Annotated in this window: 118 protein-coding genes and 2 pseudogenes (1 of these 120 only partly in view); 58 read left to right on the top strand and 62 right to left on the bottom strand. The window is 56.7% G+C overall.

Annotated features, from left to right (window positions below; translation table 11 throughout):
* The 4 genes in view from ACR0MQ_RS06945 to ACR0MQ_RS06930 are tightly spaced (at most 57 nt apart) and all read left to right on the top strand, a layout consistent with a single transcriptional unit that may run on beyond the window.
* A protein-coding gene (locus ACR0MQ_RS06945; RefSeq protein ID WP_010438511.1) for an ABC transporter substrate-binding protein crosses the window boundary here: on the top strand, positions 1-37 show its 3' end. It extends 1208 nt beyond the left edge of the window; 37 of the gene's 1245 nt are visible here — the last part of the coding sequence; its start codon lies off the left edge, out of view; its stop codon occupies positions 35-37.
* A 57-nt stretch (positions 38-94) separates the two neighbouring features.
* On the top strand, positions 95-967 hold the full coding sequence (locus ACR0MQ_RS06940) for a carbohydrate ABC transporter permease (RefSeq protein ID WP_170387762.1): 873 nt from the start codon (positions 95-97) through the stop codon (positions 965-967).
* Positions 960-1859: a carbohydrate ABC transporter permease gene (locus tag ACR0MQ_RS06935; RefSeq protein ID WP_010438517.1), complete on the top strand. Its 900-nt coding sequence runs from the start codon at positions 960-962 to the stop codon at positions 1857-1859. Before ACR0MQ_RS06940 ends, ACR0MQ_RS06935 begins: the two co-directional genes overlap by 8 nt.
* 5 nt (positions 1860-1864) lie before the next feature.
* The gene (locus ACR0MQ_RS06930) at positions 1865-2962 is read left to right on the top strand and encodes an ABC transporter ATP-binding protein (RefSeq protein ID WP_010438520.1); all 1098 of its coding nucleotides are present in this window, start codon (positions 1865-1867) and stop codon (positions 2960-2962) included.
* Positions 2963-3039: 77 nt separating this feature from the next.
* Here ACR0MQ_RS06930 and ACR0MQ_RS06925 read toward each other — a convergent pair whose 3' ends face one another.
* Together ACR0MQ_RS06925 and ACR0MQ_RS06920 are read right to left on the bottom strand one after the other, a co-directional pair.
* Positions 3040-3648 (bottom strand): MlaC/ttg2D family ABC transporter substrate-binding protein, encoded by a 609-nt coding sequence (locus tag ACR0MQ_RS06925; protein WP_170541913.1) that lies wholly within the window; start codon positions 3646-3648, stop codon positions 3040-3042.
* The gene (locus ACR0MQ_RS06920; protein ID WP_480606869.1) at positions 3638-4453 is read right to left on the bottom strand and encodes an MlaA family lipoprotein; all 816 of its coding nucleotides are present in this window, start codon (positions 4451-4453) and stop codon (positions 3638-3640) included. The genes ACR0MQ_RS06925 and ACR0MQ_RS06920 overlap by 11 nt, the downstream gene beginning before the upstream one ends.
* 296 nt (positions 4454-4749) lie before the next feature.
* On the opposite strand from ACR0MQ_RS06920, the gene ACR0MQ_RS06915 reads away from it, so the two are divergent.
* From ACR0MQ_RS06915 to ACR0MQ_RS06900, 4 genes are read left to right on the top strand one after another with little or no spacing between them, the layout of a single operon-like run.
* On the top strand, positions 4750-5205 hold the full coding sequence (locus ACR0MQ_RS06915; RefSeq protein ID WP_010438528.1) for a RidA family protein: 456 nt from the start codon (positions 4750-4752) through the stop codon (positions 5203-5205).
* The gene (locus tag ACR0MQ_RS06910; protein WP_170774700.1) at positions 5202-5972 is read left to right on the top strand and encodes a glycerophosphodiester phosphodiesterase family protein; all 771 of its coding nucleotides are present in this window, start codon (positions 5202-5204) and stop codon (positions 5970-5972) included. Before ACR0MQ_RS06915 ends, ACR0MQ_RS06910 begins: the two co-directional genes overlap by 4 nt.
* Before the next feature lie 45 nt (positions 5973-6017).
* Complete coding sequence (locus ACR0MQ_RS06905) at positions 6018-7205, top strand: GNAT family N-acetyltransferase (protein ID WP_170774702.1); 1188 nt, start codon at positions 6018-6020, stop codon at positions 7203-7205.
* A complete protein-coding gene (locus ACR0MQ_RS06900; protein ID WP_170471617.1) occupies positions 7202-7507 on the top strand; it encodes a 4a-hydroxytetrahydrobiopterin dehydratase in 306 nt (101 codons plus the stop codon). The genes ACR0MQ_RS06905 and ACR0MQ_RS06900 overlap by 4 nt, the downstream gene beginning before the upstream one ends.
* On the opposite strand, the gene ACR0MQ_RS06895 is transcribed toward ACR0MQ_RS06900, so the two are convergent.
* The 4 genes from ACR0MQ_RS06895 to ACR0MQ_RS06880 form a co-directional block, all read right to left on the bottom strand.
* Positions 7490-7798 carry a hypothetical protein gene (locus ACR0MQ_RS06895; protein WP_480606865.1) on the bottom strand — a complete coding sequence of 103 codons (309 nt, stop codon included), beginning with the start codon at positions 7796-7798 and terminating at the stop codon, positions 7490-7492. The genes ACR0MQ_RS06900 and ACR0MQ_RS06895 overlap by 18 nt on opposite strands.
* Positions 7799-7819: 21 nt before the next feature.
* Entirely contained in the window at positions 7820-8167 is a 348-nt protein-coding gene (locus ACR0MQ_RS06890) for an EF-hand domain-containing protein (RefSeq protein ID WP_480606862.1), read from the bottom strand.
* 11 nt (positions 8168-8178) lie between these two features.
* Positions 8179-8424 (bottom strand): glycine zipper 2TM domain-containing protein, encoded by a 246-nt coding sequence (locus ACR0MQ_RS06885; protein ID WP_010438542.1) that lies wholly within the window; start codon positions 8422-8424, stop codon positions 8179-8181.
* A gap of 102 nt (positions 8425-8526) precedes the next feature.
* Positions 8527-9012: a peroxiredoxin family protein gene (locus ACR0MQ_RS06880; protein ID WP_170774706.1), complete on the bottom strand. Its 486-nt coding sequence runs from the start codon at positions 9010-9012 to the stop codon at positions 8527-8529.
* 99 nt (positions 9013-9111) lie between these two features.
* Here ACR0MQ_RS06880 and ACR0MQ_RS06875 point away from each other — a divergent pair, with 99 nt between their 5' ends.
* Genes ACR0MQ_RS06875 through ACR0MQ_RS06860 form a run of 4 tightly spaced genes read left to right on the top strand, consistent with a single transcriptional unit; the run spans position 9112 to position 11719 of the window.
* Positions 9112-10323 carry an FAD-dependent oxidoreductase gene (locus ACR0MQ_RS06875; RefSeq protein ID WP_170774708.1) on the top strand — a complete coding sequence of 404 codons (1212 nt, stop codon included), beginning with the start codon at positions 9112-9114 and terminating at the stop codon, positions 10321-10323.
* Positions 10320-10877, top strand: coding sequence for a 16S rRNA (guanine(966)-N(2))-methyltransferase RsmD (gene rsmD / locus ACR0MQ_RS06870; protein ID WP_170774710.1), 558 nt, complete (start codon positions 10320-10322; stop codon positions 10875-10877). The genes ACR0MQ_RS06875 and rsmD overlap by 4 nt, the downstream gene beginning before the upstream one ends.
* A 1-nt stretch (position 10878) precedes the next feature.
* Positions 10879-11514, top strand: coding sequence for an HAD family hydrolase (locus ACR0MQ_RS06865; protein ID WP_010438552.1), 636 nt, complete (start codon positions 10879-10881; stop codon positions 11512-11514).
* A gap of 25 nt (positions 11515-11539) precedes the next feature.
* Positions 11540-11719: a hypothetical protein gene (locus ACR0MQ_RS06860; protein WP_480606858.1), complete on the top strand. Its 180-nt coding sequence runs from the start codon at positions 11540-11542 to the stop codon at positions 11717-11719.
* On the opposite strand, the gene map is transcribed toward ACR0MQ_RS06860, so the two are convergent.
* The gene (gene map, locus ACR0MQ_RS06855) at positions 11707-12519 is read right to left on the bottom strand and encodes a type I methionyl aminopeptidase (RefSeq protein WP_170774714.1); all 813 of its coding nucleotides are present in this window, start codon (positions 12517-12519) and stop codon (positions 11707-11709) included. The genes ACR0MQ_RS06860 and map overlap by 13 nt on opposite strands.
* Positions 12520-12607: 88 nt before the next feature.
* Here map and ACR0MQ_RS06850 point away from each other — a divergent pair, with 88 nt between their 5' ends.
* Both ACR0MQ_RS06850 and ACR0MQ_RS06845 read left to right on the top strand, forming a co-directional pair.
* Complete coding sequence (locus ACR0MQ_RS06850; RefSeq protein ID WP_480606855.1) at positions 12608-12775, top strand: hypothetical protein; 168 nt, start codon at positions 12608-12610, stop codon at positions 12773-12775.
* Positions 12776-12841: 66 nt separating this feature from the next.
* Positions 12842-13453 (top strand): GNAT family N-acetyltransferase, encoded by a 612-nt coding sequence (locus ACR0MQ_RS06845; RefSeq protein WP_480606852.1) that lies wholly within the window; start codon positions 12842-12844, stop codon positions 13451-13453.
* A 41-nt stretch (positions 13454-13494) separates the two neighbouring features.
* On the opposite strand, the gene sfsA is transcribed toward ACR0MQ_RS06845, so the two are convergent.
* Positions 13495-14205, bottom strand: coding sequence for a DNA/RNA nuclease SfsA (gene sfsA / locus ACR0MQ_RS06840; protein ID WP_170774719.1), 711 nt, complete (start codon positions 14203-14205; stop codon positions 13495-13497).
* Positions 14206-14256: 51 nt separating this feature from the next.
* Here sfsA and ACR0MQ_RS06835 point away from each other — a divergent pair, with 51 nt between their 5' ends.
* The 5 genes from ACR0MQ_RS06835 to ACR0MQ_RS06815 all read left to right on the top strand — a co-directional run bounded on the left by ACR0MQ_RS06835 (position 14257) and on the right by ACR0MQ_RS06815 (position 18132).
* Entirely contained in the window at positions 14257-14979 is a 723-nt protein-coding gene (locus ACR0MQ_RS06835; RefSeq protein WP_480606851.1) for a competence/damage-inducible protein A, read from the top strand.
* Positions 14976-15686, top strand: a complete 711-nt coding sequence (locus tag ACR0MQ_RS06830; RefSeq protein ID WP_480606849.1) for a GNAT family N-acetyltransferase — start codon at positions 14976-14978, stop codon at positions 15684-15686. The genes ACR0MQ_RS06835 and ACR0MQ_RS06830 overlap by 4 nt, the downstream gene beginning before the upstream one ends.
* Complete coding sequence (locus ACR0MQ_RS06825) at positions 15655-16269, top strand: peroxidase-related enzyme (protein WP_480606847.1); 615 nt, start codon at positions 15655-15657, stop codon at positions 16267-16269. The genes ACR0MQ_RS06830 and ACR0MQ_RS06825 overlap by 32 nt, the downstream gene beginning before the upstream one ends.
* Entirely contained in the window at positions 16266-17168 is a 903-nt protein-coding gene (locus ACR0MQ_RS06820; RefSeq protein ID WP_480606845.1) for an OmpA family protein, read from the top strand. The genes ACR0MQ_RS06825 and ACR0MQ_RS06820 overlap by 4 nt, the downstream gene beginning before the upstream one ends.
* A 148-nt stretch (positions 17169-17316) precedes the next feature.
* Positions 17317-18132, top strand: a complete 816-nt coding sequence (locus ACR0MQ_RS06815; RefSeq protein WP_480606843.1) for a DUF2189 domain-containing protein — start codon at positions 17317-17319, stop codon at positions 18130-18132.
* An 85-nt stretch (positions 18133-18217) separates the two neighbouring features.
* Here the strand turns inward: ACR0MQ_RS06815 and ACR0MQ_RS06810 are convergent, their stop codons facing one another.
* Complete coding sequence (locus tag ACR0MQ_RS06810) at positions 18218-19123, bottom strand: LysR family transcriptional regulator (protein WP_010438570.1); 906 nt, start codon at positions 19121-19123, stop codon at positions 18218-18220.
* 228 nt (positions 19124-19351) lie between these two features.
* Here ACR0MQ_RS06810 and ACR0MQ_RS06805 point away from each other — a divergent pair, with 228 nt between their 5' ends.
* The gene (locus tag ACR0MQ_RS06805; protein WP_260023377.1) at positions 19352-19792 is read left to right on the top strand and encodes a DUF4399 domain-containing protein; all 441 of its coding nucleotides are present in this window, start codon (positions 19352-19354) and stop codon (positions 19790-19792) included.
* A 3-nt stretch (positions 19793-19795) separates the two neighbouring features.
* Here the strand turns inward: ACR0MQ_RS06805 and ACR0MQ_RS06800 are convergent, their stop codons facing one another.
* Positions 19796-20476: an ArsR/SmtB family transcription factor gene (locus tag ACR0MQ_RS06800; RefSeq protein WP_480606840.1), complete on the bottom strand. Its 681-nt coding sequence runs from the start codon at positions 20474-20476 to the stop codon at positions 19796-19798.
* A 72-nt stretch (positions 20477-20548) separates the two neighbouring features.
* Here ACR0MQ_RS06800 and ACR0MQ_RS06795 point away from each other — a divergent pair, with 72 nt between their 5' ends.
* Positions 20549-20869 carry an NIPSNAP family protein gene (locus tag ACR0MQ_RS06795; RefSeq protein ID WP_480606838.1) on the top strand — a complete coding sequence of 107 codons (321 nt, stop codon included), beginning with the start codon at positions 20549-20551 and terminating at the stop codon, positions 20867-20869.
* Positions 20870-20873: 4 nt separating this feature from the next.
* Here ACR0MQ_RS06795 and ACR0MQ_RS06790 read toward each other — a convergent pair whose 3' ends face one another.
* Both ACR0MQ_RS06790 and ACR0MQ_RS06785 read right to left on the bottom strand, forming a co-directional pair.
* A complete protein-coding gene (locus ACR0MQ_RS06790) occupies positions 20874-22163 on the bottom strand; it encodes an MFS transporter (protein WP_480606835.1) in 1290 nt (429 codons plus the stop codon).
* A gap of 100 nt (positions 22164-22263) precedes the next feature.
* Complete coding sequence (locus ACR0MQ_RS06785) at positions 22264-24291, bottom strand: FAD-dependent oxidoreductase (protein ID WP_480606833.1); 2028 nt, start codon at positions 24289-24291, stop codon at positions 22264-22266.
* Positions 24292-24428: 137 nt separating this feature from the next.
* Here ACR0MQ_RS06785 and ACR0MQ_RS06780 point away from each other — a divergent pair, with 137 nt between their 5' ends.
* Positions 24429-24920 (top strand): RNA pyrophosphohydrolase, encoded by a 492-nt coding sequence (locus tag ACR0MQ_RS06780; protein ID WP_480606830.1) that lies wholly within the window; start codon positions 24429-24431, stop codon positions 24918-24920.
* A gap of 196 nt (positions 24921-25116) precedes the next feature.
* Here the strand turns inward: ACR0MQ_RS06780 and ACR0MQ_RS06775 are convergent, their stop codons facing one another.
* A complete protein-coding gene (locus ACR0MQ_RS06775; RefSeq protein WP_170774735.1) occupies positions 25117-26028 on the bottom strand; it encodes a LysR family transcriptional regulator in 912 nt (303 codons plus the stop codon).
* 107 nt (positions 26029-26135) lie between these two features.
* On the opposite strand from ACR0MQ_RS06775, the gene ACR0MQ_RS06770 reads away from it, so the two are divergent.
* The 5 genes from ACR0MQ_RS06770 (at position 26136) to ACR0MQ_RS06750 (ending at position 30023) form a co-directional block, all read left to right on the top strand.
* Positions 26136-26912 (top strand): CmcJ/NvfI family oxidoreductase, encoded by a 777-nt coding sequence (locus ACR0MQ_RS06770; protein ID WP_480606827.1) that lies wholly within the window; start codon positions 26136-26138, stop codon positions 26910-26912.
* A gap of 13 nt (positions 26913-26925) precedes the next feature.
* The gene (locus tag ACR0MQ_RS06765) at positions 26926-27891 is read left to right on the top strand and encodes an LLM class oxidoreductase (protein WP_170777051.1); all 966 of its coding nucleotides are present in this window, start codon (positions 26926-26928) and stop codon (positions 27889-27891) included.
* 12 nt (positions 27892-27903) lie between these two features.
* Positions 27904-28692 carry an SDR family NAD(P)-dependent oxidoreductase gene (locus ACR0MQ_RS06760; protein WP_480606825.1) on the top strand — a complete coding sequence of 263 codons (789 nt, stop codon included), beginning with the start codon at positions 27904-27906 and terminating at the stop codon, positions 28690-28692.
* A 92-nt stretch (positions 28693-28784) separates the two neighbouring features.
* The gene (locus ACR0MQ_RS06755) at positions 28785-29630 is read left to right on the top strand and encodes an enoyl-CoA hydratase/isomerase family protein (RefSeq protein ID WP_170471665.1); all 846 of its coding nucleotides are present in this window, start codon (positions 28785-28787) and stop codon (positions 29628-29630) included.
* An 81-nt stretch (positions 29631-29711) separates the two neighbouring features.
* Complete coding sequence (locus ACR0MQ_RS06750; protein ID WP_480606822.1) at positions 29712-30023, top strand: alcohol dehydrogenase catalytic domain-containing protein; 312 nt, start codon at positions 29712-29714, stop codon at positions 30021-30023.
* A gap of 558 nt (positions 30024-30581) precedes the next feature.
* Here the strand turns inward: ACR0MQ_RS06750 and ACR0MQ_RS06745 are convergent.
* The 4 genes from ACR0MQ_RS06745 to ACR0MQ_RS06730 are packed head-to-tail and all read right to left on the bottom strand — an operon-like array spanning position 30582 to position 34968.
* Positions 30582-32075: a cryptochrome/photolyase family protein gene (locus ACR0MQ_RS06745; protein ID WP_170774743.1), complete on the bottom strand. Its 1494-nt coding sequence runs from the start codon at positions 32073-32075 to the stop codon at positions 30582-30584.
* Between the two features lie 3 nt (positions 32076-32078).
* Positions 32079-33323, bottom strand: coding sequence for an FAD-binding domain-containing protein (locus ACR0MQ_RS06740; RefSeq protein ID WP_480606818.1), 1245 nt, complete (start codon positions 33321-33323; stop codon positions 32079-32081).
* Complete coding sequence (locus ACR0MQ_RS06735) at positions 33320-33451, bottom strand: DUF2256 domain-containing protein (RefSeq protein ID WP_480607311.1); 132 nt, start codon at positions 33449-33451, stop codon at positions 33320-33322. The genes ACR0MQ_RS06740 and ACR0MQ_RS06735 overlap by 4 nt, the downstream gene beginning before the upstream one ends.
* A gap of 2 nt (positions 33452-33453) precedes the next feature.
* Positions 33454-34968, bottom strand: a complete 1515-nt coding sequence (locus ACR0MQ_RS06730; protein ID WP_170774749.1) for a cryptochrome/photolyase family protein — start codon at positions 34966-34968, stop codon at positions 33454-33456.
* Positions 34969-35724: 756 nt separating this feature from the next.
* Between ACR0MQ_RS06730 and ACR0MQ_RS06725 the strand changes: the two genes are divergently transcribed.
* Positions 35725-36171, top strand: coding sequence for a thiol-disulfide oxidoreductase DCC family protein (locus ACR0MQ_RS06725; RefSeq protein ID WP_480606815.1), 447 nt, complete (start codon positions 35725-35727; stop codon positions 36169-36171).
* Between the two features lie 174 nt (positions 36172-36345).
* Here the strand turns inward: ACR0MQ_RS06725 and ACR0MQ_RS06720 are convergent, their stop codons facing one another.
* The 3 genes from ACR0MQ_RS06720 to ACR0MQ_RS06710 all read right to left on the bottom strand — a co-directional run bounded on the left by ACR0MQ_RS06720 (position 36346) and on the right by ACR0MQ_RS06710 (position 39452).
* A complete protein-coding gene (locus ACR0MQ_RS06720; RefSeq protein ID WP_480606812.1) occupies positions 36346-37398 on the bottom strand; it encodes an ABC1 kinase family protein in 1053 nt (350 codons plus the stop codon).
* Between the two features lie 273 nt (positions 37399-37671).
* Complete coding sequence (locus tag ACR0MQ_RS06715; protein WP_170471679.1) at positions 37672-38145, bottom strand: DUF427 domain-containing protein; 474 nt, start codon at positions 38143-38145, stop codon at positions 37672-37674.
* Between the two features lie 188 nt (positions 38146-38333).
* Positions 38334-39452, bottom strand: a complete 1119-nt coding sequence (locus ACR0MQ_RS06710) for a pyridoxal phosphate-dependent aminotransferase (protein WP_480606809.1) — start codon at positions 39450-39452, stop codon at positions 38334-38336.
* A gap of 41 nt (positions 39453-39493) precedes the next feature.
* Between ACR0MQ_RS06710 and ACR0MQ_RS06705 the strand changes: the two genes are divergently transcribed.
* Complete coding sequence (locus ACR0MQ_RS06705; RefSeq protein WP_480606806.1) at positions 39494-40249, top strand: N-acyl homoserine lactonase family protein; 756 nt, start codon at positions 39494-39496, stop codon at positions 40247-40249.
* Between the two features lie 48 nt (positions 40250-40297).
* Here the strand turns inward: ACR0MQ_RS06705 and ACR0MQ_RS06700 are convergent, their stop codons facing one another.
* From ACR0MQ_RS06700 to ACR0MQ_RS06660, 9 genes are all read right to left on the bottom strand, one after another.
* Entirely contained in the window at positions 40298-41026 is a 729-nt protein-coding gene (locus ACR0MQ_RS06700) for an SDR family oxidoreductase (protein WP_170774757.1), read from the bottom strand.
* A 680-nt stretch (positions 41027-41706) separates the two neighbouring features.
* Positions 41707-42159: an SRPBCC family protein gene (locus tag ACR0MQ_RS06695; RefSeq protein WP_480606803.1), complete on the bottom strand. Its 453-nt coding sequence runs from the start codon at positions 42157-42159 to the stop codon at positions 41707-41709.
* A 106-nt stretch (positions 42160-42265) separates the two neighbouring features.
* Positions 42266-43078, bottom strand: a complete 813-nt coding sequence (locus ACR0MQ_RS06690; protein ID WP_480606800.1) for an XdhC family protein — start codon at positions 43076-43078, stop codon at positions 42266-42268.
* Positions 43079-43090: 12 nt separating this feature from the next.
* On the bottom strand, positions 43091-44278 hold the full coding sequence (locus ACR0MQ_RS06685; RefSeq protein WP_480607308.1) for a vWA domain-containing protein: 1188 nt from the start codon (positions 44276-44278) through the stop codon (positions 43091-43093).
* Positions 44278-45144 carry an AAA family ATPase gene (locus ACR0MQ_RS06680; protein WP_170774777.1) on the bottom strand — a complete coding sequence of 289 codons (867 nt, stop codon included), beginning with the start codon at positions 45142-45144 and terminating at the stop codon, positions 44278-44280. Before ACR0MQ_RS06680 ends, ACR0MQ_RS06685 begins: the two co-directional genes overlap by 1 nt.
* Positions 45145-45197: 53 nt before the next feature.
* Positions 45198-47615, bottom strand: coding sequence for an aerobic carbon-monoxide dehydrogenase large subunit (locus tag ACR0MQ_RS06675; RefSeq protein WP_170774778.1), 2418 nt, complete (start codon positions 47613-47615; stop codon positions 45198-45200).
* Positions 47612-48106, bottom strand: coding sequence for a (2Fe-2S)-binding protein (locus ACR0MQ_RS06670; protein WP_093963851.1), 495 nt, complete (start codon positions 48104-48106; stop codon positions 47612-47614). Before ACR0MQ_RS06670 ends, ACR0MQ_RS06675 begins: the two co-directional genes overlap by 4 nt.
* 14 nt (positions 48107-48120) lie before the next feature.
* A complete protein-coding gene (locus ACR0MQ_RS06665; RefSeq protein ID WP_170774780.1) occupies positions 48121-48954 on the bottom strand; it encodes an FAD binding domain-containing protein in 834 nt (277 codons plus the stop codon).
* Positions 48955-49094: 140 nt separating this feature from the next.
* Positions 49095-50177, bottom strand: a complete 1083-nt coding sequence (locus ACR0MQ_RS06660) for an MHYT domain-containing protein (protein ID WP_170774782.1) — start codon at positions 50175-50177, stop codon at positions 49095-49097.
* A gap of 810 nt (positions 50178-50987) precedes the next feature.
* Here ACR0MQ_RS06660 and ACR0MQ_RS06655 point away from each other — a divergent pair.
* A pseudogene (locus tag ACR0MQ_RS06655) lies at positions 50988-52009 on the top strand (IS110 family RNA-guided transposase).
* Positions 52010-52490: 481 nt separating this feature from the next.
* Positions 52491-53111, top strand: coding sequence for a cysteine hydrolase family protein (locus tag ACR0MQ_RS06650; RefSeq protein WP_170776014.1), 621 nt, complete (start codon positions 52491-52493; stop codon positions 53109-53111).
* Between the two features lie 87 nt (positions 53112-53198).
* On the opposite strand, the gene ACR0MQ_RS06645 is transcribed toward ACR0MQ_RS06650, so the two are convergent.
* From ACR0MQ_RS06645 to ACR0MQ_RS06630, 4 genes are all read right to left on the bottom strand, one after another.
* Positions 53199-54188, bottom strand: a complete 990-nt coding sequence (locus ACR0MQ_RS06645) for an adenosine kinase (RefSeq protein WP_480606796.1) — start codon at positions 54186-54188, stop codon at positions 53199-53201.
* Positions 54185-54829 (bottom strand): endonuclease III, encoded by a 645-nt coding sequence (gene nth, locus ACR0MQ_RS06640; RefSeq protein WP_170541841.1) that lies wholly within the window; start codon positions 54827-54829, stop codon positions 54185-54187. Before nth ends, ACR0MQ_RS06645 begins: the two co-directional genes overlap by 4 nt.
* A gap of 96 nt (positions 54830-54925) precedes the next feature.
* Positions 54926-55567, bottom strand: a complete 642-nt coding sequence (locus tag ACR0MQ_RS06635; RefSeq protein WP_170776015.1) for a cysteine hydrolase family protein — start codon at positions 55565-55567, stop codon at positions 54926-54928.
* Position 55568: 1 nt separating this feature from the next.
* Complete coding sequence (locus ACR0MQ_RS06630; RefSeq protein ID WP_480606793.1) at positions 55569-56039, bottom strand: MarR family winged helix-turn-helix transcriptional regulator; 471 nt, start codon at positions 56037-56039, stop codon at positions 55569-55571.
* Between the two features lie 99 nt (positions 56040-56138).
* Here ACR0MQ_RS06630 and ACR0MQ_RS06625 point away from each other — a divergent pair, with 99 nt between their 5' ends.
* Positions 56139-56990: a bifunctional helix-turn-helix domain-containing protein/methylated-DNA--[protein]-cysteine S-methyltransferase gene (locus tag ACR0MQ_RS06625; RefSeq protein WP_170776016.1), complete on the top strand. Its 852-nt coding sequence runs from the start codon at positions 56139-56141 to the stop codon at positions 56988-56990.
* A 176-nt stretch (positions 56991-57166) separates the two neighbouring features.
* Complete coding sequence (locus tag ACR0MQ_RS06620) at positions 57167-57601, top strand: glyoxalase superfamily protein (protein WP_170776017.1); 435 nt, start codon at positions 57167-57169, stop codon at positions 57599-57601.
* A 45-nt stretch (positions 57602-57646) separates the two neighbouring features.
* On the opposite strand, the gene ACR0MQ_RS06615 is transcribed toward ACR0MQ_RS06620, so the two are convergent.
* The 3 genes from ACR0MQ_RS06615 to ACR0MQ_RS06605 form a co-directional block, all read right to left on the bottom strand.
* The gene (locus ACR0MQ_RS06615) at positions 57647-58357 is read right to left on the bottom strand and encodes a glutathione S-transferase family protein (RefSeq protein WP_170776018.1); all 711 of its coding nucleotides are present in this window, start codon (positions 58355-58357) and stop codon (positions 57647-57649) included.
* A gap of 64 nt (positions 58358-58421) precedes the next feature.
* Positions 58422-58964, bottom strand: coding sequence for an RNA polymerase sigma factor SigZ (sigZ, locus tag ACR0MQ_RS06610; RefSeq protein ID WP_170776019.1), 543 nt, complete (start codon positions 58962-58964; stop codon positions 58422-58424).
* Between the two features lie 131 nt (positions 58965-59095).
* Positions 59096-60535, bottom strand: coding sequence for an aldehyde dehydrogenase family protein (locus ACR0MQ_RS06605; RefSeq protein ID WP_170776020.1), 1440 nt, complete (start codon positions 60533-60535; stop codon positions 59096-59098).
* Between the two features lie 218 nt (positions 60536-60753).
* On the opposite strand from ACR0MQ_RS06605, the gene ACR0MQ_RS06600 reads away from it, so the two are divergent.
* A complete protein-coding gene (locus ACR0MQ_RS06600; protein ID WP_058274981.1) occupies positions 60754-61404 on the top strand; it encodes a peroxiredoxin in 651 nt (216 codons plus the stop codon).
* Positions 61405-61443: 39 nt separating this feature from the next.
* On the opposite strand, the gene ACR0MQ_RS06595 is transcribed toward ACR0MQ_RS06600, so the two are convergent.
* Entirely contained in the window at positions 61444-62439 is a 996-nt protein-coding gene (locus ACR0MQ_RS06595; protein ID WP_480606789.1) for a Hint domain-containing protein, read from the bottom strand.
* 282 nt (positions 62440-62721) lie between these two features.
* On the opposite strand from ACR0MQ_RS06595, the pseudogene ACR0MQ_RS06590 reads away from it, so the two are divergent.
* Positions 62722-64167: pseudogene (locus tag ACR0MQ_RS06590) on the top strand (pyridoxal phosphate-dependent decarboxylase family protein).
* 122 nt (positions 64168-64289) lie between these two features.
* On the opposite strand, the gene pnp reads toward ACR0MQ_RS06590, so the two are convergent.
* From pnp to ACR0MQ_RS06565, 5 genes are all read right to left on the bottom strand, one after another.
* Positions 64290-66440, bottom strand: a complete 2151-nt coding sequence (gene pnp, locus ACR0MQ_RS06585; protein WP_480606786.1) for a polyribonucleotide nucleotidyltransferase — start codon at positions 66438-66440, stop codon at positions 64290-64292.
* A 223-nt stretch (positions 66441-66663) separates the two neighbouring features.
* Positions 66664-67032 carry a DUF1761 family protein gene (locus ACR0MQ_RS06580; protein ID WP_170541814.1) on the bottom strand — a complete coding sequence of 123 codons (369 nt, stop codon included), beginning with the start codon at positions 67030-67032 and terminating at the stop codon, positions 66664-66666.
* Positions 67029-67451, bottom strand: coding sequence for an SRPBCC family protein (locus ACR0MQ_RS06575; protein WP_170776024.1), 423 nt, complete (start codon positions 67449-67451; stop codon positions 67029-67031). The genes ACR0MQ_RS06580 and ACR0MQ_RS06575 overlap by 4 nt, the downstream gene beginning before the upstream one ends.
* Positions 67432-67785, bottom strand: a complete 354-nt coding sequence (locus ACR0MQ_RS06570) for an ArsR/SmtB family transcription factor (protein ID WP_010438614.1) — start codon at positions 67783-67785, stop codon at positions 67432-67434. The genes ACR0MQ_RS06575 and ACR0MQ_RS06570 overlap by 20 nt, the downstream gene beginning before the upstream one ends.
* Positions 67786-67840: 55 nt before the next feature.
* Positions 67841-68755 (bottom strand): LysR family transcriptional regulator, encoded by a 915-nt coding sequence (locus ACR0MQ_RS06565; protein ID WP_260023364.1) that lies wholly within the window; start codon positions 68753-68755, stop codon positions 67841-67843.
* A gap of 149 nt (positions 68756-68904) precedes the next feature.
* On the opposite strand from ACR0MQ_RS06565, the gene ACR0MQ_RS06560 reads away from it, so the two are divergent.
* Positions 68905-70473, top strand: a complete 1569-nt coding sequence (locus ACR0MQ_RS06560) for an arylsulfatase (RefSeq protein WP_480606782.1) — start codon at positions 68905-68907, stop codon at positions 70471-70473.
* Positions 70474-71534: 1061 nt separating this feature from the next.
* Here ACR0MQ_RS06560 and rpsO read toward each other — a convergent pair.
* The 6 genes from rpsO to rbfA form a co-directional block, all read right to left on the bottom strand.
* Complete coding sequence (gene rpsO / locus ACR0MQ_RS06555) at positions 71535-71804, bottom strand: 30S ribosomal protein S15 (protein WP_008757925.1); 270 nt, start codon at positions 71802-71804, stop codon at positions 71535-71537.
* Between the two features lie 143 nt (positions 71805-71947).
* The gene (locus ACR0MQ_RS06550) at positions 71948-72970 is read right to left on the bottom strand and encodes a calcium-binding protein (RefSeq protein ID WP_480606779.1); all 1023 of its coding nucleotides are present in this window, start codon (positions 72968-72970) and stop codon (positions 71948-71950) included.
* Between the two features lie 96 nt (positions 72971-73066).
* On the bottom strand, positions 73067-73570 hold the full coding sequence (locus ACR0MQ_RS06545; protein ID WP_480606775.1) for a DUF1643 domain-containing protein: 504 nt from the start codon (positions 73568-73570) through the stop codon (positions 73067-73069).
* A gap of 21 nt (positions 73571-73591) precedes the next feature.
* Positions 73592-74497: a tRNA pseudouridine(55) synthase TruB gene (gene truB / locus ACR0MQ_RS06540; RefSeq protein WP_170776029.1), complete on the bottom strand. Its 906-nt coding sequence runs from the start codon at positions 74495-74497 to the stop codon at positions 73592-73594.
* Between the two features lie 54 nt (positions 74498-74551).
* Complete coding sequence (locus ACR0MQ_RS06535; protein ID WP_010438627.1) at positions 74552-75295, bottom strand: phosphodiester glycosidase family protein; 744 nt, start codon at positions 75293-75295, stop codon at positions 74552-74554.
* Entirely contained in the window at positions 75292-75687 is a 396-nt protein-coding gene (rbfA, locus tag ACR0MQ_RS06530; RefSeq protein ID WP_480606772.1) for a 30S ribosome-binding factor RbfA, read from the bottom strand. The genes ACR0MQ_RS06535 and rbfA overlap by 4 nt, the downstream gene beginning before the upstream one ends.
* Positions 75688-75778: 91 nt before the next feature.
* Here rbfA and dapB point away from each other — a divergent pair, with 91 nt between their 5' ends.
* On the top strand, positions 75779-76588 hold the full coding sequence (dapB, locus tag ACR0MQ_RS06525; protein WP_010438630.1) for a 4-hydroxy-tetrahydrodipicolinate reductase: 810 nt from the start codon (positions 75779-75781) through the stop codon (positions 76586-76588).
* Between the two features lie 60 nt (positions 76589-76648).
* Positions 76649-77311 (top strand): DUF2306 domain-containing protein, encoded by a 663-nt coding sequence (locus tag ACR0MQ_RS06520; RefSeq protein WP_170777191.1) that lies wholly within the window; start codon positions 76649-76651, stop codon positions 77309-77311.
* On the opposite strand, the gene ACR0MQ_RS06515 is transcribed toward ACR0MQ_RS06520, so the two are convergent.
* From ACR0MQ_RS06515 to tmpA, 3 genes are read right to left on the bottom strand one after another with little or no spacing between them, the layout of a single operon-like run.
* A complete protein-coding gene (locus ACR0MQ_RS06515) occupies positions 77298-77966 on the bottom strand; it encodes an ureidoglycolate lyase (protein WP_480606769.1) in 669 nt (222 codons plus the stop codon). The genes ACR0MQ_RS06520 and ACR0MQ_RS06515 overlap by 14 nt on opposite strands.
* Complete coding sequence (gene tmpB, locus ACR0MQ_RS06510) at positions 77963-78553, bottom strand: (R)-1-hydroxy-2-trimethylaminoethylphosphonate oxygenase (protein ID WP_170541780.1); 591 nt, start codon at positions 78551-78553, stop codon at positions 77963-77965. The genes ACR0MQ_RS06515 and tmpB overlap by 4 nt, the downstream gene beginning before the upstream one ends.
* The gene (tmpA, locus tag ACR0MQ_RS06505) at positions 78550-79686 is read right to left on the bottom strand and encodes a 2-trimethylaminoethylphosphonate dioxygenase (protein ID WP_170776035.1); all 1137 of its coding nucleotides are present in this window, start codon (positions 79684-79686) and stop codon (positions 78550-78552) included. Before tmpA ends, tmpB begins: the two co-directional genes overlap by 4 nt.
* Before the next feature lie 99 nt (positions 79687-79785).
* Between tmpA and ACR0MQ_RS06500 the strand changes: the two genes are divergently transcribed.
* Positions 79786-80643: a LysR family transcriptional regulator gene (locus ACR0MQ_RS06500; RefSeq protein WP_170776036.1), complete on the top strand. Its 858-nt coding sequence runs from the start codon at positions 79786-79788 to the stop codon at positions 80641-80643.
* Here ACR0MQ_RS06500 and ACR0MQ_RS06495 read toward each other — a convergent pair whose 3' ends face one another.
* The gene (locus tag ACR0MQ_RS06495; protein WP_010438637.1) at positions 80644-80826 is read right to left on the bottom strand and encodes a DUF1674 domain-containing protein; all 183 of its coding nucleotides are present in this window, start codon (positions 80824-80826) and stop codon (positions 80644-80646) included.
* Positions 80827-80917: 91 nt separating this feature from the next.
* Here ACR0MQ_RS06495 and ACR0MQ_RS06490 point away from each other — a divergent pair, with 91 nt between their 5' ends.
* The 8 genes from ACR0MQ_RS06490 (at position 80918) to ACR0MQ_RS06455 (ending at position 89784) form a co-directional block, all read left to right on the top strand.
* A complete protein-coding gene (locus ACR0MQ_RS06490; RefSeq protein WP_480606766.1) occupies positions 80918-82177 on the top strand; it encodes an RsmB/NOP family class I SAM-dependent RNA methyltransferase in 1260 nt (419 codons plus the stop codon).
* A gap of 88 nt (positions 82178-82265) precedes the next feature.
* Positions 82266-84005 carry a heparinase II/III family protein gene (locus ACR0MQ_RS06485; protein WP_480606763.1) on the top strand — a complete coding sequence of 580 codons (1740 nt, stop codon included), beginning with the start codon at positions 82266-82268 and terminating at the stop codon, positions 84003-84005.
* Between the two features lie 22 nt (positions 84006-84027).
* Positions 84028-85617 carry a bifunctional phosphoribosylaminoimidazolecarboxamide formyltransferase/IMP cyclohydrolase gene (gene purH, locus ACR0MQ_RS06480; RefSeq protein WP_480606760.1) on the top strand — a complete coding sequence of 530 codons (1590 nt, stop codon included), beginning with the start codon at positions 84028-84030 and terminating at the stop codon, positions 85615-85617.
* Positions 85617-86087 (top strand): signal peptidase II, encoded by a 471-nt coding sequence (lspA, locus tag ACR0MQ_RS06475; RefSeq protein WP_010438644.1) that lies wholly within the window; start codon positions 85617-85619, stop codon positions 86085-86087. Before purH ends, lspA begins: the two co-directional genes overlap by 1 nt.
* Positions 86088-86137: 50 nt before the next feature.
* Positions 86138-86653, top strand: a complete 516-nt coding sequence (locus tag ACR0MQ_RS06470; RefSeq protein WP_010438645.1) for a DUF3035 domain-containing protein — start codon at positions 86138-86140, stop codon at positions 86651-86653.
* Between the two features lie 85 nt (positions 86654-86738).
* The gene (locus ACR0MQ_RS06465) at positions 86739-88079 is read left to right on the top strand and encodes a M16 family metallopeptidase (protein WP_480606757.1); all 1341 of its coding nucleotides are present in this window, start codon (positions 86739-86741) and stop codon (positions 88077-88079) included.
* On the top strand, positions 88076-89380 hold the full coding sequence (locus ACR0MQ_RS06460) for a M16 family metallopeptidase (protein WP_480606754.1): 1305 nt from the start codon (positions 88076-88078) through the stop codon (positions 89378-89380). Before ACR0MQ_RS06465 ends, ACR0MQ_RS06460 begins: the two co-directional genes overlap by 4 nt.
* 239 nt (positions 89381-89619) lie before the next feature.
* A complete protein-coding gene (locus ACR0MQ_RS06455; RefSeq protein WP_170776043.1) occupies positions 89620-89784 on the top strand; it encodes a hypothetical protein in 165 nt (54 codons plus the stop codon).
* Positions 89785-89849: 65 nt separating this feature from the next.
* On the opposite strand, the gene ACR0MQ_RS06450 is transcribed toward ACR0MQ_RS06455, so the two are convergent.
* The 3 genes from ACR0MQ_RS06450 to deoC all read right to left on the bottom strand — a co-directional run bounded on the left by ACR0MQ_RS06450 (position 89850) and on the right by deoC (position 94094).
* Positions 89850-90662: an SDR family oxidoreductase gene (locus ACR0MQ_RS06450; RefSeq protein WP_480606752.1), complete on the bottom strand. Its 813-nt coding sequence runs from the start codon at positions 90660-90662 to the stop codon at positions 89850-89852.
* 24 nt (positions 90663-90686) lie between these two features.
* Positions 90687-93020: an aldehyde dehydrogenase family protein gene (locus tag ACR0MQ_RS06445; protein ID WP_170776045.1), complete on the bottom strand. Its 2334-nt coding sequence runs from the start codon at positions 93018-93020 to the stop codon at positions 90687-90689.
* Positions 93021-93095: 75 nt separating this feature from the next.
* Entirely contained in the window at positions 93096-94094 is a 999-nt protein-coding gene (gene deoC, locus ACR0MQ_RS06440; RefSeq protein WP_170776046.1) for a deoxyribose-phosphate aldolase, read from the bottom strand.
* Positions 94095-94293: 199 nt separating this feature from the next.
* On the opposite strand from deoC, the gene ACR0MQ_RS06435 reads away from it, so the two are divergent.
* The 6 genes from ACR0MQ_RS06435 (at position 94294) to ACR0MQ_RS06410 (ending at position 101604) form a co-directional block, all read left to right on the top strand.
* Positions 94294-95247: a metal ABC transporter solute-binding protein, Zn/Mn family gene (locus tag ACR0MQ_RS06435; RefSeq protein ID WP_170776047.1), complete on the top strand. Its 954-nt coding sequence runs from the start codon at positions 94294-94296 to the stop codon at positions 95245-95247.
* Positions 95248-95250: 3 nt separating this feature from the next.
* Entirely contained in the window at positions 95251-96054 is an 804-nt protein-coding gene (locus tag ACR0MQ_RS06430) for a metal ABC transporter ATP-binding protein (RefSeq protein WP_170776048.1), read from the top strand.
* 2 nt (positions 96055-96056) lie between these two features.
* On the top strand, positions 96057-97262 hold the full coding sequence (locus ACR0MQ_RS06425; protein WP_480606748.1) for a metal ABC transporter permease: 1206 nt from the start codon (positions 96057-96059) through the stop codon (positions 97260-97262).
* On the top strand, positions 97259-98188 hold the full coding sequence (locus ACR0MQ_RS06420) for a metal ABC transporter permease (RefSeq protein WP_170776050.1): 930 nt from the start codon (positions 97259-97261) through the stop codon (positions 98186-98188). The genes ACR0MQ_RS06425 and ACR0MQ_RS06420 overlap by 4 nt, the downstream gene beginning before the upstream one ends.
* Before the next feature lie 283 nt (positions 98189-98471).
* Positions 98472-100322, top strand: a complete 1851-nt coding sequence (mutL, locus tag ACR0MQ_RS06415) for a DNA mismatch repair endonuclease MutL (protein WP_480606745.1) — start codon at positions 98472-98474, stop codon at positions 100320-100322.
* Between the two features lie 52 nt (positions 100323-100374).
* A complete protein-coding gene (locus ACR0MQ_RS06410; RefSeq protein ID WP_170776052.1) occupies positions 100375-101604 on the top strand; it encodes a DNA recombination protein RmuC in 1230 nt (409 codons plus the stop codon).
* 3 nt (positions 101605-101607) lie between these two features.
* On the opposite strand, the gene ACR0MQ_RS06405 is transcribed toward ACR0MQ_RS06410, so the two are convergent.
* The 3 genes from ACR0MQ_RS06405 to ACR0MQ_RS06395 form a co-directional block, all read right to left on the bottom strand.
* Positions 101608-101991: a hypothetical protein gene (locus ACR0MQ_RS06405; RefSeq protein WP_480606742.1), complete on the bottom strand. Its 384-nt coding sequence runs from the start codon at positions 101989-101991 to the stop codon at positions 101608-101610.
* A gap of 70 nt (positions 101992-102061) precedes the next feature.
* On the bottom strand, positions 102062-102712 hold the full coding sequence (locus tag ACR0MQ_RS06400) for a ChrR family anti-sigma-E factor (protein ID WP_170776053.1): 651 nt from the start codon (positions 102710-102712) through the stop codon (positions 102062-102064).
* A gap of 10 nt (positions 102713-102722) precedes the next feature.
* Positions 102723-103379: a sigma-70 family RNA polymerase sigma factor gene (locus tag ACR0MQ_RS06395; RefSeq protein ID WP_170776054.1), complete on the bottom strand. Its 657-nt coding sequence runs from the start codon at positions 103377-103379 to the stop codon at positions 102723-102725.
* Between the two features lie 149 nt (positions 103380-103528).
* Between ACR0MQ_RS06395 and ACR0MQ_RS06390 the strand changes: the two genes are divergently transcribed.
* The 4 genes from ACR0MQ_RS06390 to ACR0MQ_RS06375 all read left to right on the top strand — a co-directional run bounded on the left by ACR0MQ_RS06390 (position 103529) and on the right by ACR0MQ_RS06375 (position 105362).
* On the top strand, positions 103529-104299 hold the full coding sequence (locus ACR0MQ_RS06390; RefSeq protein ID WP_170703578.1) for a DUF1365 domain-containing protein: 771 nt from the start codon (positions 103529-103531) through the stop codon (positions 104297-104299).
* An 85-nt stretch (positions 104300-104384) separates the two neighbouring features.
* On the top strand, positions 104385-104702 hold the full coding sequence (locus tag ACR0MQ_RS06385; RefSeq protein ID WP_010438669.1) for a DUF3775 domain-containing protein: 318 nt from the start codon (positions 104385-104387) through the stop codon (positions 104700-104702).
* A gap of 165 nt (positions 104703-104867) precedes the next feature.
* Positions 104868-105104 carry a DUF1127 domain-containing protein gene (locus ACR0MQ_RS06380; protein ID WP_480606739.1) on the top strand — a complete coding sequence of 79 codons (237 nt, stop codon included), beginning with the start codon at positions 104868-104870 and terminating at the stop codon, positions 105102-105104.
* 57 nt (positions 105105-105161) lie between these two features.
* Positions 105162-105362: a DUF1127 domain-containing protein gene (locus ACR0MQ_RS06375; RefSeq protein ID WP_170471848.1), complete on the top strand. Its 201-nt coding sequence runs from the start codon at positions 105162-105164 to the stop codon at positions 105360-105362.
* 63 nt (positions 105363-105425) lie between these two features.
* Here the strand turns inward: ACR0MQ_RS06375 and ACR0MQ_RS06370 are convergent, their stop codons facing one another.
* Genes ACR0MQ_RS06370 through ACR0MQ_RS06355 form a run of 4 tightly spaced genes read right to left on the bottom strand, consistent with a single transcriptional unit; the run spans position 105426 to position 108917 of the window.
* The gene (locus tag ACR0MQ_RS06370) at positions 105426-106568 is read right to left on the bottom strand and encodes a saccharopine dehydrogenase family protein (protein WP_480606735.1); all 1143 of its coding nucleotides are present in this window, start codon (positions 106566-106568) and stop codon (positions 105426-105428) included.
* Between the two features lie 3 nt (positions 106569-106571).
* On the bottom strand, positions 106572-107627 hold the full coding sequence (locus ACR0MQ_RS06365) for a saccharopine dehydrogenase (RefSeq protein WP_480606732.1): 1056 nt from the start codon (positions 107625-107627) through the stop codon (positions 106572-106574).
* A gap of 14 nt (positions 107628-107641) precedes the next feature.
* Positions 107642-108256 carry a glutathione S-transferase family protein gene (locus ACR0MQ_RS06360; protein ID WP_170471854.1) on the bottom strand — a complete coding sequence of 205 codons (615 nt, stop codon included), beginning with the start codon at positions 108254-108256 and terminating at the stop codon, positions 107642-107644.
* 10 nt (positions 108257-108266) lie between these two features.
* Entirely contained in the window at positions 108267-108917 is a 651-nt protein-coding gene (locus ACR0MQ_RS06355; protein ID WP_010438686.1) for a histidine phosphatase family protein, read from the bottom strand.
* A 145-nt stretch (positions 108918-109062) separates the two neighbouring features.
* Here ACR0MQ_RS06355 and ACR0MQ_RS06350 point away from each other — a divergent pair, with 145 nt between their 5' ends.
* Entirely contained in the window at positions 109063-110256 is a 1194-nt protein-coding gene (locus tag ACR0MQ_RS06350) for a Zn-dependent hydrolase (RefSeq protein ID WP_170471858.1), read from the top strand.
* Positions 110257-110628 lie beyond the last annotated feature (372 nt).

Raw genomic sequence — 110628 nt, 5'->3', positions numbered from 1 at the left:
TCAGCAATTGGCGGACGCGGTAGCAAACAGCTACTGATCCAATACGCTCTGCCCCCTATACAGAGGGGCAGAGCATTTTTCCCCGGAGGCTAAAATGTCCGAATGGCTGGAAAACCACCTGCCCAAGGTGGTGCTGGCACCGTCGTTCATCGCCGTATTGATCTTTGTCTACGGATTTATCGGATGGACCGCATGGGTGTCGCTGACCCGATCGAAACTACTGCCGAAATACGAGATCAAGGGCTTCATCCAGTATGAACGCCTCTTTGACTCGCCCCGTTGGGATACGGCGATCAACAACCTGTATATCTTTGGCGCGCTGTTCATCGTCATCGCGATGGTACTGGGCCTGTTGCTGGCCATCCTGCTGGATCAGAAAATCCGCGTCGAAGGAGCCATCCGCACGATCTACCTCTACCCGATGGCGCTGTCGATGATTGTGACCGGTACCGCGTGGAAGTGGATTCTGAACCCGGGTCTGGGCATAGAATCCATGGTGCAGGGCTGGGGCTTCACAAACTTCGAGTTCGATTGGTTGGTGAACCCTGATTACGCCATCTACACCATCGTGATGGCCGCGATCTGGCAAAGCTCGGGTTTCGTCATGGCGCTGTTCCTGGCCGGTCTGCGGTCAGTGGACGGAGAGATCATCAAGGCCGCGCAGGTCGATGGCATCCCGACATGGCGCATCTATACTGCGATCATCATCCCCTCGATGGCCCCGATCTTCCTGTCAGCCTTCATCGTACTGGCGCATCTCGCGATCAAAAGCTTTGACCTTGTCATCGCCTTGACGGGTGGCGGTCCGGGCTACGCGACTGATTTGCCTGCCACTTATATGTACGCCATGGCGTTTTCGCGCGGCGATATTGGTCAGGCGGCCTCGTCCGCGATGATCATGATGCTGGTCGTCTTTGCCATCGTGGTTCCCTATCTTTACTCAGAGCTGAGGGCGAAAAATGACTGATCTGTCGATGCCCCAAACCCAAACCCGTACCCAAAGCGCCACTGGAAAGATTGCCCTGCGTTGGTTGCTTTATGTCCTGCTGGGCCTGTTCGCGCTGTATTACCTGATGCCGCTGTTCGTGATGTTGACCACATCGTTGAAAAGCCTTGAGGAAATCCGCACCGGGTCCCTGATTTCGCTTCCGCGAGAGGTCAGCTTTGACGCCTGGAAAACTGCATGGTCCGGCGCCTGTACCGGTATCCAGTGCGAAGGTCTGCGGCCATACTTCTGGAACTCGGTCCTGATTGCGGTGCCTGCGGTGGCGATCTCGACCCTTCTAGGCGCACTGAATGGCTATGTCGTAGCGCAGTGGCGGTTCAAAGGTGCCAACATCATCTTCTCGCTGATGCTGTTTGGTTGCTTCATCCCGTTCCAGGTGGTTCTGCTGCCCATGGCGCGCCTTTTGGGCATCATGGGAATCGCAGGAACCATTCCGGGTCTGATCTTTGTCCACGTGATATATGGGTTGGGCTTCACCACGCTGTTCTTCCGCAACTATTATGTCACCATTCCGGCCGAGCTGACCAAGGCGGCGCGTGTCGATGGGGCCGGGTTCATGAGGATCTTCTGGTCGATCTTCCTGCCGCTGTCGCTGCCGATCATCGTGGTGACCGTCATCTGGCAGTTCACGCAGATCTGGAACGACTTCCTGTTCGGCGTGTCGTTCAGCCAGGCGGGCACACAGCCTGTGACCGTGGCGCTCAACAACATCGTAAACTCCACCACCGGCGTCAAAGAGTACAACGTCGACATGGCTGCCGCGATCATCGCGGGTCTGCCGACGCTGCTCGTCTATGTCGTTGCCGGTAAGTATTTCATCCGCGGCCTGACCGCTGGCTCAGTGAAGGGATAAGACCCATGGCTCCCATCCTTGATATCAACAAACTCTACAAGAATTACGGCCCTGTCGAAATTCTGAAAGACATCAACATCTCGATTGAACCGGGCGATTTCCTGGTGCTTGTCGGCCCGTCGGGCTGCGGTAAATCCACCCTGCTGAACTGCATTGCTGGGCTTGAGGAAATCACCGGAGGCACCCTGTCCATCGGCGGTAACGACATGACCCATGTCAGCCCCAAGGACCGCGACATCGCAATGGTGTTTCAGTCCTATGCTCTATACCCGACCATGTCGGTCGCCAAGAACATCACCTTCGGCATGAAAGTGCGTGGGGTCGATCAGGCCACTCAGGATGCCAAGCTGAAAGAGGTCGCGTCGCTGCTGCAGATCGAACCGCTGCTCAACCGCCGCCCAAGCCAATTGTCGGGCGGTCAGCGTCAACGGGTCGCAATGGGCCGGGCGCTGGTGCGTGATCCTAAGCTGTTCCTGTTTGACGAACCCCTGTCGAACCTTGATGCCAAGCTGCGGGTCGAGATGCGGACCGAGATCAAGAAGCTGCACCAGACGCTGGACGCATCGATCGTTTACGTGACCCACGACCAAATCGAAGCAATGACGCTGGCGACCAAGATCGTCGTGCTTAAAGGCGGGATCGTGCAGCAGATCGGAACACCGGCCGAGATCTACAACAACCCGGCCAACCTTTTCGTTGCGGATTTCATGGGCTCTCCGGCGATGAACCTGATCCCAGCACAGGCATCGAACAATGGTTCGGGGACGCAGATTTCGATCACGCGAGAAACCGGCGATACGCTGGTCTTAACCGATGCGCGCGCACCGGAACTGCCGCAGGATGTCATCCTCGGTCTACGCCCTGAGGATATCGCCGAGGCTGGTTTCCGCGCCGGGGCAGGTGTGCAAGAGGCGGCCTGCATGGTCGATATGGTCGAACCTGCCGGGGCCGACACCTATGTGGTGTCGGAACTGGGGGGCAAGCAGGTCACAGCTCGGCTGCATGCCGAAACCAGCGCGCAGGCGGGCCAGATGTTGAATCTGGCTTTCGACATGAGCAAGGTGTCGTATTTCGCCAAGGAAACGGGCGAACGACTGAATTGATTCCGTGGATTCAGGCAACGGATCGCCACTGTGCCGCCGGTGTTAATCGGCGGCACGCTCGTTTTCGGATATCAGGATCAGCCGGTGTTTTTCAGGTCCTTGATCAGGCGATTTAGGTCACCGCCACGTGCATCCAGCATGGCACCGATCTCAGTGCGCTCGGTCAGCAGCAGGTTCACGCCTTCGATGAACATGTTGTAGAACTTGCCGCGGCCAGACTTGTCGGACACTAAGAATGTCACTTCGAACGGGGACGAGCCGCGTAGTTTGACTGAGGTTCTGACCTCGTATCCGGTCTTGATCTTGCGCGCGTTGCGCACGGTGACCTCACCGCCGATGAACTCGCGGAACCGGCGGCCATATTTGCGCGAGATATAGCCCTCGAACGCCTTGGTGAACTGGCGCAGCTGCGCGGATGACGCTGTGCGTGCATCCGCCCCCAACGCATAGCGGGCCATGATCGGCACATCACCGTATTGAACGAAAATCTTCTGAAAATCGCGTAGCATCGCGTTCTCGGATTTACCCGAGTCGATGATACGCGTGATATCGGCCACCACGCTGTTGACCAGTTGCTTGGCCTGCGCTTCGGTCAACGCAAACGCGGGCAGAGGCAATGCGGCAACTGTCATCCCGGTGAGGGCAGCGGCTACAAATCGGCGTCTGTTCAACAGGTTATTCGGCATAGGGGTCCTCATACGGGTCAAGATAGGGGTCTCTGACAGGGTCGGTCCCGCTGTTGGCGTAGGGATCGTCATACAGACCCAGATAGGCGTCTTCATCATCCCTTGCCAGTTCAAAGCGGCGATTTTGCAAATAGATCGTACGTGCCTGCGCGTAACTATCGGCACTGTCATAAAGAATTGAATCGACCGTATCCGAGAACCGTCCACGATCCCCCATGCGCCGCACAACCTCGGCATAGACACCAATGTTGTCGACCGGACGCACCGGAGAGAAGTTAATTGGGTTCGAGAAAAGATTGAATACGACGCCCACAGCATCACGCGCGGTCGACGGGCCATAGAAGGGGAGTTCCACATAGGCGCCCTCGCTGACACCCCAAACATGCAAGGTTTCTCCGAAATCGGTGTCGACGGGCGGCAGGTTCAATTCATCCGCCGGAGCGGACAGGCCAAATCCACCCACGGTCGAGTTGATCAGAAAGCGCAGCAACGCGTTGCCCGATTGTTTCAGATTGCCTTGCAACAGATAATCCAGAGCCTGCCCTGGCATGGTCAGGTTTTCAGCAAAGTGATTGAAGCTGGTGACCATCGGATCGGGCACGATCTTCACATAGCCTTTTGAGGCTGGACGGAACAGGAACCGGTCAACGCCCAGATTGAACTTGTGAATGCCACGGTTGGCACCTTCGTAAGGGTCGAAAATCTCACCTCGCGCGGCAGCGTCCTGTGGCTGCGTTGCGCATGCCGACAGAACCGTCATGATGGCGAATATGAATAGGTGCTTCAGGCGAATATAGCTTGGCACTGTCTTCCTTACTCCAAAAATACCCGGTGGTGTGCCGGGCCTTCAATCAATACGGCCATTGCGCTCATGGTGCGCAATTCGTCTCACATAGAGGTTTCGCGCGGAATGTGAAACAACGACTCGCGTTTACCTCAGTAGGTGGGAGGTCGTAAAGTGACACGAATTCAACACTTCCTGAACAGGAGAACACCCGCGCAGTTCGCAGGCCTTAAGAAAATTACCGCTTTCCCGCTTTCCGAAACCTGCGTTCCCGGTTAGCGTCCGCGCGGAATCACTGTGAGATGAGGATCAACCACATGAGTATTGCAGCAAAACTGGATAGCTTGGGTGTCAATTTACCGGACGCGCCCGCGCCCGCAGCAAACTACGTTCCGTTCGTGCGCATCGGCAACATCGTCTATGTGTCGGGCCAAATCTCCAAGGCGGACGATCTGATCACAGGCAAGCTGGGCGATGACATGGATATTGAGGCAGGTGCGGCTGCGGCCAAGGTTTGCGCCATCAATCTGCTGGCTCAGGTAAAAGCGGCGTGCGACGGCGATATCGACAAACTGGTGCGGGTGATCAAACTGACTGGTTTCGTGAACTCGACCGCTGATTTCACCGCGCAACCGCAGGTGATCAATGGCGCGTCCGATTTTCTGGTTGAGGCGCTGGGTGAGGCTGGTCGTCACTCGCGCTCGGCCGTCAGCGCGGCGTCGCTGCCGCTGGGCGTCGCGGTCGAAATCGAAGGCATCTTCGAGGTTCAATGACACCTTCGCTGCCCCTTGAGTTTCTGAAGCGCCCGATTGCACATCGGGCGCTGCATGACGTTGCAGACCAGCGGCCCGAGAACAGCCGGTCCGCCATTCGCGCTGCAATAGACGCGGGATATGGCATTGAAATTGATCTGCAGCGCACGCGCGATAACCGTGCGATGGTGTTTCATGACTATGACATGACTCGCCTGACCGGGCGCGCGGGACCTATTCAGCAAATCACTGCGGCGCAGGCTCAGGCGCAGCCTCTGCTGCATTCCGACGGTGAGAGTATCCCGTCATTCGAAGAGGTGTTGAACATGGTTGCCGGTCGGGTGCCTCTTCTGATTGAGCTTAAGGATCAGGATGGGGCAATGGGACCTGATATCGGTGCGTTGGAAGCGGATGTAGTAAGTGCGTTGAAAGGCTATGTCGGACTGGTCGCACTAATGTCATTCAACCCACACGCGGTTGCCGAACTCGCGCGCCTTGCGCCACACCTACCGCGCGGTCTCGTTACCGGCTCTTACGACCCAAAGGCCGAGCTTTTGCCGCAATCCATTTGCGACCATCTGCGCAATATCCCGGATTTTGACCGTGTTGGGGCCAGTTTCATCAGCCATGAAGCTTCTGATCTTGACCGACCCCGGGTCGCCGAGCTGAAGGCACAAGGTGTGCCGATCCTGTGCTGGACGGTGCGCTCGCCTGAACAAGAGGCCGAGGCGCGCAGGGTTGCCGATAATGTGACCTTCGAAGGCTATCTAGCCGAATATCCCGCTTGATCCTGCCGCGCGCGATCACAGATAAAGGTGCAGCGCGGAGGGGACATGGATCAGGCACAGATTGAGGTTCGGGTTCTGACATCGCTATCGCAGATAACAGCGGGCGATTGGGACAGTTGCGCCTGTCCTGAGGTTGCTGATGGCGGGCGACCGCATGATCCGTTCACCACACACCGATTTTTGCTGGCTTTGGAAGAAAGCGGTTCAGTCGGACGCGGCACGGGCTGGCAGCCGCAATATCTGACGGCTTATCTTGATGGAATGCTGATCGGTGCGGCGCCGATGTATGCCAAATCGCATTCGCAGGGTGAGTACATCTTCGATCACAGCTGGGCCCATGCTTATGAAAGTGCAGGCGGGCGATACTATCCGAAACTGCAGATTGCTGCGCCATTTACACCCGCAACAGGCCGACGTTTTCTGGTACGGCCCGGCTATGATGCGGTGGGCATGTCAGCGCTGGTCCAAGGCGCGGTGCAGCTAGCCGCCGAAAATCGTATCTCCTCACTGCACGCCACCTTCTGCACCGAGGCCGAGGCGCTGGCTGGTGAACAGATGGGTCTGATGGTCCGGCATTCGCAGCAGTTTCACTGGCTCAATGATGGATACACTGATTTCGATGGGTTTCTGGCAGCGCTATCTTCGCGCAAACGCAAAAATATCCGGAAAGAACGCGAGCAGGCCTGTGACTTCGGCGGGCAGATTCGTACGATCACAGGCGATGATCTGCGGCCGGAGCACTGGGGTGCCTTCTGGCGATTCTACCAGGATACCGGCGCGCGCAAATGGGGATCACCCTACCTGACGCGGCAATTCTTTGATATCGCTCAGGAAACCATGACAGATGACATCGCTCTGGTGCTGGCCGAACGCAACGGATACCCGGTAGCCGGGGCCTTGAATTTCATCGGCCGGGAAACGCTCTATGGCCGCTATTGGGGCTGCGTGGAACACCATCCCTGCCTGCATTTCGAACTGTGCTATTATAGGGCGATCGACTTTGCCATTGCCGAAGGGCTGGCCCGGGTTGAGGCAGGTGCCCAGGGCGAGCACAAGTTGGCGCGCGGTTATATGCCGACCCGCACGCATAGCTTGCACTGGGTCGGTGATCCGGGTTTTGCTGATGCAGTTCAGAAATATCTGGACGCCGAAGCCCACGCAGTGGGAGAAGAGATCGAGATTCTGACGGATTATGGCCCGTTCAGGAAATCGAACCCGGAGGAACAGCAATGACCGAACTTCTGTCAACCGAGACCCGCGGCCCGCTGCTGGACCCGCTGTTCAGAAATGGCTGGACCATGGTTGAGGACCGCGATGCGATCACAAAGACCTTCATCTTCGATAATTTTGTCGCCGCTTTCGGCTGGATGACGCAGGTGGCGATCTGGGCCGAGAAATGGAACCACCACCCCGAATGGTCGAATGTCTACCGCACAGTCGAGGTGGTGCTGTCCACCCATGATGTTGGCGGCCTGTCCGCACAAGACGCCAAGCTGGCGCGCAAGATGGATAGCCTTCTATCGGTCGCCAGCTGACCCTGCACCACCTGCCAGCAACGCAGCGGTTCCTAGGTGTTTGAAATCATCTGGAGAAATGGTTCCTCCGCTGATATCGATATTGGCCGGAATTCTGATCGTGCGGCTGCCGACAGAGCGGACGCTGCGGGTCGACGGGTTGATGTCGAGGCACCGTGTCTCATAACAGGTCAAACCGGCGGTATTGATCTGAATGCGGGTCTGTCCGTCTGGGCCGGTAACAACAGGTGATTGCGGTACATCACAAGCCGCGAGCACCAGAAGCGCGCCGAGGCTGATCCATCTCGTCATCTTACGCCTCCTGATTGAGCATTAGTTTAATTGCCCATTGCCATCCAGATCAGCCGAGGTGAAATCGCTGTCCATCTGGGCGTCGTATTCTGGCCGTGTGATAGTGTTATCTCCATCGCGGTCAACATTCTGAAACTGCTTGATGTCTAGGAACGGTTTAGCTTCATCCAGGCCAAGTGTGCCGTTCTTGTCCTCGTCCATCGCTTGAAATGCATAGTCCGAGAAGGCGTTGAATTCGTCCCGGGACAGAAACCCATCATTGTTCTTGTCGATATTGTTCAGCTCGGCCTCATGCAATTCCGCGACAGTCTCGGCGTTGGCAACGCTGGCCATTATGAGGGCGGCTGCGATAATCAATACTCGGTTCATATCCAGTCTCCTCAACATGCGTAGCGTTCGCCAGACAGCCCGCCCGCAGCAGCGCCCGCCGCCGTCAGAATGGTTTTGCCCGATCCACCGCCAAATTGATTGCCGATCACTCCGCCGATCAATGCGCCGCCTATGGTGCCGCTCAGACAAGCGATCTCGTGTTGCCGAGCAGCTTGTTGCTGGGGTGTAGGGGCAGGGCCGCACGCGGCTAAGGCGCCGGCGCCACCAAGAATCAAAGTGATTAATTTCAGTCGCATCAATGAACTCCCGGGTTGTATGTCCAAGTATTGGCACATCGGGTCGTTGCATCAAGTTAAATGCGTTTCATGTGGCCCCGGTGATGCCGGGGCCAACCGGGATCAGAAGGTTTCAAGCAGACCTTCGCCAGCCGAAATCTCGCAAACGCCCGGATTCTCTTCGGTGTTCAAGGCGATTACCTTTCCGTCATTGACGAACATGGCATAGCGCTTGGACCGTGCCAGCAGACCAACCGGTGGTGCGTCGAAATCCATGTCTATCGCCTTGGTGAATTCCGATGCGGCGTCAGCCAGCATGGTCAGTCCTGCGGCAGTTGCTCCGGTGCTTTCACCCCAAGCGCCCATCACGAAGGGATCGTTGACCGAAATACAGATGATCTCATCAACTCCTTTTGCGTCGAATTGGCCTTTTGTCCGCATGAAGCTTGGGACATGCGCGGTCGTGCAGGTCCCGGTAAATGCGCCGGGCACAGCAAAGATCACCACCTTGCGCCCTTTTGTTTTTTCTGAAATCCGCACCTCTTCAGGGCCATCGGCTCCCATCTGAATCAGCGTCGCGTCGGGCAGCATGTCACCTGTTGAGATCATTTATTAAGCTCCTGTCATTTGGATTTGCAGAGTCGGGCTTTGTCGCAATATAGGTTGTCGAAAGAAAGAGACCATCGGAATTCTGCAGGGGAGCACAACATGAGCCATATCGTCGTGATCGGGGCAGGGCAGGCTGGTGCTTCACTCGTGGCGCGGCTACGCAAAGATGGGTTTGAGGGCGATATCACCTTGATTGGTGCCGAGCCGCACCTGCCCTATCAGCGCCCACCTTTGTCCAAGGGTTACCTGTTGGGCGAGATGGAGTTGGAACGCCTGTTCCTTCGACCCGAGAGCTTCTATGCCGAGAATAACATCACCCTGCGACTGGGGCAGCGTGTGACCGGAATTGACCCCAAGGCCAAAACGGTAACGATAGGTGATGACGTGATCGCCTATGACGAGTTGGCACTGACCACAGGCTCTGATCCGCGTCGCCTGCCCGCAGCCATTGGTGGCGATCTTGAAGGCGTCCATGTGGTGCGCGATCTTGCGCATATCGACGAGATGGAGCCTCGGGTAACCGACGGCGCGCGCGCTTTGATCGTCGGTGGCGGCTATATCGGGCTCGAGGCCGCCGCGGTTTGTGCCAAGCGCGGGGTCAAGGTGACCTTGGTTGAGATGGCAGACCGTATTCTGCAACGTGTCGCCGCGAAAGAGACCAGCGACTATTTCCGTACGCTCCATACGGAATACGGAGCCGACATTCGCGAAGGCGTTGGGCTGGATCGTTTGGTTGGAGTAGATGGTAAGGTGACGGGTGCTATTCTGTCCGATGGCACTGAATTAAAGGTGGATTTCGTCGTGGTGGGGGTCGGAATCGCGCCCTCAACGCAACTGGCTGAAATGGCGGGGTTGGAGCTGGACAACGGCATCAAAACCGATGCCCATGGCCGCACCTCGGACCCGTCGATCTGGGCGGCGGGTGATTGTGCCTCGTTCCCGCATGGTGAGGGCCGCATTCGTCTGGAGAGCGTGCCCAACGCCATCGACCAGGCCGAGATTGTGGCCCAGAACATGCTGGGTGCTGCCAAGGATTATACCGCGACGCCGTGGTTCTGGTCGGATCAGTACGACGTCAAGCTGCAGATTGCGGGCCTAAATACAGGCTATGATCGCGTCGTGACCCGAAAGGGTGAAGGCGCGACGGTGTCCTTCTGGTACTATAAAGGCGATCAGCTGATTGCGGTCGACGCGATGAATGACCCGCGCGCTTATATGGTAGGTAAACGCCTGATCGATGCGGGTAGAACAGCCGATCCGACGGTGGTGGCTGACCCAGAAGCGGAACTGAAACCGCTGCTCAAAGCGTGAGGATCATCGCCGGTAACTTCCGGGGCCGCGCTTTGGCCTCGGTCGGCAAGGGCGATGCTGGAGCACATCTGCGCCCCACCACCGATCGGGTGCGGGAAAGCCTTTTCAACGTCCTGAACCATCAGATCGACATTGATGGTCTGCACGTGTTGGACCTGTTTGCAGGTACTGGTGCGTTGGGGCTTGAAGCGCTGTCGCGCGGAGCGGCCCATGTTACGTTTGTCGATGATGGGCGAATTGCGCAGAGTCTGATCCGCAAGAATATCGATCTGACCGGAAGTCGGGACCAGACCACTCTGATCAGACGTGACGCAACGCGGTTGGGGGAAAACCCAGGCGACGCATGCGATCTGGTCTTTCTTGATCCGCCTTATGGCAAAGACCTGGGTCAAAAGGCGCTGGCGGCGGCCACCAAAGGTGGCTGGCTGGCCCAGGACGCCCTGATCGTGTGGGAGGAAAACGCCCCCATGATTGCTCCAAATGGGTTCACTCTGCATGACGCGCGAAAATATGGCGACACGTGCATTTCGCTGATGTGGCGAACTGTGGGCTGATATGCATGATCTGGTCATTTTCGATTGCGACGGGGTTCTGGTTGATAGCGAGGTTCTGTCCAATCAGGTCATGATCGACAATCTGGCCCAATATGGTCTGCACCTGACCCTTGCAGAGTGCATGTCTCTTTTCGTCGGTGGTACGATGACTGGTGTCCGAGACAAGGCGCGCGATCTCGGTGCGGATCTGCCTGACGACTGGACCGATCAAATCTACTCGGAAATCTATGAGAGGCTGCGAGCGGGCACTCCTTTGGTTGAAGGCATCCCAGAATTGCTGACGCAATTGGATGCAGCCAGCATTCCTTATTGTGTCGCCTCAAATGGCAGGCCAGAGAAAATGCAGATTACTCTGGGTCAGAACGGTCTGTGGGAGCGGTTCAGCACGGTCATGTTTTCGGCCCATGTGCTGGGCTCAGGTAAACCTGACCCCACCCTGTTCCTGACAGCGGCGCAGCAATTTGGCGCCAAATCGCCGGTCGTGATCGAAGACAGTGAGAACGGCGTCACCGCCGCCATCCGTGCCAATATGCGCTGCCTCGCCTATGCAGCCCACGACGACGGCGCGAGGCTGGCAACGCTGGGGGCCGAGGTCTTCACGGATATGTCACACGTGCCGGGGCTTTTGGGACTCTGACCGAGAAATATGCTAAGGTCGGCCCATGGACCGCGCCATCACACCTCCGTTTTGGGGCTTTATGACAGACAGCGACGCCACCACCGGGCCGCCGACCAAACCGATGCGCGCGCCGGTTTTTATCAACGACGCGGTGATCCCTTGGCGCGATGAGACGTTGTTGCTGAAACTGTTACGCGATCAGGCGACCGATCAGGGCGAATAGGTCGGATGATATTTGCCACCCGGTGACAGCGTGAAAATCTCAACCCCATCGGCCGTCACACCCACCGAATGCTCAAACTGCGCCGACAGAGATTTGTCGCGGGTCACGGCGGTCCAGTCATCGGACAGCGTTTTGGTTTCCGGTCGGCCCAGATTGACCATCGGTTCGATGGTGAAGAACATGCCTTCTTCCAAAACCGCGCCTGTACCCGGACGGCCATAGTGCAGGACATTGGGCGGTGCGTGGAAAACACGGCCCAGCCCATGGCCGCAGAAATCGCGGACAACGCTCATCCGGTGCGCCTCGACATAGGCCTGAATGGCATGGCCTATATCCCCGAAGGTATTACCCGGCTTGACCATATCGATGCCCTTGAACAGCGCATCATGGGTCACCTGAATCAACCGCTCGGCTTTACGCGGAAGCTTACCAGCCACGTACATACGCGAGGTGTCACCAAACCAGCCATCGACGATCACAGTGACGTCGATATTCAGGATATCGCCATCCTTCAGCTTCTTCTCGCCGGGGATGCCGTGACAGACTACATGGTTCACGCTGATACAACTTGCGTGCTGATAACCTTTATAGCCAATGGTCGCTGATTCTGCGCCTGCGTCCTCGACCATCTGAGTGATCAGCCCGTCAATCGCACCAGTGGTCTGACCAACAAAAACATGATCAGCAATATCGTCCAATATCTGCGCAGCCAGCGCCCCTGCCGCATGCATTCCGGCAAAGTCACTCTGTTCGTAGATACGGATGCCATCCTTGGTCAGACGGCCACGATGTTCTTTCATCGGTGCGAGACTCCAAATATTTCACGCAGCACTTCTTTTACGCTGCTTGTGCAGAAAGTACCAGAGGGCGCGCGATCGCGAATTAAAGATGGCGAATGAATCGGTGACTTCAAGACTTAAAGCCAACGTGAAATTGGGATGGGTGCTGCATTTGGCGGCGAAGCGGGCAGATGGCCTAGACTGGTATATGCTATTCGGATCGATGCGGGTGCTCACGCCAAAAGTGAAACTGTTCGACACCGCCGTGCGTGCATGAGGGCGTTAATGCCCTTTATCTTGGGAGACTTATCCAAGGGCTAGTTCAGTGATCGTGGTCAGGCGTATGTCAGAAGCAGACAATGGTGAAATGTCCAAGCTGCTTGGCGATGTTTTCAGCCGGCGGGATCCTCCCGCTGTTGCAACTAACTTCTCGCCTGTAAAGCTCGAAAAGATCGCCATGCTGTTTGGATCAAAATCTGCAAAAGAAGGATTGTCGTCTGTGGCTTTCAATCAAGCTACTGGTGAAATTGTAGGCGCAGTTTTAGCGCATGATTTCGGTCAGCCACCCCCCGACGGGATTGATGCGCTGGACTTAGACTCTGAACCCGTCATCGCGCTAATTGACGAGTTGGAAAGTGTTTTTTCGAATGCCTACGACATTCAAGCAGAAAAATTCCTTCATATATTTATGATTGCAGTGCGTGATGATTTCTCAAGAAGAGGAATTGCACAAAGCTTGTTAGTTTCATGTCTAAAGCAAGCTGAGAATTCTGGTTATCGGATTGCTTTCGCCGAAGCGACAAACAGTTTTTCACAAAGCCTTTTTTCAAAAGCAGGCTTTGTCGGCATTCACTCGATCGGTTACGAAGACTTTGAACTTAATGGGCAACGGCCATTCCTGGATATCAAGGACGAGGGGGCCTGTGCGCTAATGGAACTCGATCTTTCGGCTTAAACTAGATTTTTGATGTGTATAAGCAAAGCGGCCAGAATCCGTCAGCGCTCATAAGCTTGTCCATAACCTGAGGCGACCCAAACCCCTTCCGGAGAAATTCGTGTTCCGCAGATCATCCGTTCTACCCCCTTGGCCTGCGCCCCTTCAAATGCCGCCGCATAAGCCGGATCGATATCCGCAGCCAGAGCAAACCTGTCACAGTCAGAGCGCTGCACCAGATAGAGCATGATCGCCCGGTGCCCCTGCGCCGCCATGGCCGCCAACTCCCCCAAATGCTTGGTGCCGCGCGTTGTAACGCTGTCGGGAAACTCGGCAAGCCCCGGTTCGCGCGAAAGGGTAACGCTTTTGACCTCGACATAGGCATCCGGCAGTCCGGGCTGGGTCAGCAGGAAATCGATACGGCTGTTTTCACCGTATTTGACCTCGGGGCGGACGGTTGCATAGGCGGCCAATTCCGGGATTTCGCGCGCCTCAAGCGCCGCCCGAAGCGCCTTGTTTGGGACGGATGTGTCGACTCCTGTGAAATGCCCGTTCTCATGATCGACCAGCCGCCACCCGTATTTCAGCTTTTTCTTGGGATCGTCGTTGGGCTCCAGCCAGATTTTCTGGCCCGGTTTCGCCAGACCCATCATCGAGCCCGGATTGGCGCAATGGGCCGTTACCTCTCTTCCGTCCTCCAACGTGCAATCGGCCAGAAAGCGTTTGTAGCGGCGGATCAGGCGGGCGGGGACAAGGGGGGTTTCAAATCGCATGGCCTAGGGCCTATACCTGCCCTAACGGTCGATCAAGAGGGAGGGCGCGCCATGGCCAATCCAACCGCTGCAATGTTGGTGATCGGGGATGAGATCCTCTCGGGCCGCACCCGCGATGCCAATATGCATTATCTGGCTGGAGAGCTGACCAAACACGGCATCGATCTGAAAGAGGTGCGTATTGTCAGTGATGATGCGCCCGCGATTGAGGCGGCAGTCAGGGCGCTGTCCCAGGCCCATGACCACGTGTTTACCAGTGGCGGCATCGGCCCGACCCATGACGATATCACCGCCGATTGCATCGCTCGAGCTTTTGGCGCACATATTGATGTTCGCCACGACGCGCGGGCGCTGCTTGAAGCGCATTACGAGAAGTCCGGGCTGGAGCTGAACGACGCTCGCCTGCGTATGGCGCGTATCCCGGACGGGGCGGAATTGATCGACAACCCGGTCTCGACCGCGCCCGGCTTTACGATTGCAAACGTCCATGTCATGGCCGGAGTACCGTTGGTTTTTCAGGCGATGGTGGCGAGTGTTTTACCTTTGCTTACCGGAGGCAACCCGCTGTTGTCGCAGACTCTGCGTGTGGACAGAGGTGAGGGCGATATAGCGTCGACCTTGGCCGCGCTCGCCAAAGATTTCAGCGACCTCTCGATCGGATGTTATCCGTTTCAGACAAATGGCGTGTTCGGGGCGAATGTGGTTGTGCGCGGTACCGATGGCGGGCGCATCGATGCCGCCATGACCCGCCTCGCGAAAGAGATCGAGCTTTGAGCACCGATTGGGCTGCAGTTGTAGACGGCACATGGCCTGCTGCGGGCTATCAATCGCATGGCCCATTTCGGCTGCGACAAGGGCAGGGCGGAGGGTCACGCGTATCCGCCGCCAGTCGGATTGGGGACGTAGCCAGCGCCGATATCGACGCGGCTGAAGGCGCCATGCAGGCGATGGGCCAGAAACGCATCTTCTGCCTGCGTCCGGGGGATGAAGTGCTGGATGCGCAGCTTGCCGAACGCGGCTACGACATTCTCGATCCGGTCAATATCTATTCCTGCCCGGCGCAGCAATTGACCGATATCCCGATCCCGCGCGTGACTGTTTTCAACATCTGGGAACCGCTGGCCATCATGCGCGAGATCTGGGCGCAGGGCGGTATCGGCCCCGAGCGGATTGCCATCATGTACCGGGCACCGGGCCCAAAGACCGGCCTTTTGTTGCGCCACAGCGATCAACCCGCAGGAACCGGCTTTGTGGCGATCCATGATGGCATCGCGATGGTGCACGCGCTGGAAATTCTGCCGGATCATCGCCGCAAGGGGTTGGGCAACTGGGCAATGCGCGCCGCGGCTTTTTGGGCGCTGGACAATGGCGCGCAGACGCTTAGCGTGATCTGTACCAAGGCGAACGCGGGGGCCAATGGCCTCTACCACTCGCTTGGGATGAAGATCGATGGAGAATACCACTATCGCCAGCGCGTCTAAGGAGAGCGAATTGACCAAACAGGACATGCCCACTGCCCTGGATCTGCCAATGGTGGACCCTCTACCGCCAGAGACGCAGAAATACTTCGATATCTGTGTCGAGAAACTGGGAATGGTACCGAATGTCCTGCGCGCCTATGCCTTTGACATCGACAAGCTGAATGCCTTTACCTCGATGTATAATGACCTGATGCTGGCTGACAGCGGGCTGACCAAGCTGGAACGTGAGATGATCGCGGTCGTCGTGTCCTCGATCAACAAATGCTTCTATTGCCTCGTGGCCCATGGCGCGGCGGTGCGGCAGCTCTCGGGTGATCCGCAACTAGGCGAGATGCTGGTCATGAACTACCGCGTCGCTAAACTGGATGCGCGCCAACGTGCGATGCTGGATTTCGCCGCCAAAATGACCACTGCCAGCACCACAATCGAAGAGCCCGACCGCCAACTTTTGCGCGATGTCGGTTTCTCAGATCACGACATCTGGGATATTGCCAATGTCACCGGTTTCTTCAACATGACCAACCGCGTGGCCAGTGCCACTGCGATGGTCCCGAACCCCGAGTATCACGCCCAGTTCCGATGATCCGAACCCTGTTCATCTGTATTGCTTTGCTGGCCGTGCCTGCCTTGGCGCAGGAGTTGAACTTTCCTGCGGGCTCCCGGCAGATATCTGACCGCACCAGCGCGCTGGACAGCTATGACTTGCCGACCGGTGTGTTTGCCGATGGCTCGGTCCCGTCGCGGACCGTCGAAGGGCGCGTCAAGCGGCTGACATGGCGGCTGCAGGTGGGGTCCAGCACAACGTTGCAAATCCTTGCGCCTCTGCGGGATCAGCTTCAGGCGCAAGGATTCGAGATCGCTTTTGAATGCGAGGCGCGCAATTGTGGAGGGTTCGATTTCCGCTTTGGCACCGAAGTGGTGCCGACACCCGACATGTATGTGGCGATCCACGATTACCGCTTTCTGTCCGCTGCCCGCGGCGACGAGGTGCTGAGCCTGCTGGTCAGCCGTAATCCGCCGGATGGCTATGTGCAGATGATCCGGGTGACCCCACTGGGCACGCAGCCCGCGCCGCCATTGGTGACCGAGGAAACCGTTGAAGGCTCGGCCGGGTTGCTCAGCGATCTCAGCGGCACCGGACATGTCATTCTTGATGACCTGCACTTTCGCACCGGTGAAGTCGCGCTGGGCGAGGGGCCTTTCGCCTCGCTGGCGCTGCTTGCTGGTTATCTGGCCGACAATCCATCGACCCGGTTGGCGCTGGTTGGACACACGGATGATACGGGTGCATTGCCAGCCAATATTGCGGTCAGTACCAAACGGGCCGAAGCCGTGCGCGCGCGCCTGATTGAAGCGCATGGCGTTGCCGCCGACCGGATCGAGGCGCAGGGTGTGGGCTATCTTGCGCCCATCACCTCGAACGCCACGCCCGAAGGCCGAGATATCAATCGCCGGGTCGAGGCGGTGTTGCTGGTCAACTGACGGGCGCAGGCATCGCAACCGCTCTGCGCCCCTCTTGCCCTGATGCCGCACCCTGATGCACACTTGCAGATGAACGGGGCGTCTGCCTTGCCGTCGGACTTGTTGGAAGGCAGTCCCATCCGCCACCAAGCTTAGGGAGGAGTGCGTCATGGCTTCCAGGACCGACGATTCCACACCGCCGGACAACATGGCCCCACAACCAGCCATGCCCGAGGTCAACAGGCTGACAGCGGAAGATATCACCGCATCGCTCAAGGCCGGGTTTTCCGACTTCCTCGCACGCCCGGTCATGAGCGGTTTTTTCGGCCTGTTCTATGCGGTTTTCGGCATCCTGTTCGTCTGGTGCCTGGTTTGGCTTGGCAAGATCTGGATGATCATTCCTGCGGCGGTAGGCTTTCCGCTGGTCGCGCCCTTCGCAGCCGCGGGGCTCTATGAGATGTCCCGTCGCTTGCAAAAAGGGCAAAACTTCGGGTGGTCCGAAATCCTCACCGTCATGGCCAATCAACGCAAACGCGAGCTGGGCTGGATGGCCTTCGTCACCCTGTTCATATTCTGGGTCTGGACCTATCAAATCCGCCTTTGGCTGGCGATCACTCTGCAAAAAGCGTCATTTTCCGATTTTGAGGGGTTCTTGAACATCGTGCTTTTCACGCCGCAGGGCTGGACCTTCCTTGCGATTGGCACCTGCGTCGGGGCGTTTCTGTCGGCTGTGCTGTTCTCGGTAACCGTTATCGCCATGCCGATGCTGCTGGATCGTGAAACCAATTTCGTCTCTGCCATGCTTACCTCGGTTCGCGCCGTCTCCGAGAATCCGGTGGTGATGCTCGGCTGGGCTGCGATCATTTCGGTCACCATGCTGATATCGCTGGTACCTGCGTTTTTGGGACTTGTCTTTACACTGCCGATCCTGGGTCACACCACATGGCACCTGTATCAGCGGGCTGTATCACCCGCTGAGGTTTGACCGGCAGATTCAAATCGAACGAGCGACAAAACAAAAAAGACCCGCACTGATCAGCGCGGGCCATTTAGGTGCCACTGGGAGAATTCTACCAATCCATCGGGCCTTTTTCAGCGAAGGACGCGACCAGAAAATCAATGAAAGCACGCACCTTGGGCTGGGTGAACCGGCCCGGCGGATAAACTGCGTAAACGCCTTGCACCTCGTCCGGAAGCGAAGGCATCGCATCCACCACCTCGCCCGATTTCAGCGCGTCGGCATAGAGATAGCTTGGCAGATGTGCGATCCCAAGGCCCGAGATTGCGGCGTTCAACAGCGACTGCCCGTCATTTACGCTTAACCAACCGGCGGTGCGCACCTGACGTTTCTCGCCCGACGGCGCGGTCAGTTTCCAGACGCTGCCCGAGGACTGGCTCGAATAGTGCAGTAGCTTGTGTTCATTCAGGTCGTCGATCTTTTGCGGGCGCCCAAACTGCTCGATATAGCTGGGCGCTACGACCATGCGTTTTACGGTTTCGGTCAGTTTGCGGGCGCGCAAGGTGCTGTCTTCCAGTTCCCCAATGCGCACAGCCACGTCAAAGCCTTCCGAGATCAGTTCGACGTAACGGTTGTTCAGCACCATGTTCACGGTGATATCGGGATAGGCAGACAGGAATTCCGAAAGCACAGGTGACAGGTGATTGACACCGAAATCCGTCGCCACACTGATCCGCAGAAGACCAGAAGGGTCGGATTGCATCGAGGTTACAAGCGCATCTGCCTCGCCCGCATCGTTGAGCACGCGCCGGGCGCGATCATAATAGGCCAGTCCAATCTCGGTCGGTGAAACCCGGCGTGTGGTGCGGTTTAGCAGTCGCGCACCCAGCCGCGCCTCGAGGCTCGACACGTGTTTGGACACGGCTGATTTGGAGATACCCATTTTTTTGGCCGCGTCGGTGAAACCACCCTGGTCCACCACGTTGGAAAAGGCCTCCATTTCGGTCAGTCGATCCATTCTCGTTCCCCAGGTCTTCTGTTCGTTGTCTCTTTATCGCGATCAATCTGGGCGAGAACTGGGCAGACATGAGATAATATCAGGGTTTTGATAGGGATCGTTTGCGACTGGGAAACGCCGAAGTTGTCGTGCTGTAATTCCAAACACCCAACACAAATAACCGATATCTGGACTTTTTCTCTATCGTGCTATGGTGAGGATGGCATTTTTGTGACCATGGAGGAGATCATGAAAGCCCTATTTGCTGCTGCCGCTCTGTGCCTGTCCGCAACTCTCGCGTCGGCCGGAGGAGAAACGCCGTCAAACCCTGATGCCAGGGTTTATTTCGCAAATCTGACTGACGGAGACACCGTACAATCACCCGTCACGATCGTGTTTGGCCTAAGTGGCATGGGTGTTGCTCCTGCCGGAACCGAAAAGGAGAACACGGGCCACCATCACCTTCTGGTTGATCGTCCTCCGTTGGGGCAGGGTGAAGACGGCGCGGATGAACTGGCCTATGGGCTGCCCGCAGATGACAATCACATCCACTTTGGCGGCGGCCAGACCGAGGTCACGCTGGAATTGAGCCCGGGGGAACACACTTTGCAGCTTGTGTTGGGTGATGCGGGTCATGTACCCCACGCGACGCCAATCGTTTCAGAGGTGATTACAATCACTGTAGAGTAGTGGTTAAGCGCTGAATTGTGCGTCGAACTCAGTTTCTCCTGTTCGGGTAAAGCGGATGATGCGGCTGTCAGGTATACGCACCAGCCAGCCGATCTCTTCCATGCGGGTCAGCATGGCGCGGCCAAGCTTACCGGCCAAATGCGTTTCCCGTTCGCTCCAGTCTAGACAGGGGCGGCAAAGCGGTGCGCGGCTGTGGCTGAGCCCTTCCAGATCGATGCCAAAGTCGGTGCAGAATTGAGTGCCCTCTTTGGTCAGGTGAACCGCGCCCTCCGTTGCCTCAAGATACCCTTGTTTCTGCATGGCGGTGAACATCTGCACCCCACGGCTGCCCGCCAGATGGTTGTAGCAAACCCGTGCTGACCGCATTTCCGCATCTTTTGGTCCGGTCTGCGTCCGCAGATGGCCGCGCCCTGCAGCCAGCCCCATAAGGTTTTCCAGCACATGCGCCACATCTTCTCCGGACAGTCCGTAATATTTGTGCCGTCCCTGTCCACGCACCCGGACCAGGCTGCCTGCAAGCAGCTTTTTCAGGTGTGAGCTTGCGGTTTGGGGGCTGATCCCGGCCTCACGCGCCAGTTCGCCAGCCGTCAGCGCTTTGCCCGACATCAGTGCTGTTAACATATTGGTACGCGCAGGGTCGCCAATCAGCGCCGCGATCTGTGCAATATCCGGTCCGTTTGGCATACTTCGATCATAGTCGAAACATAAGCTGCATCCAAGAGGTTATTCTTTGCCAATCATAAACCGGAGGCGTCTATGCTCACTTGTATAATCCAATACCAGATCGATCCGACGAAAAAAGAGCAGTTTCAGACCTACGCGCGCAATTGGGGACAGGCGATTCCGCGATGCGGGGCTGATCTGATCGGATATTTCGCACCGCACGAGGGGTCATCGACACTGGCTTATGGAATCTACAACATTCCCAGTCTTGCTGAATATGAGTCCTACCGCGCTCGTCTGTCGGCGGATGCACTTGGGCAGGAGAACTACGCCTTTGCGCAACAAGAAGGCTTTATACTACGAGAGGATCGAACTTGGCTCAGATGTGTCTCAGCGCCGCATGATAGAACGTAACGAACTACGCCTTTTCTTCCTGCCTCGCGCCCTTCGGAATACTCGGTTCGACAAAGGACAGAATCGCCACAACCGCAAGCAGGCTACCGGCCGAAATGGCAGCGACCGCCCATACGATTTCATTCATGTGGGCAATCGCAGCCAAAGCCGCTGAGATGGCGACGACGGCAACCCGCACCAGCGTTTGTGAGATCGCTTGCGCCGCGATCCGTTGGGATTTTGGGGCGACGTCCATAAAATAAAGCCCACGAGCACTGCCCAACCCGGTGACGGCTACAGTTACGATAAACAGCGACACGGCATGCAGATGCACGTTGTGATCAAATCCCCAACGATGGATCGCTACCAACCCTATCCCTGTAAGGGCAACCATCGACGCCCCGGCCACCATGACGACTCGATTGGAATAACTGCTGAGCGCCCTCCAAAGGGGCGACGCCACCAACAATGCGGCTGCCGACGATACAACAAGCGCTGTCAGACCCTGCGACGAGCTGTGGTGCGCCTCTGCCGCCAGAAATGTGTAGAACGGAACCGACAGGCCGGTCAGAACAAAAGCAAGCCGGATCAGAACGTATTTCTGAAACCATCGCTCTTTCAGTAGCGCTTTGGCCTCTTGCCAATATGCCTTAAACGCCTCCGAACGTGTGTTGGCGGACGACGCATTGTTCGCGGCTTGATCCGGCGATCTCTCTTGCAGAGTCATCATGAATACGGCTGAGAAAACGAAGCACATGGCACCAAGTCCGACTACTGTGCTGTATCGTGTCAGTGCAGGGGCATCCTGAAATAGTTGATGCAGCAACAGCACAATCGCAATCGTTGCAGCGCCTCCAAGCGCCTTCTGCGTATAACTAATTCGCATCCTGTCTTTTGAGGTCAGATTGTCGCTGATGAAATCGATGATCATCAGACTCTTGATCTCTCCCAAGATGCCGATGACGAATATCCCAACAACAAATGCTGCAATGGTTACCGGTCTACTGCCATAGGTAACGGCGAAAATGACAATCAGAAAACATATAGCAACCGCCAGATCAGCCCGGGCGATGGCTGACTTCTTTTGGGGAAGTCGGGTGATCGACTGTGCAAAGAACATATCCGCAAGCGTGCCCGCCGCGTGCCGAATGGTCACCAAAAGGCCAGCCAAAAAGACGGGCAGGTCCAGTGACACCGCAAGAAAAGTCAATACGATCGCCGGGCTGGCCATGGACCAGGCCATGACGGACAGCGCACCTTGCCCGGCTATAATCGGCAGGTTGCTGCGGCGCGGTACGAACGGCTCCTGACTCATAGTCCCGTTTCAAACAACGTGTGTTGATCGTGCCAACTTCACGATAAACGGGAGACTATAGCAAGGATTGGCAACCGGATTGGCGCCAATCCGATGCAATTTAGAAAGTTGCCGCCAGCCGCGTCCCCTGATTGATTGCGCGCTTTGCGTCCAACTCGGCGGCCAAATCTGCACCACCGATCACATGAGGTGTTATCCCGCGTTCAATTAGCTCATCTGCCAGTGAACGGTCCGAGACCTGACCCGCGCACAGTACGATCGTATCCACCGGGATCACAGTCGGGTCTTCGTGGGCTTCGCCAAAGCTCACGTGCAGGCCGTCATCATCGATGCGCTCGTAATTCACGCCGCCTACGAAACTAACGTCTTTCATCTTTAGGGTCGCACGGTGAATCCAACCCGTTGTCTTGCCGAGCCCCTTGCCGTGACGCTGTGCTTTGCGTTGCAGCAACGTGACCTGCCGCGCGGGCGCCTCAGGCTGCGGACCTTCGGGTGCCAGTCCCGAGCGATGTTCGGCCGGGTCAGTGACGCCCCATTCCTTCATCCAAAGAGGTAGGTCCGTGGTCGGGCTGTGGCCATCTTCCAGCAAGAATTCGGAGACGTCGAACCCGATGCCTCCGGCCCCGATCACAGCAACCGATTTGCCGATCTCGGCCTTGTCGCGCAGCACGTCGATATAGCTGAGCACATTGTCTTGCTCTTGTCCGGGGATCTGCGGATCGCGCGGGGTGACACCGGTGGCGATGACCACTTCATCGTAACTGGTGAGATCATCCGCGCTGACTTCGCGGTTCAGTTCAACCGTCACGCCCAAATCGTCCATCATGGTACGGTACCAGTCGACAAGGCCCCAGAATTCCTCCTTCCCTGGCACCTGTTTGGCCATGTTCAACTGCCCACCGATCTCAGCGGCGCGATCAAACAAGGTTACGTCATGGCCGCGCTGTGCGGCGGTCATCGCGGTGGAAAGGCCTGCCGGTCCCGCGCCCACAATGGCGACCGTTTTGCGCGTCTCAGCCTCGCCGATCACCAGTTCGGTTTCATGACAGGCACGCGGGTTGACCAGACATGAGGTCAGCTTGCCGCTGAAGGTATGATCCAGGCAAGCTTGATTGCAGGCGATGCACGGGGCGATCTTCGCTGCCTCACCGGCGATTGCTTTGTTCACGAAATCCGCATCGGCCAACATCGGACGGGCCATAGATACCATGTCAGCGCAGCCGGTCGCTAAAACCTCTTCGGCCACTTCAGGCGTATTGATCCGGTTCGAGGTGATCACTGGGATGCCAACTTTGCCCATCAGCTTCTTTGTGACCCACGCAAAGGCCGCACGGGGTACGCTGGTGGCAATCGTTGGAATCCGCGCCTCGTGCCAGCCGATCCCAGTGTTGATGATTGTGGCCCCGGCCTGCTCAATCCGCTGCGCAAGTTCAACGACTTCGTCATGGGTCGACCCATTGGGCACCAGATCAATCATCGACAGGCGATAGATGATGATGAAATCGGTCCCCACGGCTTCGCGCGTACGGCGTACCACTTCGATGGGAAGGCGCATCCGATTTTCATAGGACCCACCCCAGCGGTCGGTGCGCTTGTTGGTGTGGGTCACGAGGAACTGGTTCAGGAAATACCCCTCGGACCCCATGATCTCGACCCCGTCATAGCCCGCCTTCTGGGCCAGAACAGCAGCATTCACGATATCGCTGATCTGCTTTTCGATGCCCTCTTCGTCCAGTTCATGCGGCGGAAATGGAGAAATCGGAGATTTCACCGGGCTGGGGGCGACGCATTTCGGCCCATAGGCGTACCGCCCCGCATGCAGAATCTGCATTGCGATCTTGCCACCCGCCTCATGCACGCGTTTGGTCACGATGGAATGGTTCGCCACTTCTGTCTCACTGGTCATCATCGAGGCCCCGGGCAGGACCGAGCCCTCTAGGTTCGGGCCAATTCCACCCGTCACCATCAAGGCCACACCGCCACGCGCGCGATCCGCGTAAAACTCGGCGACACGGTTCCAGTCGCCCGTCTCTTCCAGCCCGGTATGCATCGAGCCCATCAGCACGCGGTTCTTCAACGTGGCAAAGCCCAGATCCAGCGGGGCCAGCATGTTTGGGTACGCAGTCATGGCAAACTCTCCCTCCCGACTTTGTCCGTCAGATTGACCTTCGCGTCACCGTTGTCACGCGAAACCTAACGTCATTCCCTTTGCGTTTGCCGCAGTGCTTGCTACAGACGCTTAAAAGAATGTTCATGAGGCCGCATATGACCCCCGACCAGATAGCAAAACTTCCTTATCGCCCCTGTGTCGGGCTGATGCTAATGAATGCCGAGGGATCGATTTTTGTCGGTCAGCGTAACGACCGCCACAAAGACGCCTGGCAGATGCCTCAGGGCGGTGTGGACAAGGGCGAAGACCCGCGCGATGCCGCCCTGCGCGAGCTTTGGGAAGAAACCGGCGTGACCGCAGATCTGGTCGAAATCATCGCCGAGACCGACGGCTGGCTGCCCTATGACTTGCCGCATGACATTGTGCCCAAAATCTGGAAGGGCCGGTATCGCGGGCAGGAGCAGAAATGGTACCTGATGCGGTTTCTGGGGCGGGATGATCAGATCAACATCGCAACTGAGCACCCGGAATTCACCAACTGGAAGTGGCAGACACCGTCACGGCTCGTTGATGAAATCGTACCCTTCAAACGAGACGTGTATGCGCGCGTGGTCGAGGTCTTTCGAGGACATTTGCCTGAGATTTGACCGCAGTTCACTTCACTGAGTGCGGGTTGGTTTGCAGACAGTCAATCTCTCAAAGCGGAGCGGTACCAAAGGGTCTGAAGAATGGCCGATATGCGGACAAACCAGACTTTTGCGATTGGACAAGGCATGTCCGCTCAACGCCTGTCTCCGACATTGGCGTAAGAATGTCTGACAGCGCGCGAAACTTAATTTGAGCTCATGTTTCCCAAGGTGGCTTTGCACCAATCTCAGCGATCAAAAAGTCTATGAAAACCCGTACTTTGGGGGAGAGTACGTTGGACTTGGGATAGATCAGCCACAAGACGTTGTCTTCTGCTGCCTCAAAACCCGGAAGGACCTGTGTCAAACGACCAGATTTCAGGTGGTCATGCACACTCCACAGGGCGTTCAGGGAAATACCTGCCCCGGCGAGCGTGGCGCGAACCTGACTTTGGCCGTCGTCGATAATCAATTGACCTTTGGCCGATGCGGGATCGAAAACGGCTTTTTCACCTGCCTGCCCAGTCAACAGCCGCGGTTGGCGATTTTGGAAGGCGATCAAGTGATGGGTTGTCAGATCGCCGGGCGCCTTGGGTGTGCCGTGCGTTTCGAGATAGCCCGGGGCAGCGCAGAGCATGCGCCGGTCATCGGCCAATTTGCGGCCTTTCAGGCTGGTATCGACAAGCGGCGCGTTTCTGAGGGCCAGATCATAACTGCCTTCGATCAGATCGAATTGCACATCCGACAAATGCAGGTCGAGCGTGAGGTTGGGGTGCCGTTGAAGAAATTTCGGCAGGATCGGTGCGATGTAGAGTTGCGCAAAACTGCTGGGTGCCGCAAAGCGCAAAGTGCCTTTTAGAGTCGCTGTCTGCTTGCCCAAAGCCGTAAGTGCTGCCTCTTCCTGTGCGATGATCTCGCGGGCGAAAGGCAGGAAATCGGCGCCTTCGACGGAAAGTGACACTTTGCGCGTCGTGCGATGCAACAGCTCAGACCCCAGGCTTTGCTCCAGCTTGGCAAGCTTTGCGCTTGAGACAGCAGGGGCCATGCCCAATCCGCGCCCTGCGGCGCTGATGTTCAACATTTCCGCTGCCCTTACGAACAGGCGGAGCGCGTCTGTATCAAGTCCCATTATCTGCAAAAACCGAATTATCAATCCAAGAAAGGTCAGTTTATATGGAAATGGGTTGGCGTTAAATACCCCTCATGGATGCAACACCGCATAAGCAGGAGGCGCAAGTGAAACGAAAAGCCACAGTCAACTACCATGTTCACAAGCCCTATCGGCAAGCTTTTGAGCTGGATGCAAGTGGGATTGCGGGAAACCTGATTTCTCCTGAATTGACCCCAACCTCTGTGACGTTGACCGATATGCGCGCGACGACCACCTCTGTTGCGTTTGCCTCTGATGCCGTTGAATTCACGCCACTGGAAACGCGGGTTCAGGACTTTTCCGGCAGCGCTTGGAAACAGAGCTATGAGGCGGAACTGACATCGATACTGCGGGAAAAACTTGGTGCGCGCGAGGTTGCGGTTTTCGATCACACGGTTCGGACAGATGACCCGGATGCGACGCGAAAACCTGCGCGCAACGTTCATAGTGACTACAGCAAGGACGGAGCCGAGCAGAGGCTTGTCGATCTATTGGGTACCCAGATCGCGGCGGAGTGGGCGCGGGGTCACTATGCTTTTGTCAACGTATGGCGTCCTGTAGAGCATCCGATCAATTCGGCACCTTTGGGCTTTGTTCGTCCGTCATCCGTTGATCCGTCTGACTGGATTCTGCTGGACCTGATCTATCCCGACCGCAAAGGGCAAATCATGGGGTTGGTGGGAAATCCCCAGCATGAATGGGTCTATCAATCCAAGATGACGACGGATGAGGTCGCGATCTTCAACATCTATGACAATCAAGGACTGCCATCAATTGCCCATAGCGCGCTCGACCTGGTCGAGGACGCGGGCGTCACGACCATTCGCAAAAGCATCGAGAGCCGCACTTTGGTGCGCTACTAAAAGGGGCCCAGACATGTTGGATAAAATGCAGCATAATGAGTTTGCCGAAATCAATGTGGCCTACAACCGGGTGTTCCGTCCCGGGCGGTTGAGCGTTGGCCTTGTGTTGCCTCTCGAAGCCTATTCCGTCGGCGCAGAGCCGACGCTGTGGGGGCATCTGGCAGCCGCTCAGAAAGCCGAGGAACTTGGGTTTGCAACCCTTTGGCTGCGGGACGTGCCCTTCAATGTTCCAAGCTTCGGTGATCCCGGACAGGTCTTCGATCCATTTGTCTATCTGGGGGCGCTGGCAACGGCGACAGACCGGATTGCCCTTGGAACGTCGAGTGTGATCCTGCCCTTGCGCCACCCCGCCCATGTCGCCAAGGCGGCGGCGACCGCAGATGTGCTCTCGGGAGGGCGGTTGCTGTTGGGCGTTGCGTCCGGTGACCGCCCCGAAGAGTACCCGGCGATGAACCAGAGATATGATGACCGAGGGGCGCGTTTCCGCGACAGCGTTGAGTACATCCGCGCAGTGGGGTCCGATTATCCGGAACATGAAAACGCGCAGGGCAAACTGGGTGGCGGGATTGACCTATTGCCCAAGCCGCATGGCACGCGTCTGCCGATGCTTGTTACCGGCGGCAGCCAGCAAACGCCCGATTGGGTGGCACGGAACGGCGACGGCTGGATGACTTATCCGCGCAATGCGGTGGCCCAGGGGCAGGTCATCGCGGATTATCGGCACCGTGTAAAGGCAGCGGGACAACCGGACAAGCCTGTGATGCAATCGCTCTATGTCGATGTTGTTGCCGATCCTGCCGCACCACCACGCCCGATCCACCTTGGGTTTCAGTCCGGCATCGATTTTCTGCGCAGCTACCTGCGCGAGATTGAAGCGCTTGGGATCAATCATGTCGCGCTGAACCTCAGGTTCAATCAAGCACCTATCGACGCAACTCTTGAACACTTGGCGGACACTGTCCTGCCTGACTTTTCGTAAAGGATCAAACCGATGACCAAGACCATTCTCATTACAGGTTCAACCGACGGCATTGGCTTGCTGACGGCCAAGAAGCTGGCCGCCGAAGGACACAACGTGCTTTTGCATGGACGCAGTAAATCCAAACTGGAGAGCGCAGCTGCCGCAGTCGGTGGCGCTGTCGAAATCTTTGCCACTGATCTGTGCGACCTGTCCGCAGTGCGCGAACTGGCCGAGAACGTGCGGGCGAAACATGACAGATTGAATGTTTTGATCAACAACGCGGGTGTGCTGAAAGCCCCGCAAGCTGTACTTGCGAACGGGCAGGACATCCGCTTTGTCGTCAATACTCTTGCACCGTATCTGCTGACCGAATTGCTGCTGCCGATCATTCCGGCGAACGGGCGCGTCGTGAACCTGTCATCGGCCGCACAGGCCCCAGTGAACATCAAGGCGATGCAAGGCAATGTGCCGCTGGCGGATATGGAAGCCTATGTCCAAAGCAAGTTGGCGATCACCATATGGACCCGGGAATGGGCCAAATCCCAAGCTGATGCGCCGGTGATGGTTGCGGTAAATCCCGGATCACTTTTGGCCTCGAAAATGGTGCAAGAGGGGTTTGGCGTTGCCGGGAATGACATGAACATAGGCGCGGATATCCTGATCGATGCCGCCTTGGGCGCGCGGTTCGCCGACGCGTCAGGGGACTATTTCGACAATGATAGTGGCGCTTTCGCAAACCCGCATGCCGCAGCACTGGACACCGATCACGTTGCTGACGTCATGAGCACCATCAAAGGCCTGATCGCCAAAACGGGCTGAGCCAAGCGGCGCAAACACGCCGCGCATTTCCACTCTCAACACTCCCCAAACCCTCACGCGTGCCGCGTCGAGGCCCAAGAAAGGATTGCCTGATGAAATACGAGAACTTTCAAACCTTCGACGTCACTGTTGAAGATGCCATCGCCACGGTCACATTCGACTTTGGCTCTGTGAACGTGCAAGGCCAGGAAATGCTTGCCGACCTTAACAGTCTGGCCATGCGGCTTGAGCGCGATCGCGACACCAAGGTCGTGATCTTTCAATCCGCCAATCCGGAAATCTGGGTCTGCCATTACGACACCGAGCTGCTCAAGGACATGTCGACCGAGGCGGTATCCCGCGAAGATTCACAGCTTTTGGACCTGCAATCGGTATGTGAGCGGATCAGCAAGGTGCCGCAAGCCACCATCGCCAAGCTTGAAGGGTTCGCGCGCGGCGGCGGGCACGAATTGGCGCTGGCGCTTGACATGCGCTTTGCGGCGCGAGGCAAGTTCAAGTTCATGCAGATGGAGGTCGGAATGGGCATCCTGCCCTGCGGTGGCGGTGCCTCGCGCATGGCGCGTCAGACCGGTCTTGGCAAAGCGCTTGAGATCATTCTGAGCGCGCAAGACTATGACGCTGATGATGCAGAGCGTCTGGGCACCATCAACAAAGCCTTGGAGCCGGATGAAATTGGCCCCTATGTGACAGCTTTGGCCGAGCGGATCGCGAAATTCCCGGCGGAGTCGATCAATGCCTGCAAGCAGATGGTCTATGAATCCATCGACAAACCGATTGATGAGGCGCTGAAGGCAGAAGCCTATTGGCTGTATCAGGCGACCAGCAAAACCCCGGCGGTCAAAAGGTTCACCATCGCAGATGAGCAAGGCTTGGAACACGACATCGAAAACCAGCGCCAATGGAGCGATCTGGTGATGCAGGTGCAGGACATCAACTGACCAACCCCCAACCCAATGATCTTATCCCGCGTGCGTTGTTACAGCGCGCGCCGGGTGTCACATCCAAAAAGGAATATCCCAATGAAAGCAATGGTTCTGAATAACTACGGACCCGACGCGGCATTTGAGCCCACTGAGATGCCCGACCCGGTCGCCTCACCCGGACATGTGCTGGTCAAAGTGGCCGCCACCAGTGTCAATACCGTCGACACGATGATCCTAAATATGGGCGCGGACCTGCCCCTTTCCCCAGCATTACCCGCTGTGCTTGGCATGGATTTTGCCGGCACCGTTGTTGCGGTTGGCGACGGAGTGACAGGCTTTGCTATAGGTGATGAGGTGTATGGCTGCGCCGGTGGTTTGATGGATCTTCCGGGCTCTCTGGCAGAGTAAATCAACGCGGATGCCCGCCTTGCCCAGTACTTTGCCAAACAGATGTTTTGGGACATTCATTACGAAATAATAGCGGCCTCGATCCAATGTGACGCCCATAGCAGTGCACTCCTTCAAATACCGCATCCATGCGGGATTCTATGCGGGAGTTCATGCGGGAAACACTGGCATTCGCTGGTTAAAAAAACCTTACGAGCTTGAAAATAATACGTTTTTTCCAGAAGAATGCCCATGATATGAGCAGTTTAGTGGCGGAGACGAAGTCAGTATAAATAATCCTGCAGGTCTATGTTAAATATATAATAAATTGAGCTATATTGAATATATACCACGATAAATGCCACACAACGATCGATTTCAAGCGAGGCACAGTGAAAGGTGTCATATGACAGAATGTTGGTAAAGCAATTTAGCAGACACTCAAACAGATTGCAGCAAACGACTGCTTTGAGCCCACTTTGATCAGTGCTTCACGGTGCCCCAATGAGCGTACTGCGGACTAAGCCGACCTTAGGAAATCGAGCGATACATGCATATCCGGTGTCATAAAGCCCGCGCTCATGCTATCCGTCGCAAAAAGGTTTCGGCTGTCGTGACATGCTTGTTTTTGACTTCTGGCGACATGCGTCCCGCAGTACGGCACATCATCGCCCATCGAGGATTGCCAGCAAGTCTGTCGGTGTGTTTTAGAACGAATCGCCAGTAAAGGCCGTCCCATATGTCGGACCAAGGCCCTTTGCCCCAATGGCTCATTTTGCGAACGTAGTTTGAACCGGAAAAGTACGGTTTGGTGGTGATTAAACCGCCATCGGCATGCTGGCTCATCGCGTAGGCATTTGGAACCATTACCCAATCATAGCTGTCGACGAACATTTCCATGAACCAGCGATAGACATGGTCCGGATCAATCTCACACAGAAACATGAAACCGCCCAGTACCATAAGGCGTTCAATGTGATGGCAATACCCGGTTTTGAGTACCCTTTTGATCGTGTCGTCCAGCGGATCAATACCAGTGGTTCCATCATAGAAAGAGCGGGGTATGGGGCGGTGATGGCCCCAATGATTTGTTGTGCGCATCTGCACACCAAGGTCCTCATATGTCGCGCGCATGAACTCGCGCCAGCCAATGATCTGCCGGATGAATCCTTCTACCGAGTTCAGGGGAATGCTCTTTCGATCCGCGTGCGCGAGGGCCGCATCCAAAACTTGTTTGGGCGTCAACAATCCTATGTTCAAAACAGGCGTGAGAACGGCATGCCATAGCCAGTTTTCGCCCCCGACAATGGCGTCTTCATAGTCGCCAAAACGTTCGAACCGCCGCTCCAGAAACTGCGCTAGCCAATCGGATGCAGCTTTATGTGATGTCGGATAATATAGCGTTTCCAGACTGCCCAGTGCATTTGGAAAATCAGCTAGAACGCTCGCTTTTGCGGCTTCATCAACTGCATCATGGTCAGGCCAGTCGATCCGCGGCAGGCTATCCAACAGCGCTTTGGGTACTTTTTTGCGGTTTTCTTCGTCAAAGCTCCACTGTCCGCCAGTCGGTTGACCGCTTTTCATTAACACGTTCAAGCGCCGGCGTTGGCTTTTGTAGAACTCGGCCATGAGCCAACGTTTTCGACCTGCAGACCAATTCAGATTGTCGGCCCGCGTATTCAGAAAGCCGGGTGATGGCTGGATATCAAGCGTGATTTCGGTATTGCTAGCCACCGCGCGAAACCGTCTTTCTGCAATGAAGTCTACTGGATCAGCCAAAACTATTCGGCTGACACCGCGATCGCGCAGACTTTGAAACAATCGCAGACATGCGCCCGGTTCCCGCTCAAAGGGCCATATCGTGGCATCAAGTCCCTTGGCGACCAAGCCGTTGCGATAGCGCGCCATAGAAGCGCGGTGCAGCCAAAGCTTTTGCTTGTGCATCGTGGCTGGATAATGCGCATCGCCAAAGAACAGCGGATCCTCGAAAAGCACAGCAGTGTCTGGCTGGGCGACCAGACCCGGGTGTTGGGCAAACAATTGGTTGGGGAGTAGAAGGGCGGCAGTGGACACGGGTTAAAGTCTTCGTTGGAAGGGCAGGTTCAATTGATCCAAGAGCAATGGGATATTCTTTCGAAGGCCGAAGTATCCGGCCCTTGCATGAGGCCACGTTATCGCGTCGTACGGCCGCATTATCCTGATCAATGATAGACCTGCATCTCTCAATAAGGGTTCCACACGATCCAATCGTGACCGAGTGGGGCCAACAGGCGAGTAGGCTGTTGCAATGGTCGTGACACCCGCATTTCGCGCTGCCTCGATCAGCGGACAACACCAGTCGTCGGCCGATTTTGCGGGTTTTTCGTAGGGTTCAAGGGCGCTGCTGATCGCGCCCTTGGCAAAGTCTTTTGCGGCGTCTCCCATCGGGTTTGGAGACCGGCCATGCGTCGCTAAAAGCCCGATCGCGGTAGCAGGCGATGTCGGCATTACGCTTTCACCTGACAGATCATCCTCCGTCAACAGCAACAGATAAGGACAGTCTGGGGGTGAGCGCGGGCTCGAAAGAGGAATGAGCGGGTGATCTACTTGCTCGGTCAACGGTTCTGCAAATTTGGCGAGGCCTTTTGGTTGAAACCGTCCTTCAGTGTATTTGGCAATATTGTCAGGTCGCGCGAGGTAGGTTTTGCCTTTCGTGTGCAATCCGCCAACCCACCGCCAGCTCAGCGTGTTCGATGAGGGATCGCCATCCAGCAAGTGTCGCAAAAAGAAATCTGCCCCAAGCTGCCACGGTAAACGAAGCGTAAAAATCCAAATTGACGCAAACCACATGCGCGTATGATTATGAAGGTAGCCAGTCGCCACCAGTTCCTGAGCCCAATGATCAAAACAGTCGATGCCTGTATTGCCCTTAACGGCTTCATTGAAGCGGATCTCTAGGCCTTCGTCATTTGCTAGCCGCTCACAAGCGCTCAACAAGTCCCGCTGATATAGTGCCCAGACGCTGGGCCTTTGTTCCAGCCAGCCCTTGAAGTACGTGCGCCAAAACACTTCTTGCACGAACTTTTCTGCCACGTTGAAACCATGCACGGCCAGTACCGTTGCCAGAACCTCTTTCTCCGTTATCAAACGGTGGCGCAGCCACGGCGACAAAGCTGATACATTGCAGCGTCGCTCGGTCCCAAAATCGTAATTCCGCGTAGTTGTATATTGCCGCCCAGTGCGGCCAACGAACTGCTTCAGCCTTTCCAGACCAGTGGTACGTGTAGGTTTGAAGCTGATCGTTTCTTTCGCTTTCGCGAGTTCTAGAAATTTCTCGGTCATGCAGCCGACCTGCATTTTTTTGAGCAGTATTTCACTTCATCCCAAACGTTTTCCCATTTCTTGCGCCAGGTGAAAGGGCGCTGACAGACCGGGCAGATTTTTTGCGGCAAATCGACTTTCTTCCACATTTTCATGACTGCTCCCCCAAAGGCAGGGCGAGTTGCTTTTGATCTTGAGACGCCCGCGGGCCTCTGCGAGCATTCGGTCTTGTCTTTCGGCTTGCGTGTTTTGTCGCGATGGCTCGTGCTTTGGTGCGAAACTCCGCACTTCGGCGGACGCCCCAAACCCGCGCGCGCGCGGCCTTGGCTGCCGCGAGATGGTCAAAAACTGGCTCTGGATAGAGTTTTCCAAGGATTTGCTTCGCGTTTTGAGCTTTCCAGGGTTCGTGGATGTGCTGATCCGCGATTTGGGATAACTCCGGCACCCATGTCCTAATGAACAACCCTTTTGGATCCTGATCATGGCCCTGCTTAACCGGATTATAAATCCGCACAGTATTGATGCCAGTAGTGCCTGATTGCATCTGTACCTGGTTCCAGTGAATGCCTGGTTCGTAGTCAGTAAACATGCGCGCTAAATGCTCCCCCGGGGCCCGCCAATCCAGCCAGAGATGATAACTCGCCGTGGCCATCACCATTGCGCGCATCCGAAAATTGAGCCAGCCGGTCGCTTGCAACGACCGCATGCATGCGTCGAAAAAGGGATACCCGGTTTCGCCGTTGGACCAAGCAGCCAAGAGTTGCGCATCTGGTGCCGTTGGACGAAGACCGTCGTATAGCCGATGCAGGTTTTCAAACTCGATCCGAGGTTCATCCTCAAGTTTCTGAATAAAATGGCAATGCCAATGCAATCGGCCCGAGAACGAGCGAAGCGATTTGCGCCAGTCCTTTGCATGCGGCGGCAATCTGCGTCTTTGCTTTTCAGTAGCTTGCGAAACCTCGCGCATCGAAAGCGCCCCCCAAGCCAGGTAGGGCGATAGCCGCGAACACGCAACGGCCCCCTCCAACGGGCTGGACATTTCGCGTTGGTATCTTTTGCCACGGTGGATCAGAAAGCTGTTCAAGCGTTCCAAACCCGCAGTTCGCCCACCGGCTTGACGACTCGTACATGAATCGTTCCCCAAGCCGAGGTCGCTCCCGGTGGGAATATATCCTGGTTCTATGCTGATATGCTCTAGCGCAACTGGTGAAGAAATGGGCAGAGCCATAAATCTATCCCAACGTTCCGCCCAGCCGTCACGGGATTTGAGCCTGCGAAAAACGCCATGGTTCTGAACTTCGTGCCACCGTACAGCATGATCCCTGCACCATGCAGCGACCTGGCGGTCCCGCTGATACGTCCAACTATTTCCTGTTTCCTCGTGTGACCAAAGGACGTCAATTAGACCACGGTCTTTCAACTCGGAAAGGACCGACACAATTTGCCCGGTGCGAACAACAAGTGGCTGGCCCAGTTTCCCGAGCTCTTTTCGTAAACCAGCGATTGTCTCGGCAACAAAGTCCCACTGCCGTTTTGAAGCGTCGCGTTGCTGCCAAAGCTCTGGTTCAACCACGTAGAGTGGCAGAACTGGCCCGACCTCAGACGCTTGCGCTATTGCCGGATGATCATTTACCCGTAAATCCCGTTTGAACCAAACAACCTGCACGACACCTCCGTTCTTCAAGTATTGTACGTGTGGCCGCAAAGAATGGATCTTTGTTCCAACCCCCTCTCCATTCCGTTGTCGACGCAGCCTTTGCACCGGCGCTATCGGCCTTTTGCACTCGAAGGTTGGAAGTTTCCGCGAACTCACTGATGAGCGTCTGGCCTGAAGAAGGAGACCTAGCCGAAAGTGACATTGTTGTTGACGACACTGAGCCCAAAAACACGATGCCCAGAACCGGATGGCCCAGCTTTATCTCGTTCGAATTCTGATTTCTGAGTACAGGTTAAGAAAAAGACCACCACAACGATCTGTATGCCACCATGCACCTCTGGCGCCATTGGCGGCGAACCCCAGAACATCCGCCCCCAAAGCACCGTTAATGGGAGAAAGCTAAATTTAAACCGAACCATCCAGTTTGCGTATCGAAATCGGTAATCTAGGCTCATGCAGCATATAGCCTCGCCGATCATTCGATACGGAAACCACTGAATTTACTGCCATAGTCATTCTTTTGTGCCGGCGATTTTTAAGTACTCTTCGGCAATCATCGATGTAACTACAAACCTCGCGCCTCATTCAACATATTTGCCGGTACGCCTGCAATTCCAGCGAAGCTGCCGTTAAGTCTGAATTGCAGCATCCCAAGTTGCGACTTCATAGCGCATCTGTGCGCCACAGCTGCCCCCTCTTTTCTTTGGTTTTTGCGCTAGCTCTTACAAATGTAGCGGCGAAACCCAAGAGGTATGGGCAAACAAAATGTACAAAACGGATAATGCTGACGTTGCACTCAATTCTGATGACACCGATCAATCCCTTACTACGGTATACTACGACGGATCATGCGCGCTTTGCTCAGTTGAGATCGGGCATTATGCTTCTTGCCAAGGCGCTGAACACCTGCGGTTTGTCGACGTTTCAGAACCCAATGCTCGTGTTGGTCCAAATCTAACGCGACAAGAAGCGATGAATCGATTCACTGTGCGCCGACCAGATGGAGAACTTGTGTCCGGTGCGCGCGGGTTCGCGGAACTCTGGGATGCTTTACCCAAATGGCGTTGGCTGGCACGCGTGGCAGGCTTACCGGGGGTAACGCCTCTGCTAGAACTTGCATACCGGGTTTTCCTGCCCTTAAGGTCGACGCTTTCAAGCATCGCGTCTTGCTTTGGAGCGAAGCCAGATAACAGGACGAGTTCGTCAACATGATCAACCTAGACTATGGCTATTTCCAAAGGCGGGATTAGCCCGTCAATAACGTTCTCGAATCCGCAATTGGCAACATTCGCGCCTTATTCACGCTTCGTATTGGGTTGGTCACGCTGATCAGTGGCGCAGGTTTGTTATTGTTCGGCTTGTTGGTTTTGCGTGAATAGTGATCGTTCAGGTGATGTACTTTTCGAGAAGAGTCTTCACAGGCAACGAAGCTTTCAATCGAGTGGCCAACAAGAATATCCCCCCAATCTTTCGCTGAAGGTAAAGAGCTTCCATTGGCATTTGGGGTGGGACATACCCGGCCGCGGCCAGGGCCATACCCTCTTCGTTCAAGTGGTTGGAGAGCGTTCTGTCAGCAAAATCAAACTCCTTCGCAGACAGGATTGCGTCGAAAACGCTACGTATCATTCCGAGGATCCTGTTGTCGAATGGGCCATCACCTTCAATAAGCTTCATATGGATGGCAGCGTTACGAAGATCTGCGTCATCCTTACGCAAGCCTGCACGCAGCAGACGTAAATAACCGTCTATTGCAGAGGATTGCAGTGCTCGGGTCGCGCCAAAGTCCAAAAGACCAATCTTGCCATTTGACGGGTTGTATCGGTAGTTGGCGAAGTTCGGATCGCTTTGCATGATACCGAACTGGAAAACCTCACGCAGCGTGAGCTGGACCAAGGCGTCGGATACTCGATTGCGTTCCTCACTGGGCGCATCACTCACCGTTTCGATTGGGAGCCCTTCCAGGAAGGACATCGTTAGAACTTCGGGAGTGCTCCAATCCGGAAAGTACTCCGGGATTTCAAACGCTTCATCATTTTGCAAGAGGTCAGCAAAATGGCGCAGGTGCTGTCCCTCGCGTTCATAATCGGTTTCTTCATGCAGTTGACTGCGCGCCTCTTGGATATACGGATCCAGATCAAAGCTCTTGGGAAGCAAACCTGAGATGCGAACCAGAGCAGCAACATTGGCGACATCGCTGTCGATACTGCGCGCGATACCGGGATATTGCACTTTGATCGCCACATCGCGCCCGTCTTTAATAGTTGCACGATGTACTTGCCCTATGCTTGCAGCCGCTACAGGCCTAACATTGAAAGCTTTGAAGGATTTTCGCCAATCTGGACCCCAGGCTCGATTCAAGACATCACGCAATTGTTTAGGCGGCATGAAATGCGCCTGATCTCGTAAACGCGCCATGATGTCAGCCAGTTCAGACGGCAAGACCTCACCTGCATCCATCGAAATCAACTGACCCACCTTCATCGCGGCCCCTCGCATACGCGCAAGCTGATCCGCGATTCGTGTCACGTTGCCGGGTGTCATCAACAAACCACGCATATCGGGTCGCGCACCGCGACCGATCTCTCTTAGGGCGCGTGCTGCCATGTTCCCCGCAATGCCTGCCGTCATGCTGCTCAAACCGGCAACCCGGACCAAACGGCTTGTAGGAACTGCCAAAGGGGTTGGTGAGGATTTAGGGTCGGTCATCAATACTCACCAAAATTCCGTGCCCGGAGCGCCTTTTATTCGACCCTTCAAGTTTTCGGTGACCCAGCCTCCATAGAAGTCCCCGGGTTGCGGGATCACCCGGTACTCACCAACAAAACAAGCGTCCATAAGTCCGGCATAAAAGGCGAGATAGCCCTTAATCTGTTCAAATCTGGTGGTTGGTGCAGTATAACTCCACGCAGCTTTCTTAGCCTCGGCTGCCCCGCTTTGAATGTCCCAGTAGCTCGCAACACCCTTCCACTCGCAGAATGATCTACCCGAGGCCTTTGTCAGAACGGCATCAATGTCTTGCGGCGGAATATAATACGTGGGGGCGTGGTGGGTTTCGAGAACCTGAAACGCCTGATCGGTTTCCACGATTGTTTGACCGCCGAGCTCGATACGCACCCGATGGGGCACTGCCCGCAGCGCAGGTGGTCGCGGATAGTCTTGGACGTTTTCAGTTGTCCAACATGTCATTTCGAACCTTGGCTATAAATTGTTTGTTCCATTGACGAACTAGCGCGCAACCAGCGCTATTCTAGCGGAAAAGCTTCCAGCACATGGCGGGTGAACTTGCACCATCAAGACGCTCAATGTCAGCTTTGATCGGGCATCACTTTTTGACCGGCCTTGCAGGCCGAGAAGCCGAAATGAGTGTCCTAAATCTACCAGTTCGCCAATAGTTCGCCCATGCGCTCTAGGCCAAGGTCGAGGTTGGCAGCAGTACCTCCCCCCACGCCCAGTCGGATGTGGTTCTGCATCCCGTAAGACGAACCCGGTAAAAGAAATGTCCGATAGGGATCGGCGAGCAAGCGTTTGGCGAAAACGTCGCCATCAATCCCATCGAGCCATGCCAAACCAATCAATCCTGCCTGAGGTTTGACCCAATCGAGGCTGGGTTGATCGGCAACAAACCGATCCAGGCGTTCCAGCGTTTTCATCCCAGCTGCCCGTGCAGTTTTTATAGCCTGATTATATCGGTCAGACCTCAAGGCGATTTCGGCAATGACTTCGCCGAGTATATTCATCATTTCGCTCGAGTTTTCCCGCAGAATAATAGCGTCCCAAATCAGATCTGGATCACGGCATATCATCCAGCCGGTGCGTAGCCCCTGGAGCCCCAGTGCCTTGGAAACGCTGCCCGTCGTGATAGCCCTAGGATACAAACCGGCAATCGAAGGGGCGCGGGATCCGACCCACTCCAATCCTGCATAAACCTCGTCAACAACCAGCCATGCGCCGACACGATCTGCAATTTGAACAAGCCTTTCCAGCTCTGCTTGGGTCATCAACTGCCCGGTGGGGTTATTGGGGTTGGTTATAAAGATGAGCCGCGTGCGTTCTGTTACTGCCGCCTCAACTTCGTCTAGCGGCAATAACCAACCAGCACTCTCTTCTCGGTCGATAACTTTGAGCGTCGCGCCGACTGCCTCTGCCAATACTCCCACTTGTGGCCAGCCCGGGCGTTCCGTTACGACTTCATCGCCCGGTTGGACCAATTGCATGAATGCAAGATAATTGGCTTCTGCTGCGCCAGCGGTGATCAGGACATCGTCTGGCTTGCAAACATCAGACAAGCCGGCGCGGTCCAAGACATGTCGTCGTAATGCAGGCAGACCCCGAAAGCTCTTTTGGTTCCAATCCAACGGCAGCGCTGGATCCAGCGCATCCATGAACTCACCCAAACGCGGCGACTCGGACAAGGAAAACCCAACGAAAGCTTCTGGATCCGCTTCTGTGGTATCCAGTAGGTATTGAAAAAGCGTGTGTATCTTGACTTTCATGCTTTACTCAAAATCTTTGTAGTCAATCAGGGAGATAGTCTGTGCAAGCAGAGGGATTTGTCAAAGGTCGACCGATTGACCTTGCGGTTTTGGACTACGGGCTGTTCAAGGTCCATTCCACTGGCCGCATCATAGGAATCTGCGGGTTTCTGATCCGGACAGATTTGGGAGAAGCAATACTCATCGACACTGGATTTCCTGAAAAATACGCGACAGATACTGACGCCGCAGTCAAAGAAGATCGATTGTTCGAGTTTGGCGAGGTTCTGAAGTGCGAACCAGATAATCTGCCACGCGCACAGCTGGCAAAACTCGGACTCGTTCCGTCGAATATTACGTTGCAGATTTGTACGCACACCCATATCGACCATATCGGGGCATTGGGCGACTTTCCAAGCAGTCCAATTCTTATCTCTGCTGCGGAGCGAGCCTTACCCCGCCCGTTGTACTGGGGCGACATGCGGCCTTTGGAATGGCCCGATCAGAATTACCTCGTTGTTGATGGCGACGTAGAGATTGGGCCGGGTATCTTCGTTTTGATGGCACCCGGTCATGCGCCTGGCCAGATCGCGGTAATGGTCGATCTTCCGTCGGGGCCGATTTTATTAACCAGTGATGCGATTTCCCGACCAGCAGAAATCGACGAGAAGTTTGCCGGGTCTTGGGACGAAGATGCAGCGATTGCCAGCGCAGACAGGTTGATGCGTCTAGCATCCGAGCGAGATGCCTTTGTAATCTATGGGCATTGTCCAAAGCAGTGGCCTGTTCTGAAAAAAGCACCAGAAGTCTACAGATGATCCCACCCCGTGAACCATTTTTCATAAATGCAACGGTGCGCCTAGGAGTTATCTGACGTCGCGCCCTTGGTTCAGAATAATCACATTCCCACTGGAAACATCACCGGCTGGCGAAATGAGAAAACCGACCCAAGAGGCGATTTGCTCAGGTAGCATCGCACGACCATGCGGCATGGCACTAACGGCTTTCTCCAAGACTTCCTCAGTTAATACATTGAACAACGGTGTCTCGGTCATGGCAGGAGCCAGAGAATTCACACAGATCTTTTCCTGTGCGTATCGACGGGCGAGATCTTTCGTAAGAGTATCCAACGCCGCTTTTGACGCCCGGTAGTGCGGAGGGTCGAACACATCGAAATTGTAAGCTCCGTTCGACGAGATATTTACAATCTTTTTGATGCCTTCGCGTTCCAACATTAACTGAACCGCCTGCTGACAACAGTGGAACGCAGAGTTGAAGTTGATTGTCATCTGCTGTTCGAGTTCTTCGGGCGGAATGTGCGGGAAGTCAGACATGTAGCAGGTGCCCGCGTTGTTTACCAAAGCATCCAGACCGCCATACTCTGACCTAATTCCATCAAACGTATGAGCGGTAGCAATGGGATCCGTTAAGTCAACGCAGATAGGCGTGAAATCCGAACCCAGTTCTGTCGCAAGTTCGTCTAGTCGCTCTTCACTGAGGTCCAGCCCAATCACATGAAACCCATTTGTCCGCAATTGGCGACAGATGGCCTGACCCATCCCTCCCGCAGCGCCGGTCACAACCGCTGTTTTCATAATCACTCCTCCAACCATGGCCATATCTGGGGTACTGCGAACTAAAAAATTCGCAACCCTTTCATCCGAAAGCGGTGAAATTCAATTCTCTTCGAATTTGGTGCACGTCCGTTGAGGGCTCAAGCTCGATTTCGCAAAGTCCACTTTCCGCGCGTTTCTAACATTCTTCTGCCCAGATGCTGCGTAGTAGCGAATTGGAGCTTCGTCCGCACAGCGGTCATTGATGCACTACGTTGCGAAAGACTGCTGTGAGCCCAAAGCGGCACTTGAATCGATAGTGGCTATGCTGCGTCTGCAACCCGTATTGCTGATCAAGCGCTGGCTGCATTGTTTGCAGTGCGTGAACGTGCACAATTACGAAAAATGCAGTTGCAGCGAATGTCAGCAAAAAGTGTGTGCCAAGGTGTAAATTCTCATCACGGCCATGGTTTGGTGCCCGCTGCCTCCCTCTTGGGAAATTGCTGCCGTAACCCCCTGCCGGGCAGTGGATGATGGGCGCGGGTCACGGTGCTGTCGATCATATGCAGGTTGTGAGGAATGGCTCCGCTTTGGTTCAAAGTATCCATGTTCGACTTCCATAGAAGGGCTGACAAGTATAGACCTGACAACACCGCTTCAGCGGATCAACAATTTTGCGCAAAACCGCTTGATTGGGAAGGCCCGTTACCGAAGTCCAAACCCTAGCCGACGCGTTGCTCGGCGACGATTTCCCCAAACTTGTCGAAAAACTTGGCTGAAAGTTTTTTTGCAGTCCCTGCAATCAACCGGCTGCCCAATTGCGCTATTTTCCCGCCGATTGTGACCTTGGCACTATAGGATAAAACCGTTTCCTCGCCCTCTGTGCTAAGACGGACATCCGCTCCCCCTTTGGCAAAGCCTGCAGCGCCACCTTTTCCTTCACCAGTCAGGGAAAACTCATCCGGAGCTTTGGAGTTGTCCAACGTCACTTCGCCGCTGAACCGAGCTTTGACGGGGCCGATTTTGAGCACGACTTTGGCCTCCAGGTGCTCGGGAGAACATTGGATCAGTTCCTCACACCCAGGAATGCACTCTCTCAACACATCCGGATCATTCAGCGCTCGGTACACGACGTCACGCGGAGCAGAGATACGGATTTCGTCATTTAGTTCCATTTGAGAGTCCTTTACTCAACAGCATCTTGGGAAAACGCGAAGTGCGGTCTCGGTCGCCTCTTCCGGGGTCTGTTCCGGCTTCACAGTCCGAAGGGATTGCAACCATCTACGCCATTTTTTCATCATGCGCCGTCTCCTCGGAATTGTCTGAATTCCGCCAGAGGATGATCTCGGCGAGGATCGACAGGGCGATTTCGTGCGGGTCGATTCCATGGATATCCAGACCGGCCGGTGACTTGAGCCGACTGGTTTGCTCAGCGGTCAATCCCTGCGCTTCCAACCTCTCGCATAACACCTTGGCCTTGCGGTGGCTCGCGACCATCGAAACGCGTCGTGCTGGCGATTCAAGCGCAGATTTCAGCGCTGCGCCATCGCCCTTCCCTTGTGAGGCGACCACCGCGAAATCGCGTGGTTCAACCCCCAATGCGCTTAGGTCATTTGGATCAAAACCGATGAATTCCACCGAGCTTTCGGAACCTTCAGGCAAGCAAACACGCAACCCGATCAGCGCCGCGTGCGCGGCAAGCGCGTGTGCAATCGGAGACTCTCCGAAAATGATCAAGCGCGGGGCGTGCTGATAGGGTTCGATTAGCAAATCGACCGTTCCGCCCGAAGGACAACCGCTTTTGAAGGTCTCAACACCATCCGCGTCTGTCATCGCCACTACCTTGTCTGAAGGTTTCACGCGGATCATTTTCGGAGTTCCACCCGCAAGTGCCTCCTGCGCCGATGCGCGTACAACGCGCTGCACGCACGCTCCGCCCAGATGCCCCAAAATACAGCCGTCCCGCATGATCACGGCCTTACCACCTGCCTTGGCCGAAGTTGCGTCGGCAGTGCGAAGGACCGTTGCCACGCAAAAGGCATCGCCCTTTTTGCGCAACTCCTCAATCGTGTCGAAAATGTCGAAACCTGCCATCGACGTGTCCTTTCACAGTTTTCGGAATTCGGGTTCCAACGCCGCCAGCGCGTCGAGCGTGTTGGCCGGCAGGTGTGCATCCAGATAAGGTTCTGCAGCCTGCATGGCGGCGGCAATGGGCTGATAGTCTTTCCATCCTTTAAGAGGATTCAGCCAAACAATCCGCCGCGCCTTGCGCCGAATCCGAGCCAGAGCATCTCCCAGGGCCTCAGGCGACTCGCTGCAATAACCGTCTGAGAGGATCAATACGATCGTCCGCCCGTTCAATGCGCGAGCACCATATTCGTTCAGAAACCTCTCAAGGCTTCCCGAGATGTCTGTCCCACCGCCGAACCCTTCGGCCATGAGTGATAACCGGCCGGCTGCGCGCAGCGTGTCATGATCGCGCAGCGCATCAGTCACCCGCATCAAACGGGTGTGAAAGAGATAGGCGTCCGCCTCTGTTCCACTACCGATCAGACCTTTGAGGAAGGCCAGAAAAACCCGCGAATAGACCGTCATCGATCCACTAACATCGCACAACGCCACGATCCGCACTGGGCGCGGCGGACGGGCGCGACGGTACAGGTCCATTGGCTCTCCGCCCCGCGCAAGGCTGGCCCGCTGTATGCGACGCATATCCAGAGCCGGTCCACGTAACGCTTGTTTCTGCCGACGCGAGCGGCGATCGCGGATCGCACGCGCGATGGCGGTTGCGGCCTGTTCCGCCTGCCTCAGCGCGTCTTCATCCATCAACTCGCGCAAATCCCGGCGCGACAGGTTGGCCGTACGGGTCGCAATCAGCTTCCCGTCTCTCCCCATTGCCTCCCCATCGCCGGACTCGGGTGCGGTGGCCTGATCCGCATCGGTCTCGGATTCCTGAACATCCTGGCTCTCTTGCTGCCAGATCATCGGCTTGGCGGATTGGACCCGCACATGAGTCGTTTGGGCGGTTCCAGTGCGTTGCTTGCCGGTGTTGAACCAATAGGCTTCGAACAGGTCATCGAACCGCCGCCAATCGTCGGCGTCACCGGCCAGCAACACGCAAAGCGCCTGCTGGGCCTGTCTGACATCCATCGCCTCGACCGCCGACAGCGCAGCCAATGCATCCCCCGTTTCAGCCGGCCCGACGCGTAGTCCGTTCATACGCAAATGCGCGATGAAACCGGACATTCGTTCCGACAAACCAGATGCGCGAGCGGGGAACCGGGTGACCTGCATCACGCCACCTTTCCGATCAAACGATCCGTCACCTCGGGCGGAGCAGCGTCGTAATCGGCGGCGGTTTTCAGAAGGCAAACCAACGTGGCTTGAACCTCTTCGCGGGACTGCGCCATGTCGTTTACACCCAGCCCCGAAAGGGCCGCCGCCCAGTCCAACATTTCGGCAATGCCGGGGGTCTTCTCCAAGTCTTCTTTGCGCAGCGCCTGCACAACGCCAACAATCTGGCGCGCCAACAGCCCTTCAACTTCGGGCACGCGGGCTTTCAGGATCGCCAATTCCGTTTCGCGCGATGGGTAGTCAAGGAAACTATACAGGCAACGACGCCGCAGCGCGTCCGAAAGGTCCCGCGTCCCATTCGCCGTCAGGATCACGATGGGCCGCGAACGCGCCTTGATGGTGCCAAGCTCGGGGATGGTGATCTGAAAGTCCGACAAAATCTCAAGCAGATAGGCCTCAAACTCCTCATCCGCGCGGTCGATTTCATCGATCAGAAGAACAGGTGGTTCTTCTTCGCTGATCGCTTCTAGTAAAGGTCGCTTCAGCAAATAGTCATCGGTGAATAGCTGGGCCTCGCTGGTGCCACCCTGTGCCTCGCTTGCACGAATAGCCAGCAACTGGCGCTGGTAATTCCATTCATATATCGCGTGGCTAGCATCCAGCCCTTCGTAGCATTGCAATCGGATCAACCGCGCCGCGCGCTGTGCCGCCAACGCCTTTGCGACCTCTGTTTTTCCGACCCCAGCTGGCCCTTCCAACAGCAGCGGACGCCCAAGCAACTGCGCCAGATGAAGCGCCATCGCCAATCGGTCGTCGGCAACGTAGCCCACCTCGGCCAAGCCTTGCTGAATGTGCTGCAAGCTCATGCAATTCTCCCGGATTGCCGCCGCGACGTATTCCAGCGCCGCAGCTTTTCCTGTTAGCCGTGCATTCCCAGACCGTTGGCGATCTTCCAGATACGCCAGTGGTCATGTGGCATGTGGCTCTGAACAAGGCCAAACGGACGGAAGGCATCATGCACCGCGTTCGAGAACGCAGGAACGCCACCGACATTCGGGCTTTCGCCAACGCCTTTTGCACCGATCGGGTGGTGCGGAGACGGCGTCACCGTGTGATCGGTGGTGTAGTTGGGCGTCTCCCACGCGGTGGGCAAGAAGAAGTCCATCAACGTACCGGTCTTGACGTTACCCATCTCATCATACGCGATTTCCTGACCCATAGCGATTGCTAGAGCCTCGGTCACGCCGCCATGGACCTGACCTTCGATGATCATGGGGTTGATCCGGGTCCCGCAATCGTCCAGCGCATAGAACTGCCGGACCTCCCATTCGCCGGTATCGACGTCGATCTCCATGACGCAGATATAGGCCCCGAACGGGTAGGTCATGTTCGGCGGGTCATAGTAGCTTACGGCCTCCAGACCGGGTTCCAGCCCCGGAATCGCCTGATTATATGCGGCAAAGGCGATTTCTTTCATCGTCTTGAACCGCTCAGGCGCACCTTTGACCGAGAACCGATCCACGTCCCATTCGACATCGTCATCGTGGACCTCAAGCAAGTAAGCCGCGATCATCTGTGCCTTGGCGCGGATTTTGCGGGCGGCCATCGCCGTTGCCGCACCGGCCACAGGTGTCGACCGAGACCCATAGGTGCCAAGCCCATAAGGCGCGGTATCAGTGTCGCCTTCTTCCAGCGTGATGTCATCGGCAGGCAGGCCGATCTCGCTGGCGATAATCTGGGCGAAGGTCGTTGCATGACCCTGACCCTGACTGATCGTCCCCAACCGTGCGATGGCGGAACCGGTTGGGTGGATCCGGATTTCGCATGAGTCGAACATTCCCAACCCAAGGATATCGCAGTTCTTGACCGGTCCAGCCCCGACAATTTCGGTGAAATGCGTCAGGCCGATGCCCAGCAGTTTGCGGGTCTTTCCGGCTTTGAAGTCCTCGATCCGTTGCGCCTGTTCCGCCCGCAGACCTTCATAGTCGACAGCTTTCAGCGCCTTGTCCCAAGCGGTGTGATAATCGCCCGAGTCATACTCCCAGCCCAGCGCGGACTGATAAGGGAACTGATCGGCCTTGATGAAGTTGATCCGGCGTAGCTCGGCCGCGTCCATGTTCAGCTTGATGGCCAGAACCTCGATCATCCGCTCGATGAAATAGGCGGCCTCGGTCACCCGGAACGAGCAACGATAGGCGACACCGCCCGGTGCCTTGTTGGTGTAAACCCCATCCACAGCCAGATAAGCCGTAGGAATGTCGTAGGACCCGGTGCAGATGTTCATGAAACCGGCCGGGAATTTGGTCGGATCGGCACAAGCGTCAAATCCACCATGATCCGCTGTGGTGTGGCACCAGAGACCGGTGATCTTGCCATCCTTGGTCGCGGCGATCTTGCCCTGCATCCAGTAATCGCGGGCAAAGGCGGTGGACATAAGGTTTTCCATCCGATTCTCGACCCATTTCACCGGCTGGCCGGTGACTATCGAGGCGACAACCGAGCAGACATAGCCCGCATAGGCACCAACTTTGTTACCAAAGCCGCCACCGATATCAGGGCTGATCACCCGGATATTGTGCTCGGCCAGACCCGAGATTAGCGACACAACAGTCCGGATCGCGTGCGGGGCTTGGAAAGTGCCGTAAAGTGTCAGCTTGCCGGTTACCTTATCCATCGAGGCAACACAGCCGCATGTTTCCAGCGGACATGGGTGAGTCCGGTGGTAATAAACCATCTCTTCGGCCACGACATCGGCCTCGCCCAGAACGGCTTCGGTCGCGTCTTTGTCGCCTTGCTCCCACGTGAAAATGTGGTTGTGGTGTTTACGCGGGCCATGCGCGCCCTCGGTCTGACCCGCAAGGTCTTCACGCAAAACCACGTCCGATTTCAACGCCTCGAACGGGTCGGTCAGGACCTGCAGTTCTTCGTAGTCGACCTCAACCAGCTCTGCCGCATCGGCGGCGATGTACCGATTTTCGGCGACGACATACGCGACTTCCTGGCCCTGGAATAAAACTTTGCCATCGGCCAGAACCATTTGCTTATCACCGGCCAGCGTCGGCATCCAATGCAGACCCAGTGGAGCCAGATCCTCGGCTGTCAAAACGGCAACAACACCGGGCACAGCCAACGCGGCCTCTTTGTTCACACTGACAACGCGAGCGTGGGCATAAGGCGACCGGACAAATGCGCCGAACAGCATCCCGTCCAGCTTGATGTCATCGACATAGTTCCCCTTGCCCTGGGTAAAGCGCACATCCTCGACACGTTTGCGCGAGCTTCCCATCCCTTTGAGGTTGGCGGCGCGCTCTTCGGGGGTCATAGTTTGATCGTTCATTCCGCGGCCTCCTTCTGAGCATTGAGCATGTCAGCCGAGGCTGAGATCGCCTTGACGATGTTCTGATACCCGGTACAGCGGCAGAGGTTCCCCGCCATGCCAAAGCGGATTTCTTCCTCAGTCGGATTCGGGTTTTCCTGCAGCAGGCGATGCGCGCGGGTGATCATGCCCGGCGTGCAGAAGCCGCACTGTAGCCCGTGATGTTCGCGGAACATTTCCTGCAGAACACCCAGGCTGCCATCGTCATTGGTCAGGCCTTCGACAGTGGTAATATCAGCACCGTTTACTTGCGCGACAAAGGTCGTGCAGGATTTGACGGATTTACCGTCGATATCCACGGTGCAGGCGCCGCAATGGCTGGTCTCGCACCCAATATGAGGACCGGTGATTTTCAGATCTTCCCGCAGGAAGTGGATCAACAGCGTGCGCGGCTCAGCCAGACCTTCGACCTGCTTGCCGTTCACGGTGAGTTTGACGTGCATTTTCGACATGAGTGTTTCTCCCCTCAGACCGCACGGCTTTGAGCACGGTCGATGGCGCGGCGCAGCATCACAGCAGCCACGTGTTTCTTGAATTCGACGGGGCCGCGGTTGTCAGCGACCGGGTCGATCGCGTCGAGCATCGCGGCGACACAGCCGCTGACGTCTCCGTCGGCCAGCGCATTGCTTGCGCTCTCGGACCAGATGGGGGTGTCTGCCAGATTGGTCATCGCAACCGAGGCCTGACCGTTGCCAACCATCACAGCAGCCGCAGCGGTCGCATAGTCGCCGATCTTGCGTTTCTGTTTTTCATAGGCCTGACCAACGCCCGCGCCCGGCACGGGGATTGAAATCCGGGTGAGGATTTCCTCATCCTCACGAGCGGTAAAGTACGCCGCCTCGTAGAACTCTCGTGCCGCCACGCGGCGGGTGCCGTCAGGGCCGGAAAGCTCGAATGTCGCGTTCATGCATTGCATCAGCCCGGGCATGTCGTTGCCGGGATCGCCATTGGCGACATTGCCGCCGACAGTCCCCATGTAACGCACCTGAGGGTCCGCAATCTGCAGAGCAGCCTCGCGGATCAGCGGAATGGCGGTAGCCAGACCATCATGGGTGATCAATTCATGCTGCGTAACCATCGCGCCAAGCGAGACGGTTTCCGACCCAATCTGGATGCCTTTCAATTCCTCAATGGCCTGCAGATCAACCAGATGGCCCATCTCGGCCATGCGTAGCTTCATCATGGGGATCAGGCTGTGCCCGCCCGCGATCACGCGCGCTTCATCTCCGTTTTCCTGTAGAATGCCAATGGCCGAGGCGATATCGCCTGGCCGGTGATACTCAAAACCGGCTGGTATCATATTTTTCCTCCCTGGGTCCAAGCGGTGTGCCTTGGGGATCCTGCGAGGTAGGAAAGAACGTGTGACTTAAGGCTTCCAGCGATCGGGAACAGGTCGCGCTGCTTGTTTCACGAAATGCGAATAGGTTGCACGAACTGCGATCAAAGGCCAAGCGCCTCGCGAATGTCTGTTAAACGGGATCGGCTGACCGGTACCTTTGTCAACGCGTTGACGCCGTCGAAATAACAGGTGCCGTTGTCTTTGTGACGTTCAAAGCTAGAGACGTGTTTGGGGTTCACCAGATAGCTGCGATGGGCACGCAAAAACCCGTCTGGTTTCAGGCGGTTCTCGGCCTCGGTGATCGACCAAGGGCAGAACAGTTTTTCAGCACCCATATAGAGAACGGTATAATGCCCCTCGGCCCGAATGGCGGCGATGCGGTTGGGTTCGGCGAAAAAAGTCTGACCCTCGCGCTCGAATGGAACACCGGCACGCAGGGCTGCTGGTTCAGCAGTGCGTTCGGGTGTAGGCGCCTCCTTTGGTTCGATGAACGAGATTCCCGTCAGCAGGAACGCTCCGCAAATCAGAAACACCGAAACGGTGACACCCATCGCCAGAACCTGATTGTCCAGCGCAGGTCCCGCGCCACCGGCGCTATCGCTGGCGACAAAATCGGTCAGCCCGGTGGCCACAAAATGCATGGTAAACACGGCCAGCCCAAAGCAGACCGTACCCAAAAGAATATTGCGCTGCGTGCGATTACCATAGGCGACCCAGATGGCCGCAACCGACAGTATCACCGAAGCCAACGTCGCCAACACCACATCCAATGCATTATAGACGGGACGGCACAGCTGCATTCCAGCCATTCCGATATAGTGCATCACCACGATCCCCAGGCCCACGATCACCCCAGACCCGATCATGATCTGGGGCGTGCGCGGGCGAAAATGCAGCAGCAAAAGCGCCAGTCCAACCATCAGGATCGCGACCAGAGCAGAAATCAGTGTGATCAGAGCGTCATAGTAAAACAGGATCGGCAGTTGCAGACCCAGCATGGCGACAAAATGCATCGACCAGATGCCGCCACCCAGAACGACTGCCGCCAGAGCAACCACAAGCTTACGCCGCTGACTGTCTAGCTGGGATGCACCATGGGTCAGATACAGCCCGGTAAATCCCGCCATCAGCGACACGGCCAAAGAGGCCGCCACAAGCCAGGCGTTGTGCGAATAGTCCAGCATATAGGTGTACCCGCCCTCCCCAGCGCGTGTCTGACGTTAGCAAACTGAAATTCCCGGCACAATCTACTCTGACCGGACCGCAGCAGCACGCGCAGAGGAATTCGAACCGATCTCAGTGAGGCTTGCAAAGCTGTCTTTTGTCCGGCACTGAGTTCGCGCCATTCGGCAGCAACACCGGAACGTGTTTGCACGAAAATGTCCTGGCTAGAGAGGGATCACTCCTAGTTAAAGTGATTGCGGATTAAGGCAAGAAAGGTGGCGATTACTGGACATCCAATTCAAGTTGAGTCCAAGCAAGCTTCACCGCTAAAGACAATTTGCCTGCCTCCTACGGCTACCGACCTATCCAGACGATCACGATTTAGAGTACGGGCCAGACCGGAGCAAAGATCCAATAGGCCCGAAGGCTACGTGACCAAACAGGCGCTAACGCGTTTGAACACTTTGCGAATACACTGTCCATTTTCGGATCACTATATCGCCTTGCGACCGGCCACGTGCCTTTTTTCCAGATCTCAGGCCGTGCCTCAGCCTGCTATCAGATAGGGGATTTTCCTTGTTGAAGCATAGTGCTGACAAATCGGCTGCGCGTCGGCTTCCAATTTTCACTTTTCAAGCAGAAGATAGTTCGCGAAGTCCGCTTCGGGCTGGAATTGGCAGCTCGCGGCCCAATCCGGACCTTCGCGGAGTATTCAAGATGCCGCGGTCGCGGCCTGCCAAAGCTGATGGGGTGGATGGCTCCTGCTCCAACCGGCGTCGCAATGCGCCATAGTGCAGGTGTCGAAGTCTGCTCATGAGAGGAGCCACCCGATGCAAGTTACCACGATCGGCTTGGATCTGGTGAAGAACGTGTTTCAGGTCCACGGAATTGCTGAAGATGACAGTATCGTCTTCAACAAACCGCTGCGACACGTACAAGTTTTGCCATTCTTTGCGAAGTTGGAACCCTGCTTGATTGGCATGGAGTCCTGCAGCACGGCTCACCATTGGGCTCGTGAGTTACGGGCGTTGAGCCACGAAGTACGTCTGATCCCGCCCATGTACGTGAAGCCATACGTCAAACGTGGGAAGTCAGATGCCATTGATGCACAGGCAATCTGCGAAGCGGTGACCCGGCCCACCATGCGCTTCGTGGCGATCAAGACTGTGGAACAACAATCCCTTCTGTCGCTGCATCGTGCGCGTGACTTACTGGTCCGGCAAAGGACGCAACTGATCAACGGTTTGCGCGGATTGGTCGCCGAGTTTGGCGTTTACATCCCAAGAGCCTAGCCCGTGTGATCAGCTTTGCCGAAGACATCACGCTTGGTGAAGTTATCGACCTGCCCGACGTTGCCAACGAGGTGATACTCAACCTGTCCGAGCAACTCATGGCGTTGCACAAGCGTATCCGCTGGTATGAAGAACGTCTGAAACAAGTAGCCAAAGAAGATGAGCGGGTGCGTCTGCTGCGCACGATCCCCGGTGTCGGCGCTGTGACGGCCTCCGCGATCATTGCCAGCATCGGAGACGGCCACCAATTCAGGAATGGTCGGGAGTTTGCTGCCTGGCTGGGCCTGACACCCGCGAACAAGTCCAGCGGCGGGAAAGAAAAACTGGGGCGGATCACGAAGATGGGTGATCAGTATCTCAGGCAACTTCTCGTTGTCGGCATGACATCACTCGTCCGACAAACCCGGTCGCACCCTGAGCGTGCCAACAAATGGCTGACAGTGTTGCTCGAACGCAAACCCGCCCGCTTAGCCACGGTCGCAATGGCCAACAAGACAGCCCGGATCGTATGGGCCGTCCTCACGCGCGATGAACCCTGGAGCCCACGTCCAGCTACTTAAGAGGCTGAGAGGAAGGGAACAATAATAAGTTAGCAAGACTCGCGAGATGATGGTGCATAAGTTAGCCGCTAAAACTAGGATACTCCACCGAATGGCTCGGACATTGCAGCCCGCAAAGTTGATAGGAACTTGGTTTGCGGAACCCATCAGAGCCAGCGGTCAAAACCGCGCAAACAGGCCGGACACATGACTGCTTCTGACGAATGCACAAATCGGATCAAAAATGTCTTGCTAAGCAGGAGCCATCCACACACGCTATTCGCTGCTTGCGCATGATCGAGTCGCTGTCAAAGGTCTAGATCGCGGACAACGCCGACAATGCCGGTTTGGATGCGAACGTCTGCTATTCATCCCATTACAAGTAAGGCCACACCCTTGACCAAGCGCCCTAGCACATTTAGGCAAAATTGATCTGCCCGCCGGGACGAACCGGCCAGGAACGGCGCTTAGTCAGGACGACCTGATAAAACTGAGGTCGAAGATGACAACCAAACACAAAAATGCAAAGAAACTAATCGAGGGTCGACCCGCCCTAATCGTGATCGACATTCAGAAGAGCACGTTCATTGATAACAGCGCAATCCGGTCAATCGACAACATGCCGGGCTATAGGGAACGAATGATCGCGGCGCGCGATTTGGTTGACGCTGCACATCAAAACAATGTGCCCGTCATCTTCATTCAGGAAGTTCATCGTTCCGACCGGATCGACTTCAGCCGGGAGCTGGATGGCGATGAGGACATACACTGTCTCGAAGGTGATCCACGGACAGAGGTCGCCAAAGAAGAGATGGGAAATCGCACTGGTGACTATTTAGTTCCGAAGCGGCGTTATTCTGCGTTTTTTGGAACCGATTTCGAAATTCTGCTACGCGGCCTGAAGGTAGATACTCTGATACTATGCGGAGGGTTGACCGATGTCTGTGTGCACTACACGTTCGTTGATGGCCACCAATCAGACTACTTTTGCCGCGTTGTGGAGGATTGCGTCGGCGGGTTATCGCTGCAAGCCCATGAAGCTGCGCTTAGAGCAATGGAGTATTTGCAAACCGGCGCTGTTCAGAACCGTGAAACAGTGATCAACGCGATCTCTTTACTCTGATCCGAAATGGCTTCTTTACTTCTGTTTCACATTGCCTAAAGCCCAAACCAGCCATTCGAAATGTGTCGAAGGCTGTTAGGTTTGGGCTCAAAGCAGCCCTTTCGCCCGCAGCAACTCAAGCATATTCGCCTCCGGCCTTGGCCCGATATGGCTAATCACCTCGCGGGCGCAGACATTGCCAATGCGTGCGCAGGTCTCGTAATCGCGGCCTGTGGCCATGCCGAACAGGAACCCGGCAGCAAATTGATCACCTGCACCGGTCGCGTCCAAAGGGACGATCTTTTCAACTGGCACATCGATGCGCGCGTCGCCGTTCAGAACGGTCACCCCATCGCCAGACCGGGTGCAGACGACCAGAGGGCAAATCTCGGCCGTTTTAGCCAGCGCCTCTTCCAGATCGTCGGTTTCGAACAGCGATTTGATCTCAGCCTCATTGCCGATCACAAAATCCAATTCGTTTTCGATCAGCAGCAGGAAGTCGACCCGGTGTCGTTCAACACAGAACGGATCGGAAATGGCGATGCCTGCCTTACCGCCGCCTTCGTGGCAGTTGCGCGCAGCTTCCAAAAACGCCGCCTTGCCCTTTTCCTTGTCGAACAAATAGCCTTCAAGGAACATGATCTGGCTGTTGCCGGCGACCTCTTCCGAGACATCCTCAGACGACAGCTCGGACGAGATACCCAGATAGGTGTTCATCGACCGCTCACCATCCGGCGAGACAAAGATCATTGAACGAGAGGTCGGCAGTTCTCCACCCGGGATCGGAGGGTTTACGAAATCCACCCCATCCTCGTTCATCGCATCGGCGTAGAACCGACCCAGGGCGTCATCATGTACGCGTCCGATGAAAGCGGAATCCAGGCCCAATGCACCCGCTCCGGCGATGGTATTTGCAACCGAACCGCCCGGTGTCTGCACCCGACCTTCCATCGAGGCATACAGCACTTCGCCGCGCTCTTGCTCGATCAGCTGCATGATGCCCTTTTCGATACCCATCAGCTCAAGGAAACTGTCATCCGCCTGGGAAATCACGTCTACAACGGCGTTTCCGATGCCCGTCAGTTGGTAGGTCTTCATAGAGTCTTGTCCTCAAATTCGCAGAGATCGCGGATGATACAGGTCGGGCACTGCGGTTTGCGTGCCTTGCAGTGATAGCGGCCATGCAGAATCAACCAATGATGCGCATGCAACTGGAAATCGGTCGGGATGTTATCTTCGATAGCGCGCTCAACCGCGTCCACATTCTTGCCTGGACAGATGCCGGTGCGGTTGCCAACGCGGAAGATGTGCGTGTCTACTGCCTGCGCCGGATACCGCCACCACATGTTCAGTACGACATTAGCGGTCTTGCGCCCCACACCCGGCAGCGATTGCAGCGCGGCGCGGGAGTTCGGCACCTCGCCTCCATAGTCCTTGACCAGAATGCGGCTCAGCTTGATCACATTCTTGGCTTTCTGACGGAACAGACCGATGGTCTTGATATGTTCGATCAGACCCTCCTCGCCCAGATCCAGCATCTTTTGCGGGGTATCGGCGATCTTGAACAAGTCACGGGTGGCCTTGTTGACGCCCGCATCGGTCGCCTGCGCCGACAGCGCGACGGCCACGACCAGCGTATAGACGTTCACATGCTCCAACTCGCCCTTGGGTTCAGGGTCGGCGTCGTGAAAACGCGTAAAGATCTCGCGGATCTTGTGGTATCCAAGTTGCTTGGCCATCCGAGCCTTAATGCCCTGCCAGACAAGCGGTCGCAATTGAAAAGGTGCGTTTTGGTTTTGCTCAAGTGCGGGTCTTGGTCGATTTGTCCCTGTGCCTTACGTCTGCGGTCGGAAATCTACGCCCGCCGTTGCAAGTTGATTCCTGATCCCGTGCCATCGGCTCGGGTCAGCCACCAGAACGGCTGCCGGATCGATCTGAACCCGGTATCCTCGATTGAGCGCGCCCTGCGCGGTCTTGTTCACGCAATGACACCCGTCCAACCCTGTCAGAACCAGCGTTCCGATCTGTTTTTCTTCCAGGAACTGCTCAAAAACCGACAAAGAAAAGGCGTCACCCACAGACTTTACAAACTCGGCATCCGGATTCAGCGTGAGACGCGGATCCAATCCGATCCCGCCTGATTCCGCATTGCCACGCCCCTGATTGAACCAACCATTCAGCATGTTCGCCAGCCTCCCTTCGAATTCATGCCGAATGACGATCACGGGCCTACGAGACTGATGGGCGCTATCCGTCATCGACCGGATCGCCGATAAGGCGCCCTCGATCTGCGCGTCATCCCATGCGGACATCGAGGTAAAATCTGTTTGCATATCGATCACCAGCAACGCCGTTTCAGGCCGTGATGCGAGGTTTATTTTGGGCCCGGTGGTCGGAGTTCCAATCTTTCGGATTTCCAGGAGTATATATAAAACGGCGATCACTATCCCGGTCGCTATGATCCAAATGACGGACATGTCAGGTATCCTTGGCGAGGTCTGCAAAGTACCGGGTCAGGGCAAGTTGAACCTTGTGGTAAGCGGCAAGCTCTGACGCAGAAAAATCCTGTGCAAAGCGTGACAGCTTTGTCATCTCATCCGCTCTGATTGCCGTGATCGTCGCATCGCCCGAAGGGCTCAGTCGGTAGCAATGGGTGCCTGCACGTCTGGAATTGGGTTGGCTTTCGATCAGCTGTTCGCTCATCAGCTCTTTTAAGATGCGCGAGACATATTGCCGTTTCAGCTGCAGCTTGGCGCACAGCACCGGGGCGGTCGCGCCTGGAAATAGCGATAGACCTTCCAGAAGGGCACGTTGTCCGACGGTCACGCCTTTGCGCTGGCTGCCCTGCTCAACGGCTGCCGTGATGTTCCGAAGCAATGGCCGGGCGGCCTGCACTGCCTGATAAAGCTGATCCAACCTGTGTTCCATACCTGAATAGTAGGGGAACACAGATTGATTCGTCAACTCAGTTGACGAGATAAAGCGCAGGTTCCGGGTCGCAAGATCGCCGGGGGCAAGTTACTGTTCCTGTAACTGATGAGGTGACCGATGAACATCCAGACAGCAGAAAGCGGATATCATTACAACGTCATGCGGCGCGCGATCGAATTGATCGATCAGGGTGGAGAGAATCTCAGCCTTGATGAGCTGGCCCGCCAAATGGATATGAGCCCAGCCCATTTCCAGCGCTTGTTCTCGCGCTGGACTGGGGTGTCACCCAAGCGTTACCAGCAGTACCTGACTTTGGGCCATGCCAAGGCACTGCTGCGCGAACGTTTTACCACGCTGGAGACCGCGCATAACGTCGGATTATCCGGTAGCGGGCGGTTACACGATCTGTTCCTGAAATGGGAATCCATGAGCCCCGGCGAATACGCGCGTAAAGGCGCGGGTCTGACGATCTATTGGGGTTGGTTTGAAAGCCCATTTGGCCCGGCTCTGGTCATGGGGACCGACAAGGGGATCTGCGGCATCGCCTTTGGCGCTGAAACAGGTGAAGAAGAGGCGATGGAAGACATGCTGTCGCGCTGGCCTCAGGCCGAGTTCGTCGAAGACCCGATGCGCCTGCGCCCATGGGTTCATAGTGCCTTTGGCGCCGAAAGTGACCGCTTACAGCCGACCCCGCTCTATCTGATTGGCTCGCCGCTGCAGATCAAAGTGTGGGAGGCGTTGATGCACATCCCATCTGGACAGGTCACCACCTATTCAGAAATCGCGCAGCGGGTTGGCTCGCCACAAGCGGTGCGAGCTGTGGGAACGGCGGTGGGCCGAAACCCGGTCAGCTGGCTGATCCCGTGTCACCGTGCATTGCGCAAATCGGGCGGTCTGGGTGGTTACCACTGGGGGCTGCCGGTCAAACGCGCCATGCTGGCCTTTGAGGCGGCGCAGGCAGACGCCTGATTGACAGGTCGACCCGAGGCTGCCAAAAGGCGCGGCAGGTTCGGGTCCCCTGCCGTTCGCAGCCTTTGGCTTTGGTGAAACCCGGTTGAATAGCATCTGTTGCCCTTTCCTGGCGCGCGGATGGTAATGCGAGCCCCGTCCAGATTTCGCGCCCGTTCAAGGAAACGAGGCACATCATGACACAAACTCGAAACATCGCTCCGGTTGCGGAGCTGAAAGAGCAGGCAAAACGCCTGCGCAAACGCCTGCAAGATACAGGTGTTACGCTATCGCATAGCGAGGCGTTGGAATTGCTGGCACATCAGCATGGTGCGCGTGATTGGAACACCCTGCACGCCTTGGCCGGTAACCGAATGCAACTACGCATTGGTGACCGGGTTGAGGGCCGATATTTGGGTCAGCCCTTTACTGCGGAAATCCGTGGCCTGACAATCTTGGGTGATGGATCACATCGGCGGGTGACCCTGCAGTTCGACGCGCCTGTAGATGTGGTACAGTTCGATAGTTTTTCGGCTTATCGGCAGCGTGTCACCGGCGAGATTGGCTGGGATGGTCGATCCACCCGGCACACGTCGAATGGAGAGCCTCAACTGACCATTCGACCGGTTTGATGGCGAGCTCCTGCCCGGCGATTGCAGAGCAGGAGTATTCCTATTCTATCCGCAGCACCCGCTCCCGGTTGATTTTGCGGGCGCGCTGGGTGCTTCATTCAGGTTTGCGCCTCGCCCAAGCCATGTGCGTTCGGCCAAATAAAAATCCGAGAACTTCTGATCGAAATCCGCGGGAACGGATTTCGCCGGAATTCCCGTCTGCAGCACAGCCTGCTGCCATGCCTTCACCTTGGGATAACCCGCAAGCATGTCATAACCGCTGTGTTTTTCGACAATAGCCGCGCGGTGCAGCAGCGGCAGCCACGCGATATCAACATTGCCGAGTTCTTCGCCGGCAAAAAATGAGCCCTCGCCCAGTTGTTTCTCAATCCTCGCGAATGACGCATCCAGTTTGAGGATGCGATCATCCAGCGTCGCCTTGTCGGCGCTCTGCATCGTACTGCATTGGACCAGATAGTGTTTCGTCGCCTGATAGCTCCAAGCGCGATTAACTGCGCGGTGCTCGGGCGAAATGTTTGCCTGCAATGGCGCGGTGACATCGTCGATATATTCTACGATCGCGTCGGATTCGAACAGCGCGGTACCGTTCTCGGTTACCAGGACAGGCACTTGGCCCGTCGGTGAAATTTCCAAAAACCAGTCCGGTTTGTCGCTTAGGCTGATGTATTCCACGTCATAGGCTACGTTTTTTGCTTCCAGCATCGCGGTGACACGCTGCACGAACGGGCAGATTTTGAAGCTGATAATTTTGATCATCGTTTTATCCTTTTGATACGTTCACCTGTAAGACGGCGCCCGCATCAAAAAGACGAAGATTGGCTCAACATTTTTTGCAGTTATCAGATTTTAAATGATATTCCGTGATATTTCCGCGTATATCGATGGTCCAGTTACAGCAATCGTCAAATGCTTTACGCAGGTCGTCGCGACCCTTTTGAACTCTGGATTTCAATGTCGAATAAGATAGTCCGTGAGCCTTGGCATATTCTTTTTGGGACACGCCATTGATGTCGATGTCCATAAGCAACTTTGCCGTCTCGGCGGGCAAGCCGCGGATAAATGGCTCGACGCAATTTTCCAGTTCCTGACGGATGCCCGGATCGTCACTGGAATACCAAAGATCTTCAGGATCAACGGTCTTTGCCCGCGCGTTTTTTCTGTAGAAATCGATGATTGTGCGGTCAGCAGTCTGGAACAGCCAGGATTGCAACTTGGAAGGGTCGCCGAGCGTCGGTAGCCCTGTGAAAACCTTGATCGAGATTTCCTGCAAAAGGTCGTCTACATCCGCCGGGTTTGCCACCTTGGAATGTAGGAACGCCTTGATACGTGCGCGGTAGTTTGGCCAGATTTCTTCTATTTGCATAACTGGCAGGTATGGTCACCCAGAAGGCTTTTTTCAAGTTTGGCCAGTTCCGAGACGCAGGGATGCGTATCCAAATGTAAGCGGAGCGCGCCTGCGAAGCGCACTCCCCCAAAGTCAAATGTTATGGATACTTACTCCGTAGCCCAGCCGCCTACGGCCTTCACTTCGAGGAAGTCTTCCAACCCCCACACGCCGCCTTCACGTCCGTTCCCGGATTGCTTCATACCCCCAAACGGCGACCCTGCACTGCGAGACTGGCCATTCATCTCAACCATGCCGGATCGCAACACGCGGGCCATTCGATTGGCGCGGTCGCCATCTTGGGTCTGCACATAATTGGTTAGCCCATAAGGCGTGTCATTGGCGATCTCGATGGCCTCATCCTCGGTATCAAACGGGATCATGGTCAGGACGGGGCCAAAGATTTCTTCGCGGGCGATTGTCATCTGGTTGTTGGCATCAGCAAATACAGTGGGGCGCACATAATAGCCCTTGTTCAATCCCTCGGGCCGACCGGTGCCACCAGCAACCAGGCGCGCCCCTTCGTCGATACCCTTCTGGATCAGGTCCTGAATCTTGGTCCACTGAACCTCATTCACCACCGGCCCGATATGGCGACCTTCTTCAGCGGCGCTGCCCACGGTAATCTTGTTGGCCACCTCGGCGGCGGTCTCAACCGCCTGGTCATAGACCGGACGCTGCACCAGCATCCGGCTGGGCGCGTTGCAGCTTTGGCCGGTGTTGTTCATCATGTGCAGCACGCCGCGTTTGACTGCTTTCTCATCGGCATCCGCAAAGACCACATTTGCGCCTTTGCCACCCAGTTCCAGATGCACCTTTTTCAGGGTATCGGCAGCGTTTTTGGAAATCGCAGTACCTGCGCGGGTCGAGCCGGTGAAGCTGACCATATCCACATCCGGATGCCCCGATAGCTGCGAGCCGACGCCGACACCATCGCCGTTCACCAGATTGAAGACGCCTGCTGGGAAACCAGCTTCATCCATCATCTCGGCAAAAATCATCGCGTTCAGCGGGCTCTGTTCCGAGGGTTTTATCACCATCGTGCAGCCCGCGATCGCGGCGGCGCCCACCTTGAGCGTGACCTGATTCATCGGCCAATTCCAGGGCGTGATCAGGGCGGCGACACCTACCGCCTCATAGATGATCCGGTCATTCGGCGCGTGATCACCCAGCGGACGTTCGAACTGAAACGCCTTGGCGGCGCGGATAAAGTTTTTCAGGTGATAGATGCCCGCACCGGATTGCTGGGTACGCGCCATGTCAATTGGCGCACCCATTTCCATGGACATCGCCTGCGCCAGATCCTCCGAACGCGTAGCATAGATGTCGACCAGCTTTTCCACCAAGCCGATGCGCTCTTCGACGGGTGTGGCCATCCAGCCGGGCAGGGCGGCTTTGGCCGCAGCGACCGCCGCATTCGTGTCGGCCTCAGATCCCAGCGAGATCACCGCGCAGGGCTCTTCGGTCGAGGGGTCGATGACTTTGAAATCATTCGGTTCTGATGGGGCAACCCATTTGCCGTCGATATAGAACTCGCGCTTTTCGATCATGGCTCATCCTCCGGAGCAAAAATAAATCGACCGTCCGGTCGGTTTTCATGTGCACTTTGTCACCTGACTTGGTGCAAGGCAAGTGAGAATCATAATTTGATCAAATTATGTATCTACCGAATTTCCTGACAGGGCAACATGAATGGTTTAACCTTTGCGGTAAGTGATTAGATTGGCAGCAACCGACTCACGATTTTCTAAAGTAGAGGAGTTTTCCAATGGGTTTGCGTATCAACGACACCGTCCCGAATTTCACAGCAGAAACGGATCAAGGTACCGTCCAATTCCATGACTGGATCGGCGACAGCTGGGCAATCCTGTTCTCGCATCCCAAGGATTTCACCCCCGTCTGCACGACCGAGTTTTCGGCCGTTGCGCAGCTGAACGATGAATGGGCGGCGCGGAACACCAAGGTGATGGGTGTATCGGTCGATGGTGTCGAAGACCACAAGAAGTGGAAGAAAGACATTGAAGCATATGGCAACGCCAACCCCGGCTTCCCGATCATTGCTGATGATGGGTTGGCGGTGTCTAAGGCCTTCGACATGTTGCCTGCCGAAGCTTATCTGCCCGACGGCCGCACGCCTGCCGACAGTGCCACCGTGCGTTCGGTCTTTATCATCGGCCCGGACAAGCAACTGAAACTGTCGATGACCTACCCAATGACCGTGGGCCGGAACTTTGCCGAGATCCTGCGCGCACTGGACGGACTGCAAATGAGCGCCAAGGGCGTGGCAACTCCCGCCAACTGGGTGCCGGGTGAGGATGTGATCATCCCGCCTGCGGTATCGAATGATGAGGCGAAAGAAAAGTTCGGCGAGTTCGAGACGATCTTCCCTTATCTGCGTAAGACCAAAGCGCCGTCCTAAACGGATAGACGGGCAGGGGGCAAAAGCCCCCTGCTTCTTTCAATGCAAAAATGCTGGTGTGGTCCCGGAAGGGGCGCACAAACCCGAGCGCAAAATCTGCACTTCGAATGATCTCAGCACCGGCAACACGGTATCACCATAGCCGCGTGCACCCGACTGCAGTTCGGGAAACAGATCGAACAGTTCTTCCTTCACCGCCACACTCATCACGTCAAGTGTATGGTCGCCGGGATAAAATGATTCCGACCACAACCCTTCAACATTCACCAACTCATGCTGGTCGAACAGGATGTGAATATACTCGACACCTCCTTCCGGCGGCAGCTGATTGATGGTCTTACCGTTGACCAGAGATTTAGCAGTCGCCAGCATCATCGAGTGACTATGATGAAGTTCCATTGCCGGTGACGAAACGACCACCCGATGCTGCGGCGACAGCAGCAGATCTCGCGACGGCGTTTGCGGTCCAAGACTACCTGTATTGATCCGGATCGGACAATGCTTTGGGGTCTGATGCAGATCCGCCTCGCTCAGCCACCGCCTGCCCACCCAGCGCACGGCCCGGCTGGTGCCATCCGCGACGATCACCTGATCCCCGACTTTGATCTCTTCAATAAAACGGCGACCGGACGGAGTTAGGATGTAGGACCCCGATGTGAAGCAGACAAAGCTAGGCAGGCTGTCATAGGCCACAGGCGGCGCTGGGTTCTGCGCCAGCGTGTTGCCTGTCAGAACACCCCCGACTTCAACATCGCCAGAGGTCACGACGATGTATTGCGTCCCTGAAAAATTAATCAGAGTATAGGTAACTGGCGCCCCGCTTACAGTGGCCGTGTAACCTTCGAAAATCTGGAGGTTGCCCGAGTTGTCCAGGTTAGGAAGCGTACTGGTGTTAAACTGCTGGCCGCCGTTTCCATCCGGATCCTCAAGGAGGCCGTCATCATCGGTGATTTCGACCTGATACCCTTCGGTGATGGTCACGCTTGGATTGCCAAACGGGTCGCCGTTGATTTCATAGATGGTGATCGAGGCCAAAGCGGAGCGATTTCCCGGATATTGTCATATTTCCTTAACTTTTAGCTAACTCAACTTATAAGTGTTAAGAATTGGTTTACCGAACCAGCACCTGAGTGCGACTAAGGACGGTGCGAGCGGATTCCGAGGCCCCGTGGGTGTCCCCTTTCTAATGAAGCGCGCGCATTGGGTCTGACAGTTTTATTGACCGGCCGGCCAAATCAGGATCAGAATCCAAGGCAGATTGACTAAGTATCATGTGCACCCCACACTTGCGGCTTTTGAACGCTTGGGGGTTTTGACATGGGCAATTTTGAAGAATCTCTGGATCCGGAAGACTGGACCCTATCGCGCAAGCTTGCACATCAGATGGTTGACGATGCGATCGGGCATTTGTCAGAGGTCCGTGATCGGCAGGTCTGGCAAGAGATGCCGGATACGGTTCGAAACTTCTTCAAATCCCCTGCACCCATGACGCCGCAGCCGCTTGATGCCGTCTATGCCGACCTGCGCGAAAAACTGTTCCCGTATTCCATGGGCAACATCCATCCACGGTTCTGGGGATGGTATATGGGTTCGTCCAATTTCACCGGTGCACTGGGCGATTTTATTGCCGCGGTTGACGGTTCGAACCTTGGTGGCGGCAACACGGCTGCGGCGATGATCGACAATCAGGTGGTTGACTGGTTCAAGGAATTGATGGGCTTTCCCGAGGACGCTAGTGGAACTCTGACCAGCGGTGGCTCGATGGCCAATATGGTGGCTCTGAATGTGGCGCGAAACGCACTTGCCGGCGTTGACGTTCGCGCCGAAGGCATATTGGGCATGCCGCAACCCCTCAGGTTTTACTCTTCAGACCAAGTACATAGCTGCCATCAGAAAGCACTCGAGACGATGGGCCATGGCGCAAAGTCGCTGACAGAGGTTGTAAGCGATGACTACAATCGAATGCGCATCCCTGCGTTGGAAAACGCCATCGCAGCAGACCGGGCCAATGGCATCAAACCGGCCTGCGTGATCGCGACGGCAGGGACGACGAATACCGGTGCAATGGATGATCTCACTGCAGTTGCGGAAATCTGTCGTCGCGAAGGGATGTGATTCCATGTTGACGGCTGTATTGGAGCTTTCCTGCGCCTGGCGCCCGCCAACAAACATTTGGTTGATGGAATAGAGTTGGCCGACTCCATCGCCTTGGACCCGCATAAATGGCTGCACACCCCTTTCGAAGCTGGCTGCGTTCTGGTCCGGGACGCAAAGCGCCATTTCGATACGTTTGAGATGCACGGCGACTATCTGCAAATTCAGGAACGCGGGCTGATCGCTGGCAAGTTTTTGGCCGACTATAGTTTTGAGCTTAGCCGGGGGTTCAAAGCACTCAAGATCTGGATGTCATTGAAAGAGAACGGGGTCGAAAAATTTGGCCGTCTGATCGATCAGAACATCGAACAGGCGCGATATCTGCAGCAATTGGTGAGTGCCGACCAGCGGCTTGAACTCGTCGCGCCCGTGGATCTGAACATCGTGTGCTTTCGCTATACCAATGGGATCGCGGATGAAGATCGGCTTAGGGAAATCAACACAGAAATCATGTTACGGGTTCAGGAATCCGGCATCGCGGTTCCCTCTGATACCACCTTGGACGGGAAGCATTGCTTGCGCGTGGCGATCAACAATCACCGCACGCAGCGGCAAGATCTGGAGCTTTTCCTCGACACTGTTCTGCAAATCGGAGCGGATTTGGAATGAGAGTTCCGCGCCAACACATAGGTCCGAAGCGGGCAGCACTTGCTTCGGTTTATGCGGACCATAAAGACAAAAAAGACCCCGGCCTGAACCGGGGTCTCTTGCATCCAAACACTAAAGGCAGATTACTCTGCGCTTTCCTCTTTCTTTTCTTTCTTCTCGGGCACGATCTCTTCGCCGGTTTCCTGATCGACAACTTTCATCGACAGGCGGACCTTGCCGCGATCATCAAAGCCAAGCAGCTTGACCTTTACTTCCTGACCTTCCTTCAGAACATCCGAAGGATGGTTCAGGCGGCGGTTTTCGATCTGGGACACGTGTACCAGACCGTCGCGCTTGCCAAAGAAGTTCACGAAGGCACCGAAGTCGACGATCTTGACCACTTTCCCGGTGTAGATCTGACCCTCTTCCGGCTCAGCAACGATCGAGTGGATCATCTCATAGGCCTTCTTGATCGATTCACCATCCGGCGAGGCAATCTTGATGACGCCGTCGTCGTTGATGTCGACCTTGGCACCCGAAACCTCGACGATCTCGCGGATGACCTTACCGCCCGAACCGATCACTTCACGGATCTTGTCGGTCGGGATGTTCATGGTCTCGATGCGCGGGGCGTGGACCGAGAATTCGTTGGTCTCGGACAGGGCTTTGCCCATCTCGCCCAGGATGTGCATCCGGCCGTCTTTGGCTTGCGCCAGGGCTTTCTCCATGATCTCGGGCGTGATGCCCGCAACCTTGATGTCCATCTGCAACGACGTGATGCCGTTTTCAGTACCTGCCACTTTGAAGTCCATGTCGCCAAGGTGGTCTTCGTCACCCAGAATGTCCGACAGGATGGCGTATTCGCCGTCATCTTCCAGGATCAGACCCATGGCCACACCGGCAACCGGTGCTTTCAGCGGAACACCCGCATCCATCATCGACAGCGAACCGCCGCAGACAGACGCCATCGAGCTGGAGCCGTTGGATTCAGTGATCTCCGACACGATGCGGATCGTGTAGGGGAAGTCGGTCGCCGCAGGCAGAACCGCCTGCAGGGCGCGCCAAGCCAGCTTGCCGTGACCGATCTCACGACGACCGGGGCCACCTACGCGGCCAACTTCACCAACCGAATAGGGAGGGAAGTTGTAGTGCAGCAGGAAGTTCGATTTGAAGTTACCGTGCAGCGCGTCGATGAATTGCTCATCGTCGCCAGTGCCCAGCGTGGTCACGGCCAACGCCTGAGTCTCACCACGGGTGAACAGGGCGGAACCGTGGGTACGGGGCAGCATCGAGGTTTCTGCAACGATCGAACGGATATCGGTGGTCGAACGACCGTCGATCCGCTTGCCGCCCTTGACGACGTCGCCACGCAGAATGCCAGCTTCCAGCTTTTTCATTGCCGAACCGAGGTTGCCGTCTTCCAGCTGCTCTTCGGTCAGCGCTTCCTTGATCGCTTCACGGGCAGCGGCAACAGCGGCAGTGCGCTCTTGCTTGTCAGTGATCGCGAAGGCGGCGCGCATCTGCTCCTCACCGGCAGCCGAAACAGCGGCGGACAGCTCCGAGTAGTCGGGCGCTTCAAATTCGAACGGCTCTTTCGCGGCTTCTTCGGCCAGCGAGATGATCAGGTCGATGACCGGTTGAATCTGCTCATGCGCGAAGTTTACCGCGCCCAGCATTTCCGCTTCGGACAGTTCGTACGCTTCCGATTCCACCATCATCACGGCGTCTTTGGTACCGGCAACAACCAGGTCCAGACGCTGTTCAGGGTTCAGGCGCAGGTCCTGCATGTCGTCGACGGTCGGGTTCAGAACGTATTCGCCATCCTCGAAACCAACGCGGGCACCGGCGATCGGACCCATGAACGGCGCGCCCGAGATGGTCAGGGCAGCCGAAGCAGCGATCATTGCAACGATGTCGGGATCGTTGACCAGATCGTGGCTCAGCACGGTGCACATCACCAGAACTTCGTTCTTGAAGCCGTCAACGAACAGCGGACGGATCGGACGGTCAATCAGACGCGCAGTCAGCGTCTCTTTCTCGGTCGGGCGCGCCTCGCGCTTGAAGAAGCCACCCGGAACCTTACCGGCGGCATAGTATTTCTCTTGGTAGTGTACGGTCAGCGGGAAAAAGTCCTGACCAGGTTTTTGAGCCCGCGCAAAGGTCACGTTCGCCATGACGCTGGTTTCGCCCAGCGTGGCAATTACGCTGCCGTCCGCCTGACGGGCAACTTTGCCGGTTTCCAGTGTGAGCGTCTCTTCGCCCCACTGCATAGATTTCTTCGTTACATCAAACATATGCGTATCCTAGAACGGAGCACTCCCGCCCCTGCGGGTCTCCGGTTTGCATGGCGACCCCATTGCCGCCGACCCCATTTATCTTCCGTTCGAGTGCCGGGGTCAGGGCACAACGTCTCAGATGACTGGCCCATACATTAGTTTGCAAGCTTTGGAAAGTCGGGAGTTTTTGAGGGGCAGGGGATTGCCCAACCCCCGCCCAAGCCGGGCAGGGGTCGATATATCAAAGGATCGCGTGCGCCAGGATCATCACTACGCCACAGCCAAACGCATAGCCAGTATCGACCGCGATGGCGAAGCCGCTTTTCTGCGCCCATGCCCCGACCGAGGCCGTCTGTGCTGCGACTGCAAGGATGGCCAGTACCGCAACCCCAAGGCTGTTGGTCGTCTCAGTTACGGCAATCACTGAGGCCAGCAGGATCAAAAACACGATCTGGGCGGCCATTTGCGGCAGAGGTGGAGACGCGGGTGGGGTGGGATCGATCCGCGTGCCTTCGGCCCAGCGTTTCTGAAATCCGATGGGGCCGTAGACCAGCCACCCCAACAGAAAGGCGGCGATTACGCCCGCGCCAAGGGCGAGCCAGTTGATCACAGCGCACCCTCCAGCGATTCAAGGATTCGGGTCCAGCCGCCTTCATGATTGTCGCGGCTTTCCTGTGACGGAAAGCGGATGTGGTGCAGGCGCAGTTTGGTGCCCTTTTCAGTGGGTGTGAAATCCAGCGTCACGGTGGAATCGTCCTGGCTGTAGGGAGAGTTCCAAGTGAATTGCAGCCGGTTGGGCCGGTCGATGACCTTATATTCGCCCTCATGCGGGAGGTCTCCGGCCTCGGGTGCGCGCATGATGATCTTGAACCGGCCACCGACCTGGGCGTCGGATTGTGCCTCGGGCACGGTCATGTTGGGGCCGGGCAGCATGAATTTAGCCAGCATTTCCGGGTTCAGCCACGCGTCAAACACCTTTTCAGGCGGGTGCGGGATGGCGCGCGTTATTTCAAGGGACAGTTCCGTCATCTTCTGGGTCCTCCAAAGCAGTTTCCAAGGCGTCCAGCCGAAGCGCCCAAATTGAACGCAGCCCGGCAAACCATTCATCCACGGCTGACAAGGGATCCATCTGAACCTCGATCAGATGTTCGCGCCATTCTGTCCGACGCTGCACCAACCCGGCATTTTCCAGCACCTTGATGTGCTTGGATACCGAATTGAGGCTCATCTCGAAGCGTCGCGCGATATCCGTCACCCGCAAGGGACCCTGCTGCGCAAGCATTGTCAGGATCGCTCGGCGTGTCGGGTCGGAAGCGGCCTTCAATATTGCGCCCAGGTCATAGCGACTCTCTCGTTCAACCATTTGGATGAATTACACCCCTTTCATGCTTCAGTCAACCATTTGGGTGAATAAGGCGTTACCCAAGGTTTTGACCAGCCAGTTCCTCAAGCTGTTTCCACAGGGCTTCGGTGGCAGGCTGACCCGGTCCTGCCTTTCGTGCAGCGCATATGTTCCAGGTAATCGGCGGCGTGGTTTCGATCAGCTTGACCGATCCGTCCGCGACAAGTTCGGCGAAGGTTTCAGGCATCCCGCCGACAACAAACTCGGGGCCCGTCAGCAGCGACGTTAGAAAGGCATAATCATCACTTTCCACCTGAGGCAACGCTCTGACTTTTTCGGCCGCTTCGTCGGTGCCGCCCAATGCCCGCGTGATCGCCGCACGCCAATGCTTATGCAGATGCGGCGAGGCTAAAGGATACGAGAATAGCGCATTCAAGGTTGCAGGGGCGGTGTCATGCAATGGATGTGAAACATGGGCAGCAAACACCACCGCACGCTTTTCGAACATCATCAACTCGATATTCTCGGTCTCTGACGTATGGGTCAGATCGCCCAGATAGATGTCGATTTCACCATTCTCGAGCATCTCGATCGGTGCCTGCCGCGCGCTGACATCCACCCTGAAACGGAATGCGGGGGATTGCTGCAAGGCGGCCTGAATCGCGGGCCGCACCAGCGTACGCGGCGTCAAAGGGCCACAGCCGATCCGCACGGTTTGACCGGTATCCAGACGGATACGCTCCACTTGATCAGCGCAGCGATTCAAATCCGCCTGCAGAGTTTTTGCCACCGGCAGGAACGTTTGCCCCTCACGCGTCAGTCCGCTGTTGCCGCGTTTGCGGTGAAACAGCGGAAAGCCGACTTGTTCCTCGGCCATCGAAACATAGCGCGACAGCGACGCGTTCGAGACGCCCAGACGTTTGGCCGCTTCCTGAAAGTTGCCCGTCTCGGCAAGGTGCAGAAAGGCGGAAAGAGTCTTTTCAGTTAACACGATGGTCCTCAAGTTTCAGTTACTGAACATTAAGTTTCAGATCCTGCAAAAAAGTAAAGCCGCGTTTGCGGAGCGAATGGTCCACCCGCTAGGACATACCGCATATCGGCCCACTCGGCCAATCCGATTGAACGCAGGAGTCGAACCGAATGTTTCGAATAAAATCAGTAACTACCAGCCTCGCTGCGGCTTTGTGGGCGGTTGCCACGACGGCCGTTGCACAGTCCGACAAGCCCAATATTCTGGTGATCATGGCTGACGATGTCGGATGGGCCAGCCTTGGCAGCTATCATCAAGGTGTCAAAAGCATCCAGACTCCGAATCTGGATCAGCTTGCCGCCGAGGGCGCCCGGTTGACCGACTATTATGCGCAACCCAGCTGCACCGCAGGGCGTTCCGCCTTTATCACCGGTCAGTTCCCGGTACGTACCGGCATGCACACGGTGGGCCTTCCGGGCGATCCGGTCGGGCTTAGCGACGAAGACCCGACGTTGGCAAATATCCTCAAATCCATGGGCTATACCACGGGGCAGTTCGGTAAGAACCATCTGGGCGATCTGAACAAGTTCCTGCCAACGGCCAAGGGTTTTGATGAATATTGGGGCTGGCTCTACCACCTCAACGCTATGGAATACACGACCGACCCCGACTGGCCGGATGATCCGGAATTTGCCGCTCAGTTCGGTCCGCGCAACATTATCCACTCGTTTGCCACGGATACCGTTGACGAAACCGCCGACCCCCGCTGGGGGCCGGTGGGCAAACAGCGCATCATTGATGACGGTCCAGCCCCGCCTGAACGTCAGAAAACCCTGGATGATGAGGTCACGGCCCACACCATCGATTTCATCAACCGCGCAGTTGACAGCGAAACCCCGTTCTTTGTCTGGATGGCGCCTGCGCGGGCGCATGTCTGGACCCATCTCAGCCCGGAATACGAGGCGATGCTGGGCGACGGGCGCGGCCTGCAGGATGTGGTCATGAAAGAGCTTGACGATAATGTCGGCAAGGTGACCGCGCATCTGGAAGAGCTTGGTATCGCCGACAACACCATCGTTATCTTCACCTCGGACAATGGCCCGGAAACGATGACATGGCCCGATGGTGGCACCACGCCATTCCACGGCGAAAAAGGCACCACCTGGGAGGGAGGATTCCGCGTTCCCGCGATCATCCGTTGGCCCGGCAAAGTTGCCGAAGGTCAGGTGCTGAACGGTATCTTCGACGGCATGGATTGGATGCCCACTCTTGTCGCGGCAGCAGGCGGATCGCAGAACCTTCCTGCCGATCTGCTTGAAGGGTTCGAAGGCTATCAGGTGCATCTGGACGGGTATAATCAGCTTTCATATCTGACTGGCGAAACACCCAGTAACCGCAAAGAGATTGTCTATTACGAAGGCACCGATCTGCAGGCGATCCGCTATAACGACTGGAAGGCGCATTTCACCATTCAGGAAAAGGGCTGGGCCGGTCCTAAAGAGGAACTGAACGCGCCATTGCTGTTCAACCTACGCCGCGATCCTTATGAGAAAGCGGCCGAGGAATCCGGGATGTATACCCGCTGGATGGGCAACAAGATGTGGGCCTTTGGTCCGGCAGCCCGGCTGGTTCAGGCACATCTGGCGACCTTTGCGGATTTCCCTCCACGTGGTGCGACCGTGGGCAATGAGACACACGTTCAGGAACAGGTCAGCAGCGAAGGTGGCATGTCGCAATAGCAGCCCGAGTTCACCTGACCCCCATTAAACGCCCGCCGAGTTGCGGGCGTTTTCAATAGTGCGCATTGCTTCGATATTTGGCACTGGAAACCCGATGACAGAGGCCGGATGTGACGACCTTGGCGCGCTATTGTATTGGGTCTTCGTGCGCGCGCGGTTTCGCCGGATTTTGCTGTTCCTCTCTGAGAATTCCTCGGAGAACAGCGGCAGTTTCGACCCTCGATATTGGTTTTCGCGTTCCATCTGGGCTGGAAGGCACCACCGATGATTTAACAACATCAGCCGTTCGAATTGTTTTAGTCGAAAACACTCTGTCCAGAACAGATTTCAATGGCATCGTTCACCTCCCAACAACTTAATTCGCCCAGATGCTTGTCGCTGCGGGTCAGATCTGAACCTCGAGGGAGAAGCTCAAAGATCATATGCCGTGAGTGGTAACCCGCAGCGACACGGCGCATGTATTAAAAATTTGACTTTGAGAAAGGGGGAAGGATTCCGCGTTTCGCATCATTTTTGATCGAGTGGTAAAAAAATAGCTGTATTACTTACGCTTACGTCAACTTGCGGACCTATCGCTATACGGTCACGACGCTACGTCACAATTAGACCCTTGATTGATTAAAGGTCTTCTTGTCTTCCGGAGCATGAACTTCTTCCTGGTTTTGATGCAAATCGGCTGAGAACCGCTCGCATTCCGGATGATCTAGGTAACAAAAGGGCGCGCCTGTCAAAGGCGCGCCCAGTAAAGATAGGGAGGACTATGAAAACCTGACGCCCGAAACAAAAGAAGCGCCTACTCACTAACAATGTCAGCATGGCGCATTCTTTTGTTCTGGTCAGTGAAGTGGTTCACATGGAGCAAAAAAATTTGTTCAAAGTGTAACTGCACATTTTGATGCCACGCCTGAACGTGGGTTGGCCTACAGTTCTCGGCCATGCTTCATGTACGATACCATAGCTGATTCAGTGTTACACAAAACAAATACGCCCGCCAATTGGCGGGCGTACGAGATGTACAAAAAAGGGGCGGTCAGTGCCCGCAACGCACGAACAAAGCGTGATTAGCGGCGGATGCCCAGCTTTTTGATCAGGTCCTGATAGCGCGCTTCTTCTTTGCCCTTCAGGTAGTCCAGCAGCTTACGGCGCTGGGCGACCATTTTCAGCAGACCGCGACGACCGTGGTTGTCTTTCTTGTGGGTCTTGAAGTGCTCGGTCAGGGTGGTGATGCGCGAGGTCAGGATGGCAACCTGGACTTCTGGCGAACCGGTGTCGCCGTCCTTAGTTGCGAATTCTTTCATAACGCGTGCTTTTTCAGCGGCAGTAATCGACATCGGGGTCTCCTTCAAAGGTTAGAGTTGATGGCGCAGGCCGGGATGTCGTCCAGCACAGGCCCATGGAGAAAACCGCACCGATTCCGATGCGGATGGGCGCGTATAGGCGCTTTTGCTGCGAATGGCAAAGGGATTCTGCGGGTTCAACCAGTGAAAGCGTATTGTGCCAATTGGGCTTCGGTCACAAACAGAATATCCTCTGCGGCTAGACCTTCTGTACCAAATATCTGCGCAACGTTCTCGCCGTTGACCCTGACATGGGTCAGGTCATTGTTTTCGCTGTCTGGCTCGATGGTCAGCTCAGGGTCTTCTGGGCCGTCCCAGGTGACTAGCAGCTTATCGTGACCAATCTGGAAATCCATGATTGTTGCGGCCTCCTGATCCGGTTCTGGCTGCACGATTATTTCGTCATCGCCGTCGCCACCGGTGACGATATCTCCGTCTTTGGCCAGTATGACATCATCGCCAGCGCCCCCGTTCAGAAAGTCAGGGGAAGTCTCCTCCCGACCATCGTTGCCGTTCAGAATGTCATCCCCGTCTCCACCGAACAGGGCATCTTGTCCTGCACCGCCTGTCAGAAAGTCATCGCCGTCGCCACCTTGCAATTGATCGTCGCCGTCATCGCCCCTCAAGACATCATCGTCCTGACCGCCGAAAATCCGGTCATCGCCGTCGCCACCTTCCAACTCATCCATTCCGAAATGACCATACAGGTCATCATTGCCTGACATTCCGGCCAAATTGTCGTCGTCATACCCGCCATGGAGCACATCGTTCCCGACGTTTCCGATCAGCGTGTCCTCTCCGGAACCACCATAGATGATGTCGTTTCCGTCCCCCCCGTCGATGAGGTCGCCGCCTTCGTACCCATTAATCTGATCATTACCCTCTTGTCCGGTCAGAACATTTGCATCCTCATCGCCCGCGATCACCAGATTTCCCTCATGCTCAGAGATGATTTCACTTGTGTTGGCATCTTCGGATGAATCGGGCTCTTCAACATCTTCTTCCACTTCGAGGAGGTTGCCTTCGGTCAATTCATCCTCAACCGAGTCATCAATTTGCTCACCATCCTCCTCGGTTGTTTCGTCGGGTACGAGAACGTCGCTTATCGCATAGGCGGCCCCTCCTAATGCAGCCATCCCGAATAAACCGATCAGAAACATGATTACCCTCCGCAAGCACACTTGCCCCGAGTGTAAAACATCTCATGCAATCAAGAGGTTGGTCAAAGCCAAGTAGCAGGCGTGGTTAACCCTTCGTCACCACAACTGAGGCTGTCGCGCGTAAGCGATGTAGAGCGGGTGTTTTGGATGGCCGTCTTTGGTGAGCCCCAGATGATACATCGGTTGACCTGTGGCGCGCAGCAGTGCTTCGACAGATCGACCGCGATCAAGATACGCGCCATGTGTGCCCCAGCCAGCAATAACCTGATCGGCCCAGTCAACACCTTCCAGAATGGCTTGGTCGTTCTGCGGTCCAACAGGATCCTCGGCTGCGCGCATTTTGCGCGGGTCGGTATCGCGCCATGCAAAAATGTTGGTAACCTGAAATGCGCCGAAGCCCAGTGTTCGCGCCCGCCGTTCACAGCGTTCCACCGTGGGATCGTTCTGTACCTCGGTTGCGGTTGATGGGTTCAGCATCACAAACAGCGCCTTGCGCCCCGCCGGATCCCAGATGCGGGTCAGGCTATAGCGATACTTTTCGCAGTTGGAGTAGATGGCGGTCGAGGGCGCGTCGCCCTTGGTATGAGAACGGGTGATCATGCCCTTCGCCTAACACGTGGTTCAAACGACGAACACCCGGCTGGGATGCAATTCACCGGATTTGTATATCCCGACGGCCACAGCCTTGCCATCCAGCGAAGCCCAGGCCTCGTCGCCGTATTCGACGTCGGATGCCAACACCATTCCCGGATTGCCATTGCGCAGTCGGGTTGCCCCTTCCGGGGTGCATTTCAACTCGGGCAGATCAGACAGGCCGGTTTCCAACGGGTGCAGGTATTCATCCAATGCTGTGGATTTGGCCATCTCGTCGATCTGTTCGATGGACAGGCCGTCTTCGGCCTCGAACGGACCCGACCAGATGCGACGGAGTTCTTTGACGTGGCCGTAGCAGCCCAGCGCTTCGCCCAGATCGCGCGCGATCGAACGGACATACCCGCCTTTGCCGCATGTCATTTCCAACACCACATGATCGGTGTCGGGTCGGTCGACAAGGATCAATTCTTCAACCCACAGGGGGCGTGCGGAAAGTTCCACATCTTCGCCATCGCGGGCCAGTTTGTACGCGCGCTGACCGTCGATCTTCACAGCCGAAAACTTGGGCGGCACCTGCATGATGTCCCCGAGGAACGGTGAGAGCGCCTGTTTGATGTCTTCATCCGTCGGTCGCGCAGAGCTCTCCGAGATAACTTCGCCTTCCGCATCGTCGGTATTGGTCGCCTGTCCTAATCGCACAGTGAATGTGTAGGCTTTCAGCGCATCGGTGATGTAGGGAACAGTCTTGGTCGCCTCGCCCAAAGCTACCGCCAGAACGCCAGTTGCTTCGGGGTCCAGCGTGCCCGCATGGCCTGCTTTCTTGGCGTCCATCGCCCAACGTACCTTGTTGACGACCGCGGTCGAAGTCATACCCGCAGGCTTGTCCACCACCAGCCAACCGGAAATGTCACGACCCTTGCGTTTGCGTCCCATCTTGCACCTTGAAACTTACTGAGACGCGCGAGTTAGCGGATCGCTTCGACGCTGTCAATTTGCCGGTACGTTCTCGACGACGCCCACTATTGGTCCCAGTGAAAACCCGATGTCGGATCGGTTGTTGGCGCGGTCATACATCCGCGAAATATTGCCATCCAGAAACAATGCGTTCGGAGTATCCAGCGTGTCGCGGAACAACCTGCCGAATTCATGGAAGGTGACGTAATCCTCAGAGATTGCAAATACCGCACGGGTCCCTTCAGCGTTGGTTCCGACCCCATTGCGTATATAGAGAGAGGTCGAATCCGGCAGGAATCGGGGGTGCAACTCTCCATCGATGACAAGCATCGGGCCGGACTGGGTGGCGAACCGGCAATCCGGCGCGCGTTCGATGTAATCCAATGTCTCAAACACATCGGCGCGTCCGTCGCGAATGCAGAACACACCGTTGGGCAACAGACCGAAGTTTCCCGGGCCAGCATTCGGGATCACACGCATCTGTTCTTCGCCGTCCTCAACAAAGTGACCCACGGGCGAGCGATCATCATGATACATGCCCGCGTTCATCGCAAAGGCCAGACGCTTACCGTCAGGTGCCAAAGCTTCGTTCACTGACGAGAAATGGCCCAACAGGTCGCCATTCTCATCGTTCAGGAACAGGCGCAAATCTTCGGATGCCGCGTCTACCTCGCAAATGGTGTAGCGCTTGTCCTCGTGGGTCAGCTTTTCACAAGTCACTGCCCCAGCCTGTGCGGCCCAAACAACTGCACCTAATGTGACAGATAGGCGGATCACTCGTCCAGATCGCGGCGCACCGCGTCCTGTTCGAACATGCGACGGGTGTCATCCAGTCGGTCGAATGTGTCATCCAACCGGAAACGTAGATCGGGAGAGAATTTCAGTCCGACCCTCTTGCCGACCATGCGCCGCAGCTCACCCTTGTTGCGAGCGAGCAGTTCGATCACGTCCTCCTGCCCTTTGCCGCCCAATGGCAGCACATAGGCGGTGGCGATCTTTAGATCGGGCGAGGTGCGCACCTCGCCCACAGTGATCGACATGCGGTTCAGGTCGGGGTCGTGGACATCTCCGCGCGCCAGAACTTCGGACAGGGTACGGCGGATCAGTTCGCCGACACGCAGCTGTCGTTGGGACGGGCCGGGGCCATCGTGGAATTTGTTCTTTGCCATAAACCCCGATCTAAGCGCAAAGCCGGGCTTTGCCAAGCGGGTGCGAACGGGGTAGGAGGCTTTGAGCCGACTTTAGAAAAGGACCAACGCAATGACCCATATTCCGGGGATCGTCATTACAGGGGCTTCGGGCCGTATGGGGCAGATGCTGATCAAGACCGTGACCGACAGTGATCAGGCACGCCTGGTTGGCGTGGTCGAGCGCCAGGGTCACGATTGGATCGGTCAGGATGTTGGTGAAGCAATGGGTGGCCCCGCGCTGGGAGTTTTGATCACCGATGATCCGCTGGAGGCCTTCGCGCAGGCGCAGGCGGTGATCGACTTCACCGCACCCGAGGCGACGCTGGAGTTTGCCGCTTTGGCCGCGCAGGCGCGCTGCGTGCATGTGATCGGCACCACCGGCATGAGTGACGAACAGATTGTGGCGCTGGAACCGGCCTCGCGCCATGCGGTGATCGTGCGGGCAGGAAACATGAGCCTTGGCGTGAACCTGCTGGTGCAACTGACCAAAAAAGTCGCCGCCGCACTGGATGAGGATTTCGACATTGAAGTCATCGAAGGCCACCACCACCACAAGGTTGATGCGCCTTCGGGCACGGCCTTAATGCTGGGCGAAGCTGCCGCCGAAGGGCGCGGCGTCAAATTGGCGGATGTGTCCGACCGTGGTCGTGACGGCATTACCGGCGCGCGCAAGCGCGGCGATATCGGCTTTCACGCCATTCGCGGCGGGGACATCGTGGGCGAACATGACGTGCTGTTCGCCGCGCCGGGAGAACGCATCGTGTTGCGCCATCTCGCCACGGATCGCGCCATCTTTGCGCGTGGCGCGCTGAAGGCAGCGCTATGGGGGCAGGGTAAGGCACCGGGCCAATACGACATGGTGGATGTGCTCGGGCTGTAAGCCATAGACGGGCCGCGCAACGGCGTTAAACTCGGGCCTATGCGGAAGCTTACATCTCGAGTGGCGACTGGTTTGGTGCTGATCGTGTTCTATCTGACGCTGCTGCCCTTTTTGATGCACGGGCTGGGTATGATCGGTGTTGGCCTGTCCGAGGACGCGGCTAGGCAGAGCTATCTCTTTTCCGACCGTCAAGATGTCGGCAACGCGGCCATGATGCTGCATATCTTTGCCGGAACTTTGCTGGTGGCGCTGGTGCCGCTGCAGCTGCTGCGGGGTCTTCGGCTGCGGTTTATCGGATTTCATCGCATGTTGGGCGGGCTGCTGGTCACGCTGGCGCTGATAACCGGCCTGGCGGGCATGACCTATATCCCGTTGCGCGGAACCATCGGCGGACCGCTGATGTCTGCAGCGTTCTTTCTGTATGGGCTCTGCCTGTTCACCGCTGGATTAATGGTGGCGAGGATGGCGCTGATCAGGGATCGTGCAGGGCATTGGGCCTGGGGGTTGCGGCTGTTCTGGCTGGCTCTTGGGTCATGGCTATACCGTGTTCATTACACGCTTTGGTACCTGCTGACCGGTGGAGTGGGGTCAGAGCCCGATTTCTCGGGCCCTTTCGATCTGGTGCAGAACTTCGCGTTCTTCGTGCCTTACCTGTTGGCGGTTCAGATGTGGATCATTCGCAAGCGTTCTGCGCATCAAGGGGTACTGGCTACAATTCTCTGATCTTGTCCGCGCGCAGCGGACAGGACAGATAGACGCCGAACTCCTTGCCGATATCCGCGCTGACCCGGGCATGAACAGCGCCCTGACGGTCAAGGAAACGCTGGTTGTCTTCGACCGGGAAAATCCCCTCGTGCCAGACGCCGGGATGGATGTAGAGGCCGCGCGAGCCATCGCACCAGAACGCCACCACTTTTTCTGGCGTCAGATTGTCACCGGGTAGGGCGGCAGGCACGATGAATGGCTTTTTGTCCAGCGGCCAGAACATCTGCCCCCCGTCCGGGTGGTAGTTCATATGCCACAGCAAGACCTGATCGCGGGGTGCGGTTTGACGGCCCGTCTGTGCCTTTTGCGGATCGGCGGACCAACCCAGAACGTAGTGGCCTTTGACGGCCTCGTTCTCACCATAAAGAACATCGCCCTGCCAGTCGCATTTGAACGTGCCTTCGACCCAACCCGCTTCGTCGCCGGTTCCTTCGTCAATTGGTCGCCAACCTTGCTGCGGCCAGCGCACAATTTCGATCTCGAACTTATCCGGGGTGTCGACCAGACAGCCATACCACTTGACCGAAGTATCCGTTGCGCGGATCAGCGGCACCTCGTGCCAGGGCAGGGATGGTTTTGAATTGGCCTCGAAGATGTACTCTGGCGCGGTCATGACGAACCCAGATGTTTATCGACCATGCGCTGCACCATCGGTGCGAAATGGGCGAAATCCGGTGTTTCCATTTCCGCGCGCTTGCCCGCCTCGTCGAGATAGCGCACCTGGATGATCTCTTTCAGGTTCGGGTTAGCCTCAAACTCCGCGACCTCCGCGGCGCTCATCGGGCCGCCTTGTAGTTCTAGCGTATGAACCGAGGCGGCGGACAGGCGGTTGAAATAATCAGGCTTCGTCGCGCAGAGATATCGCTTGGCCGCCACATGATAACGGCAGCAATCGGTGATGACAGAGGGGAAAAATTGCTCGAGCACCTCTGCTCCCGCGTCCTCGTGGTGGCGATCTTCGGTGTCGTCGGGGTGATAGGTGCCAAATTCAGATGTGAAGTGACCAATGTCATGCAACAGCGCACCGACAATGATTTCTTCGGGCTGCCCATTTTGTTCGGCAATCGTGGCCCCCTGCAGCATGTGCTCGGCCATGGTCACGGGTTCGCCCAGATATTCCTCGCCACCACGGCGCTCGAAGATGTCGCCGATAAATGCCACGATGTTGTCCTGGTTCAGGGTTGAAAAGTCGGGTTTCATTCTGCTGCCTCCGGCTGTGCCATCCGCATGGCTGCCAAGGTCGAAAGCAACCCATCCTTGTCAGCATAGCAGCCCTGCAGCCAGCGTGACCCCGCGCCGGAGTAACCCAGACGCGCATGCAGGACGCGGGTGTTGTCGACAATAAAGCTTTCGCCCGGTTCCAGCTTGAAAGACACGCCCATGGCAGGATCGTCGATGATCTCACCCAACTGACGATAGGCGGCGTAATAGGCCTCCATCTGATCGAACGGCACATCGACGAACGGAGCGGAGGAACGGTTGTTGAAGCGGATGCCGATCAATTCGCCATCCGGAGACAGTTCGATCATCGGGCGACGCGATTGCAGACAGACGCCGTCAGAGCCTTTGTATTCAAACCGCGCCGGATAGCCCGCCAGCAGGGCGAAACCTTCGGGGTTCTGATCGCGTAGACGCTCGGCCGCGCGGAAGCCATCGACAACAATGGAATCCCCACCTTCGGCCGAATTCTCAAGACAGTAGAGGATTTGCAGCGTTGGTACCGGGTCGCGATAGGGATTGTCGGTATGGGCCTGCAGACCTAATCCGGTATAGGCGAGGTTGGTTGGATTCACCTCGGTCCGAACCTCAAAATAAGCTCCATAATTGGTCTCACGCACATAGCCGAACAGATCGGCCACTTTCAGCAGCGATTCTGGCTCGGTGGGACCATCTGTTAGCTTAGCGAACCCGTATTCCGCCACTGCGGCCAGCCAGTCGCGCTTGGCCGTGGGGTTGGCATGCACCGCATTCCAGTCACCGCACGGCGCGTCGATGCCGCGTTCCCAAGTTGTGATGTCTGGGGCCAGGCGGCCGATCTCGCTGTCCCGATCGCGATCATAGACGTGTTCGGCCAACCAACTGGCAGGAAAAGTCACAGTTTTGTTTTCTGGCTGGAAGGTGACGATCAGATCTCCGTTAACGACCTCTGCCGCGCTGATCGAAATGTCAGCCGGAATATCGCCGATTGTGATCAGGCGCTGACCATTGCCCGACGCTCGTGTTTCAGGATCCAGCGCGTTGTCGCGCAACCAGATGGCGTGAAATCGGGATTGAGTGCCGTTCGCAAAATCGATGGTGACCATCGAGGGGTCATGGGTGGCAGAGCGCAGCATGGGGGTTCTCCTGTTCAGCGCGGGCTTTGCTTGAGGAGATACGCGCTTCGTGGCATTACTACAATTAAACCTTATTGCCGCTGAGGCTTGGAAAATCTTATGGCTAAGAATAAGATCGGGTTACCCCCTCTGGACTGGCTGCGCGTGTTCGAAGCTGCCGGGCGACTGGGCGGTTTTTCTGCCGCTGCGCGCGAATTTGGTCTGACGCAGGCAGCGGTCAGTCAACGGATCGGCAATCTTGAGGCTTGGTTAGGTCGATCGCTGTTTGTGCGCGAGGCACGGGGTGTGTCGCTGACAATCGAGGGTGAAAGCTATCTGCCATTGGTGCAGGACAGCCTGCAGGCACTGGAACGCAATACCGAGGATTTGTTCGGAAAAACCCCGCGCGAGCTTCGGGTCGCAGGACTTTCTTCGCATATCCACGCGCTGGTTCTCCCTGCCTTGCCCACATTCCTGGAGGCGCAACCCAAAGTGCGTGTGATGACAGATTCGATGGCGCGTCGCGCTTCGTTGGAGGAAGAACGTACCTGGCTGCAGATCCGCTATGGCAGAGGCGTCTGGCCTGGGCGAAAGGCAAAGCTTATCGCGCCTGAAGTGCTGGCACCGATGGCCGCATCTGGCATCAAGTGGGGCGCGCCGCTGATTGATCTACGTGGAGAACGCCCTGGCTGGAAGGACTGGGCGCAGGTTGCGGGGGTTGATGAATTGCCAACTGGCCGGATCAGTTTCGACTCGGTCGGTCATGCCATCACGGCAGCGCGTCAGGGCATGGGGATCGCGTTGGGATCACTCCCTTTGGCGTCGAGCAGTTTGGAGACCGGTCAACTTCGCAGACTGGAAATGCCCGAGCTTGCAACAAAAGATGGCTATTGGCTGACATGGCCCGAGGATAGGGTGCGCTCGAATCGACAGCGCGCTTTGATCGATGACTTCTTGCAGGCATTGCGCGATGGCTGATCAGAAATCGATTGCGATACCCTTTTTCTCCCAATCGCCGTAACGGGCCGGATCTGGTCCGTCGCGCCCGCCCAGCTCTTTGGGCCGTGCCTTCGCTTCGGCCTCTGCGTTTTTGCGGCGTTCTTCTGCCTCGGCAAGGGCGCGCTGGGCGGCAGGGGGCAGGTCTTTGCGCTCGTCACTCATGACATTGGGTTCCTTTCCGTACAGGGCCTTGATATACGCCCTCGTCCGCACAAGGCAATGCGGGCAAAGGTCACGAGAGGCACTCAGCATCATGTTAAATTCCGCCACAGCAGCGCGCCGAAGTGCGATCTATCTGCTGGATCAGATACTCGGCGAGGGGCGGCTGTTGCCCGAATGTCTTGCGGCAGGTGCGCTGGATCGATTGGCCCCTGAGGATCGCGCGCGGGCGCAACGATTGACAATCGAAACCTTGCGCGGGCTCGAACGTGCCGACCGGCTGCTGGCCGATCACCTGCGACAAACGCCCGCGCTGACGGTTCACAACGCCTTGCGGCTTGGCACGGTCGAGCTGTGTCAGGGCGAAGCCGCGCACGGGGTGGTGAATTCCATGGTCGAGATCGTGGGCCGTTCGCGCAAGCATGGACGGCTGAAGGGGTTGGTTAACGCGGTTTTGCGCAAGATTGCCGCCGACGGGCCCGACGCTTGGCCCAAGATGCGTGTGCCTCGCCTGCCAGAGTGGTTGCGCGAACCGCTGATCATGGCGTGGGGTGAAGACGCCGTGAAAGGTATGGAGCACGCGCATTTCAACGGGGCACCATTGGATTTGACGCCAAAACCAAGCGTCGAGATCGCGGGTGCAGAGATGTTGCCCACCGATTCGGCGCGGCTGCAGGATGCGGGGCAGGTCTCGACCCTGCCGGGATATGAGGCCGGGGATTGGTGGGTTCAGGATGCGGCGGCGGCGTTACCCGTTCGGGTTCTGGCCCCGAAAGCCGGAGAGAAAATTCTGGATCTCTGCGCTGCGCCGGGTGGAAAAACCTTGCAGCTATCCGCTGCAGGTGCAGATGTCACCGCTCTGGATATCTCGGAGGCGCGACTTGTGCGCGTTCGCGAGAACCTGAAACGAACCGGCCTGAAAGCTAAGGTTATCGCCCAAGATGCGCTGGAGCATAAGGGCCAGTATGACGCTATCTTGCTGGACGCACCCTGTTCAGCAACGGGTACGATTCGCCGCCATCCGGATTTACCTTTCGCCAAGGACGGTTCGGAATTTGGCGGGTTGATCGAGTTACAGGCGCGCATGCTGGCTCATGCCTGGACTTTGCTGAAGCCTGGCGGGCGGTTGGTCTATTGCACATGCTCGCTGCTGCCGGACGAGGGTGAAGTACAGATTGAAGAGGCACTGGATAGCTATTCTGATATGCAGGTTGACCGCGCCGCTCTTGAGATTGCGGGCGTTGAAGCAGATTGGATCACTGAAGAAGGTGGCCTGCGCTTGCGTCCCGATTACTGGCCGGACAAGGGCGGGATGGACGGGTTTTATATCGCCTGTCTGAACAAATCCGCCTGACGCGACGCTTTTCGATGACTTGACGAGCGGACCGGTCTATCGTGTGCTCAAGCGCCCGCAGAGCGCAAGGGGCAGAGTCGCAAGCGTCATGTCAAACACGGATACAATGGCCAATCGCTGGACGCGGTTTCAGAACCGTCTTTACGCGCGCCTGAGTCAAAGGCGGAAGGCGGTCTCGGGATTCGTCGGCCAGCCCGAGCCGCGTACGGTTGGGTCTTTTGCCCGTGGTCGGCAACTGGTGGCCGGGAATTTGCTGTTTGCGGGATATCTGGTCGAGGCTGATGACACCGACCTCTGGGATGTGGTCGCGCCAAGCCTTGATTTCGATGACGAACGCCACGGTTTTGTGTGGCTGGACGATTTGGCGGCCGTGGGCGACATGCGCGCCCGGGAAAAAGCGCAGCGTTGGGTCTGGGGTTGGATAGATGCGCATGGGCGCGGCAAAGGCCCTGGTTGGGCGCCGGACCTGACAGGGCGGCGGGTCATGCGTTGGATCAATCACGCGGTTTTTCTGCTGCGCGGTGTTGATGAGGCGCAAAGCAAGGCTTTCTTTCGATCGCTGTCGCAGCAGACGTGGTTTCTGTCCAAACGCTGGACAGCGGCAACACCGGGATTGCCAAGGTTCGAGGCTCTGGCAGGTCTTGTGCAGGCCGGATTGGCGTTGGAAGGTCAGGAGCAGATGGCAGACCCGGCCTTGCGTGCTCTGGCCCGTGAGTGTGAACGTCAGATTGATGCCGAAGGCGGTATCCCAACCCGCAATCCCGAAGAATTGCTTGAGGTGTTTACGTTGTTGTCCTGGACTTCGGCGGCTCTCAGCGAAGTGGGCCGGGGCACACCTGCTTCGCAGACCGAAGCGATCAAACGCATCGCGCCGACGTTGCGAAATCTGCGCCACGCGGATGGAGCGCTGGCCAGATTTCACGGCGGTGGGCGCGGGTTGGAAGGACGGTTAGATCAGGCGTTGGCGCAAAGCGGTGTAAAGCCGCAGCAGCACTCGGACCTGTCGATGGGTTATGCGCGTCTGGCGGCCTCGCGCACGACGGTTCTGGTGGATGCCAGCGCGCCACCCAAAGGCGCAGCCTCGTATAACGCGCACGCGTCCACCCTTGCGTTTGAACTGACCTCGGGCCGGCGCCCGCTGATCGTGAACTGTGGATCGGGTGGTAGTTTTGGTCAGGACTGGCGACGTGCGGGGCGCGCAACCCCTTCCCATTCGACCCTGTGTGTCGACGGCTACTCCAGCGCGCGGCTTGCCGAAGTCGCAAAAGGATCGTCGCAGGAGGCGCTGGTCGATGGCCCTCGGGACGTCCCGGTGGATTTCGAAGATGCCTTTGAGGGCACACGGTTCATGGTCGGCCATGATGGTTACAACAAAGTGTTCGGTCTGACCCACGCCCGTACGCTCGAGCTGCGATTTGATGGGCGCGAGCTTGAAGGGGAAGATATACTGCTGACCGCAACCGACAAAGCCAAACGGCAATTTGACCGGGCCATGGATGGGGCGGGCCTGAAGGGGATCGCCTTTGATATCCGTTTTCACCTGCACCCTGACGTTGATGCGGCGTTGGATTTGGGCGGTGCGGCCGTGTCGATGGCCCTCAAAAGCGGCGAGATCTGGGTTTTCCGCCATGATCGCGTTGGAAAGTTGTCAGTTGAACCAAGCGTTTACTTGGAAAAAGGTCGATTAAAGCCACGCGCGACAAAACAGATCGTTCTATCTGGGCGCGCAATGGAGTATGCGACGCGCATCCGGTGGACGCTCAGCAAGGCTCAGGATACAGCCTATGCCGTGCGGGATACGCACCGGGACGAGCCCGTTTTCGACTGACGCCAAAAGGACCTTTGGACCCATGACCGACCTTCACCCCGTGCGCCGCGCGTTGCTTTCCGTTTCCGACAAGACCGGATTGATCGAACTGGGCAAGGCACTGTCCGAACGCGGGGTCGAGTTACTTTCGACTGGCGGTACGGCCAAAGCGTTGCGTGATGCTGGCCTAGAGGTCAAAGATGTGAGCGAGGTGACCGGTTTTCCTGAGATGATGGATGGCCGGGTCAAAACGCTTCACCCGATGGTGCATGGCGGCCTGCTGGCGCTGCGCGACAATGATACCCACGTTGCCGCGATGAACGAACACGGGATTGCTGCGATCGACCTGCTGGTCGTGAACCTCTATCCGTTTGAAGCGACCGTGGCGAAGGGTGCAGGTTACGATGAGTGCATCGAGAATATCGACATTGGCGGACCTGCGATGATCCGGGCGGCGTCCAAGAACCATGCCTTCGTTAACGTCGTTGTAGATGTCGAGGATTATTCTTCGCTGCTGGATCAACTTGAAGAAAACTACGGTAAGACATCGCTGGGTTTCCGACAGTGGCTGGCGCAAAAGGCCTATGCCCGGACTGCCGCTTATGACACCGCCGTGTCCAACTGGATGGCCGACGCATTGCAGCTTGAGGCGCCGAAACGCCGCGCCTTTGCGGGTGAGTTGAAGCAGACCCTGCGCTATGGCGAGAATAGCCATCAGCAGGCTGCATTCTACACAGATGGTACGGATCGCTCTGGCGTGGCGACCGCAGTGCAGCATCAGGGCAAGGAACTGAGCTATAACAACATCAACGACACGGACGCCGCGTTTGAGCTGGTCGCCGAGTTTGATCCGGCGGACGGCGCAGCCTGTGCCATCATTAAGCACGCGAACCCTTGCGGTGTGGCCAAGGGGGCCACGTTGCTTGAAGCCTATAAAGCCGCGTTCGATTGTGATCGGACCTCGGCCTTTGGCGGAATCGTTGCTCTGAACCAGCCTCTGGATGCGGAAACCGCGCAAGAGATCACTGGTATCTTTACCGAGGTCGTGATCGCTCCGGGTGCGTCGGACGAGGCCAAAGCGATATTCGCGGCTAAGAAGAACCTGCGCTTGCTGACCACAGAGGCTCTGCCTGACGTGGCGGCAGGAGGGAAAACCGTGCGTCAGGTCGCCGGTGGCCTGCTTGTGCAGGACAAGGATAACGGCTTTGTCGGCATGGATGACCTGAAGGTCGTTACCAAGAAGGCCCCGTCTGACGAACAAATGCGCGATCTGCTGTTTGCCTGGAAAGTCGCCAAACACGTCAAATCCAACGCCATCGTCTACGTTAAAGACGGTGCAACCGTAGGCGTTGGTGCAGGCCAGATGAGCCGCGTCGATTCAGCCTTGATCGCCGCCAAAAAGGCCGAGCGCATGGCCGACGTACTGGAACTGCCCCAACCACTGACCATCGGCTCGGCCGTGGCATCTGATGCGTTCTTTCCCTTTCCCGACGGATTGATGGAGGCCGCCGAGGCAGGCGCCACTTGCGTCATTCAGCCCGGCGGTTCGATGCGTGACGATGAGGTGATCGCGGCGGCAGATGAGGCAGGTCTGGCCATGGTCTTCACCGGCATGCGGCATTTCCGTCACTGATGCGCAGCCCGCTCCTCCTCTGGGCCGGACTGGCGGCGTTTTTGATCGACCAGATCAGCAAGTATCTGGTCGTTCACGTGCTGCGCGTGGCGCAGGGCGATATCGGCGTCCTGCCGCCGTTTCTGGTGTTCAAATACGGTGAGAATCGCGGCATCAACTTCGGGCTGTTTCAGGGCGACAGCGATGCAGCGCGCTGGGTCCTGATCGGCATTTCTCTGGCGATTTGTCTGGGTGTCCTGATTTGGCTGGGCCGAATAGCCCCGACGAGGTTTCAACAATTCTGTGGTGGCCTGCTGATCGGCGGCGCGCTGGGAAATGTCGTCGACCGGGTGCTTTATGGCTATGTTCTGGATTTTCTGAACATGTCCTGCTGTGGGATCAATAACCCGTTTGTGTTCAATCTGGCGGATGTGTTCATATTTGCGGGAGCATTGGGCCTGGTCCTATTCGATGGCAAAAAGCCCTCGTGACCTGCCCGATGATATGCGATAAAAGCGCCTGAAACTGGCTGGAGACACTGATGCGTATGCCACGCACCATTCTTGTTCTGACACTCGCCGCGACAGTTGCGGGCTGTTCCGATATTGGTTTGCGCAATCTTCGGGCACCCGGGCCCGGGCCGGATGAGTTCTCGGTCCTGCCGGTTAAGCCGCTGACCCAACCAAAGGATTATGCGTTTCTACCTGCACCTACCCCCGGTGGTGCGAATCTGACTGATCCCAATCCAAAGGCAGATGCTGTTGTGGCTCTCGGCGGCAGCGAAGCGGCCCTGAACCCCAATACCGCGATTCCTGCGAGTGATGCAGCGCTGGTCACAGCTTCAAGCCGATATGGTGTTCCCGCCAATACGCGGCAGGTTGTTGCCCAGGAAGATGCGGATTTCCGTAAGAAGAAGCAGCGCTTCACGCGTTTGCGGCTTTTCCCGGTGGATCGTTATTCGCAGGCATATCGGCGCGAGTCGATCGATGCGAACAATGCAAACGAAGCGGCGCGGCAGCGTGGTATCGAAACACCTTCTGCGCCTCCGTTGGAATGAACTTTTCTTAACATTCCGTCATTGGCCTTGAACACTGGCAGCACCACCGTAGTTTGAATACCAGAAACGAAACGGAGGATGCCCCATGGTTCGGGCCCTGGCATTGTCGGCTGCCCTGATCGCAGCATCCCCTCTTTGGGCCAAAGAGGGGCATGAGGCGGTTACCACTTTCACGCTTGATAACGGCATGGACGTCGTAGTGGTCGAAGACCACCGCGCGCCGGTGGTGCAGCATATGGTCTGGTATCGTGCAGGCTCGGCAGACGAACCGATCGGGTCCTCTGGTGTCGCGCATTTTCTGGAACACCTGCTGTTCAAGGCCACCGATACAATGGAAGCGGGTGAGTTGTCGGCCACCGTCGCGGCCAACGGGGGAAATGACAACGCATTTACCTCTTATGACTACACTGCCTATTTCCAGCGCGTTGCCGCCGACCGGTTGGAACTGATGATGCGGATGGAGGCGGACCGGATGCGCAACATCCGCCTGACCGAAAATGACATCGTAACCGAGCGCGACGTCATCCTTGAGGAACGCAACCAGAGGACCGAGAACAATCCACGCGCGCTGTTTGGCGAACAGATGAACGCAGCGCAGTATCTAAACCACCGCTATGGCGTTCCCATTATCGGCTGGAAACACGAGATGGAAGAGCTCGACATGGACGATGCCCTGTCCTTCTATCAGACCCATTATGCGCCCAATAACGCCATTCTGGTCGTGACTGGTGATGTTGACCCGGACGAGGTCAAATTGCTGGCAGATCAGTATTATGGTGTGATACCCGCCAATCCGGACCTGCCCGAAAGGATCCGTTCGCAGGAGCCCCCGCAAACGGCTGAGCGCCGCCTGACCTACAAAGACGCCCGAGTCTCGCAGCCTTATGTGCAACGCAGTTATCTGGCACCCGAACGCGATGCAGGCGCACAAGAGAAAGCCGCGGCGCTGTTTCTTCTGGCCGAGTTACTGGGTGGTAGCACTACATCCTATCTGAATGAAAAGCTGCAGTTTGAGCAGCAACTGGTCGTCTATACCGGTGCGTTCTACCGGGGCGTTTCACTGGATGACACAACCTTTGATCTGATTGTTGTTCCGGCCGAAGGTGTCTCGTTGCAGGAGGCCGAGGATGCGATGGATCAGGTCGTTTCAGACTTTATTGCCGAAGGCGTGAACGAAGAGGATCTGGATCGCATCAAGATGCAGCTTCGCGCCGCTCAAACCTATGCGCGCGACAATGTGGACGGAATCGGAAACCGCTATGGACGCGCGCTGACCAGCGGGTTGACGATTGAGGATGTACAGGCTTGGCCGGATATCCTGCAGGCGGTGACAAGCGATGACATCATCGCGGCGGCACGAGAAGTGATACAGCCCGAAACATCTGTAACCGGTTGGTTGATGCGCGATGATGAGGTGACACAATGAAACGCATTCTCGCGACCCTGATCGCTGTTGTTATCGCGTTGCCCGCATGGGCTGAAATCAAAATCCATGAGGTAACCTCACCAGGAGGAATCACCGCATGGCTGGTCGAAGATCACTCAATACCCTTTACCGCGCTTGAGATGCGATTTCGCGGCGGCACCTCCTTGGATGATCCCGACAAACGCGGCGCGGTTTACCTGATGAGCGGTTTGATCGAGGAAGGCGCGGGCGACATGGATGTCCGGACCTATGCGCGCGAGCTTGAGGCATTGGCGGCCTCATTCAGCTACCGGGCGACGGATGATACAGTCTCGATTTCAACCCGCTTCCTGACCGAGAACCGCGATGATGTGGTCAATCTGTTGCGGACTACAATTCACGAACCCCGCTTTGACCAAGATGCCATTGAACGGGTGCGGGGGCAGGTGCTCTCGGGTCTGAAATCGGACCAAACTGATCCGAACGATATTGCCGGACGCAGTTTTGCAGCAATGGCGTACGGAGATCACCCCTACGCGACGGACGGAAAAGGGACGATCGAAAGTGTTTCGGGGCTGACCCGTGACGATATCATTGCGGCCTACCAGAACGTCTTTGCCAAGGATCGGCTATATGTCGGGGCCGTCGGTGACATCACCGCAGAAGAACTGGGCACATTGTTGGATACGCTGCTGGTGGATTTGCCAGCAACAGGGAAAGCCATCCCGGATAAGGCCGATGTTAAGATCGATGGCGGCATAAGTGTTGTGGAATTCAATACGCCTCAATCGGTTGCTCTTTTTGGCCAAAAAGGCATTGACCGCGACGATCCTGATTTCTTTGCAGCCTTTATCCTGAATCACATATTGGGCGGTGGTGGATTTGAAAGCCGCCTGATGCACGAAGTGCGGGAAAAGCGCGGTCTGACCTACGGTGTCTCGACCTTTCTGGTGCCCAAGGATCTGGCCTCGGTTTACCTTGGTTCGGTCTCATCCGCCAATGACCGGATTGCCGACGCGGTTAACGTGATCCGCGACGAGTGGGCCCGCGCTGCGTCCGAGGGATTTACCCAAGAGGAACTGGATGACGCCAAGACCTATCTTACAGGCGCATATCCGCTACGGTTCGACGGGAATGGTCAGATCGCGGGGATCATGGTGGGGATGCAGATGGAAGACTTACCCATCGACTATATCGCAACCCGCAATGACAAGGTGAACGCGGTGACACTGGAGGATATAAACCGGGTAGCGGCCGAGTTTTTGGACCCCGAAGGCCTGCATTTCACCGTGGTTGGGAAACCGATCGGTCTGGACGGATAGCGACCAGACGACCTTTCTGCGCGTCATGACGGTGTGATTGTGTTGTGCCAGTCGCAATCTATAAATCTGCCAAGGGTACCAGAAATCCCTTGGCGTGCAATTTTGTGACTTAAGAGTTCATTAATGAGTCGCGGTCATAATTTGGCCAGAAACATCAAGGATGCTTTCATTGTCGAGGCGATTGAGCGGTTAGATCAAACCGGTGTCTCGTTCGACAATAGGTAGGACAGAAAGACGCCATGATAGTTGCGGCATTAGGAATTGGGATACTTGCGGGGTTGCTGACATTTGCGGCCTCTCTGGCTCTCGGCCAATCCCTGCTCAGCGCATTCATTCTCTATGTTGTGGCCGGTTCGCTGACTACGCTTTTGGTTGCAGCTGGACTGTATGTCAAACGCTCCTAGCCTTATTTGAAACGGTAATCCCGCGAGTCCTTAAATGTTGGCGATGCCAATGTCCTGACAGGTGCTCAGTTCTGTTTTGCCTGTGCACGCAGCATTTGCCCCATCATTTGCCCGAACTTGCCTGACCCGCGCTGATAAAGTGCCCCGTCGACCGCCAGAACCGTGCCACTGATATAGCTCGCCATATCTGAGCTGAGGAACAGGCAGGCGTTTGCCACGTCCTGCGGCTGGCCCCAACGGCCCAACGGTACGTCTTTGCGTAACGCTTCCCCAGCATCCGGGGTGGGGGCAAGGCGTTTGGCTCCCTCGGTGCCTTCGATGAAACCGGGCACGACCGAGTTCACACGAATGCCTTCCACACCCCATTCCATCGAAAGGGTCCGGGTGATTTGATCCACGCCCGCCTTTGCCGCGCAGACATGGGCCTGACCTTCATAAGGTAAGTATGCCTGTGGGGCTGAGATGTTGATGATGCTGGCGCCGGGGCGTTTGAGGAACGGGTAGGCCCCCTTCAACACATGGATCGTGCCCATCAGGTCGATATCGATCACAGTTTTGAACGCATTGACTGACATCTCAGCCGCCAGCGCTGGGAAGTTGCCTGCTGCACCCGAGACCAAAACGTCAAAATTGCCTAATGTATCATGGAACTGTTTCAGTCCAGCCGCTACGGCCTCAGGGTTCCTCACGTCAAACGCTGCACCGATGGCATCCTGTGCGCCAGCGGCTTTCAGAGCCGCGACCGTATCATCAACCTTTTCCTGCGAACGACTGGCTACAGCCAGTTTGGAGCCCGAGGCCGCAAAGGCCTCGGCAATGCCGCGATTGATGCCGCTGGTTCCGCCGATAACGATGACGGTTTTTCCTGAAAAATCCATGTAGACCTCCCTTGGCAGGGAACCCTACTCGCCGTAGGGCACCCAGATGTTTTTCACTTCGGTCGCAGCCTGAAGGAAGCGGCGGGAATGGTCCATGCTCCAGTCAAATGCCGTCGCGTTATTGACCCAAGTTCGCTTCAGGTTTCCGGCCGAGACGGCTTCGATCTCTTTCGAAAGGTCGGTGGACGAGAACGACCAGACCGCATCCACGTTCAGATGTGAGGCCAGCGGTTTCGCCAATTCCACATGACTGCCGGTCAGGATGTTCACCACGCCAGCGGGGACGTCCGAAGTTTCGAGGATCTGGTAAAAGTCTGTTGCCGCCAGTGGATAGGGCTCGGAAGCCACCAGAACTGTCCGGTTGCCCATGGCAATCGCTGGCGCCATCGCAGAAACCAGACCCAGAAGCGGTGCCTCGTCGGCACACAGAGCACCGATCACGCCAACGGACTCTTTCATCGCAATAGCGACTCCCCGGATCGGAACGCCATGCACCTGACCGTCATACTTGTCGGCCCAGGCAGCGGCGGCAAACAGACGCTGGATTGAGGCTTCAACCTCTTTCGCGCCGTCCTTTTTGCCGGTCATTGCGTCGATACGCGCGGCGAATTCATCGGCACGGGCCGAGAGATTCTCGCCGATGTAGTATAGGATCTGAGCCCGCAGGTGGCCGGTTGTCTTGGACCAACCCTTCGCACCAGCTGCGGCCTCAACCGCGTTCCGGATGTCCTTGCGATTACCAAGCCCCACATGGCCCAGCAGACCGGATTTACCCCAGACGGGCTTTGAATAGCCACCGTCGGGCCGCGCCTGTTTACCACCGATATACAATTTGGCGGTGCGGTCGATTGGATCGACCGGAGCACCTTCGCCCATGGTCGGCTCGATCTTCGCCAGCGGTTTACCCTTGCCCTTGGGCTTTGTATATGCCGCCAAACCTTCCCAGCCGCCTTCGCGACCAAAGCCGCTTTCGCGCACGCCGCCAAACCCGGCGGCGGCGTCAAACAGGTTGGTCGCGTTCACCCAGACCACGCCAGCAACCAGCTTGGGCGCGATGTCCAGCGCGAGGTTTACATTTTCGGTCCAGACCGTTGCTGCCAACCCGTAGCGGGTGTTGTTTGCCAGTTCGACCGCTTCTTCGGGGGTGCGGAAAGTGGACGAAACAAGTACCGGTCCGAAGATCTCTTCCTGCATCAGCGGGTCAGAGGTCTCCAACCCCGAGATCAGGGTCGGCGGGTAGTAGCAGCCGTTCGCGGGCAAGTCGCAAGCGGCCTGATGAACGCGACCAGCGGTGTTACTTTCAACCATGCCCTTGATGGTCTGTAGCTGAACAGGGTCCACTACAGCGCCCACGTCGATGCACTTATCCAGCGGGTCACCGATGCGCAGGGTGTCCATCCGGGCACGCAGCTTAGCGTGGAAACGATCGGCGATGCCCTCTTGAACCAGAAGGCGCGAGCCTGCGCAGCAGACTTGACCCTGATTGAACCAGATGGCGTCGACGAGCCCCTCGATGGCTGAATCGATATCCGCGTCATCAAAGACGACGTAGGCGGACTTACCGCCCAATTCCAACGTCAGCTCTTTGCCTGACCCTGCGGTCGCCTCGCGGATGCGCCGCCCCACAACTGTCGAACCGGTAAAGGCGATCTTATCGACGTCCGCGTTTACGATCATCTCGCCCACCGCACCGTCTCCGGTCACGATATTGACCACGCCTTTCGGCAACCCGGCCTGCGAGCAGATATCGGCGAACAGCAGTGCGGTCAGCGAGGTGTACTCGGCCGGCTTCAGAACCACGGTGTTGCCCATTGCCAGTGCAGGCGCGATTTTCCACGCCAGCATCAACAGCGGGAAGTTCCACGGAATGATCTGGCCGCAAACCCCCAGCGCCTGAGCGTCGGGCAGTTCGCTTTCCATCAACTGCGCCATGCCCGCATGGTAATAGAAATGCCGCTGCGCCAGCGGGATGTCGATATCGCGCGATTCACGGATCGGCTTACCGTTGTCGAGGCTTTCGAGCACGGCAAACAGGCGCGAATGCTTCTGCAGCAGGCGTGCAATCGCGTAGAGATAACGTGCGCGCCCCGCACCGCCCAACTTCTCCCACTTGGGTTGCGCTTTACGTGCGGCAGAAACCGCGGCGTCCACGTCACCCTGTTTCGCTTGCGTCAGCTTGGCCAGAACCTCTCCGGTCGCCGGGTTGCGGCTGTCAAACCCTTTGCCGGGTTTGGTGAATGCGCCGTCGATATAGTGGCCGAACTTGTCGCCCTGATCGACCAGCCAGGCCAGTGCCTCGGCTGCGCTTTCGGGGGCAGAGCCGTAGTCCATGGTCTCGAAAATCTCTTTGACTGTCATTGTTCTTGTCCTTTTCCCGGGGCTTCGCCCGTTCAGCGCTGAAATCGCTCCACCGGAGCGATTTCCGGGCGCGCCTCACCCCATAGAATGGCGGTAACCGGCGGAATATGCGCCTGTCACATAGTGTTCTAACTGCCGCTCAATGTCGCCCAGCAGTGATGAGGCACCAAAGCGGAACAGATCTGGTTCCAGCCAGTGGTCACCCAGCTCGTCCTTGATCAGCGACAGGTAAACCAATGCGTCTTTGGCTTTTGAGATCCCACCTGCAGGTTTGTACCCGACCCGATATCCAGTGCGGTCATAATAATCCCGGATCGCGCGGATCATCACCAGCGACACAGGCAAGGTGGCGTTGACGCTTTCCTTGCCGGTCGAGGTCTTGATGAAATCGGCACCCGCCATCATGCAGACCAGCGAGGCGCGGGCGACATTGCGCAGGTTGCCCAGCTCGCCGGTGGCAAGGATGGCTTTGACATGGGCATCACCACAAGCGACGCGGAACGCTTTCATCTCATCATACAGGGCCTGCCAATCGCCGGACAGCACATGACGGCGCGAGATCACGATATCGATCTCTTCGGCGCCCGCTTTCACACTTTCTTCGATCTCGGCCACGCGCAGATGGAATGGAGATAGACCAGCCGGGAAGCCAGTGGATACCGCCGCAACCGGAATACCAGTGCCTTCCAATGCGTCCACAGCCGTTTCGATCATGTCATGGTAGACGCAGACTGCTCCGGTTGTGATTGGCGGCATGTCCAGCGCCTGCAGAACCGACGATGCCACTGGTTGCCGAGCCTTGGCACAAAGGCGGCGAACCCGCCCTACTGTGTCATCGCCTGAAAGCGTTGTCAGGTCGATCATTGTGATCGCTTTCAGCAGCCATGCGGCCTGATATTCCTTCTTCACCGACCGCCGACCGGGCAAGGTCGCGGCGCGGCGTTCGATGGCCGAAGTGTTGGCCTGTACGGCCCGCACCCAATCCAGATCCAGGTCCATTCCCGGGTTCCGGGGCTCGGTCACTTGCGGCAGATGCGGGGTGCGCACGGGGCTTTCTGAGCTCTGCGTATCCATTTTTCCGTCCTTTTGGAGGTTTGCGCCAAATTCGCATGGGCTGCGAAGAAAAGAAAGGTGTGCCGACCCCTGCAAAGGGTAAAATTTTGACCAAATGGACAAAAAAGATGTTTTCTTGCGAGTAATTCGCATTTGCATTGACTTAGTTGCGAATGGTTCGCATATTCAGAGGTAACAAGGCACCTGAATGGAGTCGCAAATGATTCGCCGTACCTTTCTTGCAGCATTGGCTTTCGTTGCTGCATTACCAGCCGCCGCATTTGCCGAGGCGCCGTTGAAGGTTGTCGCAACGACCGGCATGATCGCTGATACGGCCCGGCAAATCGGCGGTGATCAGGTTGAAGTCAAAGGTTTGATGGGCCCAGGCGTTGACCCACATGCTTATCGTCAGACGCGCACAGATATCGTCGCGATGACCCGCGCAGATCTGGTGCTGTGGCACGGCCTTTATCTCGAAGCGCAGATGGAAGATTTCTTTGATGATCTGGGGCGTAAGCAAACCGTTGTGGCTGTTGCGGAGGGTGTCGACAAAGGCAAATTGCGCGCTCATGACGACTACGCCGACAAATATGACCCGCATGTCTGGATGAGCCCGGTGCTATGGCGTGATGTTGTGCTTGAGGTGCAAGATGCTCTGACTCTAGCTCGCCCTGAGGCTGCAGAGTTCTTTGCCGCAAATACTCAAGCGTTTCTGGCCGAGATCGACGCGTTAAGCGCTTATGGCGAACAGATGCTTACTGCAGTTCCTGAAGACAACCGTATGTTGGTAACCGCCCATGACGCCTTTGGCTATTTCGGTGCTGAATATGGCTATGAAGTGCTGGGTGTTCAGGGCATCTCGACCCAATCAGAGGCCGGTTTGAACCGCATCGGTGAGTTGGTCGACACACTCGTGAACCGTCAGTTGAAAGCGGTCTTCGTGGAAAGCTCGGTCTCTGACCGGTCCATGCGTGCTCTGATCGAGGGTGCCGCGGCTGAAGGCCACGAGGTCGGTGTCGGTGGAGAGCTTTACTCGGACGCGATGGGAGAGCCCGGCACATATGAGGGCACTTATATCGGAATGCTTGATCACAACATCACCGTGATTGCCGGGGCGCTGGGCGCGGATGTGCCGCAGCGTGGCATGAACGGCAAACTGTCGGCGGGGTTCTGAGCCATGCTGGAACTCGCAACAGTTCAGGGTGTTTCAATTGAAGGGCAGGATATTGATCGCTGCCCGCTCGCCATTCGCGGTCTGACTGTCTCGTACGGTCAGAAGCCCGCAGTGTTTTCGGTGGATATGACGGTGCAACCCGGCGCGATGACGGCGATCATCGGACCGAATGGGGCTGGCAAGTCCACTTTGCTCAAGGCCGCGTTGGGGATCGTATCGCCTCTTTCCGGTCAGGTGACGGTGTTTGGCCAGCCGCTCGAAGATCAACGTGCGCGTATCGCCTATGTCCCGCAGCGCGCCAGTGTGGATTGGGATTTTCCGACACGCGTGATTGACGTGGTTCTGATGGGATTGTCGCGTCAGTTGGGTCTACTGGGTCGTGTTCGCGCACGTCATATGGCCCGCGCCATGGACTGTTTGAACCGTGTCGGAATGCGAGAATTTGCGGACCGTCAGATTGGTCAGCTTTCCGGTGGTCAGCAACAGAGGGTCTTTCTTGCGCGTGCATTGGCACAGGATGCTGATCTGTACCTGCTGGACGAGCCCTTTGCGGGCGTGGACGCCGCGACCGAAAAGGCCATTATTGCTGTACTGAAATCGCTGAAAGAAGCTGGCAAGACCGTTGTCGTGGTACATCACGACTTGGCAACGGTTGTGGACTATTTTGACCATGTGTTCCTGATCAACACCCGCAAGGTGGCCGAAGGTTCGGTTGAGCAGGCCTTTACTGCGGAAACGTTGCAAGCCGCTTATGGCGGACGCCTCGCAACGGCACAGATTGATCAGATTTCACGCGCGCTGGGATAATCATGGTTTGGGATGCTCTGACCCTGCAGCTTGGCTATAACGCCACGCTGGTCGTGATTGGTGCGACGTTGCTGGGCATTTCAGCGGGAGTGACCGGCACGTTTCTGTTCCTGCGTAAGCGTGCCCTCGTAAGCGATGCCATTAGCCATGCGACCCTGCCGGGGGTTTGCCTTGCCTTCATGGCATTGGTGGCGTTTGGAGGGGATGGGCGCAATCTAATTGGACTGTTGGTCGGTTCGGCCATATCGGCTTGGGTCGGCCTGCTTTGCATGAACTGGCTAACGCGTCATACGCGGCTTGCAGAGGATGCTGCGATCGGTGCGGTTCTCTCGGTCTTCTTTGGGTTTGGTGTTGTCCTGCTGACGGTGATTCAGACCATGGGTGTTGGACGTCAAGCCGGGTTGGAGGGGTTCTTGCTTGGGTCCACCGCCGGAATGCTCTGGGCAGACGCGCTCGTGATTGCAATCGGTGGTGCGGCGACTCTGTTGCTGGTGATGATTATCCGCCGTCCAATGACGATGGTGGCCTTTGATCCTGAATACGCCGCCGCGCGTGGATTGCCTGTGCACCGGATTGATCTGGCGATGATGGGGCTTGTTATGGCGGTCACTGTGGTCGGGTTGAAGATCGTTGGCCTGATCCTGATTGTCGCGCTGCTCATCATTCCTCCGGTGACCGCGCGGTTTTGGACAGAACGATCCGATCGTGTTGTGCTGCTGGCAGGGATATCCGGGGGGCTTGCCGGCTTTTTGGGGGCAGGAATTTCGGCCTCGGCACCGAACCTGCCAACCGGTCCGATCATTGTCCTGGTCAGTTTTGGATCTTTCGCGCTGTCACTTTTGTTCGCACCGGTTCGCGGCGTTTTGGCGGCAGTACTGCGGCACCTTAGATTCCAGCGACGCGTGCATATCCGGCAGGGTCTTCTGGCGCTGGCGCAAGGTCAGAAGATCTATGAGCCACTGACCATTCGCCTGCTGCGTCGTGCGGGTATCGTGCGTGCGGATGGTGTTGCGACAGACGAAGGGAAAGCGCGCGCCGCCAAAGCGCTGCGGGACGAAAAGCGGTGGGAATTTGTGCGTGCCGATCAGGCGCACGAGGCTACTGCGGCGCTTTACGATGGTTTGCGTGATATCGAGACCGTTCTAACGCGCGATCAGATCGCCGAAATAGACCGTCGCATCGGTGGCCCGCAGGAGGTCATGCCATGAGTGGTGAAGAATTTGTCCCTCTGTCGCTGACCCCTCTGTTGATTGGAACATTTGCAGCCATCGCTTGCGCGCTTCCTGGAAACTTTCTGGTTCTTCGTAAACAGGCCCTTATTGGCGATGCGATCAGCCATGTGGTTCTGCCCGGCATTGTCGTGGCGTTTCTGCTGACAGGTGCGATCTCTACTTGGCCAATGATGCTCGGCGCGGCCGGGGCCGCTGTCGTTGCCGTTGTGATGATCGAGGCGATCCGACGATTAGGTCAGGTTGAACCCGGCGCCGCAATGGGAGTGGTGTTCACAACCATGTTTGCGGGCGGGGTATTACTGTTGGAACAGACTGATACCTCGACGGTTCATCTAGACGTGGAACATGCGCTTTATGGCAATCTGGAAAGCTTGATCTGGTTGGATGCCACAGGATGGTCGTCTCTGCTGGACGTACAGGCATTGGCTGGTCTGCCCCCCGAATTGCCCCGAATTGCACTGACGATGGTGGGTGTCATCTTGTTTACCTGGTTGTTCTGGCGGCCGCTCAAGATCTCGACCTTCGACGAAGGATTTGCTCGTACCATTGGCATCCGAACCGGAGCGTTGGGTATGGCGCTGGTCATCACAGCGGCGATCGCTGCCGTAGCTGCATTTGATGCCGTGGGATCTATCATCGTGATCGCCATGTTCATCTGTCCGCCCGCTGCGGCTCGGATGATGACGAACCGGCTGGAAACCCAGATTGTCTGGAGCGTTTTGTTCGCGACCATTTCAGCCATCTCGGGATATGTTCTGGCTGGGTACGGCCCATTGTGGCTGGGGGGTGCAGATGCTGTTAGTGCTGCGGGAATGATCGCGACGATATCTGGCTTGATACTGGCGCTGACCGCCGTCCTTGGCCCCTGTCGAACCCGCAGCGGAGCCCCCAGCCAGGCTTAACTTGGCGTATTCACGCCAATGGTTTTCGCAAGATTTCGGCTGAACTTCGCCAAATAGAAACAATTTCCAAATATTAACGGGATTTATTACATGTGCGATGGTACGCATGCCTTGATAAAATACCACAAGACCACCACTCACTCTGGTATATCCGGCCAGTATTGACCTAAGTCGCTACCCCCTTTACGACAGGGTCAAGCTGGCCGGATACCTCATTTGCCCACCCCGCTGAACCATTCAAACCTGTGGTCGAATCGCGCATATCTATGCTAGGTCTAGTGGTATGGTGTACACAGACCCCAATATCAGCAACGATCGCCCGGTAATTCGGCAGCTTGATGATGCAGCGATCAATCGGATTGCTGCTGGTGAAGTCGTGGAACGGCCGGCCTCTGCAGTTAAAGAACTTGTCGAAAATGCCATAGATGCCGGGACCAAACGCATTGCCGTTGAAGTCGCGGATGGCGGCAAGACTCTGATTCGTGTCACCGATGATGGCTGCGGCATCGCTGCTGAAGATTTACCGCTGGCGCTATCGCGTCATGCGACATCAAAGATCGACGGGTCCGATCTGCTAAATATCCACACATTTGGGTTTCGCGGGGAAGCGCTGCCCTCGCTGGGCGCGGTTGGTCGTTTGACCATCACCAGTCGCGTATCGGGCTCTGAAGCCGCTACAATCCACGTGGCGGGTGGCAAAGTGGAGGCGGTGAAGCCTGCCGCTTTGCGCACGGGGACAGTGGTCGAGCTGCGAGACCTATTCTACGCCACCCCGGCACGGCTGAAGTTCATGCGCACCGACCGGGCTGAGGCGCAGGCAATTTCCGACATCGTGAAACGTCTTGCGATGGCCGAGCCTGCAATTGCGTTCACCCTACGTGATGTTTCGGGTTTTGGACAAGGTCGCGTGACCTTCCGCGCCGACCGCGAGAATGGCGATCTGTTTGATGCGTTGCACGCCCGATTGGCGCGCATACTAGGACGTGAATTCGCCGAGAACGCATTGCAGATTGATGCCACCCGCGAAGGGCTCCGGCTGTATGGCTATGCCGCGCTTCCGACTTATTCGCGTGGGGCTGCCGTCGCGCAGTATCTATTCGTCAACGGACGACCCGTGCGGGACAAGATGCTAACCGGTGCTCTGCGCGCGGCCTATCTCGATTTTCTCAGTCGCGATCGTCATCCGGCCGCAGCGCTGTTTATCGACTGTGATCCAACGCTGGTGGACGTGAATGTGCATCCGGCTAAATCCGAGGTTCGGTTCCGCGATCCGGGCCTAGCACGTGGGTTGATCGTATCCAGCCTGCGCCACGCGCTGGCCGAAGCCGGACATCGTGCGTCTTCGACGGTGGCAAATGCAACCTTGGGTGCGATGCGACCCGAGCCCGCGCCCGCTGCGCCAGCGCGGGTGTATCAGATGGATCGTCCGTCACCGATGGCGCGTCAGGCAGCCTATCGTACGCAATCTCCTGGCTTTGCTGAGCTGTCACAGAATTATAGCGGGCGTATCGTGGAGCCGGTGCCAGAAACTGCTCCAGTGGAAGAACCGCAGGACCTGCCATTGGGGGCCGCGCGAGGTCAGGTGCACGAGAATTACATCATTGCCCAGACAGCAGATGGCATGGTGATCGTGGATCAGCACGCCGCGCATGAACGGTTGGTTTACGAAAAGCTCAAACGCCAGGCGGCCGAAAACGGCGTTGCCGCCCAAGCCTTGCTGATCCCTGAAATTGTCGATCTGACAGATGGGGACTGCGCGCGGTTGATGGCAGCCGCTGATGATCTTGCGCGCTTTGGGCTGACCATCGAACCCTTTGGCGGCGGAGCGGTCGCTGTGCGCGAAACTCCAGCCATTCTGGGTGAAGTCGATGCTCGAGCCATGATCCTTGATATCCTCGATGAGCTTGCCGATCAGGGCGAAAGCCAAACCGTGCAGGCACGGATTGAGGCGATCCTCAGCCGGGTGGCCTGTCATGGTTCAGTCCGATCAGGCCGTCGGATGCGGGGAGAAGAAATGAACGCCCTGCTGCGCGAGATGGAGGCGACGCCCCATTCCGGCCAATGCAACCATGGGCGGCCGACCTATGTGGAACTGAAGCTCAGCGATATCGAACGCCTGTTCGGTCGCAGTTGATCCATCGGCCCTGTCGGGCTATGAAGAATAAAACAAGAACATCCGAGGCGACATGATCGAGATAGCTGGTACTCAATATGCGTTGAATGACCCCGTCATCCTGATCGCTGGCGGAGTTGTGGCGTTGATTCTGCTCTTGCTGTTTCTGTCGCTACGGGCGTCACAACGCTCGGCCCGGATGGCCGAACCCTTGGCCCGGCAGATGGCCCATTTGGGACAGCATGTGCAGCAACTGGGCCAAGGGCAGGAGCAACTACGCGGCGGATTACAGCATGTCTCGGACACGCAGGCCAATGCGCAGGTGCAGGTGATCCAAACTGTCGAATCCCGCCTGTCTTCCGTGCAGCAGCAGATGAATGACCGGCTGGCAGATAACGCGATGAAATCGGCGCGCGCCTTGGCTGAGATGCAGGAGCGGATGAAGGAATCGCTGCATGGTTCGTCGAAACAGACGGCGACCTCGCTGACGCAATTGCAGGAACGTCTGGCGGCCATCGACAAGGCGCAGGACAATATCACCAAGCTTTCTGGCGACGTGCTGTCTTTGCAGGATATCCTGTCGAACAAGCAGACGCGCGGAGCGTTCGGGGAAATCCAGCTGAACGATATCGTCTCGAAGGCGTTGCCATCGGATAGTTTTCAGCTGCAGGCAACTTTGTCGAATGGACGACGGGCGGATTGCCTGATCAACTTGCCAAACCCTCCCGGACCTATCGTGATCGACAGTAAGTTTCCGTTGGAGGCCTATGAGGCGCTGATCGGATCGACCAACGATATGGAGCTGAAAGCTGCGGTGCAGATGTTCCGCAGTACCGTGCGCAAGCACATCAACGATATCGCCGAGAAGTACATTCTGGACGGTGAAACAGCTGATGGGGCGCTGATGTTCCTGCCGTCTGAGGCGGTCTATGCCGAGCTGCACGCCAAGTTCCCGGAACTTGTGCAGGAGAGTTTTTCGAAACGCGTCTGGATCGTGTCTCCGACCACCTGCATGGCGACGCTGAACACCATGAGGGCGATCCTCAAAGACGCGCGCATGCGCGAGCAGGCCGGTGCCATCCGCAAGGAGCTGGGAATGCTGCACAAGGATGTGGACCGTTTGGGTGAACGTGTCTCGAACCTTGATCGCCATTTTGGTCAGGCGGCCAAGGACATTTCGGAAATCAAGATAAGTGCCGAAAAGGCGGGCCGTCGTGCGCAGCGGTTGGACAATTTTGACTTCGAAGAGATTGCTCCGGACGAGCAGACAAACGTGGTGCCTCTGGGAAAGACCGAAGGTTGAGCGTTACTGGATCGACAGGTCCAAATTATAACCAACCGTCTTGCCGGTGTCGCGATCGTTCCCCATCAGATAAACACGTATGGTGTAGTCGCCACTATCTGGAAGCTCGATCCGAGCGGTATTGCCATCAATTGAACCATTGTAAATTGCAACCCCGTCACTGTTCGGCGGCAGGATATTGAAATAGATCACCCCATAACCGTTGGTGTCACTGACCTTGAGGTCGGCGAACATCTCCTGCCCAGACTTGGCGCCGAGTTTATAGTCGAAATACTCGTTTCCGGTTACAGTACCATTCACCATCGTACCGAAATTACCCGGTTGGAATTTCACGTCTGCTGTCATCTGAGCGGAAACGCTGGCTCCGAAGGCCATCAACAGCGCCATAGTTGCCATCCTTAACATTGCTGAAACCCCCCAGTTGGTTAGCGTCGATAAACAACCCTACCATAACGGATCAGATTCGAAGGAATGGCTGGAACAGGCGCGGCATCAGCTTGCTGAACTTCAGTGGAGCATCGGTGACGGCCAGACAAATGCAGTCTTCAGAGATGTCTGCCGTAGGCGTGTGATGGATAGATTGGTCTGCAATTTCGACATCGCCGCGGTCGAAGCGGTCGATCTCGTCAGAGAATGCACCCTGCAGGACCATCGTCAGTTCTATGCCATTGTGGCTGTGATCCGGCACCGCTGCCCCGGCGGGGATAAACAACAACCGGGCGGTGGCTTCGCTGGTCGTGGGCAGGATTGCCTGTTTGACACCCATGCCGACGGGCTTCCATTTGATCGCGTTCACGTCGCCGCCAACATAGTCCTGCAGCGGTGCCGGAAGCACTGCACAAGATGGGCGCGCGGGTTTCGCCTTTGGTGCACCCTGAGCAATCAATGCCATTGTTGCCGCCAATGAACCGTCGCTCATGCTTGCAGACGCATCTTGTTCCTGTAAAACGCATCCACCAACTGCGTCAAAGCTTTCAGCGCGGGCGCGGCAGTGGTCGCAAAGAGATAGGTGCGTGGCGACCATCAGGTCGAACGCTTCGGGCAGATTGCCTGCGGCATAGGCCATCAGCAGGTCGTCTGTCAGGTGATGTTTAATCTCGTTTCTCATGCTCGTCATCTCAGTTCATCGCGTAGCGCAAGCGGTCCAGCGCCAGCCGTATCCGTGATTTGATCGTCCCTAAAGGTAACCCGGTCTGAGATGCGATTTCTCGATGGCTCAGATCTCCGAAGTAGGCCTTCTCGATCAGCTGTCTTTGCGCCTCGGGTAATGCCGCCATGGCATCACGCAGCTGCGCGGTTTCCTGTTGCAGCGCCAGAACGTCTTCCTGTTCCGGCTCCGCCTCTGGCCCCCACCAGAGGTCTTCGGGTTCAGGACGGCGTTGCTTTCGCAATACGTCAATGCGCTTGTTTCTTGCGATAGTGAACACCCAAGTCGCAACCGTTGCCCTTGTCGGGTCAAACAGATGCGCCTTGTGCCACAAGGTCGCCATGACCTCCTGCGCGCATTCCTCCGCCAGTGCAGCGTCTGACCCGGACTTGATTAGAAATGCCTTTATTCGAGGTGCAAAGTGCTGGAACAGTTCAGCAAATGCGACCTGATCCTTCGCATCTCGGATGCGACGGACGTGATCCACCCATTCCTTTCTCGTGTCACAACCTTTGTTTTGTCCGTTCACCGATTTACCTTTAAATCGTTTGGCTCCGTGCACGGCACTTTTGACAGCAGGTTGTGCTGCCGCATCGTCCAAGGTCACGGTATCTATCTCGGTAAACATAACCTTATTACGTTGTCTGACCCAAGTTGGATCAGTCTGGTGCAAAAAATTTCATCCAAAACGAGCAGTATTTCGTAATGTATGATGTAGGGGCATTCGGAAATGGATGTCTTTTGAACAGTTTGCAGTCAGTACGGAACATCTGCGTTATGAACACTGTTGATCACATCGCGGGTCATACCTTTCACGGGCGCAAGGGTGCGATCGATAATTCGTTTCGCTATTCAATCGATTATGTTCTGTTTGACCCTGAAGCATGTGCCAAGACGCCCTTTTTGTTTTCGTTCAACAAGGTGAATCTGACCGGATGGCGAGATAGCGATCACGGTGGCGAGCCTGGTCGGGGTCGCGGCGCGATTTGGCTGCGTGAGTGTTTTGAGGCGCAGGGTATTCCTCAGCCGGATCAGATCACTCTGTTGACCCAACCGCGCATGCTTGGGCATGTGTTCAATCCCGTGAGTTTCTGGTTCTGCTTTGATGATGGGAATCAGCTCTATGCTGTGGTTGCTGAAGTGACCAATACTTATGGTACGCGTCACAGCTATCTGTGCCACAAACCCGATCATTCGCCCATTGCGTCAACAGATCGGATACTGGCTGACAAGTTGATGCATGTCTCGCCGTTTCAAGAAATTGAAGGAACCTATACATTTCGGTTTGATTATCGCGACGAGCGGGTGGGTGTCTGGATCGATTATGGTCGCGACAGCGGGGGGCTGATCGCCACCCTGACGGGTTCACGCCGGCCGCTTAGCAACCGCATTATTCTTAAATCGCTCTGGCGCCGACCGTTCGGAGCGCGAAGGGCGGTGTTTCTGATCCACTGGCAAGCGCTCAAGCTATGGGTCAAGCGCGCCCGTTTCAGCCCCTTTCGCACCGCTCCCGTCCCTGATCAGCCTGTATCGCGTTCACATCAGTAAAGCCCTCTGCTTTGCGCAAGATCAAAGACGGTCGCCTGTGGCATCGTTCAGATAACAGTGAACCGCGAACACGAGGAGTTGGGACATGTTGGAAATCTCGGCAAGAAAAATCGCTCAGGTTGCCATGATGGGTCGAGAGCTGAACCGGGCCGAGGGCGAATTACGCGCATTCATCGAACGCATGAGCGAGGATGAACAAGCAGAACTGGTCGCCGTCATGTGGGTCGGTCGTGAGAGCTTCTTCGCTGAAGATCTGGCCGAGGCCATTGCAACCGCAAAGTCCGAGGCCTCAACCCCTTGCGCGGATTATCTGATCGGAACGCCGCATTTATCCGATCACCTGGAAAATGGGTTGGATGCGCTGGGAATCTCTGCTGAAGATGTCGAAAACGATCTGATGTAATCCCTGATCTCGCGTTATGGCGTATGGATTGGTCCGGATGCTGGCGCGTCGGATTGGTTGATCCGCTTTCATTAAACAATATTAATGCGGCGTTCCTACGAGGTTAATGTCGAGTTCTTTTATCAGGTTCATCAACGGCAACGATGAATACTGGAGGAATTCGACATGGCACACGTCAATACAACCGCAGCTGATCATCGGTCTCTGTTCTTCGGCCAGTTTGCGAACCAGCCTGAGGCGCCATCTGCATGGCAGCGTCGCAGAGTTTACAACAAGACGATCCGAGCGCTTGAAAAGCTCAATGATCATCAGCTTAGCGATATCGGCATCTCACGCGCTGAGATACGGCAGCGCGTATATCGAAACGTTTATCACAACACGCCCTATCAGGCCTGCTCTTAGGCACTATCCGGTGCGATCCGAAAAGCAATCCATGTAAGTAAGCGCGAGGTAACGAATATGCTTGATAGCAACCTAAATCCGAAACAGACCGTGTCTAACAGTGCGCTGTTGTTGTTCGATCAGGCGATGAGAATGCGCGCAATCCAAGCTGATATCGTTCGCGCCGGTCAAGAGCTGAACCGTCTTTCAGATTTCGAATTGTCAGAGCTTGGAATCAATCGCTGCGATGTTGAAGCGGTGATAGCGCAATATATTTGACGGCTGTCAGCGACGCCACAAGGTGATCAGCCGCTTCGCGTGTTCGAAGCGGCTGATTGCGTTTTAGGTGGTGTGGTCCACGATCTGCAGGTGTTGCGCCAGTGTGTCGATCTCACCCATCCAACCCTGTACCAGTTTCGGATCACTTGGCGCGGCGTGGACACCGGTAGGGATAGCACGGTTCAGGACGGCTTCGACTGCAAGGGACACCGGGATCGATACCAAACGGGCCATGGCCGTGCCGCGTTCGTCACCCCAAGCGTCCATGACATAGGTCTTATGCCAGACCTCAACGCCGTCTTTCTCGGCTTTCAGGCCCACACACAGAACTACGCGGTCGGGTTCGCTCTCTTCATAGGCGTTTTCTTCCCAGAACTGATCCGACATCTCTTTCAGGCGGGCGTCGCCTTCCGGCCCTGCGAGGGTCTCGATTTCAGTAAACACATCCGACCACGCGTCAGCCCAACCGTTCAGGCGCAGGGTGCCGCGGACAAATTCCTTGACCGGCCAGTGATCCTCGAACTGGTACTCGGCCTTAAAGGGGATTGAATCGCGGTTCGGGTAGACCTCGAAGCTTTCGGGCGTGGGCAGCGGGGCGATATAGCTGCTGATCGCGTCCCATGGGCGCGCGACGTCCAATGGGGCATAGTCGCGGATTGATTTCGACGGTGAGCGCAGCGCCTTTAGAACACCCAACGGTGACCAGCTGAACTTGTAGCGGAACGGGTTCGGGTTCTTCGGGATCCCGCCGCAATACGAGATAAAGCTTAGGTGGTTCTGGGGATCGAACGCGTCCGATGCGCGGTAGTCGGCGACCAGAGCATGCGCCATCAGGTGGTCGATCCCAGGGTCCAACCCGACCTCGTTGACAAGCGCGACACCTGCCTCACGCGCCTTGTCGTCCAAAGCGCGCATCTCGGGCGCGATGTAGGAAGACGACACAAAATTGGCCTCTTTTGAAATTGCCAGCTCTGCCAGTGGCACATGCCAGTCACCCGGCAGCATCGAGACGATCACGTCGCCCTTCTCAAGCACCGCGCCTAAGGCGTCGATGTCGAAGGCGCGGATGTCATCAGTCAGGTCTCCGACCTCGGCCTTGGCCTTCTCGACAGTCCGGTTCCAGACAGTGACCTTGTGCCCGCCTTCGATTAGGCGGCGCAGGCCGGGGATGGCCGACAGGCCGGTGCCACACCAGTGAATCGTCATCTCTCAGATCCCTTCGATATGTGTTTTGTAGGTTGCCTCAGCCCGCCCCCAGACACCGCTGTCCAGATCGGTCAGCGTCAGCAGGGACGGTAGCAGTTGCGCCGCGTAGTCTTGCGAGCTTTCGACGGGCAGCATCGACGGCAAATTGTCGATGGCCATTATATCCATGACCGGGTTGGTCGCCACGCGCAAAGCAGGGGCGTTCCATGTGGTGGCACGGTCATAGACCGGCACTGGGTTGTAATCGCTGTCCGGGTCGCAGGCCACGTCGCCTATGGCCGTCAGACTGCGTTGTGCGCTCAGAGCATCGCGCGGGACAAAAACCGGGGTGCCCGGTCGGGCGAAGATGCAGTTCAGGAAGAGATCGTGATCAAGGATTTCGGGAAATGGCCCGCCGCTGGACGTCTCGGCAATGTCCCATTTGGTGACGGCGACCCCCATGGCCTCGCACATATCGGCGGCGCCGGTCCCGACACGGCCTAAGGCGCCGATGACGATGGCGCGGGGACGGTCGGCTCCTGTAGCGTCCAGTTCGGCCATCAGTTCATCATTCAACACGTCTTTGTTGGCATAAACACCAACGGGTGGGCATTCCTGCCCGCGTTGCTGCGCTGCCCATGTCTTCAGTGTAACCGCAGCCCCGGCGTAACCGGCCCAATAGCCAAAGGCAGCAACCCTGCGGCCATCTGCGTCCACCAGATATTCCAAGTCATAAAGCGTGCCGCCACCGGCCTTAAACCGCCGCAACAATTCGCGCCCAGAATGCTGACCCTTATAAGCATGGCCAAACATGATGTGGCGGTGAGGCAAGGGCGTGCCATCCTCGGGCAGCTCTTTTAAGCCAAAGACGATTGCGTCAAGCGGGGCTTCTGGCCACGAATTCTCGGATGCGATTTCGCAACCTGCCTGTCTGTAACCATCCAAAGGAATAGCCCGTACAGAGCTTTCTTCGACCGTCACCCGAATGCCTGCAGCGATCAGTGCGGCGGCACCTTCAGGGGTAAGCCCGACCCGTTCCTCGTTCGGGCGCTGTTCCGCCCGGACCCAGAGATGTGTCATCATACTTCCTTTTGTCAGAGCATTCCGGCGGCGCGCACCGCCTGAACCGATGGCCGAGCCTCCATCGCCTCGCGGAAGGCGATGATCTTGGGAAAGGCCGAAACGTCGACGCCGTCACCTTCCAGCCAGCTACAGACCACATAGAGGTAAGCGTCGGCTAGCGAGAGTGTCTCACCCAACACGAACGGACCACGCAGCCCGTTTGAAACGATATAGTCGCATGACGCGGTCATCGTCTGGGGTACCTTGTCCTTCATGTCCTTCCAACTGGCCTTCTTGTCCGCCCAACGAGGCCCGCGCAGTTTGTGCGCGTGGTTCACATGCATGGTCGAGGCCAGATAATACATTACCTCCCGCATTCGCGCTGCCATCACGGGATCAGCCGGAACCAGCCCGGCCTCGGGTGCTTTGGCGGCAACAAACTCCAGTAGGGCGCCGGTTTCAGTCAAAATGCCACCATCAACCGCAAGCGCAGGTACACGGCCTTTGGGATTAATTTGCCTGTACGCGGGCTTTGTCTGCTCGCCACCGGCGAAATCAAGCTGCACGGCTTCATATTCCAAACCGGCCTCTTCCAGCGCAATCGCCACAGCGACTGAGATTGTGCGGGGGGCAAAATAGAGCTGCATCCGTGCCTCCTTACAGGTGGGTTTGTGCAAAATGCCGATCTGGTGCTTCCAGATGGGGCACTGCATTGAACAGGACCGGGCTCAGCTGTGAACCGATTGGGTGCAGACGATGCATCGACGTATTCATGATGGCAAGCGCCACCCGTGCCATCGAAGTGATATCCAGCATCATCGCCTGCCGGACCACCATCGAGATCAGCCCCCCGGATGTCACAACAATCGCGGGCCCGCCTTCGGTCCCGATGTCGCGCAACGCGTCGCGGACGCGGGTTTCAAATTCGACGAAGGTCTCTGGCGGGTTTTCAATTTCGCCATTGGCCCACGCGGTAAATGTCTTGGGAAGATGTTCCACAAACTCTTCGCGGTCGATTGGAATCGCCACGCCATGTTGCTCATGAAACAGCTGCGCGAGGGTGAAGTACTCAATTTCGTTGAGGCGCGCGTCGTGCACAGGTTCGGCCAAACCCATGCTGGCTGCTGTCTCCACATGACGTGTAAGGGTGCCGCAATAGACCCGAGGGTGATGGGCCTGGGTATCTTTCAGATGCGCACCCAGCCAACGCGCTTGCTGGTGGCCCAGATCGCTGAGCCTGTCGTAGCTATTCTCGTCCCGCGCGGCGGTGTTGGCCTGCCCGTGACGCACCAATGTAATGAATGACATTTCGAACCCTCTTGCGACGAAGTCTTAGGGCAGCTTCGCGTTCGGGGCCAGAGGGGTTCGGGGAAAAACTGCATCAATTCACGCCCCTCCCTTGCGAGCTAATCTGACGGGCGTATTGTGCATTCTGGTTGATCGGGGGAATGTAATGGCAGTCGACGAAAAACGGTTTCTGGAAGATCTGCATAAATTACGGCAGTTCGGAGCTTCTGGCGTGGGCAAAGGTGTCATTCGGCCTGCTTATTCTGAAGCTGACATTGCAGCCCGTCATTGGCTGGCAGGCCGCATGGCCGAAGCCGGGCTGACCCCCCATTTCGACCCGGTTGGAAACCTTTTCGGATTAGCCGAAGGACCGTCGCTGTTGATGGGGTCACATTCGGACAGCCAACCCGAAGGCGGCTGGCTGGATGGCGCATTGGGTGTGATCGCAGCGCTTGAGGTCGCGCGGTCCAGTGAGCAACCTATTTCAGTTGTCAGCTTTCAGGATGAAGAAGGCCGGTTCGGTGTCACAACGGGTTCGGCGGTTTGGTCTGGCGAATTGGATCTGGAACGGGCAGATGAGCTGACTGATCATACCGGAGAGACCTTTGGTTGCGCACGCGCGGCGATGGCGGATTGTGCCGCTAGTTTCGTCGACCCGGGTCGGTTCACCGGGTTTATCGAAATGCATATCGAACAAGGCCCCTCGCTTGACACGCAAGGTGACCAGATCGGTGTTGTTACCGACATCGTCGGCATTCGCGATATGGTGGTTCAGTTTGATGGCCAGCAAAACCACGCAGGTACAACGCCCATGCACCTGCGACGCGACGCATTTCAAGCGCTGTCCCTGTTCAACACACGCCTTAATGACCAGTTTCGTAACGTGGTAACGCCGCAAACAGTCTGGACAATTGGGCATGTAGACCTGCATCCCAGCGCGTCCTCGATCGTGCCGGGCCGTGTGCGTTTCTCGATGCAGTGGCGCGATGGAGATGCAGATCGGCTGGCAAGGATGGAAGAGATCATTCGCAACACCGCGAGCGATATCGCCGCACAAACGGGTGTGGAGCTTAGTTATGGATCCCTTCTGGGCTTGGAGCCTGTGGCGATGGATCACAAACTTCGCAAAGCGCTGGAAGCGGCTGCCGAGCAGATCGCGCCAGGCCGGTGGCGACGGATGCCATCAGGGGCTTTGCATGATGCAACCAATGTTTCGCGCATGATGCCGGTTGCGATGCTGTTCGTCCCGTCGATTGGTGGAATCAGCCACGATTTTGCCGAGGATACAGCCGAAACTGACCTGGTTGCCGGCCTCAAGGTTCTGGATTGTGCGGTTCAGAAACTGAGGTCATCAATGTGATAAGGTGCTGTAAGATCTGAGCTTCTACCTTCGTATGGTCTGGGAAGGATTGGAAAAGCAAAGCAGTAAGTTAGGCGCGATCTAAAGAGTGTTGCTTAATGGAAAAAAGTTTCCTATAGGAACATTATTAAAGCATGCACTCGCATACGAGCCTGGCCAGTCCTTGGTCTGCCATCGAAAACCGGGGCTGAATCGTTGCAAAATATTCAGCTTGGGTCAGACTGACGGGATAGCTTCTGTTCACTATATAATAAGAAGGTAGCCATCATGACATCCTTAAGACGCACGCCTCTTCACGCTTTGCATGTTGAGTTGGGTGGTAAGTTGGTTGATTTTGCTGGGTGGGAGATGCCTGTTCAGTATCCATTGGGG

It is taken from the genome of Ruegeria sp. AN6 (assembly GCF_056540425.1).
The sequence above is the reverse complement of the archived record's forward strand: the minus strand, read 5'-3'. Positions and strand labels throughout refer to the sequence as shown.

Excerpts from the sequence above, each read along its gene's own strand:
- ACR0MQ_RS06940 (WP_170387762.1), top strand. The coding sequence starts at position 95 with ATGTCCGAATGGCTGGAAAACCACCTGCCCAAGGTGGTGCTGGCACCG.
- ACR0MQ_RS06935 (WP_010438517.1), top strand. The coding sequence starts at position 960 with ATGACTGATCTGTCGATGCCCCAAACCCAAACCCGTACCCAAAGCGCC.
- ACR0MQ_RS06930 (WP_010438520.1), top strand. The coding sequence starts at position 1,865 with ATGGCTCCCATCCTTGATATCAACAAACTCTACAAGAATTACGGCCCT.
- ACR0MQ_RS06925 (WP_170541913.1), bottom strand. The coding sequence starts at position 3,648 with ATGCCGAATAACCTGTTGAACAGACGCCGATTTGTAGCCGCTGCCCTC.
- ACR0MQ_RS06915 (WP_010438528.1), top strand. The coding sequence starts at position 4,750 with ATGAGTATTGCAGCAAAACTGGATAGCTTGGGTGTCAATTTACCGGAC.
- ACR0MQ_RS06910 (WP_170774700.1), top strand. The coding sequence starts at position 5,202 with ATGACACCTTCGCTGCCCCTTGAGTTTCTGAAGCGCCCGATTGCACAT.
- ACR0MQ_RS06905 (WP_170774702.1), top strand. The coding sequence starts at position 6,018 with ATGGATCAGGCACAGATTGAGGTTCGGGTTCTGACATCGCTATCGCAG.
- ACR0MQ_RS06900 (WP_170471617.1), top strand. The coding sequence starts at position 7,202 with ATGACCGAACTTCTGTCAACCGAGACCCGCGGCCCGCTGCTGGACCCG.
- ACR0MQ_RS06895 (WP_480606865.1), bottom strand. The coding sequence starts at position 7,798 with ATGACGAGATGGATCAGCCTCGGCGCGCTTCTGGTGCTCGCGGCTTGT.
- ACR0MQ_RS06890 (WP_480606862.1), bottom strand. The coding sequence starts at position 8,167 with ATGAACCGAGTATTGATTATCGCAGCCGCCCTCATAATGGCCAGCGTT.
- ACR0MQ_RS06885 (WP_010438542.1), bottom strand. The coding sequence starts at position 8,424 with ATGCGACTGAAATTAATCACTTTGATTCTTGGTGGCGCCGGCGCCTTA.
- ACR0MQ_RS06880 (WP_170774706.1), bottom strand. The coding sequence starts at position 9,012 with ATGATCTCAACAGGTGACATGCTGCCCGACGCGACGCTGATTCAGATG.
- ACR0MQ_RS06875 (WP_170774708.1), top strand. The coding sequence starts at position 9,112 with ATGAGCCATATCGTCGTGATCGGGGCAGGGCAGGCTGGTGCTTCACTC.
- ACR0MQ_RS06865 (WP_010438552.1), top strand. The coding sequence starts at position 10,879 with ATGCATGATCTGGTCATTTTCGATTGCGACGGGGTTCTGGTTGATAGC.
- ACR0MQ_RS06860 (WP_480606858.1), top strand. The coding sequence starts at position 11,540 with ATGGACCGCGCCATCACACCTCCGTTTTGGGGCTTTATGACAGACAGC.
- map (WP_170774714.1), bottom strand. The coding sequence starts at position 12,519 with ATGAAAGAACATCGTGGCCGTCTGACCAAGGATGGCATCCGTATCTAC.
- ACR0MQ_RS06850 (WP_480606855.1), top strand. The coding sequence starts at position 12,608 with ATGGCGAATGAATCGGTGACTTCAAGACTTAAAGCCAACGTGAAATTG.
- ACR0MQ_RS06845 (WP_480606852.1), top strand. The coding sequence starts at position 12,842 with ATGTCAGAAGCAGACAATGGTGAAATGTCCAAGCTGCTTGGCGATGTT.
- sfsA (WP_170774719.1), bottom strand. The coding sequence starts at position 14,205 with ATGCGATTTGAAACCCCCCTTGTCCCCGCCCGCCTGATCCGCCGCTAC.
- ACR0MQ_RS06835 (WP_480606851.1), top strand. The coding sequence starts at position 14,257 with ATGGCCAATCCAACCGCTGCAATGTTGGTGATCGGGGATGAGATCCTC.
- ACR0MQ_RS06825 (WP_480606847.1), top strand. The coding sequence starts at position 15,655 with ATGGAGAATACCACTATCGCCAGCGCGTCTAAGGAGAGCGAATTGACC.
- ACR0MQ_RS06820 (WP_480606845.1), top strand. The coding sequence starts at position 16,266 with ATGATCCGAACCCTGTTCATCTGTATTGCTTTGCTGGCCGTGCCTGCC.
- ACR0MQ_RS06815 (WP_480606843.1), top strand. The coding sequence starts at position 17,317 with ATGGCTTCCAGGACCGACGATTCCACACCGCCGGACAACATGGCCCCA.
- ACR0MQ_RS06810 (WP_010438570.1), bottom strand. The coding sequence starts at position 19,123 with ATGGATCGACTGACCGAAATGGAGGCCTTTTCCAACGTGGTGGACCAG.
- ACR0MQ_RS06805 (WP_260023377.1), top strand. The coding sequence starts at position 19,352 with ATGAAAGCCCTATTTGCTGCTGCCGCTCTGTGCCTGTCCGCAACTCTC.
- ACR0MQ_RS06800 (WP_480606840.1), bottom strand. The coding sequence starts at position 20,476 with ATGCCAAACGGACCGGATATTGCACAGATCGCGGCGCTGATTGGCGAC.
- ACR0MQ_RS06795 (WP_480606838.1), top strand. The coding sequence starts at position 20,549 with ATGCTCACTTGTATAATCCAATACCAGATCGATCCGACGAAAAAAGAG.
- ACR0MQ_RS06790 (WP_480606835.1), bottom strand. The coding sequence starts at position 22,163 with ATGAGTCAGGAGCCGTTCGTACCGCGCCGCAGCAACCTGCCGATTATA.
- ACR0MQ_RS06785 (WP_480606833.1), bottom strand. The coding sequence starts at position 24,291 with ATGACTGCGTACCCAAACATGCTGGCCCCGCTGGATCTGGGCTTTGCC.
- ACR0MQ_RS06780 (WP_480606830.1), top strand. The coding sequence starts at position 24,429 with ATGACCCCCGACCAGATAGCAAAACTTCCTTATCGCCCCTGTGTCGGG.
- ACR0MQ_RS06775 (WP_170774735.1), bottom strand. The coding sequence starts at position 26,028 with ATGGGACTTGATACAGACGCGCTCCGCCTGTTCGTAAGGGCAGCGGAA.
- ACR0MQ_RS06765 (WP_170777051.1), top strand. The coding sequence starts at position 26,926 with ATGTTGGATAAAATGCAGCATAATGAGTTTGCCGAAATCAATGTGGCC.
- ACR0MQ_RS06760 (WP_480606825.1), top strand. The coding sequence starts at position 27,904 with ATGACCAAGACCATTCTCATTACAGGTTCAACCGACGGCATTGGCTTG.
- ACR0MQ_RS06755 (WP_170471665.1), top strand. The coding sequence starts at position 28,785 with ATGAAATACGAGAACTTTCAAACCTTCGACGTCACTGTTGAAGATGCC.
- ACR0MQ_RS06750 (WP_480606822.1), top strand. The coding sequence starts at position 29,712 with ATGAAAGCAATGGTTCTGAATAACTACGGACCCGACGCGGCATTTGAG.
- ACR0MQ_RS06740 (WP_480606818.1), bottom strand. The coding sequence starts at position 33,323 with ATGACCGAGAAATTTCTAGAACTCGCGAAAGCGAAAGAAACGATCAGC.
- ACR0MQ_RS06735 (WP_480607311.1), bottom strand. The coding sequence starts at position 33,451 with ATGTGGAAGAAAGTCGATTTGCCGCAAAAAATCTGCCCGGTCTGTCAG.
- ACR0MQ_RS06725 (WP_480606815.1), top strand. The coding sequence starts at position 35,725 with ATGTACAAAACGGATAATGCTGACGTTGCACTCAATTCTGATGACACC.
- ACR0MQ_RS06715 (WP_170471679.1), bottom strand. The coding sequence starts at position 38,145 with ATGACATGTTGGACAACTGAAAACGTCCAAGACTATCCGCGACCACCT.
- ACR0MQ_RS06710 (WP_480606809.1), bottom strand. The coding sequence starts at position 39,452 with ATGAAAGTCAAGATACACACGCTTTTTCAATACCTACTGGATACCACA.
- ACR0MQ_RS06700 (WP_170774757.1), bottom strand. The coding sequence starts at position 41,026 with ATGAAAACAGCGGTTGTGACCGGCGCTGCGGGAGGGATGGGTCAGGCC.
- ACR0MQ_RS06695 (WP_480606803.1), bottom strand. The coding sequence starts at position 42,159 with ATGGAACTAAATGACGAAATCCGTATCTCTGCTCCGCGTGACGTCGTG.
- ACR0MQ_RS06690 (WP_480606800.1), bottom strand. The coding sequence starts at position 43,078 with ATGGCAGGTTTCGACATTTTCGACACGATTGAGGAGTTGCGCAAAAAG.
- ACR0MQ_RS06685 (WP_480607308.1), bottom strand. The coding sequence starts at position 44,278 with ATGCAGGTCACCCGGTTCCCCGCTCGCGCATCTGGTTTGTCGGAACGA.
- ACR0MQ_RS06680 (WP_170774777.1), bottom strand. The coding sequence starts at position 45,144 with ATGAGCTTGCAGCACATTCAGCAAGGCTTGGCCGAGGTGGGCTACGTT.
- ACR0MQ_RS06675 (WP_170774778.1), bottom strand. The coding sequence starts at position 47,615 with ATGAACGATCAAACTATGACCCCCGAAGAGCGCGCCGCCAACCTCAAA.
- ACR0MQ_RS06670 (WP_093963851.1), bottom strand. The coding sequence starts at position 48,106 with ATGTCGAAAATGCACGTCAAACTCACCGTGAACGGCAAGCAGGTCGAA.
- ACR0MQ_RS06665 (WP_170774780.1), bottom strand. The coding sequence starts at position 48,954 with ATGATACCAGCCGGTTTTGAGTATCACCGGCCAGGCGATATCGCCTCG.
- ACR0MQ_RS06660 (WP_170774782.1), bottom strand. The coding sequence starts at position 50,177 with ATGCTGGACTATTCGCACAACGCCTGGCTTGTGGCGGCCTCTTTGGCC.
- ACR0MQ_RS06650 (WP_170776014.1), top strand. The coding sequence starts at position 52,491 with ATGACAACCAAACACAAAAATGCAAAGAAACTAATCGAGGGTCGACCC.
- ACR0MQ_RS06645 (WP_480606796.1), bottom strand. The coding sequence starts at position 54,188 with ATGAAGACCTACCAACTGACGGGCATCGGAAACGCCGTTGTAGACGTG.
- nth (WP_170541841.1), bottom strand. The coding sequence starts at position 54,829 with ATGGCCAAGCAACTTGGATACCACAAGATCCGCGAGATCTTTACGCGT.
- ACR0MQ_RS06635 (WP_170776015.1), bottom strand. The coding sequence starts at position 55,567 with ATGTCCGTCATTTGGATCATAGCGACCGGGATAGTGATCGCCGTTTTA.
- ACR0MQ_RS06625 (WP_170776016.1), top strand. The coding sequence starts at position 56,139 with ATGAACATCCAGACAGCAGAAAGCGGATATCATTACAACGTCATGCGG.
- ACR0MQ_RS06620 (WP_170776017.1), top strand. The coding sequence starts at position 57,167 with ATGACACAAACTCGAAACATCGCTCCGGTTGCGGAGCTGAAAGAGCAG.
- ACR0MQ_RS06615 (WP_170776018.1), bottom strand. The coding sequence starts at position 58,357 with ATGATCAAAATTATCAGCTTCAAAATCTGCCCGTTCGTGCAGCGTGTC.
- sigZ (WP_170776019.1), bottom strand. The coding sequence starts at position 58,964 with ATGCAAATAGAAGAAATCTGGCCAAACTACCGCGCACGTATCAAGGCG.
- ACR0MQ_RS06605 (WP_170776020.1), bottom strand. The coding sequence starts at position 60,535 with ATGATCGAAAAGCGCGAGTTCTATATCGACGGCAAATGGGTTGCCCCA.
- ACR0MQ_RS06600 (WP_058274981.1), top strand. The coding sequence starts at position 60,754 with ATGGGTTTGCGTATCAACGACACCGTCCCGAATTTCACAGCAGAAACG.
- pnp (WP_480606786.1), bottom strand. The coding sequence starts at position 66,440 with ATGTTTGATGTAACGAAGAAATCTATGCAGTGGGGCGAAGAGACGCTC.
- ACR0MQ_RS06575 (WP_170776024.1), bottom strand. The coding sequence starts at position 67,451 with ATGACGGAACTGTCCCTTGAAATAACGCGCGCCATCCCGCACCCGCCT.
- ACR0MQ_RS06570 (WP_010438614.1), bottom strand. The coding sequence starts at position 67,785 with ATGGTTGAACGAGAGAGTCGCTATGACCTGGGCGCAATATTGAAGGCC.
- ACR0MQ_RS06560 (WP_480606782.1), top strand. The coding sequence starts at position 68,905 with ATGTTTCGAATAAAATCAGTAACTACCAGCCTCGCTGCGGCTTTGTGG.
- rpsO (WP_008757925.1), bottom strand. The coding sequence starts at position 71,804 with ATGTCGATTACTGCCGCTGAAAAAGCACGCGTTATGAAAGAATTCGCA.
- ACR0MQ_RS06550 (WP_480606779.1), bottom strand. The coding sequence starts at position 72,970 with ATGTTTCTGATCGGTTTATTCGGGATGGCTGCATTAGGAGGGGCCGCC.
- ACR0MQ_RS06545 (WP_480606775.1), bottom strand. The coding sequence starts at position 73,570 with ATGATCACCCGTTCTCATACCAAGGGCGACGCGCCCTCGACCGCCATC.
- truB (WP_170776029.1), bottom strand. The coding sequence starts at position 74,497 with ATGGGACGCAAACGCAAGGGTCGTGACATTTCCGGTTGGCTGGTGGTG.
- rbfA (WP_480606772.1), bottom strand. The coding sequence starts at position 75,687 with ATGGCAAAGAACAAATTCCACGATGGCCCCGGCCCGTCCCAACGACAG.
- dapB (WP_010438630.1), top strand. The coding sequence starts at position 75,779 with ATGACCCATATTCCGGGGATCGTCATTACAGGGGCTTCGGGCCGTATG.
- ACR0MQ_RS06515 (WP_480606769.1), bottom strand. The coding sequence starts at position 77,966 with ATGACCGCGCCAGAGTACATCTTCGAGGCCAATTCAAAACCATCCCTG.
- tmpB (WP_170541780.1), bottom strand. The coding sequence starts at position 78,553 with ATGAAACCCGACTTTTCAACCCTGAACCAGGACAACATCGTGGCATTT.
- tmpA (WP_170776035.1), bottom strand. The coding sequence starts at position 79,686 with ATGCTGCGCTCTGCCACCCATGACCCCTCGATGGTCACCATCGATTTT.
- ACR0MQ_RS06500 (WP_170776036.1), top strand. The coding sequence starts at position 79,786 with ATGGCTAAGAATAAGATCGGGTTACCCCCTCTGGACTGGCTGCGCGTG.
- ACR0MQ_RS06495 (WP_010438637.1), bottom strand. The coding sequence starts at position 80,826 with ATGAGTGACGAGCGCAAAGACCTGCCCCCTGCCGCCCAGCGCGCCCTT.
- ACR0MQ_RS06490 (WP_480606766.1), top strand. The coding sequence starts at position 80,918 with ATGTTAAATTCCGCCACAGCAGCGCGCCGAAGTGCGATCTATCTGCTG.
- ACR0MQ_RS06485 (WP_480606763.1), top strand. The coding sequence starts at position 82,266 with ATGTCAAACACGGATACAATGGCCAATCGCTGGACGCGGTTTCAGAAC.
- purH (WP_480606760.1), top strand. The coding sequence starts at position 84,028 with ATGACCGACCTTCACCCCGTGCGCCGCGCGTTGCTTTCCGTTTCCGAC.
- lspA (WP_010438644.1), top strand. The coding sequence starts at position 85,617 with ATGCGCAGCCCGCTCCTCCTCTGGGCCGGACTGGCGGCGTTTTTGATC.
- ACR0MQ_RS06470 (WP_010438645.1), top strand. The coding sequence starts at position 86,138 with ATGCGTATGCCACGCACCATTCTTGTTCTGACACTCGCCGCGACAGTT.
- ACR0MQ_RS06465 (WP_480606757.1), top strand. The coding sequence starts at position 86,739 with ATGGTTCGGGCCCTGGCATTGTCGGCTGCCCTGATCGCAGCATCCCCT.
- ACR0MQ_RS06460 (WP_480606754.1), top strand. The coding sequence starts at position 88,076 with ATGAAACGCATTCTCGCGACCCTGATCGCTGTTGTTATCGCGTTGCCC.
- ACR0MQ_RS06455 (WP_170776043.1), top strand. The coding sequence starts at position 89,620 with ATGATAGTTGCGGCATTAGGAATTGGGATACTTGCGGGGTTGCTGACA.
- ACR0MQ_RS06450 (WP_480606752.1), bottom strand. The coding sequence starts at position 90,662 with ATGGATTTTTCAGGAAAAACCGTCATCGTTATCGGCGGAACCAGCGGC.
- ACR0MQ_RS06445 (WP_170776045.1), bottom strand. The coding sequence starts at position 93,020 with ATGACAGTCAAAGAGATTTTCGAGACCATGGACTACGGCTCTGCCCCC.
- deoC (WP_170776046.1), bottom strand. The coding sequence starts at position 94,094 with ATGGATACGCAGAGCTCAGAAAGCCCCGTGCGCACCCCGCATCTGCCG.
- ACR0MQ_RS06435 (WP_170776047.1), top strand. The coding sequence starts at position 94,294 with ATGATTCGCCGTACCTTTCTTGCAGCATTGGCTTTCGTTGCTGCATTA.
- ACR0MQ_RS06430 (WP_170776048.1), top strand. The coding sequence starts at position 95,251 with ATGCTGGAACTCGCAACAGTTCAGGGTGTTTCAATTGAAGGGCAGGAT.
- ACR0MQ_RS06425 (WP_480606748.1), top strand. The coding sequence starts at position 96,057 with ATGGTTTGGGATGCTCTGACCCTGCAGCTTGGCTATAACGCCACGCTG.
- ACR0MQ_RS06420 (WP_170776050.1), top strand. The coding sequence starts at position 97,259 with ATGAGTGGTGAAGAATTTGTCCCTCTGTCGCTGACCCCTCTGTTGATT.
- mutL (WP_480606745.1), top strand. The coding sequence starts at position 98,472 with ATGGTGTACACAGACCCCAATATCAGCAACGATCGCCCGGTAATTCGG.
- ACR0MQ_RS06410 (WP_170776052.1), top strand. The coding sequence starts at position 100,375 with ATGATCGAGATAGCTGGTACTCAATATGCGTTGAATGACCCCGTCATC.
- ACR0MQ_RS06405 (WP_480606742.1), bottom strand. The coding sequence starts at position 101,991 with ATGGCGCTGTTGATGGCCTTCGGAGCCAGCGTTTCCGCTCAGATGACA.
- ACR0MQ_RS06400 (WP_170776053.1), bottom strand. The coding sequence starts at position 102,712 with ATGAGAAACGAGATTAAACATCACCTGACAGACGACCTGCTGATGGCC.
- ACR0MQ_RS06395 (WP_170776054.1), bottom strand. The coding sequence starts at position 103,379 with ATGTTTACCGAGATAGATACCGTGACCTTGGACGATGCGGCAGCACAA.
- ACR0MQ_RS06390 (WP_170703578.1), top strand. The coding sequence starts at position 103,529 with ATGAACACTGTTGATCACATCGCGGGTCATACCTTTCACGGGCGCAAG.
- ACR0MQ_RS06385 (WP_010438669.1), top strand. The coding sequence starts at position 104,385 with ATGTTGGAAATCTCGGCAAGAAAAATCGCTCAGGTTGCCATGATGGGT.
- ACR0MQ_RS06380 (WP_480606739.1), top strand. The coding sequence starts at position 104,868 with ATGGCACACGTCAATACAACCGCAGCTGATCATCGGTCTCTGTTCTTC.
- ACR0MQ_RS06375 (WP_170471848.1), top strand. The coding sequence starts at position 105,162 with ATGCTTGATAGCAACCTAAATCCGAAACAGACCGTGTCTAACAGTGCG.
- ACR0MQ_RS06370 (WP_480606735.1), bottom strand. The coding sequence starts at position 106,568 with ATGACGATTCACTGGTGTGGCACCGGCCTGTCGGCCATCCCCGGCCTG.
- ACR0MQ_RS06365 (WP_480606732.1), bottom strand. The coding sequence starts at position 107,627 with ATGACACATCTCTGGGTCCGGGCGGAACAGCGCCCGAACGAGGAACGG.
- ACR0MQ_RS06360 (WP_170471854.1), bottom strand. The coding sequence starts at position 108,256 with ATGCAGCTCTATTTTGCCCCCCGCACAATCTCAGTCGCTGTGGCGATT.
- ACR0MQ_RS06355 (WP_010438686.1), bottom strand. The coding sequence starts at position 108,917 with ATGTCATTCATTACATTGGTGCGTCACGGGCAGGCCAACACCGCCGCG.
- ACR0MQ_RS06350 (WP_170471858.1), top strand. The coding sequence starts at position 109,063 with ATGGCAGTCGACGAAAAACGGTTTCTGGAAGATCTGCATAAATTACGG.